This is a genomic window from Mucilaginibacter sp. UR6-11 (assembly GCF_020880695.1).
In the GTDB taxonomy this organism is placed as follows: domain Bacteria; phylum Bacteroidota; class Bacteroidia; order Sphingobacteriales; family Sphingobacteriaceae; genus Mucilaginibacter.
The window spans coordinates 459,946-575,288 of record NZ_JAJIWO010000001.1; the positions used below are offsets into that span (position 1 = coordinate 459,946).

Annotated in this window: 101 protein-coding genes, 2 tRNA genes and 1 pseudogene (2 of these 104 only partly in view); 52 read left to right on the forward strand and 52 right to left on the reverse strand. The window is 42.5% G+C overall.

The genetic code is table 11. The features are described from left to right. From LJ658_RS02165 to LJ658_RS02190, 6 genes are all read right to left on the reverse strand, one after another. Positions 1-443: the 5' portion of an ABC transporter permease gene (locus tag LJ658_RS02165; RefSeq protein ID WP_230544813.1), read on the reverse strand. Its footprint begins 310 nt before the window's first position; only the first 443 of its 753 coding nucleotides appear in the window; its start codon is at positions 441-443; its stop codon lies beyond the left edge, outside the window. Between the two features lie 10 nt (positions 444-453). Next, entirely contained in the window at positions 454-1,236 is a 783-nt protein-coding gene (locus LJ658_RS02170; RefSeq protein ID WP_230544814.1) for an ABC transporter ATP-binding protein, read from the reverse strand. 145 nt (positions 1,237-1,381) lie between these two features. Next, positions 1,382-4,135 carry a glycoside hydrolase family 2 protein gene (locus tag LJ658_RS02175; RefSeq protein ID WP_230544815.1) on the reverse strand — a complete coding sequence of 918 codons (2,754 nt, stop codon included), beginning with the start codon at positions 4,133-4,135 and terminating at the stop codon, positions 1,382-1,384. A 224-nt stretch (positions 4,136-4,359) separates the two neighbouring features. Continuing rightward, complete coding sequence (locus LJ658_RS02180) at positions 4,360-5,001, reverse strand: START domain-containing protein (RefSeq protein ID WP_230544816.1); 642 nt, start codon at positions 4,999-5,001, stop codon at positions 4,360-4,362. 113 nt (positions 5,002-5,114) lie between these two features. Then, positions 5,115-5,834 carry an FkbM family methyltransferase gene (locus LJ658_RS02185; RefSeq protein WP_230544817.1) on the reverse strand — a complete coding sequence of 240 codons (720 nt, stop codon included), beginning with the start codon at positions 5,832-5,834 and terminating at the stop codon, positions 5,115-5,117. A 23-nt stretch (positions 5,835-5,857) separates the two neighbouring features. Continuing rightward, positions 5,858-6,907, reverse strand: coding sequence for an acyltransferase (locus LJ658_RS02190; protein ID WP_230544818.1), 1,050 nt, complete (start codon positions 6,905-6,907; stop codon positions 5,858-5,860). 255 nt (positions 6,908-7,162) lie between these two features. Between LJ658_RS02190 and LJ658_RS02195 the strand changes: the two genes are divergently transcribed. Further along, positions 7,163-8,185, forward strand: coding sequence for a glycosyltransferase family protein (locus LJ658_RS02195; RefSeq protein WP_230544819.1), 1,023 nt, complete (start codon positions 7,163-7,165; stop codon positions 8,183-8,185). A gap of 6 nt (positions 8,186-8,191) precedes the next feature. Here LJ658_RS02195 and LJ658_RS02200 read toward each other — a convergent pair whose 3' ends face one another. From LJ658_RS02200 to LJ658_RS02210, 3 genes are all read right to left on the reverse strand, one after another. After that, the gene (locus LJ658_RS02200) at positions 8,192-8,497 is read right to left on the reverse strand and encodes an L-rhamnose mutarotase (protein WP_230544820.1); all 306 of its coding nucleotides are present in this window, start codon (positions 8,495-8,497) and stop codon (positions 8,192-8,194) included. 8 nt (positions 8,498-8,505) lie between these two features. Next, on the reverse strand, positions 8,506-9,972 hold the full coding sequence (locus LJ658_RS02205; RefSeq protein ID WP_230544821.1) for a glycosyl hydrolase family 39: 1,467 nt from the start codon (positions 9,970-9,972) through the stop codon (positions 8,506-8,508). A 139-nt stretch (positions 9,973-10,111) separates the two neighbouring features. Next, positions 10,112-11,056 (reverse strand): Smr/MutS family protein, encoded by a 945-nt coding sequence (locus tag LJ658_RS02210; protein ID WP_230544822.1) that lies wholly within the window; start codon positions 11,054-11,056, stop codon positions 10,112-10,114. Between the two features lie 119 nt (positions 11,057-11,175). Here LJ658_RS02210 and LJ658_RS02215 point away from each other — a divergent pair, with 119 nt between their 5' ends. The 7 genes from LJ658_RS02215 (at position 11,176) to LJ658_RS02245 (ending at position 20,576) form a co-directional block, all read left to right on the forward strand. Further along, entirely contained in the window at positions 11,176-11,676 is a 501-nt protein-coding gene (locus LJ658_RS02215) for a DUF892 family protein (RefSeq protein ID WP_230544823.1), read from the forward strand. Positions 11,677-12,045: 369 nt separating this feature from the next. Then, entirely contained in the window at positions 12,046-13,356 is a 1,311-nt protein-coding gene (locus tag LJ658_RS02220) for an aspartate kinase (protein WP_230544824.1), read from the forward strand. A gap of 66 nt (positions 13,357-13,422) precedes the next feature. After that, positions 13,423-14,583 (forward strand): diaminopimelate decarboxylase, encoded by a 1,161-nt coding sequence (gene lysA, locus LJ658_RS02225; protein ID WP_230544825.1) that lies wholly within the window; start codon positions 13,423-13,425, stop codon positions 14,581-14,583. A gap of 113 nt (positions 14,584-14,696) precedes the next feature. Further along, entirely contained in the window at positions 14,697-14,891 is a 195-nt protein-coding gene (locus tag LJ658_RS02230) for a cold-shock protein (protein WP_144916608.1), read from the forward strand. A gap of 259 nt (positions 14,892-15,150) precedes the next feature. Further along, entirely contained in the window at positions 15,151-15,537 is a 387-nt protein-coding gene (locus tag LJ658_RS02235; RefSeq protein WP_230544826.1) for a YtxH domain-containing protein, read from the forward strand. A gap of 358 nt (positions 15,538-15,895) precedes the next feature. Then, positions 15,896-19,207: a VCBS repeat-containing protein gene (locus LJ658_RS02240; protein ID WP_230544827.1), complete on the forward strand. Its 3,312-nt coding sequence runs from the start codon at positions 15,896-15,898 to the stop codon at positions 19,205-19,207. A 37-nt stretch (positions 19,208-19,244) separates the two neighbouring features. After that, positions 19,245-20,576 carry a vanadium-dependent haloperoxidase gene (locus LJ658_RS02245; protein WP_230544828.1) on the forward strand — a complete coding sequence of 444 codons (1,332 nt, stop codon included), beginning with the start codon at positions 19,245-19,247 and terminating at the stop codon, positions 20,574-20,576. Positions 20,577-20,680: 104 nt separating this feature from the next. Here LJ658_RS02245 and gap read toward each other — a convergent pair whose 3' ends face one another. Genes gap through pfkA form a run of 3 tightly spaced genes read right to left on the reverse strand, consistent with a single transcriptional unit; the run spans position 20,681 to position 23,516 of the window. Beyond that, positions 20,681-21,676 carry a type I glyceraldehyde-3-phosphate dehydrogenase gene (gene gap / locus LJ658_RS02250; protein WP_230544829.1) on the reverse strand — a complete coding sequence of 332 codons (996 nt, stop codon included), beginning with the start codon at positions 21,674-21,676 and terminating at the stop codon, positions 20,681-20,683. Positions 21,677-21,681: 5 nt separating this feature from the next. Next, a complete protein-coding gene (locus LJ658_RS02255; protein WP_230544830.1) occupies positions 21,682-22,530 on the reverse strand; it encodes a hypothetical protein in 849 nt (282 codons plus the stop codon). Next, positions 22,530-23,516: a 6-phosphofructokinase gene (gene pfkA, locus LJ658_RS02260; RefSeq protein ID WP_230544831.1), complete on the reverse strand. Its 987-nt coding sequence runs from the start codon at positions 23,514-23,516 to the stop codon at positions 22,530-22,532. Before pfkA ends, LJ658_RS02255 begins: the two co-directional genes overlap by 1 nt. A 128-nt stretch (positions 23,517-23,644) precedes the next feature. Between pfkA and LJ658_RS02265 the strand changes: the two genes are divergently transcribed. After that, a complete protein-coding gene (locus LJ658_RS02265; RefSeq protein ID WP_230544832.1) occupies positions 23,645-24,337 on the forward strand; it encodes an NUDIX domain-containing protein in 693 nt (230 codons plus the stop codon). A 110-nt stretch (positions 24,338-24,447) separates the two neighbouring features. Here the strand turns inward: LJ658_RS02265 and LJ658_RS02270 are convergent, their stop codons facing one another. Continuing rightward, a complete protein-coding gene (locus LJ658_RS02270; protein ID WP_230544833.1) occupies positions 24,448-25,305 on the reverse strand; it encodes a BadF/BadG/BcrA/BcrD ATPase family protein in 858 nt (285 codons plus the stop codon). 215 nt (positions 25,306-25,520) lie between these two features. Between LJ658_RS02270 and LJ658_RS02275 the strand changes: the two genes are divergently transcribed. From LJ658_RS02275 to LJ658_RS02320, 10 genes are all read left to right on the forward strand, one after another. Continuing rightward, a tRNA-Arg gene (locus tag LJ658_RS02275) sits at positions 25,521-25,594 on the forward strand. 392 nt (positions 25,595-25,986) lie between these two features. Then, positions 25,987-26,802 (forward strand): glycosyltransferase family 2 protein, encoded by an 816-nt coding sequence (locus LJ658_RS02280; RefSeq protein WP_230544834.1) that lies wholly within the window; start codon positions 25,987-25,989, stop codon positions 26,800-26,802. A 109-nt stretch (positions 26,803-26,911) separates the two neighbouring features. Continuing rightward, complete coding sequence (locus LJ658_RS02285) at positions 26,912-27,322, forward strand: response regulator transcription factor (RefSeq protein WP_230544835.1); 411 nt, start codon at positions 26,912-26,914, stop codon at positions 27,320-27,322. Beyond that, positions 27,319-28,515, forward strand: a complete 1,197-nt coding sequence (locus LJ658_RS02290; RefSeq protein ID WP_230544836.1) for a sugar transferase — start codon at positions 27,319-27,321, stop codon at positions 28,513-28,515. Before LJ658_RS02285 ends, LJ658_RS02290 begins: the two co-directional genes overlap by 4 nt. 76 nt (positions 28,516-28,591) lie before the next feature. Next, the gene (locus LJ658_RS02295) at positions 28,592-29,512 is read left to right on the forward strand and encodes a glycosyltransferase family 2 protein (protein ID WP_230544837.1); all 921 of its coding nucleotides are present in this window, start codon (positions 28,592-28,594) and stop codon (positions 29,510-29,512) included. Next, positions 29,509-30,678, forward strand: coding sequence for a glycosyltransferase family 2 protein (locus LJ658_RS02300; RefSeq protein WP_230544838.1), 1,170 nt, complete (start codon positions 29,509-29,511; stop codon positions 30,676-30,678). Before LJ658_RS02295 ends, LJ658_RS02300 begins: the two co-directional genes overlap by 4 nt. A 12-nt stretch (positions 30,679-30,690) precedes the next feature. Next, positions 30,691-31,320, forward strand: coding sequence for a DapH/DapD/GlmU-related protein (locus LJ658_RS02305; protein WP_230544839.1), 630 nt, complete (start codon positions 30,691-30,693; stop codon positions 31,318-31,320). Positions 31,321-31,325: 5 nt separating this feature from the next. After that, on the forward strand, positions 31,326-31,877 hold the full coding sequence (locus LJ658_RS02310; protein WP_230544840.1) for a hypothetical protein: 552 nt from the start codon (positions 31,326-31,328) through the stop codon (positions 31,875-31,877). Between the two features lie 52 nt (positions 31,878-31,929). Continuing rightward, on the forward strand, positions 31,930-32,262 hold the full coding sequence (locus LJ658_RS02315; protein WP_230544841.1) for an STAS domain-containing protein: 333 nt from the start codon (positions 31,930-31,932) through the stop codon (positions 32,260-32,262). A gap of 293 nt (positions 32,263-32,555) precedes the next feature. Continuing rightward, the gene (locus tag LJ658_RS02320) at positions 32,556-33,668 is read left to right on the forward strand and encodes an acyltransferase (protein ID WP_230544842.1); all 1,113 of its coding nucleotides are present in this window, start codon (positions 32,556-32,558) and stop codon (positions 33,666-33,668) included. A gap of 4 nt (positions 33,669-33,672) precedes the next feature. Here the strand turns inward: LJ658_RS02320 and LJ658_RS02325 are convergent, their stop codons facing one another. Beyond that, positions 33,673-35,016, reverse strand: a complete 1,344-nt coding sequence (locus tag LJ658_RS02325; protein WP_230544843.1) for a lipopolysaccharide biosynthesis protein — start codon at positions 35,014-35,016, stop codon at positions 33,673-33,675. 78 nt (positions 35,017-35,094) lie between these two features. On the opposite strand from LJ658_RS02325, the gene LJ658_RS02330 reads away from it, so the two are divergent. Genes LJ658_RS02330 through LJ658_RS02345 form a run of 4 tightly spaced genes read left to right on the forward strand, consistent with a single transcriptional unit; the run spans position 35,095 to position 38,997 of the window. Continuing rightward, positions 35,095-35,889, forward strand: a complete 795-nt coding sequence (locus LJ658_RS02330) for a glycosyltransferase (protein ID WP_230544844.1) — start codon at positions 35,095-35,097, stop codon at positions 35,887-35,889. Then, positions 35,889-36,668, forward strand: coding sequence for a glycosyltransferase (locus LJ658_RS02335; RefSeq protein ID WP_230544845.1), 780 nt, complete (start codon positions 35,889-35,891; stop codon positions 36,666-36,668). Before LJ658_RS02330 ends, LJ658_RS02335 begins: the two co-directional genes overlap by 1 nt. A gap of 54 nt (positions 36,669-36,722) precedes the next feature. After that, positions 36,723-37,298, forward strand: a complete 576-nt coding sequence (locus tag LJ658_RS02340; protein ID WP_230544846.1) for a gluconate 2-dehydrogenase subunit 3 family protein — start codon at positions 36,723-36,725, stop codon at positions 37,296-37,298. 13 nt (positions 37,299-37,311) lie between these two features. Further along, positions 37,312-38,997 (forward strand): GMC oxidoreductase, encoded by a 1,686-nt coding sequence (locus LJ658_RS02345; RefSeq protein ID WP_230544847.1) that lies wholly within the window; start codon positions 37,312-37,314, stop codon positions 38,995-38,997. On the opposite strand, the gene LJ658_RS02350 is transcribed toward LJ658_RS02345, so the two are convergent. Genes LJ658_RS02350 through LJ658_RS02375 form a run of 6 tightly spaced genes read right to left on the reverse strand, consistent with a single transcriptional unit; the run spans position 38,994 to position 45,958 of the window. Beyond that, entirely contained in the window at positions 38,994-40,232 is a 1,239-nt protein-coding gene (locus LJ658_RS02350; RefSeq protein ID WP_230544848.1) for a glycosyltransferase, read from the reverse strand. The genes LJ658_RS02345 and LJ658_RS02350 overlap by 4 nt on opposite strands. A gap of 2 nt (positions 40,233-40,234) precedes the next feature. Beyond that, positions 40,235-41,761 carry an O-antigen ligase family protein gene (locus LJ658_RS20490; RefSeq protein WP_230544849.1) on the reverse strand — a complete coding sequence of 509 codons (1,527 nt, stop codon included), beginning with the start codon at positions 41,759-41,761 and terminating at the stop codon, positions 40,235-40,237. Then, positions 41,761-41,910: a hypothetical protein gene (locus LJ658_RS02360; RefSeq protein ID WP_230544850.1), complete on the reverse strand. Its 150-nt coding sequence runs from the start codon at positions 41,908-41,910 to the stop codon at positions 41,761-41,763. The genes LJ658_RS20490 and LJ658_RS02360 overlap by 1 nt, the downstream gene beginning before the upstream one ends. A gap of 5 nt (positions 41,911-41,915) precedes the next feature. Continuing rightward, a complete protein-coding gene (locus LJ658_RS02365; RefSeq protein WP_230544851.1) occupies positions 41,916-43,088 on the reverse strand; it encodes a glycosyltransferase in 1,173 nt (390 codons plus the stop codon). A gap of 23 nt (positions 43,089-43,111) precedes the next feature. Next, on the reverse strand, positions 43,112-45,274 hold the full coding sequence (locus LJ658_RS02370; RefSeq protein WP_230544852.1) for an exopolysaccharide transport family protein: 2,163 nt from the start codon (positions 45,272-45,274) through the stop codon (positions 43,112-43,114). Beyond that, positions 45,275-45,958: a TolC family protein gene (locus LJ658_RS02375; RefSeq protein ID WP_230544853.1), complete on the reverse strand. Its 684-nt coding sequence runs from the start codon at positions 45,956-45,958 to the stop codon at positions 45,275-45,277. It lies immediately after the preceding gene. Positions 45,959-46,167: 209 nt separating this feature from the next. On the opposite strand from LJ658_RS02375, the gene dinB reads away from it, so the two are divergent. After that, positions 46,168-47,262: a DNA polymerase IV gene (gene dinB / locus LJ658_RS02380; protein WP_230544854.1), complete on the forward strand. Its 1,095-nt coding sequence runs from the start codon at positions 46,168-46,170 to the stop codon at positions 47,260-47,262. A 58-nt stretch (positions 47,263-47,320) separates the two neighbouring features. On the opposite strand, the gene LJ658_RS02385 is transcribed toward dinB, so the two are convergent. Further along, entirely contained in the window at positions 47,321-48,760 is a 1,440-nt protein-coding gene (locus LJ658_RS02385; protein ID WP_230544855.1) for an NAD(P)/FAD-dependent oxidoreductase, read from the reverse strand. Positions 48,761-48,842: 82 nt separating this feature from the next. On the opposite strand from LJ658_RS02385, the gene LJ658_RS02390 reads away from it, so the two are divergent. After that, positions 48,843-49,241: a hypothetical protein gene (locus tag LJ658_RS02390; protein ID WP_230544856.1), complete on the forward strand. Its 399-nt coding sequence runs from the start codon at positions 48,843-48,845 to the stop codon at positions 49,239-49,241. Between the two features lie 75 nt (positions 49,242-49,316). On the opposite strand, the gene xylA is transcribed toward LJ658_RS02390, so the two are convergent. Together xylA and LJ658_RS02400 are read right to left on the reverse strand one after the other, a co-directional pair. Then, positions 49,317-50,648 (reverse strand): xylose isomerase, encoded by a 1,332-nt coding sequence (xylA, locus tag LJ658_RS02395; RefSeq protein ID WP_230544857.1) that lies wholly within the window; start codon positions 50,646-50,648, stop codon positions 49,317-49,319. A 36-nt stretch (positions 50,649-50,684) separates the two neighbouring features. Further along, positions 50,685-52,169 (reverse strand): xylulokinase, encoded by a 1,485-nt coding sequence (locus LJ658_RS02400; protein ID WP_230544858.1) that lies wholly within the window; start codon positions 52,167-52,169, stop codon positions 50,685-50,687. A gap of 689 nt (positions 52,170-52,858) precedes the next feature. On the opposite strand from LJ658_RS02400, the gene LJ658_RS02405 reads away from it, so the two are divergent. The 7 genes from LJ658_RS02405 to LJ658_RS02435 all read left to right on the forward strand — a co-directional run bounded on the left by LJ658_RS02405 (position 52,859) and on the right by LJ658_RS02435 (position 61,726). Beyond that, positions 52,859-54,823 carry a glycoside hydrolase family 97 protein gene (locus LJ658_RS02405; protein ID WP_230544859.1) on the forward strand — a complete coding sequence of 655 codons (1,965 nt, stop codon included), beginning with the start codon at positions 52,859-52,861 and terminating at the stop codon, positions 54,821-54,823. A 90-nt stretch (positions 54,824-54,913) separates the two neighbouring features. Continuing rightward, complete coding sequence (locus LJ658_RS02410) at positions 54,914-55,276, forward strand: hypothetical protein (RefSeq protein ID WP_230544860.1); 363 nt, start codon at positions 54,914-54,916, stop codon at positions 55,274-55,276. A 93-nt stretch (positions 55,277-55,369) separates the two neighbouring features. After that, on the forward strand, positions 55,370-57,043 hold the full coding sequence (locus LJ658_RS02415; protein ID WP_230544861.1) for a sodium/sugar symporter: 1,674 nt from the start codon (positions 55,370-55,372) through the stop codon (positions 57,041-57,043). A gap of 121 nt (positions 57,044-57,164) precedes the next feature. Next, the gene (gene uxuA / locus LJ658_RS02420; protein ID WP_230544862.1) at positions 57,165-58,361 is read left to right on the forward strand and encodes a mannonate dehydratase; all 1,197 of its coding nucleotides are present in this window, start codon (positions 57,165-57,167) and stop codon (positions 58,359-58,361) included. A gap of 97 nt (positions 58,362-58,458) precedes the next feature. Continuing rightward, entirely contained in the window at positions 58,459-60,057 is a 1,599-nt protein-coding gene (locus tag LJ658_RS02425) for a glycoside hydrolase family 28 protein (protein ID WP_230544863.1), read from the forward strand. Positions 60,058-60,170: 113 nt separating this feature from the next. Next, the gene (locus tag LJ658_RS02430) at positions 60,171-61,232 is read left to right on the forward strand and encodes a type III polyketide synthase (RefSeq protein WP_230544864.1); all 1,062 of its coding nucleotides are present in this window, start codon (positions 60,171-60,173) and stop codon (positions 61,230-61,232) included. A gap of 2 nt (positions 61,233-61,234) precedes the next feature. Next, positions 61,235-61,726, forward strand: coding sequence for an isoprenylcysteine carboxyl methyltransferase family protein (locus tag LJ658_RS02435; RefSeq protein WP_230544865.1), 492 nt, complete (start codon positions 61,235-61,237; stop codon positions 61,724-61,726). Positions 61,727-61,730: 4 nt separating this feature from the next. On the opposite strand, the gene glgB is transcribed toward LJ658_RS02435, so the two are convergent. After that, positions 61,731-63,788 carry a 1,4-alpha-glucan branching protein GlgB gene (gene glgB, locus LJ658_RS02440; RefSeq protein ID WP_230544866.1) on the reverse strand — a complete coding sequence of 686 codons (2,058 nt, stop codon included), beginning with the start codon at positions 63,786-63,788 and terminating at the stop codon, positions 61,731-61,733. A 191-nt stretch (positions 63,789-63,979) separates the two neighbouring features. Here glgB and LJ658_RS02445 point away from each other — a divergent pair, with 191 nt between their 5' ends. Continuing rightward, on the forward strand, positions 63,980-66,388 hold the full coding sequence (locus LJ658_RS02445; protein WP_230544867.1) for an ABC transporter permease: 2,409 nt from the start codon (positions 63,980-63,982) through the stop codon (positions 66,386-66,388). A gap of 72 nt (positions 66,389-66,460) precedes the next feature. Here LJ658_RS02445 and LJ658_RS02450 read toward each other — a convergent pair whose 3' ends face one another. Together LJ658_RS02450 and LJ658_RS02455 are read right to left on the reverse strand one after the other, a co-directional pair. Further along, on the reverse strand, positions 66,461-68,917 hold the full coding sequence (locus LJ658_RS02450) for a glycoside hydrolase family 31 protein (protein WP_230545446.1): 2,457 nt from the start codon (positions 68,915-68,917) through the stop codon (positions 66,461-66,463). Positions 68,918-69,149: 232 nt separating this feature from the next. Further along, a complete protein-coding gene (locus tag LJ658_RS02455) occupies positions 69,150-69,821 on the reverse strand; it encodes a lipid-binding SYLF domain-containing protein (RefSeq protein ID WP_230544868.1) in 672 nt (223 codons plus the stop codon). A gap of 84 nt (positions 69,822-69,905) precedes the next feature. On the opposite strand from LJ658_RS02455, the gene LJ658_RS02460 reads away from it, so the two are divergent. The 3 genes from LJ658_RS02460 to LJ658_RS02470 all read left to right on the forward strand — a co-directional run bounded on the left by LJ658_RS02460 (position 69,906) and on the right by LJ658_RS02470 (position 72,040). Continuing rightward, positions 69,906-70,259, forward strand: a complete 354-nt coding sequence (locus LJ658_RS02460; protein ID WP_230544869.1) for a DHCW motif cupin fold protein — start codon at positions 69,906-69,908, stop codon at positions 70,257-70,259. A gap of 82 nt (positions 70,260-70,341) precedes the next feature. After that, positions 70,342-71,325, forward strand: a complete 984-nt coding sequence (locus LJ658_RS02465; protein ID WP_230544870.1) for an acyl transferase — start codon at positions 70,342-70,344, stop codon at positions 71,323-71,325. Between the two features lie 61 nt (positions 71,326-71,386). After that, positions 71,387-72,040 (forward strand): PH domain-containing protein, encoded by a 654-nt coding sequence (locus LJ658_RS02470; protein WP_230544871.1) that lies wholly within the window; start codon positions 71,387-71,389, stop codon positions 72,038-72,040. 18 nt (positions 72,041-72,058) lie between these two features. On the opposite strand, the gene LJ658_RS02475 is transcribed toward LJ658_RS02470, so the two are convergent. The 6 genes and pseudogenes from LJ658_RS02475 to LJ658_RS02500 form a co-directional block, all read right to left on the reverse strand. After that, positions 72,059-72,508 (reverse strand): RES family NAD+ phosphorylase, encoded by a 450-nt coding sequence (locus LJ658_RS02475; RefSeq protein ID WP_230544872.1) that lies wholly within the window; start codon positions 72,506-72,508, stop codon positions 72,059-72,061. After that, on the reverse strand, positions 72,508-73,002 hold the full coding sequence (locus LJ658_RS02480; RefSeq protein WP_230544873.1) for an antitoxin Xre/MbcA/ParS toxin-binding domain-containing protein: 495 nt from the start codon (positions 73,000-73,002) through the stop codon (positions 72,508-72,510). Before LJ658_RS02480 ends, LJ658_RS02475 begins: the two co-directional genes overlap by 1 nt. Before the next feature lie 50 nt (positions 73,003-73,052). Further along, on the reverse strand, positions 73,053-74,336 hold the full coding sequence (gene tyrS, locus LJ658_RS02485) for a tyrosine--tRNA ligase (protein WP_230544874.1): 1,284 nt from the start codon (positions 74,334-74,336) through the stop codon (positions 73,053-73,055). A gap of 53 nt (positions 74,337-74,389) precedes the next feature. Continuing rightward, the gene (locus LJ658_RS02490; protein ID WP_370632930.1) at positions 74,390-75,562 is read right to left on the reverse strand and encodes an acyltransferase family protein; all 1,173 of its coding nucleotides are present in this window, start codon (positions 75,560-75,562) and stop codon (positions 74,390-74,392) included. An 11-nt stretch (positions 75,563-75,573) separates the two neighbouring features. Then, positions 75,574-75,858: pseudogene (locus LJ658_RS02495) on the reverse strand (tyrosine--tRNA ligase); the annotation flags it as partial. Positions 75,859-75,892: 34 nt separating this feature from the next. Then, on the reverse strand, positions 75,893-77,059 hold the full coding sequence (locus LJ658_RS02500) for an acyltransferase (protein WP_230544876.1): 1,167 nt from the start codon (positions 77,057-77,059) through the stop codon (positions 75,893-75,895). 117 nt (positions 77,060-77,176) lie between these two features. Here LJ658_RS02500 and LJ658_RS02505 point away from each other — a divergent pair, with 117 nt between their 5' ends. From LJ658_RS02505 to LJ658_RS02525, 5 genes are all read left to right on the forward strand, one after another. Further along, positions 77,177-77,848, forward strand: coding sequence for a hypothetical protein (locus LJ658_RS02505; protein ID WP_230544877.1), 672 nt, complete (start codon positions 77,177-77,179; stop codon positions 77,846-77,848). 177 nt (positions 77,849-78,025) lie between these two features. Further along, positions 78,026-79,996 (forward strand): 30S ribosomal protein S1, encoded by a 1,971-nt coding sequence (rpsA, locus tag LJ658_RS02510; protein ID WP_230544878.1) that lies wholly within the window; start codon positions 78,026-78,028, stop codon positions 79,994-79,996. Between the two features lie 466 nt (positions 79,997-80,462). After that, positions 80,463-81,014, forward strand: a complete 552-nt coding sequence (gene pyrR / locus LJ658_RS02515; protein ID WP_230544879.1) for a bifunctional pyr operon transcriptional regulator/uracil phosphoribosyltransferase PyrR — start codon at positions 80,463-80,465, stop codon at positions 81,012-81,014. 1 nt (position 81,015) lies between these two features. After that, positions 81,016-81,945, forward strand: coding sequence for an aspartate carbamoyltransferase catalytic subunit (locus LJ658_RS02520; RefSeq protein WP_230544880.1), 930 nt, complete (start codon positions 81,016-81,018; stop codon positions 81,943-81,945). Between the two features lie 11 nt (positions 81,946-81,956). Next, positions 81,957-83,384: a serine hydrolase gene (locus LJ658_RS02525; RefSeq protein ID WP_230544881.1), complete on the forward strand. Its 1,428-nt coding sequence runs from the start codon at positions 81,957-81,959 to the stop codon at positions 83,382-83,384. A 58-nt stretch (positions 83,385-83,442) separates the two neighbouring features. Here LJ658_RS02525 and LJ658_RS02530 read toward each other — a convergent pair whose 3' ends face one another. The 3 genes from LJ658_RS02530 to LJ658_RS02540 are packed head-to-tail and all read right to left on the reverse strand — an operon-like array spanning position 83,443 to position 89,218. Next, complete coding sequence (locus LJ658_RS02530) at positions 83,443-84,561, reverse strand: efflux RND transporter periplasmic adaptor subunit (protein ID WP_230544882.1); 1,119 nt, start codon at positions 84,559-84,561, stop codon at positions 83,443-83,445. Further along, positions 84,554-87,796 (reverse strand): efflux RND transporter permease subunit, encoded by a 3,243-nt coding sequence (locus tag LJ658_RS02535; protein WP_230544883.1) that lies wholly within the window; start codon positions 87,794-87,796, stop codon positions 84,554-84,556. Before LJ658_RS02535 ends, LJ658_RS02530 begins: the two co-directional genes overlap by 8 nt. Positions 87,797-87,817: 21 nt before the next feature. Continuing rightward, complete coding sequence (locus tag LJ658_RS02540; RefSeq protein ID WP_230544884.1) at positions 87,818-89,218, reverse strand: TolC family protein; 1,401 nt, start codon at positions 89,216-89,218, stop codon at positions 87,818-87,820. Positions 89,219-89,474: 256 nt separating this feature from the next. Between LJ658_RS02540 and LJ658_RS02545 the strand changes: the two genes are divergently transcribed. Beyond that, the gene (locus LJ658_RS02545; protein WP_230544885.1) at positions 89,475-90,878 is read left to right on the forward strand and encodes a S41 family peptidase; all 1,404 of its coding nucleotides are present in this window, start codon (positions 89,475-89,477) and stop codon (positions 90,876-90,878) included. Positions 90,879-90,905: 27 nt separating this feature from the next. Here LJ658_RS02545 and LJ658_RS02550 read toward each other — a convergent pair whose 3' ends face one another. Both LJ658_RS02550 and LJ658_RS02555 read right to left on the reverse strand, forming a co-directional pair. Beyond that, positions 90,906-91,565, reverse strand: coding sequence for an MBL fold metallo-hydrolase (locus LJ658_RS02550; protein WP_230544886.1), 660 nt, complete (start codon positions 91,563-91,565; stop codon positions 90,906-90,908). Positions 91,566-91,687: 122 nt separating this feature from the next. Continuing rightward, complete coding sequence (locus LJ658_RS02555) at positions 91,688-92,332, reverse strand: HAD family hydrolase (RefSeq protein WP_230544887.1); 645 nt, start codon at positions 92,330-92,332, stop codon at positions 91,688-91,690. 108 nt (positions 92,333-92,440) lie between these two features. Here LJ658_RS02555 and LJ658_RS02560 point away from each other — a divergent pair, with 108 nt between their 5' ends. Both LJ658_RS02560 and LJ658_RS02565 read left to right on the forward strand, forming a co-directional pair. After that, positions 92,441-93,112, forward strand: a complete 672-nt coding sequence (locus LJ658_RS02560) for a response regulator transcription factor (protein WP_230544888.1) — start codon at positions 92,441-92,443, stop codon at positions 93,110-93,112. A gap of 5 nt (positions 93,113-93,117) precedes the next feature. Then, positions 93,118-94,365: a HAMP domain-containing sensor histidine kinase gene (locus LJ658_RS02565; RefSeq protein WP_230544889.1), complete on the forward strand. Its 1,248-nt coding sequence runs from the start codon at positions 93,118-93,120 to the stop codon at positions 94,363-94,365. Between the two features lie 6 nt (positions 94,366-94,371). On the opposite strand, the gene LJ658_RS02570 is transcribed toward LJ658_RS02565, so the two are convergent. Further along, entirely contained in the window at positions 94,372-96,045 is a 1,674-nt protein-coding gene (locus LJ658_RS02570) for a glycosyltransferase family 39 protein (protein WP_230544890.1), read from the reverse strand. A gap of 105 nt (positions 96,046-96,150) precedes the next feature. Between LJ658_RS02570 and LJ658_RS02575 the strand changes: the two genes are divergently transcribed. Beyond that, complete coding sequence (locus tag LJ658_RS02575; protein WP_230544891.1) at positions 96,151-97,017, forward strand: esterase family protein; 867 nt, start codon at positions 96,151-96,153, stop codon at positions 97,015-97,017. A 38-nt stretch (positions 97,018-97,055) separates the two neighbouring features. Here LJ658_RS02575 and LJ658_RS02580 read toward each other — a convergent pair whose 3' ends face one another. From LJ658_RS02580 to LJ658_RS02600, 5 genes are all read right to left on the reverse strand, one after another. After that, positions 97,056-98,891, reverse strand: coding sequence for an ABC transporter ATP-binding protein (locus LJ658_RS02580; RefSeq protein WP_230544892.1), 1,836 nt, complete (start codon positions 98,889-98,891; stop codon positions 97,056-97,058). Positions 98,892-98,977: 86 nt separating this feature from the next. Beyond that, positions 98,978-99,187, reverse strand: a complete 210-nt coding sequence (locus LJ658_RS02585) for a hypothetical protein (RefSeq protein ID WP_230544893.1) — start codon at positions 99,185-99,187, stop codon at positions 98,978-98,980. A 42-nt stretch (positions 99,188-99,229) separates the two neighbouring features. After that, complete coding sequence (locus tag LJ658_RS02590) at positions 99,230-100,489, reverse strand: DUF5103 domain-containing protein (RefSeq protein ID WP_230544894.1); 1,260 nt, start codon at positions 100,487-100,489, stop codon at positions 99,230-99,232. A gap of 378 nt (positions 100,490-100,867) precedes the next feature. After that, positions 100,868-102,793, reverse strand: a complete 1,926-nt coding sequence (locus tag LJ658_RS02595; RefSeq protein ID WP_230544895.1) for an ABC-F family ATP-binding cassette domain-containing protein — start codon at positions 102,791-102,793, stop codon at positions 100,868-100,870. Between the two features lie 150 nt (positions 102,794-102,943). Further along, positions 102,944-103,717, reverse strand: coding sequence for an SGNH/GDSL hydrolase family protein (locus tag LJ658_RS02600; protein WP_230544896.1), 774 nt, complete (start codon positions 103,715-103,717; stop codon positions 102,944-102,946). 118 nt (positions 103,718-103,835) lie between these two features. Between LJ658_RS02600 and LJ658_RS02605 the strand changes: the two genes are divergently transcribed. Together LJ658_RS02605 and LJ658_RS02610 are read left to right on the forward strand one after the other, a co-directional pair. Next, positions 103,836-104,879 carry a quinone-dependent dihydroorotate dehydrogenase gene (locus LJ658_RS02605; RefSeq protein WP_230544897.1) on the forward strand — a complete coding sequence of 348 codons (1,044 nt, stop codon included), beginning with the start codon at positions 103,836-103,838 and terminating at the stop codon, positions 104,877-104,879. A 284-nt stretch (positions 104,880-105,163) separates the two neighbouring features. Then, positions 105,164-105,349 (forward strand): transposase, encoded by a 186-nt coding sequence (locus LJ658_RS02610; RefSeq protein ID WP_230544898.1) that lies wholly within the window; start codon positions 105,164-105,166, stop codon positions 105,347-105,349. On the opposite strand, the gene LJ658_RS20495 is transcribed toward LJ658_RS02610, so the two are convergent. Next, positions 105,309-105,452, reverse strand: a complete 144-nt coding sequence (locus tag LJ658_RS20495) for a transposase (RefSeq protein WP_370632931.1) — start codon at positions 105,450-105,452, stop codon at positions 105,309-105,311. The genes LJ658_RS02610 and LJ658_RS20495 overlap by 41 nt on opposite strands. On the opposite strand from LJ658_RS20495, the gene LJ658_RS02620 reads away from it, so the two are divergent. Beyond that, positions 105,432-105,635, forward strand: coding sequence for a transposase (locus LJ658_RS02620; protein WP_230545455.1), 204 nt, complete (start codon positions 105,432-105,434; stop codon positions 105,633-105,635). The two genes, LJ658_RS20495 and LJ658_RS02620, sit on opposite strands and share 21 nt — an antisense overlap. Before the next feature lie 253 nt (positions 105,636-105,888). Here the strand turns inward: LJ658_RS02620 and LJ658_RS02625 are convergent, their stop codons facing one another. The 3 genes from LJ658_RS02625 to LJ658_RS02635 all read right to left on the reverse strand — a co-directional run bounded on the left by LJ658_RS02625 (position 105,889) and on the right by LJ658_RS02635 (position 106,971). Next, positions 105,889-106,068 (reverse strand): spore protein, encoded by a 180-nt coding sequence (locus LJ658_RS02625; protein ID WP_230544899.1) that lies wholly within the window; start codon positions 106,066-106,068, stop codon positions 105,889-105,891. 35 nt (positions 106,069-106,103) lie between these two features. After that, a tRNA-Cys gene (locus LJ658_RS02630) sits at positions 106,104-106,174 on the reverse strand. Between the two features lie 47 nt (positions 106,175-106,221). Then, positions 106,222-106,971, reverse strand: coding sequence for an RNA methyltransferase (locus LJ658_RS02635; protein WP_230544900.1), 750 nt, complete (start codon positions 106,969-106,971; stop codon positions 106,222-106,224). Positions 106,972-107,012: 41 nt separating this feature from the next. On the opposite strand from LJ658_RS02635, the gene LJ658_RS02640 reads away from it, so the two are divergent. Continuing rightward, positions 107,013-109,352 carry a BamA/TamA family outer membrane protein gene (locus LJ658_RS02640; RefSeq protein WP_230544901.1) on the forward strand — a complete coding sequence of 780 codons (2,340 nt, stop codon included), beginning with the start codon at positions 107,013-107,015 and terminating at the stop codon, positions 109,350-109,352. Positions 109,353-109,363: 11 nt separating this feature from the next. Here the strand turns inward: LJ658_RS02640 and LJ658_RS02645 are convergent, their stop codons facing one another. Further along, a complete protein-coding gene (locus LJ658_RS02645; RefSeq protein WP_230544902.1) occupies positions 109,364-109,897 on the reverse strand; it encodes a hypothetical protein in 534 nt (177 codons plus the stop codon). 122 nt (positions 109,898-110,019) lie between these two features. Between LJ658_RS02645 and LJ658_RS02650 the strand changes: the two genes are divergently transcribed. Then, entirely contained in the window at positions 110,020-110,460 is a 441-nt protein-coding gene (locus LJ658_RS02650; protein ID WP_230544903.1) for a DUF2147 domain-containing protein, read from the forward strand. Between the two features lie 124 nt (positions 110,461-110,584). On the opposite strand, the gene LJ658_RS02655 is transcribed toward LJ658_RS02650, so the two are convergent. Together LJ658_RS02655 and LJ658_RS02660 are read right to left on the reverse strand one after the other, a co-directional pair. Further along, complete coding sequence (locus LJ658_RS02655) at positions 110,585-111,163, reverse strand: YceI family protein (RefSeq protein ID WP_230544904.1); 579 nt, start codon at positions 111,161-111,163, stop codon at positions 110,585-110,587. Positions 111,164-111,257: 94 nt separating this feature from the next. Continuing rightward, complete coding sequence (locus LJ658_RS02660; RefSeq protein ID WP_230544905.1) at positions 111,258-113,510, reverse strand: S9 family peptidase; 2,253 nt, start codon at positions 113,508-113,510, stop codon at positions 111,258-111,260. A gap of 102 nt (positions 113,511-113,612) precedes the next feature. Between LJ658_RS02660 and LJ658_RS02665 the strand changes: the two genes are divergently transcribed. Together LJ658_RS02665 and LJ658_RS02670 are read left to right on the forward strand one after the other, a co-directional pair. Beyond that, positions 113,613-114,134: an acyl-CoA thioesterase gene (locus tag LJ658_RS02665; protein WP_230544906.1), complete on the forward strand. Its 522-nt coding sequence runs from the start codon at positions 113,613-113,615 to the stop codon at positions 114,132-114,134. A gap of 70 nt (positions 114,135-114,204) precedes the next feature. Continuing rightward, positions 114,205-114,555: a hypothetical protein gene (locus LJ658_RS02670; RefSeq protein ID WP_230544907.1), complete on the forward strand. Its 351-nt coding sequence runs from the start codon at positions 114,205-114,207 to the stop codon at positions 114,553-114,555. Between the two features lie 5 nt (positions 114,556-114,560). On the opposite strand, the gene LJ658_RS02675 is transcribed toward LJ658_RS02670, so the two are convergent. After that, on the reverse strand, positions 114,561-114,965 hold the full coding sequence (locus LJ658_RS02675) for an EVE domain-containing protein (protein WP_230544908.1): 405 nt from the start codon (positions 114,963-114,965) through the stop codon (positions 114,561-114,563). Between the two features lie 203 nt (positions 114,966-115,168). Next, on the reverse strand, positions 115,169-115,343 hold the end of the coding sequence (gene holA / locus LJ658_RS02680; RefSeq protein ID WP_230544909.1) for a DNA polymerase III subunit delta. The gene runs 848 nt beyond the window's last position; the window shows 175 of its 1,023 coding nt (coding positions 849-1,023); its start codon lies off the right edge, out of view; the stop codon is at positions 115,169-115,171.

The following is a 115,343-nucleotide window of genomic DNA, read 5'->3' on the forward strand; positions in this document are numbered from 1 at the left end:
GCGCCGCCTAAAATAGCTACACAAAATGTTAATAAATAGCCTTGTAGCGAGAGTTCAATCCTGTCGTACTGGTACCCTACGATAAAAACTGCTAGCGTCAGCACCATAATCATGATCAGCTGAATACAGATACGGCTGGTCATGATAGCCCAGGTTGGCACCGGGGCCACCCGCAAACGCTGAAAGATTCCCTTATCCCTGTCGCGGGCTACAGACAAAGTATAACCCATCAAGCCTATAGCGATCAATCCAATGGCAATTGATGTAGCAAGTACAAAAGGGCCACCTTTATATTTTACTATTGCTTTCCAGGTTACCAATATGATTAACGGCACCAATAAGGATATAACGGCAGACCGGCGATTACTTAACAATGTGGCCATATCTGCCTTAAACAATGTTTTAAATACAGCTGATGCTTTAGGTATAGTTGTAGTTTCCATTTTGTTCAAATTAGTCGCGCACCGCGGTGCCGGTTAGTCCAATAAATACATCCTCTAAAGTAATTTTGCCACGTCGCGACACGGCTATCACTTCCGGGTTGTCGCGGTGTTTGTCTATCAGCGCCTGCGGAGTATCAATAGCTATCACCCGGCCATGATCTATGATAGCTATCCGGTCGCAAACGGCTTCGGCTTCTTCCATAGAGTGAGTGGTTAATAAAACGGCATGTCCTTTATCTTTGATGGCTTCAATACGCTCCCAAAGCTGGCGGCGCGATTGCGGGTCGAGGCCCGTTGTAGGCTCGTCCAGCAACACCAGTTTGGGGTTGTGGATCGTTGCGATAACCAGCGACACCCGCTGCTGTTGTCCGCCTGATAGCTGCCCGAATTTTTTATTTGCGGCATCTTCCAGTTTAATTTCTTTCAGGATTTCCTTGATCTCGTTTTTGCTTTTAGGCACCCCGTAAATCCCCGAAAACAATTGCAGGATCTGCACCACATTAAGCTCGGGCTGGAAGCTGGTTGACTGCAGCTGTACCCCCATTGAGGCTTTTGCAAATAACGGTTTTGTCTGGGCATCCTGCCCGTCAACCATAATAATGCCTGTTTTAAATTTAATCAGGCCCTCAATAGCGCTTAAGGTACTGGTTTTCCCGGCGCCGTTAGGGCCGAGCAGGCCGAATATTTCGCCTTGTAATACATTAAAGCCTACATCCTGAACTGCTACAACATTACCGTAAGTAACGCCGAGGCTCTCAACTTTTAAAATATATTTATCCTGCTCAACTGCCATAGTTATGATACTTTGTTGGTTAGATTGCGTCGATTGTATATTATTACAATCACAGCAACTAAATGTATAAAAAACTCCGATAAATTCCGGCATCAACAAGATGTGGTGGATTTTACCGGAGCAGATCTATGGGATTTAATCTCTACTAAAACTCAAACCAGAGTGTATTACTCACCGGTTGGCCGGTTGCCTGTGTTTTTTGGCTTTGCGGCCCCATTTGTTTTGCCGCCTGGAACTTGGTACCAATAGCGCTTATGGTATTTAAAAACCCGATACTGCCATCGGGGAACGGTGGCTCGACATTGTTGTTCTTCAGCGCATCCTCTTCGCGGGCGGGTTTGTATAGCTGCAGGAACATATCTTTACTATCTGTATAAACCGTAAACGGCGACTCCTTATTTTCAATCACCACCCAGTTAACTTCGCCGTGGTAACCTTTAAACTCGGGGTACCCCCAGGTTTCGCCGGTGATGGTGTTGTTATAGGCTTTGTGCCATACACCAAACTGCTGGCCCGGCACACGGTTTTTCCAGACGCGGTAGGGCCCGCGCCCCATCCATTTCATACCAGTTACCTTCTCTTCGGGATAATTAAAGGTGATGCCCATAAAGTCAACATCGCCAGATTGGGCATAGCTGTATTGTAACTTAACCGGCTTACCTGCTTCAAAAAGCCACTGCACATGCAGTGTTGCACCTTTACCTGTATAACTGACGCTAAACGAGCATTTTTTCTGTATACCGGCATAATTAAAGCCTTTCATCGCCATATTAACCCCGGCCAATACCGGTCCTCCTGATAGCGAGATCGTTTTATCACCCTTAACCACTTTTTCAATATAGCCGGTAGCTTTATCGAAATAGTATTGCTTTCCGTCAACCGTTATAATCAAATCATGCTCAGTTTCTGTTTTAACTATATCCGCTTTAGCCGCAATAACAGGCGCCCTGGCGATACTTACCGGCGATTTGACAGCCCAGCTCCAGGTAAACAGTTCTTCGCCCTTAGGGCCATAGGCTGTGAGATACAGCGCATCGTCTTTTGTCCAGGTTGCCGGCAAGTGCAGGTTTAACAGGCCCTTTTGGCCCGGGAGCAACTCTAATGGTAGTGGCGCACCTGTGGCAGTGATGATTGCTCTGGTACTTTTATCCTGTGCCGATGGCAGTTTAACCAGCTTCCATTTAAACTTACACTGGCTCAGTTTGGTTACTGCATAACGGTTTTCTACAGCTATCTTTCCGTCAAAGTTTTTATCAATTGGTTTTGGCTGGATATAAACCGGCGACCAGATCTCTTTGATGGTATAAAAACTCGCCTCTTTCTCGCGGTGCGGACCCAGTATGCCGTCGGGTGCGCGGTTGCCGTTGCCGTCGTAGGTATTGTTCTTGTCGGTACGGATTACGGACTCGTCCACGAAGGCCCAGATAAAACCACCGGCCGCATGCGGATACAACATCATCTGGCTCCAGAAATCTTCCAGCCCTGCACCTGCCCCGCCGTCATATAAACCATGCATAAACTCGGTAGGCATAAAAACATCCCTGCCGGTGTTTACCGTTTTCATGATATAGTTATAATCCGGGTAATGGTGCGTATCCATATTGTTAAAGTTTGACCATGGATGCAAAACAACCCGTTTTTGCGGATCATATAGCCCATAATCACCGTCGAGCTGAAAATTGAAACCGCCTTCATTACCATTATCCCAAAACAAAATGGCAGGGTGGTTAACATCGCGGGTCACCATTTCTTTAACCAGCTTATGGCCAACCAGGGTATCATATTTTGATTGCCAGCCGGTAAGCTCATCCAATACATAAATACCTAACGAATCGCAAACATCCAGGAAATCCTGATCAGGCGGATAATGCGACATCCGCACCGCGTTATTGTTCATCTCCTTCATCAGCTTAACATCCATTAGCTGCAATTTTTTGCTTAGGGTGCGGCCGGTCTCGGGCCAGAAGCTGTGGCGGCAGGTACCTTTTAATATGGTTTTAGCGCCGTTTACATATAAGCCGTCCTGTGGGCGCAGCTCTACCGTACGGAAACCAAATTTTTGTTTAACACTATGTATAACGCTGCCTTTGTTTTTTATGCTTACGACCACCTGGTACAGGTTTGGAAACTCGGCGCTCCACAATAAAGGTTTATTGAAGTTGTTTTTCAGCTCCAGATGATCTGCTGTCGCATCAGCCGTTACCGCAACAGGCTTACCCATGTTTTGGCCAGTTAGTGTTTGAACCTGTGCTTCAACCGTTTGATTAGCTTGCAGATGTTTAGCGTAAACATCCATTTGGAAAGAGCCATCGGCTTTGGCATTAACGGCCATATGGTCTATATAGGTACCCGGTACAACTTCCAGGTAAACCGGGCGATAGATCCCGCCGAAAACCCAGAAATCGCTACGGTTGCGCTCGGCGTCATTCACGGATGATTCGGCCGACATTTTGTCCACCGTAACTTCCAGCAGGTTTTGCGCATTGAGCTTTACCAAACCAGTTATGTCATATTTAAACCGGTAAAAGCTGCCCTGGTGTACAGGGCCGGCTTCTTTACCGTTTATCATCACTTTGGTATCGGTCATTGCGCCTTCAAAAACGATGAATACCCGTTTGCCTGACCATGCGCCCGTGGTAAACTCATGTTTGTACAGGCCTGACTCGTGTGCTTTATCTTTATCGCCGCCGTAATTGTAGCTGCCGAAGCCCTGCAATTCCCAGTTTGACGGCACGGCTATTTTTGTCCACTTGCCGCTTTGCCTGCCGCCGGTACAAAAAAAGTCCCATTGCACGGTATGGTCCTTATCCGTGCCTGATAAATATTGGGTGATGGTTGATTGCGCAAATGAGCTTAGAGAAATAAACAGCACAAGACCGGCAACAAAACACTTCTTCATAATTAGATTTGAAATTGATTTAATTACTGCTAAGCTAACAATACCAAAGCGGATTACGGAAACTTAACTACGCCATCGATTGCGTAATAGATAGGTTGCAATAAGCAGGTGTTCCACTTTGCGTGAGCGGAACGAAGCGGAACACCCGGAACGATGCGGAACACTTCGGAACACCCCGGAACACTTCGGAACACCATAATAACTAAAAAAAAATTAACTATTAATTATCGGGCAAATAAAAGCGGGGCGTTTTTGTAAGCCGGCTTTTGTACCTGCTGCTTGATTTTTTTGAAACTTTGCATTGGCCCGTCAGAAATAAAGAGGTTGATCAACCAGGCCGGGGCGCCGCCGTCGGGTTCAATTTGCAGGTAATAAGTTACGCTGGCCTGGTTATTGCCCACAGGCGTAAGCACCCATTTGCCATTTGATTTACGCACGCGGGTAATGCCCGCCTTCTCGGGCACCAGGCCCGTTACCGATGGTGCATCAACTGTAATAACTTTTGTTTCCGGATTTTGAGTGACCGTTACGTGGGCCGCGAAATCGCGATTTTGAGCAGGCCAGGGCATGGTTATCTCGGCATAGTAAAAAAGCTCGGTAGCCGATACTTGTTTAACTATGGTTGCCTGCTTTGTTTTATAGGCCCAATCAGGATAATTCTTAATATCCAGCAATACAGCTGCAATCTGTGCAGGGGTAGCATTAAACGTGCATTCAACTTTAATTGGTTTAACCTTTAAGGCCGATTTTGTATCGCTGTAAACTTTAATACCGTCGCTTTGGGTTTTAAATGTCCACTCGCTTTGTGCGGAGGCCAGCCTGGCGATAAAGGTTATTGTCAGAAGTATATATATTTTTAGTTTCATAAGTTAATGTAGCTCTTAAATGCGCTGTTTATTCATTTAGATAGCATCGCGCCTGCCCTTTCGCGCTTTTACAAACCGGAAAGATATTGTTTGACTACCGATACAACATCATTTTAGATATTTTGATTGACGCAGATAAAATTAGTTGTGTTAAAAAAATCGTCAAACGCACTGTAAAATAACATAGGCTGCAAGCCCAATGGAGTAATTCTGAAAATATTAAAATTATGCTTTTTAAAAAACTGCCAAAAATCGTAAAAATAGGTCCTGGTATCAATATTACAGCCACCAAATTCAAACTGAATAACCTTTGTTTTGGCCAAAGCGCCGCCCATTCCGTTTAATACATCCAGCTCATGGCCCTCCACATCTATTTTAATAATATCGATAGTCTTCCTGTTAAGTTTTTCCTTCCAATAGCTTTCAAAAGTGATAACATCCACCTCCTCAAAACTTTCGAACTTCAAAGATTCTCTTTTTGTTAAGCTTGCCAGGCCTGACCCGGGAACATCTGTGTAAAGCGAAGCGACGCCAGCCTTATCAGAAACAGCGGCTTTATTTATTAATACGTTGGACTGGTTTTTAAAACGGGTTATTAATTTTTCATTATTGACTTGTGATGGTTCAAATACATGGACCTCAATTCCGTCGAATTTCTTTAACAGCTCTGCTGTATAATCTCCGACATTACCGCCAATATCTACGGCAAGCCCGGGTGCTTTTATAACCTTAGTCAGTAAATTCACTTCGTGACTAACCGTATAGGCGCCCCAGCCCTTTCCCTGCAAACGGCCACAGATCCGTTCTATCTTTGATAATATCCTATAAATCATTAACCTAAAGTACAATTTTAAATTTATGTCCCCGCAAGCCATTTACCAACCACCGGAAGCCTGCTTAATAACCAAACCAATAATAACGATAAAATAAAACATATAATTGCTGTTATCGGGATACTTATTAACGGCAGGCACCATTTAAAACTGATACCCAACGGATCATCTAAAAAATAAAGGACCAGTGCGTGGCTCAGGTAGATACCGAAGTTGTATTTGCAGGCAAAATTCTTCGCTTTTAATAAAACTGCGGGCAACTGCAGTTTGGTAAACCGGCCCAGCAAAAACACGCCCGAGGCCAATAGCGCAATTGCAGGGCCACTGGGTTCATACAGCAGGGTTATCAAGGCGGTATATTTATAAAGCAGGTAAGTGCCGCCGGTTATCATTATCACCAGCATCATAACTAAAATCCACATCCATACCACTAACCGCCGGCTGTATTTTACATTAAAGGTGAGGTAGTGGCCCAGTACCAGGTACCCGGCATAGCCGGCAAAATAATGCAGATCAACCTGGGGGTTAAAGCGCGAAACCAGGGGTTGGGTAATGATCATGGTGATTAGCCACATCACCAAAAAATATTCAATTTCGGGTTTGGTAGCGTTACGTACAAATTTGCCGATAACCGGTATAAAAAAATAAAGGCCTATCAGCATATAAACATACCATAAATGATACGAGCTGCCGTATTTTAACTGGTGCAGCACCTGTTTGATATTTGCCCACGCGCTGCCGTTAAAAGTAATTTCTTCATTATACCACGAATACCCAACGTACACCAAACTCCAGAATAAAAAGGGCACCACTACCCTGCTCAGGCGTTTTTTTAAGAAATCGCCCAACTCATACTCCCGGTGCAAAAGTAAAGCGCCGGTTATCATCACAAATACGGGCACTGCAAAACGCACCAGGGCGTTGTAAAAATCGGCAGTGAGCCAGGTGGCAACCGGTAAATGGCCGTATTGCCCTAAGGGGATAGCCGAAACATGCAGCACAATTACAGCAAATAAAGCAATAAGCCTTAAACTATTTATCCAATCCAGGTTTTGGGGTTTAGCTGTGGTCATCCGTTAAATACGTGCAATAAAAGTAGTACATTTATTAATAAAGCCGGTTAAGTTAATTGTCACTATAACTAACACAAACTTAATTAAGCCTTAACATGCATACTTTACTTTTGCACCATTATTCATTTGATGTACTAACCAATCGTTCTTTTTTCATTGAACTAATAAGATCAGTTAATAGTAAAGAGAGCTTGGCGCTCTCTTTATTTTTTTAAAACTATTTCTCCGCAAAAACATTCCCCTATTATATAATACATGAAAATTCTATACGCCATACAAGGAACCGGTAACGGGCATTTAAGCCGGTCGATGGACATTGTACCCCTGCTAAAAAAGATGGGCGATGTTGATGTATTGGTAAGCGGCACGCAGGGCGATTTAAACCTGCCATTTGCTGTAAAATACAAGTTGCACGGTTTTGGTTTTGTATTCGGCAAGTCGGGCGGGGTTGATTTATGGGGATCATTTTTAAAATCAAGGTTCCGTAAGTTTATTAAAGAGATCAATACCCTGCCCATTGACAATTATGACCTGGTTATCAATGATTTTGAACCGGTATCTGCCTGGGCCTGCTATTTAAAAAATAAGCCCTGCATCGGCCTTAGTCACCAGGCCGCGGTACTGCATGATAAGGCGCCCAAACCTGAGGAACCCGACATGATAGGCCGCCTGATATTAAAAAACTATGCGCCGGTTACCGCGCAATATGGCTTTCACTTTAAATCGTTCGATAAAAATATATTTACCCCGGTAATACGCCAGCAGGTACGTGAGCAGGAGATCATGAACAATGGGCACTACACGGTTTACCTGCCTGCTTACGATGATAAACGCCTGATAAAAAGGCTGTCAGAATTTAAAAATGTTGAGTGGGACGTGTTTTCAAAACACAACAAAAAAGTATATCACCATAAAAACGTATCTATACAGCCTATTGACAATAAAGCTTTTGTTAAAAGCATGGCACACAGCGCCGGCGTACTTTGCGGCGGCGGTTTTGAAACCCCGGCTGAAGCTTTGTTTTTAAAGAAAAAACTGCTGGTGATCCCGATGAAAAACCAGTATGAGCAGCAACTTAACGCGGCAATGCTAAAAGACATGGGCGTACCCGTTATTAAAAGCCTTAAACCCAAGCATGACGAGAAAATACTGGACTGGCTAAACAATGGCAAACCGTTAAAAGTAAATTACCCGGATAATACCCAACAGATATTGGATATGCTGTTTGAGCAGCATGCCGAAGCCAGCTATTTTAAAACCGGGCTGGTAGCGCACTAGCTGGCACTATAGTTGAAACACCTGCTCAAGCGGGACAGCAACCGGCGAATTATCCGGATTGACCTCCATCAGGTCGGCCATATATGCCCACCATTTCTCTAAGATTTCTTCTTTTTTAAAAACCGCGCCCTGCTGGCCCACATTGTGCACGGCAAACAGAATATCAGTTTCCTGATCGAAAAAAATATGATATTGATGGATCCCGCCGTCTGCCAGCAGTTGGCGTATCCCCGGCCAGATCAAAGCATGCCGACGCTTGTATTCATCTTTGGCGCCGGGTTTTAATTTCATTTTAAATGCTACCTGGTTCATGACAGCTCTTACTTTTTCAACTCGATCAGCTTAACAGCAAAGGGCTTCATTTCGATATTTTCATTGTTAATTACCGAGCGGGTTGCGGGGCTGTCGCCCGAGTCGCCATCAATCGTACTTACTTTTGCGCCCTTAAACGTGGCGGGGAGTTTAATAAAAATGCCTTTGTTTCTTTTATTAAGGATCAGTACTTTTTTAACGTCGCCATTAACAAAACCCTGGGCTAAAATATTGTCGCCGTTATTACCGTCTAAGCCCGTCCTGACCAATTTGCTGCCGGCTTTGATATTATCCTTTATCATTTTTAACACCCAGAAACGCGCGTTGGGCTTATTATTAATGTAATTGATCATGCTCACGTCGGGAAACTGCGTAGGGAAACCAACCAGCTGCGATTCGCCTATCACGTCAATCCCTCTTTTGCTCAGCTCAATAAAAAAGTAAGCATATACACTTGCCGACAGGTTCCAGTAAGCGGGCGTTATGGGCTGGTTGCGCATTTCATCGCTAACAAAGGTCCCCAACTCGTTAATATCGGTTTTGGTGCCCGGCGATAGCCGTTTGCGGATATTCTCTATATAATTAACCGAGTTGATAAAGCTTTCGGCCTTATCAAAAACACTGTATTCGTAGGCCTCAAATTTTTGATTGCTGTTGGCGTTTGCATAGCAGTGATACGATATCATATCCAGCGGGATACCGGGTTTATGGTTTGCCGGATCAAGGAAATACTCAAACCAATCCGGTTTTTCATAAGCCAGCGCCATGCCAACGAATTTGGTGCGGGGCGATACCGTTTTGATGGCGGTAACCATTGCATCGTATATTTTGGTGTAGGTTTGCGGCGACATGCTGTGCTCCAGATCGGGCTCATTTAATACCTCCCAATACGGGATCTCGTAGTGGTGACCGGATTTATGGTATTTTCCAAGCTCATCGGTAAACCCGCCTTTTGAATACCAGCTGATCAGCCGTACATAATAGCCGGTAAGCTCTTTCATGGAGGTATCGCGCAACACGGTGCCGCCACTATAACCCCAGCTTACCTGGTTGGCATCGGCGGGATAAGTTACCGGATTGTCTGTTTTAAACATCCATTGCGGTATGGTGCTAAAATTAAGGATCACCGAATGCCCTTTGGTGTTTTCAAGGAAGTCGATCGTCATGGGGTCGATTAAACTAAAATCCCATGAAGTTTTTTCGGCAGGCGGCTCCAGCTCGGCAACGGCTAATTTAGGGTACGGAAACCAGGGCACATATCTTACATAATCAGCATTCAACTGTTTTAAAGCGGCAAACGAGGCGTCGTGCATGGCAGCTTTGCGGCGCAGCATGGGGTTGCCAACAACCTGTAAGGTAGGCGTTGATTTTGAGACCGACACCACATCGTCCCAATTAACGTTTAGCGATTGGCTTTGTGCCTGATAAGCCCCCAGGCATAAACAACCCGCGACAGCGACAAATAATCTTTTCATTTGCAATAAGTTAAATATCAGTTTAAAACAAAAATGATGCAGCAAGGCTTAAAAAGCCCGATTATAATTGGCAGTTGCAAAATATCGTTTTTTATTGAAATTAACTATCCCTAACTGTCCTTATGTCCGCGGACGCCGGTTATTTGAGCACCACCCTTGTTGCCCCATAGCCAAACTTCTCTTTAAGCGCATCCATAAAAGTTTGTACTTTGGGATGCTTACTTAAAGCCTTGTGGATCTCGTGGCGCAATATGCCATTGCCGGCACCGTGAATAAAAACGACATCATGCAGCTGGTGCACAATTGCCGAGTCGAGTGCTTTGTTAAAATGGTCGAGCTGGATCTTTTGTATTTCTGCACTGCTTAAAAACTGGTAATCGTCGCGCAGTTTTTCAATATGCAAATCAATTTCGCGTTGTGGCTTTTGTACAGCTACCTTTTCTTCGGCGGGTTTATAAAAAGCTTCTTTCAATTGCCGGGCGTCTATTACAAAGTCGGGCTCATCTAATTGTATAAGCCAACCCTGCTGATTTAGTACCGGCAAACTCTTTTTACTACCTGCAAAATCTTTGGCTTTAAATTTCTCTGAAACAGTAAGCGGTGCAGGTACTTCTATATTTTGTGTGGTATAATACAATACGTTTATTGTCAGCCTGGGCCATAACTGCAGGTCTGCCAGTTGGGCCGAGTAAATTTTAACGGCGGATTGGGGCGCTATAATACCTGCATATTCGCCTTTAAAACCGTTTTTGTCAGTTATCAGCGTCGCCAATAACCGGAACGTGGTATCATTGATCAAATTAAAATGCACTACCGAATTTGCTTTGGCATCGGCAACAACACCCAGGTAAACACCTTTGGTTTTAAATTCGGCGGCAGGTGTTTGCGGCTCGCTGGTTGCGGCCGTTGTTTCGCTGCCGGCAGCTTTGTAGCCATGCACCAGGGTAACTTTGCGGGCTAGTACCGGTATCTCAAAATCATCCTCGCCGGTTACACCTATCATATCCTCATCAATAATGCGGGTGATAAAACCTTCCATCTTCTCGTCAACAAACCTTACAAAGTCGCCTAATTTATATTGCATAACTATTTATCCTTTTAACAGAGCAAATCTACTTTATATATCTACTGTAGTTACAACAAAGTTTATTAATAAACTTTGTTTGTTATTTTTGCAAAAAACATCAGCCTGATAATTAAACTATGGAAATTCTTAAACCTGAACCGCTGGAGCCGCATTTACAATACAAAGTATTTGTACATAACTTAAACCGGATATATTTTGCCAAGACCTACCTGGATAAAAAAATGTTGAACCTGATTGACATGGCTTCATTTAAAGGCTTAAAACTGGGCATGCGCGAGTTTTGGGATGATGTTAAAAAACAGATTGCCCGCATGGATAAGATCTATGAACTGATTAATGAGTTGCCGTCTGATAAAAATTGCAATCCTTTAAAAGCTATTGTTAAAGACGAGTTTTGCCTGGACGAAAAGCACGACATAGCTATCCTGAATGATATGGACCTGATTATGTACATGCAGATGCTTGAGCATATAAATATAGCCTGCTATGGCCTGTTAAAAGTGATTGCCAAACAACTTAAATACCAGGAAATTGAACAATTGCTAAAAGAATGTTTTGACGAGTGCGTGGATAATGACCAGTTATTTGTACTGATAGCAAACGAATATGTATTGTAGCAGCAACGGGGAATAGCTATAAAAAAATTAAGCCACCTGCATAAAGCAAGTGGCTCGTTATAGCTATTTAATACCCCTATTAAAATAACCTGCTGTAAAGTAAAAGAATATTTTATCACCCTCCAAAAAAACGTCGGTACTATTATTAAAATCTGACGAATAAGTTAGTATTTTGACAATTTTGCAATTAAATTTTTTCAAAACCGGCTGTTCCAAATTGGAGAATATCTGTTGTGGTATACGCCCCCGGCCCTCATTAACCCGTTTATTTTGCTATTATTGATAATTAATAGGCGTTAAAATCCTATTTTTAGCGCCTCAAACCCGATGAAGACCAACAGGTCTTTGAGGTTAACAGAATTAAAAAAAATGAAAGTTTTAAAATTTGGGGGAACATCCGTAGGAAGCCCGGAGCGTATGAAAGCGCTTTTGGATATTATTGATGCGTCCGAAAGGCAAATTGTCGTGCTGTCTGCTGTATCGGGCACAACAAATAGTTTGGTTGAAATTGGTCAGGCGTACTTAGCCGGAGATAAGGCTAAGGCTGCTTCACTGATCGCTGCATTAAAGAGTAAGTACGAAGTATTTATAAAAGAGCTATTTGCCAGCCCCGAATTTTTAGCCCAGGGCAAGGAAGTTATTGATTATCATTTTTCGTTAATCAGCAGTTTTGCTAACGACCTGTTTACCCCCATTGAAGATAAGATCATTTTGGCGCAGGGCGAGTTGCTGTCAACCACCTTATACCATGTCTATTTAAAGGAGACAGGTGTTCCGTCTGTTTTATTGCCCGCACTGGATTTTATGAAAACCGATGAGGATAATGAGCCGATAGTTGACTATATCACCACGCACCTTACCCCTTTGCTTGACCAGGCGCCCGACAATAACCTGTTTATCACCCAGGGATATATTTGCCGCAACGCCTTTGGTGAAATTGATAACCTGCGCCGCGGCGGAAGCGATTATACCGCATCATTAATTGGAGCCGGCATCCGCAGTGAGGAAGTGCAGATCTGGACGGATATTGACGGCATGCATAACAATGACCCGCGGATTGTTAATGGCACCAAACCAATTGCACAGCTATCGTTTGATGAAGCTGCCGAGCTGGCTTATTTTGGCGCAAAGATATTGCATCCGCAAAGCGTGTTCCCGGCACAGAAATATAAAATACCGGTGCGTTTATTGAACACCATGGACCCGCAGGCCCAGGGCACCTTGATTACCAACGACAGCGAAAAAAATCAGATCAAATCAATAGCCGCTAAAGACGGTATAACCGCCGTTAAGATAAATTCAAGCCGTATGCTATTGGCTTATGGTTTTTTGCGCCGGGTATTTGAGGTATTTGAACGTTATAAAACGTCAATAGATATGATCACCACTTCAGAAGTCGCGGTGTCATTAACTATTGATGATACCACACATCTTGATGAAATATTAGGCGAGCTTAAAGCTTTCGGCGATGTAGAGGTAGACAGCGATCAAACCATTATTTGCGTGGTAGGAGATTTTGCTGCTGACAAGCACGGCTTTGGTTCGCGCGTGTTAGAGGCTATCAAACATTTACCTCTGCGTATGATATCTTACGGTGGCAGTAACCACAACCTGTCAGTACTGGTTAAAACCGAAGATAAGGTGGAAGCTTTAAGAAGTTTACATAGCAGGTTGTTTTAGTGTCGGATCCCCGAATTTAGATTTCGGATCTTTGACTTTTTAATTTTGATTTTTGACTTAATATCAATGTTTAATCCAGATACCATTACCCGTTTTAACAATACCGAAACACCTTTTTATTATTATGATATGGGGGTGCTTAACCAAACTTTGCAGGCTTGTCATAACGCTTCGGCTAAGTATGGGTTCCATGTGCATTATGCACTGAAAGCCAATTTTAATCCGAAGGTGCTGGATATGGTTCGGTCGTTTGGGTTTGGGGCCGATTGCGTAAGCGGTAACGAAGTAAAAGCAGCTGTTGAACATGGCTTTAGTAAAACGCAGGTTGTTTTTGCCGGCGTAGGTAAATCAGACAAAGAAATAAACCTGGCGCTTGATACCGATATATTTTGCTTTAATGTTGAATCGGTGCAGGAACTTTACATTATCAACGAGCTGGCGAAAGCCAAAAACAAAACTGCAAAAGTAGCTATCCGCATTAACCCTAATGTTGACGCGCATACCCACCACTTTATCACTACCGGTCTTGACGAAAATAAATTTGGCGTTAATACCTGGCAACTAAGCGAGGTAATTGAGGCTTTACGTGCCTGCCCTAACATTCAATTTTTGGGTGTGCATTTTCATATCGGCTCGCAAATAACCGATATGGAGGTTTACAAAAGCCTTTGTATCCGCATCAATGAAATACAAACCTGGTTTGAAGATCATGGGTTTACCGTTAAAGTATTAAATGCCGGCGGCGGTTTGGGGGTAGACTATCATAACCCCGATACCAATACGATAAGCGATTTTGAAAGCTATTTTAAAGTGTTTAAAGACTTCTTAAATGTCCGCGCCGACCAGGAAGTACATTTTGAACTGGGCCGCGCACTGGTGGCACAATGCGCTTCATTGGTATCCAGGGTGCTATATGTTAAAAACGGACAGAAAAAGAATTTCCTGGTGCTGGATGCCGGTATGACGGAACTGATCCGCCCCATGCTGTACCAGGCCTATCATGAGATAGAAAACCTGACTCAAAAGTCACAACCGCAAACCCGGGATCTAAAATACGATGTTGTGGGGCCGATATGCGAGAGCACCGATTGTTTCCGTAAGGATGTTGATTTGCCGGAGTCATTCCGTGGTGATTTGATCGCGGTACGAACAGCAGGAGCCTACGGCGAGGTAATGGCATCGGGTTATAACCTGCGCGACAGGGTGCAAAGCGTATACTCAGACTAGATTTATTCCTGTCTTACACCCCATTACCTTGGCCGGCCCCTATTATAATTACGCCTGCATGGCATTTGTTACAAATTATTATTCGTACCTTGCGCACTTTAATAATTAAAATAATGCAAAAAGAAGGAACAGTAAAATTTTTCAATGAAACAAAAGGGTTCGGATTTATTACACCAAACAGCGGTGGTCAGGACGTATTTGTTCATTCAACAGGTCTGATCGACGAAATCCGTGAAAACGATAAAGTTGAGTTCGAAGTAGAGAACGGCAGAAAAGGCCTTAATGCGGTTAATGTAAAGGTTATATAATTATATATCATTTTCTAACGTATTTAAAAACATCCGCCCTCCCGGCGGATGTTTTTTTTTGCCCCACCCCGACCGGGCAGATAAATTGAATTTGATATAAAATCCTGTAAGTGTGCTATTCAGTACAAAGTGACCGCTATTATCTAACGGCGCAAACCAATTACGCAGTTTAAGCCCCCTCTTCGTTGGCAAGGGGCGCGACCGGGCTTTTGGCACTGTTGTTGTATAATACCTTATAGCTAAAAAACGAAAAAACATTATGAAAGATCAATCAAAAGTTATAGCAGCCTTATTAGTAGGCGCAGCAGCAGGAGCAGTCCTTGGATTATTATTTGCGCCTGACAGTGGTGAAGAAACCAGAGGAAGTTTAGCAGGTTATGCAGACGACATTGTGGGCAAAGCAAAAGACAAGGCCCGTTCTGCAACAGATAACCTTAAAGGATACGGCAGCGAAGTTGTTGACCGGGTTAAATCAAAATACAGCGACGCGGTTAACGACCTGTACAATTACAGAGACGGTGTGAGTGACGACATTCATTTAAAAGCTGATGAGGTTGCCGATTCTGCTCAGGATAATATTAATAATGCCAAATCAAAAGTAAAAAATGCTGCTGATGATTTGAATGATTCTATACAACAAGCTTAAAATGCATTATTGTTCAACAGAACGGTAACAACATAAAACTTTAAAAAAAAGACTGCCTAGTTTAAGGCAGTCTTTTTTTTTGTCTTTTTTGGTGGTAAATAATTTTTTTATGAAATAAAAAAATTAAAGTTATATATTTAACCTATGTCATTGATTTGTTAGATACAAACAACAACATACCCGGTAACTGCTAAGTACCGGCAAACCATTATAAATTATAAAAGTATTAAAGGGAGCAGTTTGCGCTATTACTGTGCATTTTCCCCGGTATCCATACCGGGATTTAGGCACTATTTTTCATAGTAAACTACTGTTTCACGAAAAGGCATGACTATTATACCTAATATTAGAACCTTATATGTTAAAAATTTACGTAGCTATTTGCTGTATTGCTATTTTATCCGGATGTAGCCGTTCAGGCAAGGATAATTCAAATATCGCGACAGAAAAACCACTCTTTACCTTACTGGATTCTTCTAAAACAGGAGTTTTGTTTAATAATAAGATCACAGAAGATTTTAACAAAAATATTTTAAACTACCAGGCCTTCTATAATGGCGGTGGTGTAGCCGTTGGCGATATTAACGGCGATGGCTTGGAAGACATCTATTTTTCGGGTAATATGACTTCGAATAAATTGTATCTAAATCGTGGTAATTTGAAGTTTGATGATATTACCGACCAAGCCGGCGTAGCAGGACGCGACAGCAGTTGGAAGACCGGTGTAAATATGGTTGACGTTAACGGTGATGGTAAATTAGATATTTACCAATGCTATTCTGGCAAAGGCGACGGCAATAGCCGTAAGAACCAGCTTTTTATTAATCAGGGTTTGGATTCGCGCGGTGTGCCAATATTTAAAGACGAAGCAGAATCGTATGGCCTCGCCGATTCGTCGTATAGTACCCAATCTTACTTTTTCGATTATGACGGTGACGGCGACCTTGATCTTCTTTTAGTAAATGAAAACATCAAGGCATTGCATGATCTGGATGATGCCGTCATTCAGAAATTAAAAAACTCAATAGATCAGCAGGCGTGCTCAAAATTGTATAGAAATGATAACGGCCATTTTAAAGATGTAACCAAAGAAGCCGGGCTAGACATGTCGACGTTTTCTTTTGGCCTGGGTGCCGCTATTGCCGACATCAATTGCGACGGCTTGCCGGATATTTATTTATCCAACGACTTCTCCATCCCGGATAAGATGTATATCAACAATGGCGACGGCACTTTTACTGATCAAATGCGCAACACGCTTGATCATATTAGCTTTTTTTCGATGGGTAACAGTATAACAGATGTTAACAATGACGGCCTTCCTGATATTTTCACCCTGGATATGCTTCCCGAAGACAATAAGAGGCAAAAACTACTCTCCAGTGTGGACAATTATGAAGCCTTTAATATTAACCTGCGCAATGGTTTTTATTACCAGTATATGCGCAATATGTTGCATATTAACAATGGCGACGGTACATTTAGTGAGATAGGCCAGTTGGCCGGTATTTCAAATACAGATTGGAGCTGGGCACCCCTATTTGCCGATTATGATAACGACGGATGGAAAGACCTGTATGTTACAAACGGTTACATGCGCGATTTTACCAACATGGACGTTATCAAGTTCAATGAAAATTATTTTGCGAGCATTAATGGCGAAATAGAACCAAGGCACGTATTAGACATGCTAAATAACATGCCATCATCCGACGTTAAAAACTACATCTTTAAAAATAACGGGGGGCTTAACTTTACCGATAAAGGGGCTGCCTGGGGCATTAACATTCCATCAAACAGTAATGGCGCAGTTTATAGTGACCTGGACAATGATGGGAACCTGGATCTGGTGATAAACAACATCAATCGCTCTGCCTTTATCTATAAAAACATGGGCAATCCGGCTAAACATTACCTCAACGTAAAGTTAGTTGGAGCCGGCAAAAACACCGGTGGCATAGGCGCATTAGTAACCGTGTTTAATAAAGGCAGGCAACAGGTTATTGAAGAAATGCCCTCAGCAGGGTACTTGTCGTCAGTATCTGCGCAGCTGCACTTTGGTTTGGGCAATGATAAAAAAATTGACTCGGTAAGGGTAGTATGGGTTGGTGGCAAACAACAGGTTATAAAAAATGTGCCGGCTAATCAACTAATAACATTGAGGCAAAGCGAAGCTACAACTACCTATCAAAAACCCGTGGCGGTACCGCCAATATTCAAAGAGATATCATCGCCGCTGGCATCAGGACAGCAGCCTAATGAGATAAACGATTTTAAGCGCCAGCCCCTACTGGTTAACCCGCTTTCATTTGTGGGCCCGTGTATGGCCAGGGGCGATGTAAACGGTGATGGGCTGGAAGATGTATATGTTGGCGGCGATAGTAAAGAGGCCGGTACGTTGTTTATACAACAGCGGGGCGGTAAGTATATTAAAAACCAGCAGCCCTTTGTGGCCGACAAAGAAAGCCAGGATGCCGATGCGGTATTTTTTGATGCCAACGGCGATGGGCATATTGATTTATATGTAGTGAGCGGCGGCTATGCTAATTTTAAGGATGCTGACCCATTATTTCAGGATAGGCTATACCTTAATGACGGTAAAGGCAATATGGTAAAGGCTACGGGTTCCTTACCGGCAATGCTGGTAAGTAAGAGTTGCGCGCGCGTAGGCGACTTTAATGGAGACGGCAAACCCGATCTGTTTGTAGGAGGGCGCAACGCCGGCTCTAATTACCCGGAGGCACCAAAAAGCTTTATCCTTATTAACGACGGAAAAGGCCATTTTACAGATCAGATCAAAAAAATAGCTCCGGATCTGGAATATATAGGTATGGTGACTGATGCCGCAGTAATTGATATGAATGCCGATAAAAAACAAGATCTGGTATTAGTTGGCGATTGGCTACCGGTTAGTGTTTTCATAAACCAGGGCGGTAAATTAAAAAACCAGACAACTCACTATTTTGATAAGCAATACACAGGCTGGTGGAACAGCTTGAAGGTGGATGATTTTAACGGTGATGGTAAACCAGACCTGGTAGTAGGCAACCTGGGGCTTAACAGTCAATGCAAAGTGAATGATTCTGAACCTGCCGAACTTTACTATAAAGATTTTGATGATAACGGCGCAATAGACCCCATACTTTGCTTTTATATTATGGGCAAAAGCTACCCATACCTTACCAGGGATGAACTGTTAGACCAGATGAGCATTATGCGTGGCCGCTTCTCTGATTATAAAAGCTATGCCGATGCTGGCATTAATGATGTATTTACTGATGAAGAAAGAAAGGGAGTGAAAATATTAAAAACCAATTATTTAGCAACGGCTTATTTTGAAAGTACGGCAAGCGGCAAATTCAAAGAGAAAGCATTGCCTGTGCAGGCCCAGTACTCCCCGGTCTTCACCATTACCTCACTTGATTATGACGGTGATGGACATAAAGACCTTTTGCTTTGCGGCAATATCTATCACTCGCGTATTCGTTTTGGGCGGTATGATGCCAACCATGGTATGTTGTTTAAAGGCGATGGCAAAGGCGGGTTCAAGTATGTGCCCGAACAGCAAAGCGGCTTAAAACTAAAAGGCGATGTCAGAAGTGTGATCACTGTCAACAATACTTTGTTTGTAGGTATCAATCAGCAAAAAATGAGAGCTTTTAAGTTTTAAAAAAGTAAATTTTAACCTATATAAAAATTATACACAATTGAAACGACTAATAATTTACACCGCTTTACTTAGCTGCTTGTTTGCCTGTAAAAAACGTCAAAGCTATCCGCAGTTAAGTAATAAAGACATTGCTAAAGTATTGGATAAAATGACGAAGTTCATGATCCATGACGTTACTAATCCGCCGTTGGCTGCACGGTTTTATTCGTATGCCTGCATTTCGGGCTACACAGTACTGTCTTTCAATGATAAGAAAGTGCTACCATTAAAGGGGCTTTTAAATAAGTTTCCTGATATTAAAAAACCGCTTGACTCAGGCGAATACTCGCCTCAACTTAGCGCCATATTAGCAATGTGTGGTACTGCTAAAAAAATGCAGCCATCAGGCAGGCTGTTTAAAGATTTCGAAAAACTTTTTTTAGACTCATGCCGTAAAATTGGTTTTAACGATGATGTTATTAAGCATTCGCAGTCATACGCTAACCAGGTTGTAAAACAGGTGATGTCATATGCCAAATCTGACCGCTATAACCGCATCAGTAATTATCCACGGTATACACCAATTGGTAAAGAAGGCACGTGGTATCCCACGCCACCCGCTTTCTTTGCACCGGTAGAACCCTATTTTAAAACTGTCAGGACCTTTATTATTGACAGCTGCTCGCAGTTTAAGCCCGTACCACCGGTACCTTTTTCAAAAGACCAGAATTCAGCCTTCTTTAAAATGTTGAAAGGTAATTATATAGATGGCGGCTCGGGCCTTACCCCAGAGCATAGAACTATTGCCGGATTTTGGGATTGTAATCCGTTTGCTATAAAAAACGAAGGCCATTTAATGGTAGGTATGAAAAAAATATCGCCGGGGGCGCATTGGATGGGTATAACCGGTATAGCTTGCCAGCAATCTAAATTGAATTTCTCCAAATCGATGGAAATTTATAGTATGGTAGCATTTGGGCTTACCGACAGTTTTATAGGCTGTTGGGATGAAAAGTACAGAAGCAATAGGATAAGGCCTGAAACTGCGATACGTAAACTGATAGACCCCAACTGGAAACCGATGCTTCAAACCCCGCCATTTCCCGAATATCCCAGCGGGCATAGCTGCGTCTCGGCCACATCATCTACTATTTTAACCTATTATTTTGGTCCTGATTACAAATTTACTGATTCAGTTGAGGAAACTTACGGATTAACACCGCGTAAGTTTACTTCTTTCAAACAAGCGGCTGCAGAAGCAGCTATGAGCCGCTATTGGGGCGGCATCCACTTTATGGATGCAGCTAATAACGGCATAACTTTGGGGCAAGGTGTGGGCAACTTTATAGTTACTAAGCTTAAAGGCCATAATATGGTACCGGTAATGTAAGTATCATAAAATTGGCAATAACAAAATAGGCTACCTTTAAAAAGGCAGCCTATTTTGTTTATATATAAATTTAAAGTTTTTTTATCCTTTAAAAGTATTTTGATTTATAATTTACCTAATTCCTGAACAAGGTCAATCAGTTTGTTTGAGTAACCCCACTCGTTATCATACCATGATACAACTTTTACAAAGTTGTTGTTTAAAGCGATACCAGCTTTAGCATCAAATATTGATGTACGGGCATCACCTTTAAAATCTTCAGATACAACTTCATCTTCAGTATAACCTAAAATACCTTTAAGTTCGCCTTCTGATGCTTCTTTCATGGCAGTTTTAACATCCTCGTAAGTAGCAGGATTTTTCAAACGCACGGTTAAATCAACCACAGAAACGTCAGCAACCGGTACACGGAATGACATACCTGTTAATTTACCTTTCAGTTCAGGTAAAACCAAACCAACTGCTTTAGCAGCACCTGTTGATGAAGGGATGATGTTCTGGTAAGCACCACGGCCACCTCTCCAGTCTTTAGCCGATGGGCCGTCAACTGTTTTTTGAGTAGCGGTTACCGCGTGGATAGTACTCATTAAGCCTTCTTCGATACCAAATTTATCATTTAACACTTTAGCAATAGGTGCCAGACAGTTGGTAGTACATGAAGCGTTCGATACAATATGCTGATCTGCTTTTAGTAATTTATGGTTAACACCCATTACAAATGTTGGGGTATCGTCCTTTGCAGGTGCGCTCATCACAACTTTTTTAGCGCCTGCATCGATATGTTTTTGTGCACTTTCCTGAGTTAAGAATAAACCGGTTGATTCGATAATAACTTCTGCACCAACTTCATTCCATTTAAGATTTGCAGGATCTTTCTCTGCTGTTACACGTATAGTTTTACCGTTTACAACCAAATGGCCGCCTTCAACAGCAATAGTGCCTTTAAACTGACCATGAGTTGAATCGTATTTTAACATGTAAGCCATGTAATCAGGCTCAACAAGGTCATTAATACCAACTACTTCAATGTCTGGTCTGTCAACTGCAGCTCTAAATGCCAGGCGTCCAATGCGGCCGAAACCGTTAATTCCTATTTTCATGATTTTTAATTTTTATTTGAATAATACGTTAATAGATTGTTTATAGGTTCTTTTATAATACCCGCAATTTCAAGGCCAGCTTCGGCTGTTGCTTCGCGCAGGTAATCCTGGAAGGCGAAAGCCACCGAGCCTTCAAAATGTAAAGGCGCCTGCGGGTATTGCTTATGTAAAGGTAACAAGTATGTGGATATTAGTCTATTAAATCCGTCTTTTATGACGCTTTTAAGATATTCGTCTCCCGGGTGCTCTATAAAAAACTCGCTGAATGAGCTTAAATACAACGCGGTTTGTTTTTGGCGGTAAACTTTTTCGAGTAATGTTTTACGGTCGGCCTCGTATTTATGTACAAATTTTTTCCGGAGATTTTCAGGCAGAGTCTCGTTCATAAAAGCCTTGATCAGCTGCTTGCCTAACCAATTGCCCGACCCTTCATCAGCCAGTATATAACCTAACCCGTAATTGTTAGATTTTACCTTCCGGCCATCATACCAGGCCGCGTTTGACCCGCTGCCGCAGATACCAATTATGCCAGGGGCATTACCGTAGCAGGCAATTGCAGCACCCTCAATATCATGCGATACGGTTATTTTTGCAAACTTAAAAAACACCGAGAAAGCGTTTTGAACAATAGCCTGCAACTCCTTTGACGAAGAGCCGGCGCCAAAAAAATAAATACGCTTTATTTCTTCGGCATGATGTATCAGATTGATATTTTTGTTTAACAGTTGTATGATGTGCTTCTCATCTATGAAGTAAGGATTGATACCATTTGTTTTAAAAGACGCAATAGTTCTTCCTTTATCCGACAGTCGCCAGTCAGCATGATTTGATCCGCTATATACAACTGCGATCATTATATGGAAAGTACCTCTACCATTTGCAACAGATCTTCTTCCAGTTTAAAGTCATGATGGCTCAATGCCTCATCAAGCGGGGTTAATTTAATGTGGTTAGCTTCCAGTCCAACCATTTTCTGGCTCTGGCCGGCAATAAGCGCGTTAACCGCGGCAAACCCTAAACGACTTCCCAATACACGGTCAAAACTGCTTGGTGCGCCCCCGCGTTGCAGGTGGCCCAGCACGGTTACTTTTATATCGTAATTTGTTATTTCTTTTTGAACGGCTTTGGCCAGGTCATAAATACCGCCGGTTTTGTCGCCTTCGGCAACAATAACTATACTTGACGATTTTTTGGTTGATTCGCCCCGTTTTAATTGCCTGATCAAATCATCAATAGCAGTTGATTTTTCAGGAAGCAATATTGCCTCGGCGCCGCATGATATGCCTGCACGTAAGGCTATAGCGCCCGAGTCGCGACCCATCACCTCAACAAAAAACAAACGGTCATGCGAGTCGGCGGTATCGCGTATTTTGTCAATAGCTTCAATAACGGTATTGGTTGCAGTGTCAAACCCTAAAGTATAGGTTGAGCCGTAAAGGTCGTTATCAATCGTACCGGGTATGCCTATTACGGAGATATCGGGATATTTTTGCGAAAAGCGTAAAGCGCCGGTAAACGTGCCATCGCCGCCAATTACTACCAAGCCCTCAATACCCTGGGCTTTTATATTTTGATAGGCAGTTTCCATTCCCTCATCGGTACGGAAAGGAAGGCAGCGTGCGGTTTTTAATATGGTACCGCCTAAATTTAAAATATTGCTTACAGAGCGGGCCTCCATGGTATACATGTCATTTTCGATCATGCCCTTATACCCCTGTTTTATACCAACAACCTCCAAGCCATTATATATCGCAGTCCTGACAACCGACCGGATACATGGGTTCATTCCCGGTGCATCGCCGCCTGATGTAAGTACCCCAATTTTCGAAATTTTGCGCATCTTTTATACCAAAAAAATTTTGCACGAATATAAGGTGTGAAAATTACACCGTTAAATTTATTTTTATTTATTTTTGGCGCCGGTAAAGCATTATCGGAATAAAATAACAACTTAATTATAACGCTATTTTGGAAGAAAAACTCCCTACGTTTGAGTCGGTGTTCTCTATTGACTGTTTAATTTTCGGGTTTGAAGCAGGGGAACTTAAAATTCTTTTAATTGAACGTAACGATGAACCTTTTAAAGATTGGTTTGCTTTGCCCGGCGATATTGTAAAACAGGATGAGAGCCTTGATGACGCTGCCGACCGGATATTGTATGAACTTACCGGGCTGCGCGACCTGCAGATGAAACAGTTCCATACTTTTGGCGAAGTTAACCGGCACCCGCAAGGCCGGGTTATTACAGTTGGTTATTATGCGCTGATCCGTATAGCCGGCCAAAAAGAACTCAGGCCTGTAAGCCAATATGCGCGCAAAGCCATTTGGCACCCGGTTAACAGTTTACCAAAACTTGCTTTTGACCATACCGAGATCTTTAACAACGGTTTCGGCAAAATACGCAGGCGTTTAAATTATCAACCTATTGCGTTTGATTTACTGCCTGAAAAATTTACCCTCACCCAATTGCAGGGACTTTATGAAGCTATCCTTAATAAAAAGCTGGATAAGCGTAACTTCCGTAAAAAAATGCTGAGCTACGGCTTTTTGAAAGAACTGGTTGAAAAACAAAAAGGCGTATCCTATCGCGCAGCAAAACTGTATAAGTTTGACCGGCGCAAATATGCCAAGATCTTCCAAAATGAATTAACAGCTTCCTGAGTAACGGAAAGCAGGTTATTGTAATCAGAAAGAATTTATAACAACAAAAGGGCCGGGAACTAAGACAATAGTCTTAATTCCCGGCCCTTCTTATTATGTTCTCTAAAAAACTATACTTCTGAAGCCAGCTCCATGTGGAATTTAACCAGGCTATCTATAGGCGAGCGGATTATGCTGCCCACTTCCATTCCGTTTTCAATAACAACCTCTTCTAAAACATTGCGGAAGTTATAACCAACAGAACCGATACAGTTAAATGTATATTTTTGATAATCAGGATAGTGCGTTACCAGGTTTTTAAAGAAATCTTCAAAAGATGTTCTGACCAGGTTACGTGAGTATTGAATATTAACGTTGTTATCATAAACAAACTTGCTAAAGCTGGCGCAAAAACGGTTTGGCAAAGGCTTGGTATAAACCTGTTCGTTAACATCATCCGGGGTTAGTTTAAACGTCTCAAAAAACAATGAACGTACCGCCTCCGGCATATAACCTCTTATATAATCAGTTAGCAATTTTTTGCCGATATAGCAACCACTGCCCTCATCACCCAGGATGTAAGCGCCCGAGTCAATGTTTTGTACAATATCTTTACCATCATAAATACAGGTATTGGTACCGGTACCTAATATAGCGGCAAAACCAGCTGTCCGGCCCAGCAATGCACGGGCGGCGGCAAGCAGGTCATGACCAATGTTAACTTTAGCATGGGTAAAAACCGCACTCATGGCATCTTGAACCTGTTTGCGCTTATCTTCCGTCGAGCAGCCCGCACCGTAGTAATTTACTTCCGTAATTTTGTCTTTTTCAAGATCGGTGGGTAAATTTTCATTTAGCGAATTAACAATGTATGCGATACTTGAGAAGTAAGGATTATACCCTTCAGTATTGAAATAAACTTTCTTACCATCCTCATTTAATAAACACCAGTTAGTTTTGGTTGAGCCGCCGTCAGCAATTATGATCATACCTTTAGTTTTAAAATAGTCGCTAAATGTATAACTTCTTATTGTATTTTAAATACTTGTAACTAAAAAAATATGATTAACCTTATACTTTACATTAAGATTACGTTAATATTTTAGCCACAATAATTAATGGTGCAATAATAAAAAGTAAAAATTTCATTCTGTTTTTGAGTTGATTTTTGCATATTTGCACCGCCCCGAACCATCGGGGCGATGGTCCCATAGCTCAGCTGGATAGAGCAACTGATTTCTAATCAGTAGGTCTCTGGTTCGAATCCAGATGGGATCACACCAATCATTAAAAACCGTCTTTACAATAGTTTAAAGGCGGTTTTTATGTTTCACAAAGTCGCTTTTTGCTCGAAAATCGCGGTTTTTGCTGTTAAGCAGGAAGCGAAACCCAGACAGAATGGATTTAAAAGACCGGCTAACCGGCATCAAATACAAGAAATAATACGGGGGCTTATTAACCTTTTACTCTCCAACATACAATTGACAGTCAGCAGGTTGCAGCCGTATCATCAGTTTCTTATTGTTTAAAGCAACAAAATCGCTAATAATTATTTATCTTTAATAAAACCATAACGCCTTTTAGGTTATTATAACCGTTAGGAAGATGTTAACCTGCATCATTTTTAATTTGCATACATTTTAACATCAAATAGTTATTTAGTCCCCCCTATGAAACCAGTCTTTATCCCGACCTACATAAGCCATTATCTGCATATAAATCGCCAGGATAGTTCGGCCTTGCTGGCTGTTAAAAACGCCTACCAACATAACCTGCTTAAAACTAATCCAATAATATCCATTGTTATACCGGCTTATAACGAAGAGGAAAATATAGTGCCAACTTTGGCATCACTATGTAATAACCTGGTTGATAGTTCGGTTGAAATAATAGTAGTTAACAATAATTCGTCAGACAATACCGAAGAGCTTGTAAAAGCCTGCGGGGTTACCTGCATTTTGGAAACCAAACAGGGAATTACCAATGCGCGGAACGCCGGCCTTGCCCACGCCAAAGGGAAATATATTTTAAATGCCGATGCTGATACCATTTATCCCAGAAACTGGATAGATGAAATGAGCAAGCCGCTTCTAAAAACCGATAAAATTGCTGTTACGTATGGGCGGTTCTCTTTTATCCCGACCGGTAACACCGGCCGTATCGCTTATTATTTTTATGAAACACTGGCCGATATAACCAGGTTGTATAATAATTATAAAAAAACAGAGGCGGTTAATGTATACGGCTTCAACTCAGGATTCAGGCGCGAACAGGGATTGCTGGTTGACGGTTTTAATCATCCCCCCGGAACCAATGAAGACGGTTACCTGGCCTTGAAATTATACAATAAAGGTTTTGGCAAAATGCACAGGGTAAGTAATTCAAATGCAATTGTCTGGACTACTGACCGAAGAATACAAATAGACGGCGGCTTATTTAAAGCGGTCGGCAAAAGGGTAAAACGTTTATTTAATATCGGAAACTAATAACTAAAAAAAAATAAATTACGTAAAAGTTAATTTATTCCCGATAATTATAAAACGATTTTAACTCAACTCAAAAAACAAGCAACTCTGCACTCAAAAAATAAGCGCTATGAATTTTTCAAATACAAGCAAAATTAAAATTCTAATAGTTGAGGATGATCAATTTATGCAGGCAATACTACAGAAATTTTTAAGTACAACCTACGACATTATAATCAAACACAACGGAATGGAAGCCCTGGCATTTATGCAAAACGGCGATGTACCTGATCTGATAATATCCGATTTAAATACGCCTAAACTTAGCGGCCTCGATTTGATTAAACAGGTTAAACTAAGTGATTTTTTTAATTCAGTACCCATAATTATCTTATCGGGCGAGGAAAGTTCCGAAAAAAGAATTGCCTGTTTGGATAGCGGGGCGGATGATTTTATAGTAAAACCCTTTAACCCCGGCGAACTTGGATCAAGGATAAAGGTTGCTTTAAGACGGAGCGGCAGGCTTATCTCAAATTTATGAGCGATGAAAGTTTATTGAAAACCACGCCGATAATTGCTGTTATAGGGTTTAATGCCGAATTTACCGCAACGTTTAAGCAATGCAATTTTGGCGACAGGCAGCTAATGCATTTTGATAACGGGATGAAGATGGCCTCGGCCTGGGTAACCGACGGATTGAATATCGTTTCCATTATTTCTAACAGTGAGATCATGGCTCCGGCCGGCCTGACATTAATAGAGACGCTTAAAAAGAAGAATCTGCCTTCGGTACCGTTCTTCCTTATTGTAAATCACTTAAACGTTAATTTACGTCAGCTGGCGCTTACAGGCGGGATAACAGATGTTTTCAAAATTTCGCTAAGGGCGGACCGCATTGAAAAAAGGGTGAATTTTTTAATCGATAACTGGACCGAGATAAGGAATAATTTGGCATCGGGTGTTAACCAGATCAAAAACATCAATATTGGTAAAAGAATTTTTGATGTCTTTTTCGCCGGTTGTGCCCTGCTGGCGCTTTCACCACTGTTTTTAATCACCTATATCCTCATCAGGTTAGAGTCAAAGGGCCCGGCATTTTACTATTCGCTGCGCGTAGGCACCGGTTACCGGGTTTTTAAATTTTACAAATTCAGGTCGATGTATGTTAACGCAGACCAGCGTATAAAAGATCTGAAACATTTAAACCAATATGACATTGATGCCGCAACCGAAACGAAAGAACCGGTTTTAACAAATAGTTTATGTGATGAATGCCTGGCGTATGGCAAATGCCAATATCCTTTTTACGCCGATAACGTTAAATTGTGCGAAAAAGACTTCAGGTTTTCGAAAAAAGCAAAATCAGGCTCGGCATTTTTCAAGATTAAAAACGATCCGCGGATAACAAAGGTGGGGAACTTTATAAGGAATACCAGTATTGATGAATTACCGCAGCTTTGGAATGTCATTATCGGTGATATGAGCATTGTGGGTAACCGGCCCTTGCCTTTATATGAAGCTGAAAAATTAACTACAGATAAATATATACTGAGATTTGCCGCACCCGCCGGCATCACCGGATTATGGCAGGTAGAAAAACGGGGGAAGGGAGAAATGAGTGAGGAAGAAAGGCTTATGCTTGATAATATATATGCACAGAACCACAGCCTAAAAAATGATTTGAAATTAATTTTAAAAACAATCCCGGCATTATTTCAAAAAGAAAATGTATAACGGGGTTGGAAAATCAAGTTTTAGGCGAACCAAATTATTCAGTTGATAAACAGGTGTAATTTCCATTCTGATCTTAATGAAACTTGTATCCATCATAACGGTTAATTTTAATCAAAGTAAGGTAACAGAAGCGCTTTTAAAGTCAATCTATGCTACCACTACCTATAAGCGCCTTGAAATTATTGTTATTGATAACGGTAGCAAGATTAATGCGACACCTGACTTGAAAACGACCTATCCTGACGTGATATTTATTCGTTCGGATATTAATCTGGGCTTTGCGGGTGGAAACAATTTAGGCGTAGCCGCAGCCAAAGGCGATTACCTGTTTTTTGTAAACAACGATACCGAATTTACACCGGGCCTTATCGAAAACCTGGTTGCTGTGCTTGATAAACATGAACTTGTGGGGATGGTGTCGCCAAAGATCAGATATTTTGATCAGCCTGATATGTTACAATATATGGGTTATACCGGAATGAATTATTTTACGGCACGCAACAACTGTATCGGGCAATATGAAACTGATAACGGGCAATACGATAATTTAACCGGCGAAACCGGATATGTACACGGCGCTGCCATGATGGTAAAAAAAGAATGTATTGAAAAAGCCGGCCCTATGGCCGAAAACTTTTTTTTGTATTATGAAGAACTGGACTGGTGTGATCATATCAAAAAGGCGGGTTACCAGATATGGCTGGTAACTAATGCACTTATCTATCATAAAGAATCTGTTTCTGTTGGGAAAAACAGCGCTTTAAAAGAATACTTTATGAACCGTAACCGGATCCTTTTTATCAGGCGCAATGCGCCCGCATTGGCAAAGATCATATTCTATTTTTATTATCTGCTGGTTGTATCTCCCCGTAATATATGGCAATACCTTAAAACCGGGCATAGCGGTTACATTAAATGGTTAGTAAAAGCAATATGGTGGAACATTACCGAAAAAAAGAACAGCAGAAATCTGGGATATCCGATAAATAAATTATGATAGTTACCTTTTGGATCGGCTTGTTTATTATATTCTATGCATTTATAGGGTATGGGCTATTGCTGTACGTATTAATCAAAATAAAACGAGCTATAAAAGGTAAACCTATTTTGCCAAAAGCGGTAAATCTGCCAACCTGTACCTTAATAATAGCGGCCTATAACGAAGAAGATTTTATTGAACAAAAAATACAAAACAGCCTCGCGCTCAGCTATCCCGAAAATAAGTTGCGTTTTATTTTTATTACAGATGGATCTACCGATAATACCGCTAAAATTGTATCGGGGCACCCTGAAATAATGCATTTGCATACGGATGAGCGGTTGGGTAAAATGGCAGCTGTACACAGGGCTAAAGATGCTGCAGACACCGATGTACTGGTTTTTACAGATGCTAACACATTTTTAAATCCAGAGGCAATTATAAATATTTGCAGACATTATGCCGACGCTAAAGTTGGCGCAGTAGCAGGTGAGAAGCGGGTGTCCGTAGCTCAAACAGCGGACGCAACTGCGGGCGAAGGATTTTATTGGAAATATGAATCAAAACTCAAAACATGGGATTCTGAGTTATATTCTGTTGTAGGAGCCGCCGGCGAACTTTTTTCGGTCCGCACAAATTTATACCAGCCTGTTCCGTCAAACGCTATTATTGATGATTTTATGATTTCCATGCTTATTGCCTGCCGGGGATATAAAATCGTGTACGAGCCTGAGGCGTATGCATCAGAAACTGCTTCAGAAGATGTTAAAGAAGAGTTAAAGCGAAAGATAAGAATAGCAGCGGGTGGCATTCAGTCCATAATCTGGTTGAAAAGTCTGCTTAACCCGTTTAAAATTCCACTGCTTTCTTTCCAGTATATAAGCCACCGGGTATTAAGGTGGACCGTTGTCCCATTTTTAATGATCTTGGTTCTATTGCTAAATATCAGCATCGTAGCTAGAGGTCACAGCCCTGCTATATACCAGCTGATACTGATAGCGCAGATCGCATTTTATGGCATGTCTATATTAGGCTGGGTAATCGTAGCGCGGCAAATAAAGATCAAAATATTTTTCATCCCCTATTATTTTTGTATGATGAATTATGCAGTAATAAGAGGTATATTCCGATTTGCAGCAGGCAGGCAAAGCGCAATCTGGGAAAAAGCAAAAAGGAAACAATAAGTGTAAGAAATAATGGGGCTTAAAGAAAAAATAAATAGTAAACCGGCCTTAAAAAAATTAGTCCATTGGATGCTTATCCCCGCGGGTGAAGCAAGGCCCAGGCTTTGGGTGAAATTATTGGTTAACCCATTTATACATAAGCGTGGTAAAGGCAGTAAGATACGACGCGCGCGTATGGACGTTTTGCCTTTCAATAAGTTTGAAATGGGCGCATCATCAACTATCGAAGACTTTTGCTGCATAAATAACGGCGTTGGCGACGTCACTATTGGTAACCATACGTTGATCGGGATGAGAAATACCATTATAGGTCCGGTAGCGGTAGGCAACAATGTAATTTTCGCTCAAAACATCGTAACAAGCGGGCTGAATCATGAATACCGTGATGTAAACAAACCCATTAATCAGCAAAAAACAATAATAGCGCAAATAATAATAGAAGATGATTGCTGGATTGCCGCCAATGCTGTTATAACCGCGGGCGTTACTATCGGAAAGCACAGCGTTATAGCCGCCGGAGCAGTGGTAACCAAAAGTGTCCCCCCCTATTCAATAGCGGCCGGGAATCCGGCAAAAGTTATTAAAAAATATGATTTTGAAATTAACGAATGGGTTTCGGTAAAAAATGAAACTTTAATTTAAGCAGATTGAAGATCAAAGTAAAAAAAAGAGGGGAAATTTCCGATCTGCAGGCTGCTGCGGAAAAGGAGGTTGTTATTGAGGAAAAACTCGATGAGTTAATTGCTTTGCTTTCTCAAAGCGAATTTGATAGTGAAACAATTAAACAATATCAGCAAAAACTAAATGCGGTTATTGAAAATAAAACAACCGATAAAGCCGATTTTAAAGTCTTTAAAATTATAGACCAAAAAGACAAGGAATCAAGAGAGCAACTGGTTGATGAGTTTAGCACGCTGTTGATATCTCATAAATTTAACAGTAAGAGCTCCAGCAGGTATTTAAAAACAGAACGCACTAACAAGGTTATTTTAATGCTCATCAGCATCATAATAATCGCACTTGGTTTTGCGATGATCATAATGCCTGCCCCACCCTACTTTGAAATGTTTACCATCTTTTATTTTAGCAGAGACAATGGTGTTACCTTAATGGATCTGATCTCATTGGCTATCATTTTTTCGGGAATTTATTTATTTGTAAGGGTCCTGTATAAAAAACAACATAGTAAGGAAAGGTAAACAATAACCAATAATATAACCACTTAAGTAATTATATCTAAAACATTTAATAATGCTTAAAACATACAAGGAGGATGAAAAAAACCTCATGATAAACCTAAACTTACAAGAGGCAAGCCTAGCAAATGCAGATGAATTTAAGACTGACCTGATCAAATTATTTGACGCGCATCATAAACGGATAGTTCTTAACCTGGAGCAGGTGCAATATATTGACAGTTCTTTTTTAGGTGCACTTGTTTCGTCCCTTAAATATCTTATGTCCTTTAAGGAAGATTTAATTTTGGTAGGCCTGCGCCCGGATATTGCCGATATGTTTGCCCTGATAAGATTGGATAAGATTTTTAATATATATAGCGATTTTAGTGAAGCGATAGACAATTAAGCTTATTTTTTAATCCATTGCCTGGCTATGAGAAATAGGGCTATTTGCCTGTCATGGCCCGCTTAACAAATTAAGGTAATGGTAATTTAAGATCCCCAATAAACTTTAACCCTGTTTTTTATAAAGAAAACGTGTTTTGGCTGGTTATAGGCAAGAATAAGATGGGGCAGTTTCCTATATCAGGATATATTACAATATTACAACTTGTATACGTGAAACAGGATTGTTTAATAAGTAGGGCTTAATAAATAGCTCGTTTTTATAATTACATTTACTAAAAACTAAATAACCTGATGAAGGAAAGATTTGCGGTCCTGGATATTTTTAGAGGCATATTTTCCAGTCTGGTTGTTTTATTCCACTTAAGCGCTTTTTCTGCCACACCTATTATAAATAATGAGTTTATTTATAATAGCGACCTGTTTGTTGATTTCTTTTTCGTGTTAAGTGGTTTTGTGATTGCTTACAGCTATCAGTTCATTAAAACAGGGAAAGAACTGACCCGGTTTTATAAAAAAAGATTTTTCAGGTTATACCCCTTACACCTTATAGTGCTGTTAATATTTGTAGCTATTGAATTTTCAAAACATGCTGCATCTGCACATGTACACGTTAATAAAACAGATAATGTAAGTAACAACCTGTATACTTTTTTAACGAACCTCTTTTTAATTAATTCGGTAAAACTGCCGGGTATTAATGATGTGAGCTGGAACATAGCAAGCTGGTCTATAAGCGCAGAAATGATAGCCTACCTGGTGTTCGGTTTTACTATGTTATTCATCAACAGAAACAGCTTAACAAAACTCAGGGTCATAATTTATTTGCTCATTATTATAGTTTCCGGCATAGCCCTATATTTATTTACGGGCAGCTTCAGGCTAAATTATGCTTTTGACTATGGCTTTTTACGTGGGGTAATGGGATTCTTTATTGGTGTGGTTTGCTTTAGCACTTTTAATTACACTAAAGATTATTTACGCGCCCTTAAAAATTCGCTTTTTAATTTTCTGGAAATTATTTCCCTGGCTTTAACTATCGGCTTTGTTTGTTATGGCGCCATTTATAAAAATTACGGGTTTATCTATGAGATCCTGTTTTTTATTACCATCCTGGTATTTGCTTTTGAAAAAGGCTGGCTTTCTGCGCTGCTAAAACGGTCAAAGTTCTTACATCAAACCGGGAAATATTCTTATTCCATATACATGATTCACACCTTGATCCTTAGTTTATTTAATGTGTTGTTTATCCGTATGTTAAAGTTCCCGCCATCGGCATACGCATACCTGTTCATAATAAACTATGCTATAATCTACCTAATTTCCGTCTGGACGTTCAAACATATCGAAATGCGATTCAACTATTCAGATAAAGAATCGGGCAAAAAAGGTTGGTGGATATGGTAGGCATTTAATTTTGCAGTTTACGCTTGCGTGTTATTTGCTTTAACAATACCAGGCTTTCATCATATCCTACTTTAAAAATATTCCAGAACGAAAAGGCTTTGTATTTATTTAGCGCCCAATAACCAATAATCGCTCCTGTTGATATCGGCAGTACCGTAGCAAATGCAATACCATAAACACTATGGGTTAAGTAAACACCGGCTAAGTCGGCGCCTATGTTTACCGCCAGCATAACCAGCACCTTATAAAAATTCACTTTGGGTTGATGGATAACATCCAGTGTCAGCGCAAAGAAACGGTCGGGCGGAAAGATAATCGCGAAGGTCAGAAAAAGGCGGAACACATTAGCAGCTTCGGTTCCGGCATATCTTCCGCCCCCTATGATGTAGATGGGCAGATCTGCAAGTGCACAGCCAATAATTGCTGCCGGAATTAGCAGAACAGACAGCATTCCGGCATATTTTTTCATTATCTGTATAACTCCTTCGCGATTGTTTTGGTTATAGGCAACAGCCAGCTCGGGCATAGCAGTAACCGCAAAGCTGCGCAGCGGGATCTCAACCAGCTGCATTAATGTTTGCCCCAGGTTGTAAATGGCCAATGCGGGCTTACCTAGCACAAAATTAATAATAAATGTGTCAGATGTATTGAACATATTGGCGCTCAGCGCAGTGCCGACGCTGTATTTACCGAAATTGTAAATTTCTTTAACGCTTGCTTTGGTACGTTTCCTTAAATCTGCTATACGTGTCCAGCCTTTAACAAGAGCGTAGATACTGGTAATTAAATTTGAGAACAGATAGGCAAAAAGCACATTTGGTAAACTGATCTTTCCAATTATAATTAACAGAATTATAAAAACTATAAAGCTCCCCTGGTTGCATAACCTGATGTATAACAGTTTACCAAAGTGCTGGTCGCCCTGTATTACGCAGGTTCCCAAAAACCAGGGCAAAGAAAAAGCGTAGTATAGACCTGACCATTTGAAAAACAATACCAGCCCTTCGTCATGGATATTGCCTAAAAAAAATAACGACGACACGCTTACCAAAACCAGCATAAACGTAACGCCTATACCCAGGTACCAGGCCGAGCCGGCAACTTCGGCCGTCCGTTCTTTATCGGCTCCGGCATAAAATTTTATAAAGGCGGTGGTTAAAAAACCAGATCTGAAAGTGTCAATCAACAACAATATGGATTGGAAAAAAACCCAGGTCCCGGCGTCTGATGGTGATAAGGCACGGTATATCAACGTCATAGTGATCAGGCCCAGTCCGGACATTATCACATTACCAGCTAACGACAAAAAGTATTTGTTCTTAATAAGATTATAAACTCTTTGCCACATGCTTCTTTAAAATTATCTTAACAATATAAACAAATAATATGCGATATATAAAGGATTTATTAGCATATTGATTAAATTATGGATGAAGATCATTTTGTTTTTAGTGATGTTACTTTATTGATTACCCATTATAATCGCAGCCGGTCACTGGAGCGGTTATTAAATGCATTCCGGTCACTTCATATCGTATTTGAAGATATAGTAGTATCTGATGACGGCAGTAAGCCCGAAACAATTGATCAGTTGAAAAAGCTTCAAAATCTTTTTAATTTCCGTTTAATCACCACACCTGTAAATAAAGGGCTGGGGAATAATATTAACAAAGGGCAGGACGCAGTTACCACAGCCTATACTTTATATGTACAGGAAGATTTTGAGCCTAAGGCAGTATTTGCCGGCCACTTGCGCGATGCTTTGCAGTTTATGGAAGTGGATAAGGAACTTGACCTGGCAAGGTTTTATGCTTATTTTACCTATCCGTATCTAAAGCCTTACGGCAGGGGGTTTTCTGAAATGATATTTAAACCTTTCCCCTGGGCCAATAACCACCTTAAATTTTATGTATATAGTGACCATCCGCATTTAAGGCGCAGTTCATTTTTTCAAAAATTTGGGCGCTACCCCGAAGGAATTAAAGGAGATTTAACCGAATACCAAATGGCCATTTCTTTTATCCAAAAAAAGGGCAAGGGCATTTTCTACGATAATTTTACCGACCTGTTTTATCAAAAAAATTCGCCCGACGAACCGAGCACAATGGGCCGCAGCAGCTGGCGCGAAAGCAAAAACATATTTGCATTAGCGGCAAGGGCCGCTTACCTTCAGTTTAAATTATTAAAATGCACCGGCGATGTATTTTTTAAACGCTATTAATGGAACACAACCAATTTAAAGATATCACGCTATTGGTTACGCATTATAACCGTAGCCAATCGCTTCAAAGGTTGTTAAAAAGCTTTGCCGGCCAGCAGATAGTTTTTGGCGATATTGTTGTATCGGACGATGGCAGCCAACCGGAACATGTCGCGCAGCTTAAATCCATTGAGAAAGAATATGGCTTCCGTTTAATAACGGCAGTTAAAAACGCTGGTTTGGGTAATAATATTAATAAGGGGCAGGATGCTGTTAAAACCCGGTATACGCTTTACGTACAGGAAGATTTTGATCCTTTACCGGGTTATGCAACGCATTTAAAGGATGCGCTGGATATAATGGAAGAAAGAACCGATATAGATCTCGTCCGCTTTTATGCTTACTTCAGATATCCTTATTTAAAACCGTTCAGAAAAGGGTACTCAGAAATGACATTCAAAATATGGTATCCGGGACACCGTAAATTTCATTGTTACAGCGATCATCCGCATTTACGCAGAACTACTTTTTTTGAAAAATTTGGCAGGTACCGCGAAGGAATTAAAGGCGACCGTACCGAGTTCCTGATGGCGCTGTCTTTCCTGAAAAATAAAGGCAGGGCCATGTTCTATGAAAATTTCAAGAGCCTGTTTGACCAGTTAAATTCTGCGGACGAACCAAGCACGATGAAACGCAGCGATTTTAGACAAAGTGATAACCTCTTCATCGGGGTGGCAAGGGCCGTTTACCGCAATGTTAAACATACCGCAGAGCTACTGGCCTTTAAACCCCATAAATAATACGCGCAATTTTTACATTACCGCAGCTTTATACTTTATCTTTACCTGTGAGTTATGAATAGGAAAGCGGCTATTAAAAGCATATTGGCAGTTGTAACACTGGGTGTGTCCTCAGGGGCGCTATATGAGTTTTTAAAACCGGCCGATATAATGCCTGTTAACTTGCTGCCTCAAAAAAAGGCACTGATTGCCGACCTTGCCGAACTGATCATCCCGCGTACAGATACTCCCGGGGCTAAAGACGCAATGGTAGAGGATTACATCATCAAGATGATTACAGAAAATACCGATCCCAGGTCGCAAAAAATCTTTTTAACGGGACTGAGTTCGCTTGAACATTATACGTTTTCTAATTATAATAAATCATTTATTAGTTGTAGCCTAGCCCAAAAAACACTGGTTTTAAAGCATTTTGAGGACAAAGCAAATTATTCGTTCGCGATACTGAATAAGGTGAATAAAAAGGTTTTTGGTCTGCCTTTTTTCTATCAGTTAAGAGACCTCACTGTTGAAGGGTACTGCACCTCCTTTTTAGGCGCTACCAAAGGGATGGCTTATGACTACATTCCTGCAAATTTTGAATCATGCATCCCATTAAAAAAAGGTCAGCTGGCCTGGGCAACAAAATAATTAATACAAATTTATGGGTGATAAGGGCATTAATTCTACTTTCGACGCCATTGTTGTAGGTTCTGGTATTAGTGGCGGATGGGCAGCTATGGAACTTTGCAAAAAAGGGCTAAAAACCCTGCTTTTAGAAAGAGGCCGCAATGTATCGCATATTACAGATTACCCTACGGCCAATCTTAATCCCTGGGATCTTGAATATCGCTTAAATAACACGCCAAAATTTAAAGCCGAAAGCCCCATACAATCAACCGCAAGTAACGGAGGCGATGCGCTTTTTTATGTGAACGATAAAGACCACCCATATATACAGGATAAACCTTTTTTGTGGTATCGCGGGTACCAGGTGGGCGGCCGCTCTCTGACCTGGGGCAGGCAGTGTTACCGGTTGAGTGACCTGGATTTTGAAGCTAATTTAAAAGAAGGGATCGCGGTAGACTGGCCCATACGTTATAAAGATATAGCGCCCTGGTACAGCTATGTTGAAAGATACATAGGGGTTAGCGGTAACAGAGAAAACCTGCATCAATTGCCTGACGGCGAATATCTGCCGCCAATGGAACTGAATTGTATAGAGCATCACTTAAATGACTCCATCCGCAAAAATAATCCCGGCCGCTTATTAACCATTGCCCGTGTGGCCAATTTAACCAAAGGGTGGGACGGCCGGGGGCCCTGCATGAACAGGAACCTGTGTTCAAGGGGCTGTCCGTTTGGCGGGTATTTTAGCAGTAACAGTTCAACCATACCAGCGGCAATGCAAACCGGCAACCTTACATTAAGGCCGTATGCTATCGTTGCCGAGGTTTTGTACGATGAGGTTAAACAACGGGCCACAGGTGTTAGGGTTATAGATACGCAAACCCACGAAAGTTTTGAATATCACGCCAAAGTGATCTTTCTTAACGCATCAACCATTGCAACAGCGGGTATATTATTAAATTCCAGGTCGCACAGGTTTCCTGACGGGATGGGAAATGACAGCGGCGAATTGGGTCATAATTTAATGGACCATCACTCGTCTGCCGGCGCTTCGGGCAAATATCAGGGCTACAAAGATCTGTATTATAAAGGGCGCAGGCCATGCGGTTTTTTGATCCCCCGGTACAGGAACCTGAAACCGGATGAGGGGCTTGATTATTTAAGAGGTTTCAATATACAGGGGCATGGCGAGCGATCAGAATGGCGTGACACGATGAATGGAAATGGTTTTGGTGTTGACTTTAAAAAGCAGCTTACTACCCCCGGCCCATGGACAGTATGGATGGCCGGCTGGGGCGAGTGCCTTCCCTATCACGAAAATAAGATCACACTAAATACAACTGTAAAAGATCAATGGGGGCTTCCGCTGACCAATATCGACTTTAAATTTCGGGACAATGAAGCGAAGATGATGGATGATATTCGCAAATCATCCAGGGAAATGCTGGCTGCTGCCGGTTTTACAGATATTGAAACATTTAATTATAAAAAGCCGGGTGGCAGTACGGCGCATGAAATGGGCACAGCCCGAATGGGCCATGACCCAAAAACGTCGGTACTGAATGGAAACAATCAGCTACATGCTGTAAAAAATCTATTTGTAACTGATGGAAGTTGCATGACATCTTCTGCCAGTCAGAACCCTTCCTTAACCTATATGGCGCTTACAGCTAGGGCCTGCGAATTTGCCGTAAACGAATTAAAAAAGGGGAATATTTAACGGGCCGGTCTATCCGGAGCTTCTTCAACCTGCATGATAGCCTTATAAATATCGTTTACACTATTTTCCCAGGAATGAGTGGCCGCAAAAGCAACGCGGGCCCGTCTTTTTTCTTCTGAATCTTCGGTCAGGGCCTTTTCAATAAGCATGACATAATCTTCCCTGGTTTTACCCAAATACACATACTGCTCAAATACGCTCATAGCTTCGGTACGTGTAGCTACAACCGGCTTGCCCATAGCCAGGTACTCATCAATTTTGCGCGGGTAATTACCGATAGTAACCTGGTTAACAATTTGTGGGTTTAAACAAACATCAAAAGAGTTTATATACCCCGCAAGCGAATTCGGGTCTTTACCGCCTAAAAAGTGTATGTTCTCTATCTGGTGCAGGTTGCTTGCTGTAAACTCTTTGTCCTCGGGGCCAACCAGTACAATACTCCATTCAGGTTTTGCTTTAGCGATATGTTCCAGCAGGGCAAGGTCAAGCCGTATGCTCTGCAGCGCGCCCACATAACCGATAACCGGTTTACGTATGGCAATCATATCGGCAGGTACCGGCGTATCCTGTTTGTTCATAAACATTTCCAGATCGCAACCCTGGCCCACGTAAAAAGAATTTTTATTATGCTGCCTGCAATAAGACGCTAAATAAGTAGAGTTGGCCACACAGAGATCGCTTTTGCTGATCAGTTTCGGCTCCAGCTTTTCGCCATGTAACTTCCAGTAGTCAACATACAGCATATAGTCTCTTGAATAGTAGACACTTACTGCAGGTTTCAGTAACTCCTTTAAATAAAAGGACCTGAACATATCACTATCGTTAAACAGGATAATATTCTTAAATCCTAACCGATTGATGGCTTTTTTAATGGTACGGGCAAATATCCGGTTGTTGTATTTATTTAACCGGTTATAAATAGCCTCATTTTTTATCCAGTTGATGGATTCTATGAGTTTGTCAGGATAATAATTCCATAAGTTTTGTTTTATTTCAATCAGGCCATCCAGGCTGCCATTTATTACCGCTATACGCTTTTTAACCTTCGGATCGGCCTTTTGCTTTAGCCTGGTTATCCTGTCAAGCGGAGAATTAACGTATAATACCCGGTTGTTTTTGCTGAACTCCAGGGCAATATTTTTACAATTACTTCCTATCTCAACGTCCCACGACTGCTGGCCAACTATTACAATATCCCTGTTTTTTAGGAGATGATCAGCATTCATGTTTTCCATATTCAGGCCGGTTTATTTAATGATGAGGCTTCGTTTAACTGTTTTTCTTTATCCAATCTTAATAACACGGTAAGCAATGCCATATCCAACGAAAAAAACACATTTGACGGAAATTGAACCAACGCCTCCTGCGGAAAATTGGCTATGTTGTAAGCGAAAATTATTAGCAGGATAGCCAAACAATAAGTTTTAATTTCCGGGTCTTTAATTTGATAATAATTATTGATACCCGTCCGCATGATCGTAAACATCAACGTACAGAAAATGAATAATCCTATCCATCCCAGTTCAACAGCTACCCTGATATATCCGCTATCCGGTTGAAACTGCGAAACTATCGAACCATCGCCAAAGCGTTTTCCCCAACCGCCCGTAGCGCCAAGCCCGAATCCGATGGGGTGTGACAGGATATAGGGCTTAATGCGTTCCTGATTAAACTTCCTTAATTTATAGGATGGATCGTCATTGGGACTGAAGGCGGTTTGAAACCGGAGTAAATTAGGATCCCCCGTAGGGACATTTATCAATACCACCAAAAACACCGCGGCCAGGCAAACCGCAGCCAAAACCTTTTTACTATAGTTTAAAATAGCGAATAACACCAAGGCGGCCGGCACCAACACATTAGCGCCCCGGGTACCCGAAAAAAGCATGGAGAACAAAAACACTACCGTTAACCCGCCTAAGATCAGCTTTTTCCAGCCGGGCAGTTTACCCGCTATAAGCGCGATGCAAAATATGGCGGACATGCTCATGTTATAGGCAAATGCAACCGGATCTGAAAATATGGAGAATTTTCGCCAATGTCCGGCTATAAATAGTAACCCTCTTATTTCCGGGTCAGAGTTAAGATAGGCCTCTTCGGTAGCCGAAAAACCAATGTATTCCTGCTTCATTGCGTACAATGCCGCGAATAAACTCATAACCAGCCATATCTTAAATATCAGCCTGATGAATTTAACAGACCGGATATTATATACAAACACAAAATAGCTCAGCATAACAATGGCTACAGACCGTACCGTATAAACCCATGCTAATCTTGATACGGCGCTGGGGTTTCCTAATTGGAATATATTATAACCTATCCATATCAATATTATGACGGATATCGGGCCTTTGAGCAGTTCCCAGTCATTATGGCGCCGTAAACTAACCAACGTTGCCAGCATCAGCATCCCCTGAATCAGATCTATCACCACTCCTAACGGGCCCGGGATGCCGAGGCGGCCCAGATAAAACAGCATATAGGCCATCATCAGTAAGACTAGTATCCCGAATTGCGGATAAGCTACTATACCATATATACATGGCAGGCCTATTAACACCAATAAAAATAACGCGCCAAATACAATACCGAATTTTGCGGCACCAACCCCAAGAATGGCGGCTAAGAGAATAAAAAAAGCAGCGCCAACAGGATTATAAAGTTTTTCTATCAGAACCTTCTTTTTTAAGTCCTGAAAAAAACTTTTGCTCTTTTTTTCCAATTGCAAAATGTCCGGCGCCGGTTTTTGTTGGTTGTTCACTAAAGAAACAGGATTTTAATAATAAAAAAAAACACACTGATAAACGCAACTACCAGGGCCACAATTCTGGTTATCTTCTCCGTTTTGAGCTTTGATGCCGCGGCAAACTCTTTTTTTCTTAATACTTTTTCTGAAGGATCAACTCGCATAGCTTTTATTCTTGGTCAGCAATATCATTATGGTAATGCTTGGTTGCAACCGAACGCTGATTGGCCTTACGTGCCTTTAACAAGGATAATACCTGGAAAAATATAAACCTGGGTATATTAATCAGCGACCGGTATATCCGCTTATCAGTATCAGATTTTAACAATGCCAGGTAAAACCCACCTATAAACAGCAGGAAGCCGGCTATCCATAAAACGGTACCGGTAACACTTACAAAAAGGTTAATAATCAGGCAGATGATCCCCATTAATAAAAATATAAATAAGGGCGGCCTTAACAAAACAACGCCAAATAAAAACTGGTTCCAGCTTTGTTTGGTAACACCTTTTTTTATCAGGGTAAAACCTAAGGAGAAGTATTTGAACCAGGTATTGATCCACCTTGAACGCTGGTTTACCAGTTGATCTGTCTGGCTGGTTTTTTCGTCATACACTATAGCGCCGCCGGCAAAAGCTATCCTGACATTACGGCCAACTATCTCAGCCTGCAGCACTTTATCGAAACCGGCACCGGTAACATCTTTCTGCCCCAGGCAATCAATATACAGGTCGGTAGTAAATGCCATGCCCGAGCCGGCAAGTGTAGCCGATGAGCCGGCTTTAAACAGGATCTTACCATCATAAAAATGGTAATAAATATCGCGGGCCGCATCCAGGCAGGCATAAATAGTATTTAAATTTTTTGCTTCGCGAACACCCTGAACCGCTATATACCCCTGGTTGAAAAACCGGTTCAATTCATTTAAATATTCTGCATCAACCAGGTTATCGCTATCTATAATAGTTAAGCGGTTATGTTTACGTTTGAAATTACGAATAGCGTAAAAATGCGACCGGGTATTACCGGCAAGGATGGTTTCGGGCCGTAAAACTATAACCCGGTCATCAGTAAAACTCAGCTCGCTCTCTTCACAATTATCAGCTACTACATAAATAAGATAATTTTGGTAATTAAGATTTAATAACGATTGTACAACAGCCGGGATATGTGTAACCTGCTCATAAGCGGTAACAATAATACCGTAATCGCCTTCAGTTATTTCAGCAGGCGGGGATATATTACTTTTAAAAAGCGACAGCAGGTATATAACCAATGGCAGAACAAGGTTGTATCCTACTATCAACTGAAAAAAAATCCATAACAACCTGGCCAATATCATTATAAAAAATTTAAATTATTGGTTTATTCAATTTCAGTAGTTGGTTTGTCGCCCGGCACCAAATTTAAAACCCAACCAATAAACTTACCATTCAGGCTTTTAAGGTAGCCAATGTTTTGCTTATAGTTTTCATTGAGACTATTGCCGGACTCAAACACGGTTAAAATTTTATCAGCAAACAATATCCATTCTTTAGATCGGTTTAACGCATCCAAAGCCGGTGCTTCAATAATAATGACATCAAAAGCGTCTTTTAGGATAGCAAGCTTACCGTATATTGAGTCTTCGCCGGCTATTTCTAAAAGTGACGCCCCTCTCCCATGGTTACCGAGAAATTTAATTTTGGCATCGGCCGAGAAAAAAGAATCGTCAAAAGGGCCGGTTAAAAAGTCCTCAAGGTAAAACCTGGTTTTGGTAAACGCGGTGATACCAGGATTATCAAAATTACCGTCAATAACCAATACCCTTTTATTAACAGATGAATAGGCGTAGGCCAGGTTCACTGCAACGAAGGTTTTTCCTTCTTCTTTCTCAATACTGTTAATTAACAATACCTTATCAGCTGCTAAAGCTGTAGCTACCTCGAACCTTAACGACTGCATTAAATTTTTCAGCTGTTTTGTTTCGCCTGTGGCGGTGGTGCCGGTCCAGATATTTTTCAGGTCGATTGACTTGCTGCTCAGTAAATTTAAATAGCCCAGTACCGGCATTTTGGTTCTGTTAGCCAGATCAGGGGCAGTTTTGATGGTATTGTCAAATATAAAGAGGATAAAAAGCACTGCTATGCAAAAAACAAAACCGATAACACCGCTGATAATAACCAACAGCATTTTTTTTGATGGCTGGGCAATCCCCGGTTCTGCCCGCTCTATTAACCTTAACTGGATAGAGAAGCCCGACACCATATTGGCCTGGTTATACTTTTGCAATATTTCCAGGTACTCCTGGCTAGCTATGGTAATGGCGCTCTCTAACGCCTGTGTTGCTGCTTCATGCGGCACCAGGGCATCAAATTTTCGATTAAGCCTGTTAAGTTCATTATTAATTGGGCCCGAGCTGTTTTTTGCAAGGTCATTCTGTATTTGCAAACCAAGCTTTTGTTCAACCAGGCTTTGTTTGGTTGACAATGGATTTAAGATATACTTATCTGATAGTTCGTCAATTTGCGCAGAGGCCGCATTATTAAGCGAGTCTATTTTTCGCTTGTATTTCGGGTCAAAGTTACTTTGTACGTAGGCATCATTAACGGCCTGTAGTTGTGCCTTTGTAGCCAGTATTTTTTGAGTTACCGCAGTTTTATTGCTTTCTGAATACTTACGGTCTTTAGGGTCAAAATCTTTATCAATGCCTTTAATTGCTGCCTGGGTTGCGTGTGCATTTTTTTCTGCCTCCTCGCGCCGCGTTTCAAAATCAGACATTTGACCATACAAACTTTTAGCCTTTTCGTTAAGGTTAAGCACGTGATTTCTTATCTTATAATTTTTTAAAGCAGCTGTCTTTGCAACCAGGGTATCCTGTTTTACCCGAAGAAGGTTACCCAAAAAATCAACTGCTTTTTTTTGATTCTCTTTAATTATTAAAGTGTAATAATTAATAAATTCGGCACATAGCGTATTTACCACTACAGCAGAAAGTTCAGATCCTTCTGAGTCAAACTGGACGTTAATATAATCACTGTTTTGCACCCTGTATACCGATAAGGTTCTAAGTATCGACTGGTCGTCATAATGCATCGATACCAGTAACTTATAAAGCCCGTTTTGATCCGGGTTAAATAAAGACAAAGCCTGTCTTTTATTATAAAGTTCTGTATAAGTTGCAATTGCGTGTTGCCGCGCGCTATTGTTTAGCTGATTTAACAGCGGGCTTGTTTTGCGGTAGGGGTTTTTGCTGGTTAAGTCGTGTATGATTAATTTATACGCAAGCTGATCAAGCATTCTTTTTGATTTGATCATTTCAACCAGGTTGCTAAATTCCTGGCTTACTTTTGATTCCTGTGCATCAGGCATATCATTTAAAACACTTTGAGTTTGGTCAACTATCCCCGTACCGAGTTTAGCTTGTGAGGAATAAACGTCGGGCTGATTGCGGACCAAAAAAAAAGTTATGATTACCGTTAATACCGTAGTTAAAACAATAGTGAACCTATGCTTCTTAATGATTTTAAAAAAATTGCTGAATTCCATCTATTTTATATTTTCTAATTTGGTACCAAGCAATTCTTCCAGATCGGCTTTTGCTATAAAAACATTGGCTTCTGCCTGAATCTTTGTTTGTTGATGATCAGTATACTGCACTTGTATCTTATTATAATTATCAAAGGTTTCTTCGCCTTTTTGAAACTTGTATGTAATATCTTTTAATGAGCTTTCAACATCCTGAGCCGACTTTGTTTGCAATTTCAACTCGGCTATCCGTTGAATATACAGATAATATCTTTTTTTTACCTCAGTAGCAATTGTTATCTGGTATTCATCCTGATCATTATGTGCAATTAATAATTCTTCTTTTGCCTGGCGGGTAAGATATGGTTGCGACAATAATGTACCCAGGTTTAAAAAAACGCCCGCCTGCAAACCTTTAAAATAGCTGGTAGAAGGGTTTACCGGATCAATGGTAGTTGTGCCGGGCTGATAGACATATGATACAGTTAACGCGTTAAATATTGACATCCGCGTTTTTGAAATATTACTGTTTGCAATATTTATGCGGCTTTGATAGGACCTGACCCGGGGATAATTTTTTTTTGCAGTATCGATGAGCTTGTTAATATAATCAGCTGAAAGGCTCGGAATTATGGTCTCTTGCGCTAAGCCGCGAAAATGTATAATTAAAAAAACAACAATAATAAAGCTTCTTTTAAATGTCATTGCAACTATGTTCAATTTGAAAAGATATTCAACCTTCAAAATTAACTTAATAAATGAGATTATGTTTCATGAATTCGACTTCCGTAGTATATATATAATAGAATTACCATACTGACAGGTTTAGGCAAGCGCCGGCACTTTGACTGTTAAATTGTGCTGTATTGATGAATAGCGGTAATCTTCAAAACAACTTATTGTATTTTAGCACTATGGAAATTGCCTACCGCAAAATCATTCATATCGACATGGACGCTTTTTACGCATCGGTAGAGCAGCGGGACAATCCGGAGTACCGCGGCATTCCGCTGGTAGTGGGCGGGTTGCCGCAAGGACGCGGCGGCGTGGTAGCTACTGCCAGCTATGAGGCGCGTAAATTTGGTATCCGGTCGGCTATGTCATCCAAACAGGCCCTGCAGCTTTGCCCCCATGCCACTTTTATAAGGCCAAGGTTTGATGCCTATAAAGAAGCGTCGCAAAAAATACGGAAAATATTTAGCCGGTATACCGACCTCATTGAACCACTGTCATTAGATGAAGCCTACCTGGATGTAACCCATGATAAGCTGGGTATCGGCTCTGCCATAACTATTGCAACGCAAATTAAGCAGGCCATAAAAGATGAATTGCAGCTAACCGCCTCGGCTGGTGTTTCTGTCAATAAATTTGTAGCTAAAATAGCATCGGACATCAACAAACCCGACGGGCTAAAATTTATCGGCCCCTCTGCGATTGAAGCATTTATGGAGCTGCTACCTGTTGAGAAGTTTCATGGCGTAGGCAAAGTAACCGCACAAAAAATGAAAAAGCTGGGCCTGTTTACCGGCGCCGATCTAAAAAAGCTTACCGAACACGAACTCTTAAAACATTTTGGCAAAGCCGGCCGGTTTTATTATAACATCGTCCGGGGGATTGATAACCGTGCCGTACAACCGCACCGCGAAACAAAATCGCTGGCTGCTGAGGATACCTTCGCTTATGATTTGACCACGCCGGAAGAGATGGAAGCCGAACTGGATAAAATAGCGCAATTGGTTTATAGTCGCCTGGAGAAAAACAACCTGAAGGGGCGCACCATTACGTTAAAAGTAAAATACAGCGATTTCAGGCAAATTACCCGTAACAGGTCATTCACCACACCGGTAGGTGACCTGGAAACTATAAGCAGCACCGCCAAACAATTATTGGCCAATACTTTTAAGGATGAGCAACGGGTAAGGTTGCTGGGTATCTCGCTGTCTAATTTTGGCGGGACAGAAGTGCGCAGGACGGATGAAAAGCCTGCTGATCAGCTTAAACTATTTTAAATTCCTGATTACGTCACCTATCTCTGTTATTGCTTTTCATCACCAACGTTAGCAAATGTTAAATTTCAATATTAAAAATATCCTTTAACACCCTTTTGCCTGCGTTATATCCGCACATGCCATGCACACCACCACCAGGCGGCGTTGATGACGAGCAGATATACAGACCCTTAGCAGATGTTTTATAAGGCGACGACCGCAACACCGGGCGGGTAAATAACTGGCCTATATCCATTATTCCTCCGTTAATATCGCCACCAATGTAGTTTGGGTTATAAGCTTCAATCCGCCCGGTATCCATAGTGTGTTTGGCCAGGATCCCGTCTTTAAAACCCGGTGCAAAGCGCTCTACCTGGCCCTCAATAATAGCGGTCATATCCCGGGTTGATCCGTTTGGAACATGGCAATAAGCCCAGGCGGTCTGTTTTCCTTGCGGCGCCCGGGTTTTATCAAAAAGGCTCTGTTGTGCCAGCAGTACAAAGGGCCCGGTTGATTGATGGCCCTTGCTGGTTGCCAGCTCTCCTTCGGCAATTTCCTCAAAAGTATTACCCAGGTGGACGGTGCCGGCCTGTCTGCATTCGGCGGCGGAAAATGGTATCGGGCCATCAAGCGCCCAATCTATTTTAAACACACCCATACCGTACCGGTAACGTTCCAGCTGCCATTTGTATAAGGACGAAAATTTATGCCCGGCTATTTTTAACAGCTGCCTGGGCGTAACATCAAATAACACCGCGTGTGCATATGGCAACTGATCCAGCGAACTGATATAGGTTCCGGTCTGTATTGTCCCGCCTATCGACTTAAAATAACCACCCAAAGCATTTGCTATACTGGCTGATCCGCCTTTGGGTATAGGCCAGCCTTTTAAATGCCCGGTGGCCATCAGCACCAGGCCAACAGCGGTAGTGCCTAAGTTACTTAACGGTTGTATGGCATGTGCTGCCATGCCGCCAAATAATCCCCGCGCGGCCCTGGTTTTAAAACGCCCGGCAAAGCTAGTGGCGCTGGTTAATGCCTTCAAACCAAACCCGGCCATTGCCAGGGGGTGACCCGGAAAACGCAGGGGCCCTAAAACGTCCTGATCAATCAACGGCCAGGCACCAGTTATTGAGCGCATCAGGGCGGTATAGGTATCTGCATCTTCGCCAAGGTAACCGGCGGTTTTCTTTATGGAATGATCAAGGATCGCAGCCGTACCATCATCAAAGGGGTGAGCGGCGGCAAGCGTGGGTTGGATATATTCAAGCCCATGATCTGCCAATGGCAAAATTTTAAAAAAAGGCGACGCAACTGCCAGCGGATGAATGGCAGAGCATACATCATGCACGAAACCAGGCAACGTCAGCTCCTTCGAAGTTAACCCGCCGCCTATTACATCCTTACCTTCGATGATTAAAACCGACAAACCTTGTTGCTGTAATAATATCGCTGCCGCAAGGCCGTTTGGCCCGGACCCTACTACCACTGCGTCGTAATCGCGTTTTTCTAAAGTCATATAGATTTAACAAATATAGCTTATACCAACACAATTAAATCCAAATTTATAGCTAGCTTTGATAACCAAACCACTATTTCACATGAAATATTTTTTCTTTTTTTCTTTAATCTGCGGTCTGTTTTTAAGTAGACCCGATTATTTACATGCACAAAGCGTTGAGGACAGGCACGCAAAAGCTATAAGATTGGCATTGGAAGCCGGCGGCATAAATACTGCCAGCTGTCCCCCAGCAGCAAAAGATTACGGGCCTTTTTTAATAAAGATAGGTTTTGACACGGTAGGTACTGCCAATTATAAACCCATACCCGGTGATATCAGGGTATTTCAACCTTATCCTAAAGGAGAAACCTCAGGGTTTATTGATATGTTTGATGGGCAGATCTGGATTTCTGAATATAAAGAGGATGGGTTTTGGCCTACTCCGCAATACGAGAAATATAAACCGAAGTACCAAATTTTTAGGTGGGTAAAAAAATAGCTGATAATACTTTCAGTTTACAAAAAAAGGTCCCGGCTATAACAGCCGGGACCTTTCCATTTAAATAACTGTAGTTTAAATATACCGGTTAATCAAATTCTCGATATATTCCTGTTTACCGCTTGCCGGTACCGGCTCACCGTTTTCAATGGCATAAGCCCGCAGGTCCTCCAAAGAAAGTTTGCCTTCTTCAAATTCTTTACCCTTGCCGCCGTCGAAGGACGCGTAGCGGTCTGTGCGTAGTTTTTGGTAGGCTGATTTTTGAAGAATGTTATCCGCCGTGATCAGCGCCCGCGCAAAAATATCCATACCGCCAACGTGTGCATAGAACAGGTCGGCCGGGTCGGTTGAGTTTCGGCGGATCTTTGCATCAAAATTGATACCGCCGCCCTGCAAACCACCTGCCTGCAGGATGATCATCATCGCTTCAGTGATTTCATTAATATCATTGGGGAACTGGTCGGTATCCCAGCCGTTTTGAGTATCGCCGCGGTTAGCGTCAATTGATCCCAGGAGCCCGTTATCGGCAGCAACCTGCAGCTCGTGCTGGAAAGTATGACCGGCCAGCGTAGCATGGTTAACTTCAATGTTCAGTTTAAAATCGCCCAGCAGATCATATTTCTGTAAAAAGCCAAATACAGTGGCCGAGTCATAATCATACTGGTGCTTGGTAGGCTCGCAAGGTTTTGGCTCGATAAAGAAATTACCTTTAAAGCCGTGTTTGCGCGCGTAATCTTTAGCAGCATGCAGGAATTTTGCCAGATGCTCCTGCTCACGTTTCATATCCGTATTCAACAGGGTCATGTAGCCTTCGCGGCCACCCCAGAAAACATAATTCTCACCTCCTAAAGCAATGGTTGCGTCCAAAGCAGCTTTAACCTGCGCGGCGCCGTGTGCCAGTACATGGAAATCCGGGTTGGTTGCCGCACCATTCATATATCTGCGGTTTGAGAACATATTGGCAGTGCCCCAAAGCAGTTTCACACCGCTTTCGGCCTGTTTTTGTTTGGCGTAATCTACCAGGGCCTGTAAGCGGCGGTCGTTTTCGTTGATATCATTACCATAGTCAACTACGTCAACATCATGGAAACAATAGTAAGGCAGGTTCATTTTGGTCAGAAACTCAAACGCCGCGTCCATTTTATCTTTGGCGCGCTCAATCGGGTCGCTCTTTTTATTCCACTCAAAAATATGGGTAGGCTCGCCAAAAGGATCGGCGCCATTGCCTACAAAAGAGTGCCAGTAAGCCCCCGCAAAACGCAGGTGATCTTTCATGGTTTTGCCGGCTACAACCTTGTCTGCGTCATACCAGCGAAAAGCTAACGGGTTATCAGACCCCAGGCCTTCATATTTTACCTGGCTTATGCCTTTAAAAAACTCCGTTTCGCCTGTTACTATTTTTGCCATTGTATTTATATTTATGTTGATATTAATTGATGATTCTTACTTTGATATGGATAACTGTTTTATCAATAACGCTTTCCATTCCTGGTAAACAGGCTCAAATGTGGTCGATGACGGTTCAATAAGCTGCACCCGCTCCATGTGTTTAAACGCTTCGGCTGCTGACGAAAATATACCTGCGCCGATGCCCGCGCCTAATGCCGCGCCCACACTGCCGTCGTTATTATACAGCTCAACCGGGATGCCGGTGGCGTTTACAAATGTTTGGGCGAACAGGTCACTTAAAAACAAATTGGCTTTACCGGCACGGATTACGGTTGGGTTCATGCCGTTTTCCCGCATTATGTCTACTCCGTATCTGAACGCGCAGGCTATTCCTTCCTGCACGGCTCTGAAAATATGCGCCTGCCCATGCAAATTCAAATCGATATGGTGCAGGTGCACGCCAACCAATTCATTGTTTAGCATCCGCTCGGCGCCGTTGCCAAATGGCAATATCCTCAGGCCATCGCTTCCCAGCGGCGCTTTGGTGGCCAGCTCGTTCATCTGGTTATAACTCACGGCTGATCCGAAAAGGTTCTTTGTCCAGCGGTATAAGCTGCCGGTACCATTGATGCACAACAGCACACCCAGGCTTTTTTGCTGTTTGGTATAATTAACATGTGCAAAGGTATTAACACGCGACTGCAGATCATAAGTCAGCTGATCACTTACCCCATAGATTACACCGGATGTCCCGGCAGTAGCTGCAACTTCGCCCGGGTTCAATACATTTAAAGATAACGCATTGTTGGGCTGGTCGCCGGCTTTATAGGCAATGGGGATACCGGCTTTTAAACCCAGCTGCCGGGCTACCGAAGCCAACACACCACCGTGATTAGAAAACACCGGCTGGATATCCGGAAAAAAGCTCTCACTAAATCCGTAATGCTTAATAATGTCCTTTGATAATTCATTATTTACAAAATCAAAGAAAACGCCTTCAGACAAAGCTGCTATAGAAGTGGTGACCTCGCCGCTCAGCTTCATGGCAATATAATCACCGGGAAGCATGATCTTATCTATACGCTCGTAAACAGCGGGCTCATTTTGTTTTACCCAGGCCAGTTTGCTGGCCGTAAAGTTACCCGGCGAATTCAGCAGATGCGATAGGCACTGATCATGCCCTATCGCATCAAAAGCCTGCTGGCCAATTTCTACCGCGCGGCTATCGCACCAGATAATGCTGTCGCGTAATAGTTTTTGATCCTTATCAACCAAAACCAAACCGTGCATCTGGTAGGCAATACCGATAGCCGAGATATCCAGCGGATCATATTTTTGCGTGCTATGGCATAAGGCAATTGCCTGCTGAGCCTGCTCCCACCACATGTCGGGCGATTGCTCTGCCCAGCCCGGCTGTAAAGAGCCAATTGGCGATTCAGTATCCGGATATTGCGCCGTCGCAACCGTTTTTTGGGTACCAGCATCAACTATTGATACTTTTACAGACGAGGTGCCTATATCAATGCCTAACAGTAACATGTTATTTATTAATTAGTTATATTAAAAAAATGGTTTATAAGCGGTTATTAATTGCTGACGCAAATTAATTTTTTTTTGATACTTAATGTACTATTTACACTATTATTTTCAGGTTGCTTATTAAACTTAGTTTTTTGCTTAAATATGTTAACCGGATTGTAGATAAACCTAACGATAAATTGGTTGTTTTGACCGGCTGAACAAACCCCTGATTAACCCGGCATTTTTTAACCACGGAAGGCAAACGGAATAAATCACGCAGATTAACGCTGCAATAGCACCTTCTTATTTTTCGATAATCGATCAAAAACGCCCCTTTGGGCACTTTCTACAGCGAAAAAAATATTTCGTATCTTTCTTGTTACATCAAAATATTGCTTGTATACTTGTATCTACAAGCCAATTGTAAACCCTAATTAATTTAAACTATACGATTACCCAACTGTATATTTTTTCCTGTGGTGATTGCCGGATTTTTAATTTACCGGTGATCACTACGGGAGAAAGTACTACGGCTGCAACCAGAGCCGTCACTTCTTCAGGTGCGGCATCACGCAGGAATAAATAGTTATATGCTAAACAGCGAATCACTGCGGACCGACCAATTTTATTGGATGTAAATATTACCAGCGAATAACTAAAAAAAAGTACTTTTAGGGCAATATTCAAAGTTATAACCAATACTAATCATGAAGCTTATTACAAAACTTGCGTGTTGCCTCCTTCTTTTCTGCGGATCGGCGGTTCAACTTCATGCGCAAAAAAAATCTATTGACCTGGTATCCCCAAACGGAGAAATAAAGGTAGCCATTACCATAGGCGATAAAATATATTACTCGGTATCGGGCAATGGCAAAGCACTGTTAACCAACAACCATTTGGCGCTGACCCTGAAAGACGGCAGCCTTGGCGAAAACCCTAAACTGTTATCAGCAAAGAAAACGCAGGGCCATGAGGTTATAAAACCTTACATCGCTTTAAAATACTCAACAGTTACAAGCAATTACAACGATGTATTGATGACCTTTAAAGGTAATTATGCTGTTGAGTTTCGCGTGTTTGATGACGGCGTTGCTTACAGGTTCATCACCAGTAAAGACGGAGATGTAGAAGTATTGAACGAAGATTTTACGGTTAATTTTCCGGCAGAATATTTATTGCATTTACAGCAAAACAACGGTTTTAAAACCGCTTATGAAGAGCTTTATAAACACATAGAATCTGCTGATTGGAAAGCCACCGACAAAATGGCTAACCTGCCGGCCCTAATTGACACTAAAAATCAATACAAGATCCTGATCAGCGAATCTGACCTGTCTGATTACCCAGGCATGTTCCTGAAAAGTACCGGCAGTAATGGCCTTGAAGGTATTTTCCCAAAAGCACCGCTTGAGTTTGGCCCTGATGGCGACCGTAGCGAGAAGATCTTAAAATCAGCAGACTACATTGCCAAAACCACCGGAACAAGAAATTTCCCCTGGCGCTATTTTGTGATCACTAAGGATGACAGGCAGTTACTGGAAAACACAATGACTTTAAAACTGGCTGCAAAAAGTGTGATTGCTGACCCATCGTGGATAAAACCGGGCCAGGCCAGCTGGGAATGGTGGAACGACGCCGCGCCTTACGGACCTGACGTAAATTTTGTAGCCGGTTATAACCTGGATACTTATAAATATTACATTGACTTCGCTTCGAAATTTGGCGTTAAATATATTGTAATGGACGAAGGCTGGGCCAAAAGCACCACCGACCCATACACACCTAATCCAAAAGTTGATGTGAAGGAACTGATCCGTTATGGAAAAGAGAAAAATGTAAACATTGTTTTATGGCTAACCTGGTTAACCGTCCATAAAAACATGGGCCTTTTTAAAACCTTCCATGAGTGGGGGATTAAAGGCGTTAAGATCGACTTTATGGAACGTACCGACCAATGGATGGTTAATTACTATGAAGATGTGGTAAAGGAAGCAGCCAAATACCAAATCTTTGTTGATTTTCACGGCGCGTTTAAGCCTGCGGGACTGGAGTATAAATATCCTAATCTGATATCATACGAAGGTGTACGCGGTTTGGAACAAATGGGTGGCTGTTATCCGGATAACAGTACCTATTTACCGTTTATGCGCAATGCCGTTGGCCCAATGGACTTTACGCCCGGCGCGATGATAAACATGCAGCCGGACGCTTATAGTGCGGAACGACCTAACGCTGCCGCAATTGGCACCCGCGTTAACCAGTTAGCATTATACGTGGTGTTTGAAAGCGGTGTGCAAATGTTATGCGACAACCCTACCCTTTACTACCGCAATCCTGATTGTACCGAATTTATAACCAGTGTGCCTACCACCTGGGACGAAACCAAGGCGCTGGTAGCCGATGCCGGCCAGATTGCCGTAGTTGCCAAACGCAAAGGCGACAAATGGTTTATTGGCGGCATAACCAATAATAAAGAAGAGACCAGGGAGGTAGAACTGAACTTTGACTTTTTACAAAAAGGAAAAACCTACACCATGACCTATTTTGAAGATGGTATTAACGCCGGACGCCAGGCAATGGACTATCGCCGCAAGACCTTGCAGGTAAAAGCAGGTGATAAAATAACCATTAAAATGGTACGCAACGGCGGCTGGGCAGCGGTGCTTAAATAAGCCGATAAAAAAAAACGCACGGGCAAGTTGCCCGTGCGTTTTTACTGGCATGACTTTAGCTCCTGATAACTGATTATAATTATCTTCTCCATGAAAAAAATAATACCTGCATTTATACTACTGGTTTGTTTAGGCTTTACCGCAAAGGCTCAACAATCCGAAATGAAGCAAACCATAGACCTTGCCGATTCTAAAAACCACCTTAACAAGGTTGTAACGCTTTGCGATACGGTATACGGCCTTAAAATAGTTAGTGATACCCTTACCCTGCTAAACATGGGTGGTAATTATCCTCATCAAAAATTCACTATCGCGGTTAGAGGCAATAAACTGCAACTGGATTGGGTGAATCTGAAAAGAAAACACCTTTGCGTAACCGGCGTATTGGAGCTATATAAAAACACTTTGCAAATTACCGCGTCTGAGCCTACCCAGATAACGGTTAGTAAATAAAACCCGGCCCAATTTGTAACAAAGCACACATATAGTTTGATAAACCGTGATATAAAGTTTATAATTGCCAAACCATTATAAACTTTATAGAAGATGAATAAGCTGACAACCGGCGATTATGTAGTATTTGCAATTTACTTTTTTGTAGTTGCCATTTATGGCTTTTGGGTTTACAGACGCAAACACAATGCGGATGCGACTTCAAAAGATTACTTTTTAGCAGAAGGTTCACTTACCTGGTGGGCCATAGGCGCCTCGCTGATCGCCTCCAACATATCCGCCGAGCAATTTATCGGGATGAGTGGTTCGGGCTTTAAAATGGGCCTGGCTATAGCTACTTATGAGTGGATGGCCGCAGCCACGCTGATAATTGTAGCGGTATTTTTCATACCGGTATATTTGAAGAATAAGATCTTTACCATGCCGCAGTTTTTGAACCAGCGGTATAACGGTACAGTAGCCATGATCATGGCTATTTTTTGGTTGTTATTGTACGTGGTAGTTAACCTTACCTCCATACTTTATCTCGGCGCGCTGGCAGTAAGCAGTATATCCGGCGTTAGTATCAATGCCTGTATATGGGGCATGGCCATATTTGCTGTCATTATCACACTGGGTGGCATGAAAGTTATCGGTTATACAGATGTTATCCAGGTATTCTTTTTAATACTGGGCGGCCTGGTAACTACCTATATCGCAGTTAACCTTGTTTCGGACCATTTTGGCGGCGGTGGCATTTTACATGGCTTAACAGTAATGAAAGAACAAGCCGGCGACCACTTTCATATGATCTTTAAGCCTAATAACCCCAATTATCTTGACCTGCCGGGCCTAAGCGTTTTAATAGGCGGCATGTGGATAGTTAACTTGAATTATTGGGGATGTAACCAGTACATCACCCAACGCGCTTTGGGTGCCGATTTAAAGACCGCCCGTGGTGGTATCTTATTTGCAGCTTTCTTAAAATTATTAATGCCTGTAATTGTGGTTTTACCCGGTATAGCGGCATTCATTTTATACAAACAGGATGTGTTTAGCTTTCATGATAAAATGACTATCGGCGGCGAGGTTAATCCTGACAGATCATATCCTATTTTACTTAACTTACTGCCATCGGGCTTAAAGGGCCTTTCTTTCGCGGCGTTAACAGCAGCGGTAGTGGCATCATTAGCGGGCAAGGCAAACAGTATTGCTACCATATTTACCCTGGATGTTTACAAAAAGATCAACCCCGGATCAACCGATAAAAACCTGGTTGTTGTTGGTAAAATAACCGTAGTTATTGCGATGCTGCTGGGTATTGTTTTATGTACGCATTTAGGTATCGATAAAAAAGGTGGTTTCCAATATATCCAGGAGTATACAGGTTTTGTATCACCGGGTATATTTGCCATGTTTATCCTGGGTTTCTTCTGGAAAAAAACTACTTCAAGCGCAGCACTGTTTGCTACGGTTGGTGGTTTTATTTTATCCGTTGGATTTAAAGTAATGCCTGCTTACATCAACCTTCAGGGATTGGCAAAATATGGCTTTGCCGATAAAAATGCGGCGGGCGTTTATGAAATGCCATTTATTGACCGGATGGGTTTTGTATTCCTAATCTGCGTAATTGGTATGTATATCATCTCGATGATTGAGAACGCCGATGGCAAGAAAGTTCACGGACTGGAAGTTGATGCCAGCATGTTTAAAACATCAAGAGGTTTCGCAGTAGGGACGCTATTAATTGGCGGTATATTAGTTGCATTGTATTCAATGTTTTGGTAAACCCTATAATATTCACAAAAAAAGTCCCGGTATAACCAGGACTTTTTTTGTTTAATCAGCTATCCGCATCATTAAATAATGTTTATTTGCACCATAAATCATAGTCTAACATCACCCTAAAATGATCCCTGATTTAGAACAAACATTTCGTTGGTACGGCCCCAATGACGCAGTTACGCTGGCGGCTATAAGACATACCGGCGCCACCGGCATTGTTAACGCGCTGCATAATATTCCGTCGGGTGAAGTATGGAGCACGGAAGAAATTAAAAAACGTAAAGACATGATTGAAGCCGCGGGTTTTACGTGGTCGGTTGTAGAAAGTGTGAACGTGCATGACAGCATAAAAACTGCCGGCGAACAACGTGATCAGCATATCAAAAATTATATTGAGACCTTAAAGAACTTATCTGCCGCAGGCATAAAAACCGTATGTTACAATTTTATGCCGGTGCTTGACTGGACTCGCACCGATATTGATTACCGTTTACCAAACGGCGCATCGGCACTGCGTTTCCACGCCCCTGCGCTGGCCGCATTTGACCTGTATATTTTAGAGCGCCCCGGCGCCTTTGACGAATTTACCCCTCAACAGCAACACGCAGCTAAAGAATATCTTGACAGATTAACAAAGGAAGAAAAACAATTACTGATAACCAACGTAATGGCCGGCCTGCCCGGCACCAGGGATGTATTGACCATAGACCAGTTTAAAACGTTTTTAAACCGATATGAAAATACCGATGCGGCTGCTTTAAAAGAAAATATGGCTTATTTTCTGCAAGCCATTATCCCCGATGCCGAGAAGCTGGGTATAAAGATGTGCGTACATCCGGATGATCCGCCGTTCCCGATATTTGGATTGCCGAGGATCGTATCGACAGAAGAAGATTTAAATGATGTGGTAAACGCCGCGCCGTCAACCAGTAATGGCTTAACTTTTTGCACCGGATCATTAGGTGCCCGTGCTGATAATGACCTGCCCGGCATTGTTGAGCGGCTGGGGCAGCATTTCCACTTCTTACACCTGCGCAATGTTAAACGCGAAGCGGACGGCAGTTTTTATGAGGATAATCACCTGGAGGGCAGTACAGACATGTTTGCCGTAATGAAAAACCTGGTGCTGGAACAAAAGAAAAGACAGGAGGCCGGCCGCACCGACATCGCAATACCGATGCGCCCGGATCACGGCCATAAGCTGCTGGATGATTTTAATTATGATACTTTTCCCGGCTACTCGGTTATTGGCCGCTTAAAAGGGCTTGCCGAATTGCGCGGGCTTGAAATGGGGGTAAAAAGAAGTTTGTTTGACGCTTAAGTTAAGTATTAAATTTGTATCGCAATATTTACCGGGCCCATAGTAATACTATGGGTTTTTCTTTTTAGTATTACTTAACTAATTATAAATCCCCTTTATGAAAGCATTATTAGTTTGCGTGTTGCTATGCATGTCCTTTTGCGGATTTTGTGCCGATTATAACGTCCTGGCCTTTGGTGCCAGGGGCGACGGTAAAACGCTAAACACCAAAGCCATACAAGCCGCTGTAGACAAATGCAGTGCGCAACATGGCGGCCGGGTTATTATACCGGCTGGTGTATTTATGTCGGGTACCATTATACTTAAAAATGACGTAACCCTATACCTGATGGAGGGCGCCGAAATAAAAGCCAGTCCTGATGCAAAAGATTATCCGGACCAGCTAACACCCGAAGGGAAAAAAGTACCCTGGGCCGTTATTGTCGCCATAAACGCCAACCGGATTTCGCTTGCAGGCCCCGGCACCCTTAATGGTAACGGCGCTGCACCGGCTTTTCAGTTAGGAGATGACACGGCGCCGGGTTACAAAGGTGTCCGCCCTAATATTATAACTATGATTGGCTGCAAAGGGATAGAAATACTGGATGTGCATTTATTAAACTCGCCGCATTGGATGGAAACCTACATGCGTTGCGAAAACCTGCATATCAAAGGCGTACAGATTTACAATCATGCTAACTTAAACAATGACGGCATTGATATCGATTGTAAAAATGTACTGGTTGAAGATTGTACCATAGACTCGGACGATGACGGCATTTGCTTAAAAAGCGATGATGCCAATGCTCCCTGCGAAAACATTACGGTACGCAACTGCATAGTAGCTTCTAACTGTAATGCGGTAAAATTTGGCACTGCGTCGCATGGCGGCTTCAGAAACATTAATATCAGCAATATAACTATTCACAAAGCATCGCAAGATCTTTTCAGGCATTGGCAAAGCCACGTCAAATTTGTTGACCAGCCGGTAACGGTAATTGCGGGCATATCTATAGAAAATGTTGACGGCGGCTATACCGATAATGTGATTTTTGATAATATTTATATGGACGATATCCAAACCCCTATTTTTATAAAACTGGGTAAACGCGGATCATTAAAATATAAAGGCGCAGCGCCTTATAACCCAGGCCATTTGCGTAATGTAACTCTCAATAATATCACCGCGGTTAGCCATAGTAAAATAACATCAAGCATCTCCGGCTTTCCCGGTTATGATGTGGAGAATGTGGTATTGAGCAACCTAAAAATAACCGCCCCGGGAAATGGCACGCAGGCAGAGGCCGCCGCTCGTGTACCTGAAAATGAAAACGGCTATCCTGAAAGCCGGATGTTTGGAAATACGCTGCCGTCAAGCGGCTTGTACATCAGGCACGTAAAGGGAATTTCCTTACAAAATATAACCCTACAAACCAATAATGCCGATGACCGCCCCGGCATTATCATGGATGACGTACAAGATGCACAGGTGTCACTAATCAGCATTAAGCAACCCGAGATTAAAAATCCGGCTTTTAAATTGATAAATTGTCAAAATATATTACTGCTTAATCCTCAAATCATTAATCCGGCAGTGCCTGTTTTAACGGTTGACGGAGAAAAAACTCATGCAATAAGCATTACCGGCACAAAGGGCTTGAAAGATAAAATCGGATTAACTGATATGGTTTCAAAAGGCGAAATCACTATCAATTAGACCGGCAGTTAAATATATACTAGGGTATGCTAACATTATTAAAAAATCATTGTTGAATTATGGGATAACCAAATTCTTCATTTTTTAATTATGTATCTACTATAAAACTATACATGCCTCATATATCAGCAACAGCCACCATAGACCTGCCTTATAAAACAAACCAACAAGACGTAAAAAAACAGGCGCATGATCTGTTTTCGGCCAACTTTCCGCAAACCAACAGGCTGATCTTTGCTTTTGATAATACCGGAATCATTACCCGTAACTTTTGTAAACCGTTATCTTATTACGGCCAGCCCAATACATTTGAAGAACGAAACAACGACTATATAGAAAATGCACTCAACTATTCGGTAGCGGCTATTGAAGCTTGTATAATTAAAGCCAGCATTAAAAAAGAAGATATAACCGATCTGATATTTGTATCAACCACGGGTTTGGCCACACCCAGCATTGATGCCCTAATTATTAATAAAATGCGGCTTAACCCGCACGTTAACCGCAGCCCGCTATGGGGCCTGGGTTGCGGAGGTGGGGTATCCGGTATGGCCAAAGCTAATATGGCGGCGCTGGCGAACCCAAATGCTGTAGTACTGCTGGTAGCGGTAGAACTTTGTTCGTTAACGTTGATAAAAAGCGATTACAGCAAGAGTAATTTCATTGGCTCAAGCTTATTTTCAGACGGTATAGCGGCATGTATTATCAAGGGCGATAATCATACCCGGTCTGGTCAAAAAATTGATTACATAGCCGCATCTAGCAAGTTGTATTACGACTCGCTGGATGTGATGGGCTGGGAGTTTCAGGATACGGGGTTTAAGGTACTTTTCTCTAAAGATATCCCTACCTTCATCCATGAGAATGTAAAACAGGATATTACTGAATTTTTAACCAGGCAAAACTTGCAGCTAAGCGATATCAAAAACTTTATCTTTCATCCCGGCGGAAAAAAAGTACTGGATGCCTATACGGATGCCTTAGGCGTTGAAGGCGACTTTTTAAATAAAACCCGGTCGGTAATGAACGATAACGGAAACATGAGCAGCGCTACCGTTTTATATGTATTAGAACGATTTATGCGCGAGGGATTTGAGGAAGGTTACGGATTAATGATGGCTATGGGGCCGGGATTTTCGAGCGAGATGGTGTTGTTAAAGCTTGCCAATAACTAAGTATGTATTTTGTTGTATTTATTTCTTTGCTGATTTTGCAGCGCCTGTCTGAACTCTATATCTCAAGCCGAAACGAAAAGTGGCTGCTGCAAAATGGAGCCATAGAATATGGCCAGGGCCACTACCCTTTTATGGTAGCGATGCACACACTTTTCATCATCGCTATAATTGCCGAATATAATTTAAGAGGCGGTACCCCTATCAGCTGGGGATTTCTGGCAGCTTTTTTACTGGTGCTTTCTTTTAAATTTTGGGCGCTGTCGTCGTTAGGTAAATACTGGAACACTAAAATCTATCGCATACCCGGTGTGTATCCGGTAAAAAAGGGACCATATAAAATATTCAGGCATCCCAACTACATGGAAGTCATAGGCGAGATAGCCTTAATACCCCTGGCGTTTCACCTGTATTATACGGCCATAATATTTACGGTACTAAACGCGGCTATGTTAACCGTCAGGATAAGCGTTGAAAATAAAGTTTGGGCCAAATAGCTTCTTAACCCACCCGCTTAAATATCGAAGCTGCCAAAGGCGGCAAGATGATATTTATCGAATGGTCTCTTCCATGCCAGCTAACGGCCTCACTTTTAAGCGTTGTGGTATTGGTTATTCCGCTGCCCCAATATGCCTCAGTGTCTGAGTTAAAGATCTCGTTCCAGTTACCGGCTGACGGCACCCCCACTCTAAAATTGTGTCGCGAAACCGGTGTCATATTTAGCACAATCAGCAAATCGTTTTTTGCCTCGTGTCCCTTACGTACAAAAACCACAACCGAGTCATTGGCATTGCCGCCATCAACCCATTCAAAACCCTCGGGCGAGAACGCTTTTTCATACATTGCCGGCTCCGTCTTATAGAGCTGGTTAAGCGCCCTTACGGTTTCGCTGATGCCTTTATGGTTAGGATAGTCTAACACGTGCCACTGTAATGCGTTTTGGTAGTTCCACTCCACACCCTGGCCAAACTCGCTACCCATAAACAGTAACTTTGCGCCGGGATGAGTAAACATATAGCTATAAACCAACCGCAGGTTAGCAAATTGCTGCCATTCGTCGCCGGGCATCTTACGCAGCATGGAGCCCTTCCCATAAACTACCTCATCATGCGAGAAAGGCAGCATAAAGTTCTCGGTAAACGCATAGATCAAGCTAAACGTTAACTGATTATGGTGATATTTTCGGTTAATCGGATCTTCAGAAAAATACTTAATAGTATCGTGCATCCAGCCCATCATCCATTTCATGCCAAAACCCAGTCCGCCTAAAAATACGGGCCTGCTTACCCCGGTAAATGAGGTTGATTCTTCGGCAATGGTTTGTATATCCGGGAAATGACTGTAACAGGCCTCATTAAATTCTTTTAAAAACGATATGGCCTCCAGGTTTTCATTGCCGCCATATATATTTGGCTCCCACTCGCCAGCTTTGCGCGAGTAATCCAGGTAAAGCATGGAAGCTACGGCGTCAACACGCAAACCGTCAACATGGTACCTGTCCAACCAAAATATGGCGTTGCTGATCAGGAAGGCCCTAACCTCATTGCGGCCATAATTAAATATGTATGATTTCCAGTCGGGATGAAAGCCCTTGCGCTCATCGGCATGCTCATATAAATGCGTGCCGTCAAAATTATATAGCGCCATTGCGTCGCCCGGAAAATGCGAAGGCACCCAATCTAATATAACGCCGATACCTTCCTGATGAAAACGCTCGATGAGTAACATTAGCTGTTGCGGCGTGCCATAGCGTGACGAAGCAGCATAGTAGCCGCTAACCTGGTAACCCCAGCTTGGGTAATACGGGTGTTCGGCTATCGGCATAAATTCTACATGGGTAAAGCCCATGTGCTTTACGTAAGGCACCAGCATATCGGCCAGTTGCTCATAGCTGTAAAACTCATCAGGATTATCATAACTACGCGCCCACGAACCCAGATGCACCTCATATACCGAGTATGGCTTATCCAGAGCGTTGTGCTGGTAGCGGTTTGCCATCCAGTTGGTATCTTTCCACTCGTAAAAAGTATCGGCAACTATTGAGCCGGTAAGCGGCGGCACCTCCCAGCGCAAAGCAAACGGATCACTTTTCTCCAGGTCCTCGCCTGTGGATGAATTGATAAAATATTTATATACCTCGCCTACGCCTACATCAGGTACAAAACCTTCCCAGATGCCTGAACCGTCCCAACGGATATACAGCGGGTGCGAGCCTCTGTTCCAGCCGTTAAAGTTTGCTATTACAGCTACATAATGTGCATTGGGGGCCCAAACTGCAAAGTAAGTACCCACTACCCCATTGTGCTCTACTACGTGCGAGCCTAATTTTTCATATAGTTTATAATGTTTACCCGATTTGAAAAGCGCGATGTCAAAATCAGTAAACCGGCTATATGGAAATACCGGCCTGCCGTCTTCTACACTAATGGCCACAGCTTTTGGGCTGGCAACCTTTTTAACTGTTTCCTTTTTAACTGTTTCTTTTTCTTTAGCGTCAGCAGTTTTTGCTGACTTTGCTTCCGCAGATACAGCTTCGGTTTTAGTTACTTTTTTTGCCATGATAGATAGCCCTTTAGGGCAGTTAGATTTAGTCCGGTTTATTTAGCGGGCTATGGTTATAACAATCAAATATATCATTATTGTTTGGTGTGCAATAAACAATAAATAGTTAGTCGGCAGAGTAGTTAAAAAATGTTAATGTTTTCTGTGTCTGTTAATTAGCCGTTACATTAGTTTAAAACTTAACACCTATGCTGCAAAATTACTTCACCATTGCCTGGCGCAATATCCGCAAAAACAAAGTTTTTTCACTGATTAATATATTTGGCCTTTCGGTGGGTATTGCATTTTCCTTATTGATTGGCGCGTATGCCTGGAGCGAGTTGCAGGTAAACCGGCAGCTTAAAAATGTAGACAACCAATATATCATCCTCAATAAATTTATTGACCCCAATTTTAGCAATGAGATCGGCACCGTCGCTGAGCTGCCTAAAACTTTACAAGATAACTACCCTAATCTCATCGCTAATTATCACCGCTTTGATGAAATTACCAGCCTGGTATCAAAAAACGACAAACATTTTAGAGAAGAATTACAAATAGGCGACAGTACCTTATTAAAAATGTACGGCTTTAAAGTTTTGCACGGCGATGTTAAAACCGCACTTAAAGACCCGTATTCGGTAGTCATCAGCGGTAAAATGGCTGATAAATATTTTGGACGGACGGATGTTGTGGGTCAAACAATAAATTTTGAAAGTTTTTCTAATGAACGGCATGATTTCACTATAAGCGCCGTATTGGATGATATTCCCAGAAACTCAGTAACTTCAATGCTTTTTGATGTTGGATTTTTCTTTAACACCGATGCAGCAAAATTTTTCAAACGCAGCACTTCTGGTTGGTGGAATTTGAACATAGTTGCTTACCTGGAGCTAAAACCCGGTGTAGACCCAAAGACTGTCAATAGCGCCATGAAGCAAATTCTTTTAAAATATCAGCCCGACGGTACCATCAAAAAACAAGTAACACCATACCTGGTTAAATTGACAGATTACAATCTTGAAGCCAACAATGGGCTTGTCAAAAAAATGATTTACACTTTATCGTGTATCGCTCTATTTATACTATTTATGGCGATCATCAATTTCGTAAATATCTGTATTGGCCGTTCGGCCGGGCGTATACGTGAGATGGGAGTCCGCAAAGCCTTGGGTAGTTTACGCAAACATATCATTCTTCAGTTTTTGATTGAATCTATTGTTCTGGTTATGATATCGACATTAATTGCTTTGATCATTTACCTTGTCGCCAAGCCTTATTTCAGTGATGTTTTGGGTAAGGAGATGCCGGGATTGTTTGCTTTTCCCGTTTATGCAATTCCGGTGTATCTTGTATTTGCCCTGCTGGTTGGCGTGCTGGCCGGTTTGCATCCGGCAATTGTATTGTCAGCATCAAAACCGGTCGATTCGTTGAAAGGTAAACTCAGCTCAATAAAAGAAAGCGTGGTACTACGCAAAACACTGGTCGCTTTTCAGTTCACTATAGCAGCAATGGTTCTTATCGGTGCTTTGATTATATCTCAACAAGTTAAATTATTTTTTAGTAATAGTCTGGGGTTCAAAAAGGAAAACGTAATCTACGCACAGACTTCTCGCGACTGGTCGCAAAAGGGGGTGCAAAAAATGGAATACATTCGGTCTCAGCTAGCGCAATTGCCTCAGGTGCGCAATGTAGCTGTATCTTACGAAATACCTGATGGACATAATGGCGGCAATTACATGGTTAACCGCCCCGAAATACCAAATAAAGTAATAAGCAGCACCGGCCTGGTTTGTGACGATGGTTACCTGGCCACTTATAAAATTCCGTTAAAAGCAGGGCAATTTTTCAATGCTGCATATAGTAAAGGAGACAGTTCGAAGGTTGTCATCAACGAAACCGAAGCTAAAATATTGGGATGGCAGAATGCCGAAGACGCTATCGGTAAACCAATGATGATCTGGGCCTATTCATCAAAACCTTTTACTATTATCGGCGTCACAGCCGATTTTCACTTTGGGTCGATGCGAGACAAAGTTCAGCCGATAACTTTCATGAGCAATAATTATCAACCTATTTATCGCTATTTGTCTATACGCCTTAAACCGGGAAATATACAAAGTAGCCTGATAGCCGTTCAAAAGAGATGGACAGCACTGATGCCTGATACGCCTTTCGGATATAAATTTATAGACGATGCTTTAGCAAAAGTTTACGCTACGGAACTTCAGTTAAGAAAAGCCGCATCCATAGCTACAGCACTATCAATTATCATTGTGCTATTAGGGGTTTTAGGATTGATATCGTTGAGTGTACAAAAACGCACCAAAGAAATCGGTATCCGTAAAGTGTTAGGTGCATCTGTGAATGGGATCGTGATGCTGTTTATGAAAGATTTCCTGATAACTGTGGCCATGGCCGGTACAGTGGCTTGTCCGTTGGCTTATTTAATCATGACGAATTGGCTTAACAGCTATGCATCCCGGATAAGCATTACACCAATACCATTTGTCATTACCATCGTGGTATTAACCGTTTTAACAGCCGTTTTAATAAGTTTACAAACCGTTAAAGCTGCCTTGGCTAATCCGGTTGAAAGCTTAAGGGTGGATAATTAGCCAGTAAACAAAAAAACTTCCGAAGTTTTAAAACCCCGGAAGATCCAATGCAGATCTAAATATAGTTTAAGCTTACTTAATGATCTCTATTTTCTTAAAGTTTTTACTGGATTTAAACTCTAAAACTTTATCAGCAATGACCGCGAAATCAGTTATAGTTTTCCCATCGGCAGTAATCTTCGATGGTTTAAACGGCAAGCCCGATACGCTGAAAGCATAAGTTTCATATCTAGGTGTATATAAGCCTTCCATACTTTGCTGCACGGTAAAGTTGGTTTTGCCGCCATTTACAACAAATTTCTTTTCCGAGTAAATATCCTGCTCATAAGCAAAGGTTTCGCCATAATCTTCAAAGAAGAAAGAATTAGCCTCGTAATCGCTGTAATAAACATTCAACTTAACTTCTTCAATTTCCTTTTCGCCCACATACTGCATTACCGGGTATTCCGGGATAACAGCACCAGCCTTAATAAAGATTGGGATGGTATCCAGCGGAGTCAATACCTCAACCTCTTTACCACCCTCAACCACCTCAAGCGACCAGAAATTATACCATTTACCGGTAGGTAAATATACTTTACGGCTTTGCTGACCGGGCTCTAAAACCGGGCAAATCAAGATCTTATCGCCATAAGTAAACTCATCCTGGCGGAAATAATTATCAGCCTCTATCTGCTCCTGCATAACTATCGGCCTCAAAATAGGGAAACCATAACGGTGATGCTCCCAGAAAGTTGAGTACAGATATGGTATCAGTTTATAACGCAGCTCAATAAATTTACGGTTGATGGAAGTATAGGGCTCGCCAAAGCTCCACGGTTCGCGCTCCTTGGTATCACCGGCAGAGTGCGCGCGCATAAACGGCGAGAATGTGCCCATCTGAATCCAGCGGGTAAACAACTCGCCATCAGGCTCGCCGCTAAAACCGCCGATATCAGTACCGCAAAACGATATGCCAGACATGGATAAACGCTGCAACTGGATATTACCCAGTTTTAAGTGTTCCCAGGTAGCCACGTTATCACCCGTCCAAACGGACGAGTAACGTTGTACACCCGAATAGCCTGCCCTTGTAATCGTAAAAGGGCGTTTATTTTTCATAATGCCACGCAAGCCTTCGTAAGTGGCACGTACCATCTGCATGCCGTAAATATTATGCGCCTTACGGTGCGATCCGCGGTGCCCGTCATATTGGTGACGAACATCGTCGGGGAATGTGCTGGTGCCAAATACGGCAGGCTCATTCATGTCATTCCAAACACCGGCAACACCGGCATCAACCAATCCCTGGAATAATCCACCCCACCATTCTCTGACTTCGGGGTTAGTAAAATCAGGAAACTGGCAACGGCCGGGCCATACATGGCCCTCCATAAAGTAATCATCGCTTCGGCGGCAAAAATAACGGTTCTCTTTACCTTCTTTAAATACCCAGTAATTATCGTCTACCCGTATTCCCGGGTCAATTATCACCACGGTTTTAAAACCATCGTCAGCAAGCTCCTTCACCATCTTTTTAGGGTCAGGAAAGTACTTTTTATTCCAGGTAAAGCAGCGATAGCCATCCATATAATCAATATCCAAATAGATACCATCACAAGGGATTTGCTCCTGACGGAACGTCTTGGCTATAGCCCTGACCTTTGCTTCCGGATAATAGCTCCAGCGGCATTGGTGGTAGCCAAATGCCCATAGTGGCGGCATGGGATGCGTACCAGTTATAATATGGTAGTTTTTTACCACGTCCATCATGTGCGGACCGTGGATATAATAATATTGCAGCTCGCCGCCATCAGCCCAAAAACTGGTTTTGTTGCTCTCCTGGGCGCCAAAATCAAAATGCGATTTAAAGGTATTGTCAAAGAAAATACCGTACGATATGCCGTCGTTTATACTAATATAAAAAGGTATGGTACGGTATATCGGGTCCTGGTTCCATTGAAACGAGTAGGCGTCAGTATTCCAGTTAACAAATCTTTTTCCCTTTAAGTTCAGCTCGGTGGGTTTATCACCTAAACCAAAAAAGGCCTCATTGGGCGCGCAGGTTTTGGTACAGAAAACATAATAACCACCAAAGGCTACGTTCTCTTCCCAGTGCATCGGCACAGCGTCGATACTGGTAACATGGTCATTACTGTCAGAGAAGGATATAAAGAAATCCTGTTTACGGATATGGCAGTTAATAATGCCAGTTGATACGCGGAACTCGGTATCATTTTCAAATAAAGTAAATGCTGTTGCTTTTTGTACCAGCTTGGGTACTGCGTACGAAAATTCCTCCAAAAAAACGCCGTGCGGCGCTAATCTAACTCTTATTATTTCATCAGTAACAACTACTATCTCAACTTTGGCGTCGCCATCCGTAAAGAAAAATTTGTTTCCTATCTGATCGGCGTGATTGGGTACGCCCAGGTATTTTTTTATAATCGGCTTTATACCGATGATAGGATTATTTACGTGCTGAAACGTTTCCTCATCCGCTGCTACTATCTCTTTTTCTAATTCTGGGTCTATTGTATTCTCTTCCATATTACTATTTAAACTATTCATCCAGCCCACAAATTTCACCGCAAAAGTTAAAAACAAGGTGGCAATTGCCTGTTTCAACAGCTAATAAACGATTTTTATTCAATAAATAAACTATGATTAACCCGGAAAAGATCGACAAGTGCAAAAAATTATGAAAGTCATAATTTTCAATACCAGAAAGTTAGTTTAATGGCAATGGGCCAAAACCCATTGCCATTACCCGGTTAAAAAATTACAAAGCGCCTAAGGTAGTTTTTAGGTTGATTACCGCCGGATCATTGCTTTTAGCAGTCTCAAATATTTCGCTCGATGTTAAATTATTCTTATAGAAAGCGGCGTTGGCGCTCTTATCAATGGCTAAATTTGAGCCATGTATAGATACCCCGGCAAATAAACCGCGACTGCGCGAATAAGAATATACCTCGGCCTCTAACTTATAATCTGTACTGGCGGTAGAGCTGCGGCCAACCGGGCCCGCCGCTGCGGATATATCGCCCCCTATCGTAAAATCACCATTCTTCACCTTGGCAAGCACGCCTTTGTGACGGAATACCAGCACCATATCAACAGATTGCACACCTATCTGCAAACCCAGGCTGCCGCCGGTTAAAGTAATAAATACCGGGTCGCTCCATTTACCATCGGCCAGTTTAACCATGGCAACGCCTTTTCCTCTTTTACCGCCAATACCAAAGCCCGCATTTATCAATCCGGGGATTATGACAATACCCTGGTAGTCGGCTATTAACTGGTGCGGGATGCTTTCCTTCATTTTACCGAAAGCTTTTAATACATTGGTGGCACTATGAATCCGTTCGGTTTCTTTGCCGGCGCCTGTTGCGGATGCCAGTACAATAAATGCGCTAAGCAATACCGGCATCAAAAATAATTTTAATGTTTTCATAGATCTATGTTTTATTTAATAGTTTAACTCTCAAAAACAACAGTTGTTTTCTTTATTAATTTGTGTCTTAATAATTCCACATACATGAGCAACAAAAATATCCCATTTCAGGTAATAAACTGGGACTTCATAGCAAAAACAGATCACCCGGGCGAAAAAGGACATTCAACCTGGCAGACTGTACAATTTGAAGGGCTGAGGATTAGGATAGTAGAATATTCGGCGGGTTACGTCGCCGATCATTGGTGCCAAAAAGGCCACATTGTATATTGCCTTGAAGGCGAATTTATTACCGAACAGGAAAACGGCAAACAATTTACGCTGACCAAAGGCATGAGCTATGTGGTTACTGATGATTTAAGTTCGCACCGCTCCTTAGCACAAAATCCGGTAAAACTGCTTATCGTTGATGGCGACTTTTTGAAATACCAGCCATAAAATAGTAACGAACCGTCACCCCTGTATCCTATCTGCACATTTGTGTGGCTGTATGTTTGCGTATCTGCTTATCTTTGCAGCAATGAAACCCAATAAGCAGCAGGTATTTACAATTAATAACGATGAGCAATTTAATACAATTGCCCTGCAGGTATTCCAGCATCAGGCGAAAAATTGTAAAGTTTATGCCGAATTTATTTCAGGACTCCGCCTTGATATTGCTGAGGTAAAATCTGTACAGCAAATTCCGTTTTTGCCAATCGGTTTTTTTAAGCGACATTCTATTCTTAGCGCTACGGATGATATACAGGTAACGTTTACAAGTTCAGGTACCACAGGCATGGTTACCAGCAGCCATTACCTAACCGATATCAGTTGGTATGAAGAAAGTTTCCGCAAAGCGTTTCAATTATTTTACCGCGACATAAAAGATTATACGGTTTTGGCGCTGCTGCCGTCGTATCTTGAACGGCAGGGTTCGTCGCTTACTTATATGGCTCAGGACCTCGTAACCCAATCACAAAACCCTGACAGCGGCTTTTATCTCTATAATCATGATGATCTGGCCAGGCAGCTTGCCAGGCAACAACGGGCAAAAAAACCTACATTATTAATAGGTGTCACATTTGCCCTGCTTGATTTTGTCGATCAACACCAAATCAATTTTCCCGAATTAATTGTGATGGAAACAGGCGGTATGAAAGGCAGGCGTAAAGAGATGATCCGCGAGGAATTGCATGAAACTCTTTGCACCGGCTTTGGGGTTAAAGCCATCCACTCCGAATATGGTATGACTGAGCTTTTATCGCAGGCTTACTCAAAAGGCGCCGGGATTTTTTACTGCCCCCCATGGATGCGCATTATAACCCGTGATACCAATGATCCTTTAAGCTTGGTTACCAATAACAAGGCCGGTGGCATTAATGTTATTGACCTGGCCAATATTAATTCCTGCTCATTTATAGCCACCCAGGATCTTGGTAAGATCTATGCCGACGGCGGTTTTGAGGTATTGGGCCGCTTTGACAATGCCGATATCCGCGGCTGTAATTTATTGATAGCGTAAAACTTAATATACAACTAACAGAATTTATATATTTTTGTACTTCAAAATATAAGTGACTAAGATGATCGAAAAATTTTTGCGTGACGAACAGGACCAGAAAGCGGTTGAAAAAGTTTATACCCGCCTGGTTGACCTGTTAACTACCGACGAAGAAATAATATACATAGCAGTACAAAAAAAACCGCTGGTTAATATACTACCTGATTGTATTGCCATAACCAATAAACGCGTGTTGTTTTTTACCCCGGCAAACTTGGGCCTGTCTATAAAATTTGTTGATTTTGTTTGGAAAGACGTTATTGACGTTTATACCAAAGAAGAAATAATAGGCGCTATTTTCAGCGTAAAAACAACTAACGGCGCCGAGATGGGTGTTGATTACCTGCCTAAAGTACAGGCCCGTAAACTATATCAATACGCACAGGAACGCAAAGAAGCCGAGCGCGAAGCACGCCGCCTGCGCGACCTGGAGCAAAAACGCGCCGAGTCGGGCTCAGTACAGTTTGAAACGCCGGCGCAGGCAGCTGCCGTGCATCAAATAATTACGCCTTCTCCTGAGCCGATACCAGAACCGGAGCCGGTTGTTGCCCACGAAGAACCAAAGCCTGATGTATTAACAGAGAAATTGAAGAAATTAAGAACCTTGTTTGATAACGGATTAATATCCCAGGAAGAATATAACCACAAAAAATTAGAGTTGTTAAACGATTTGTAAAAGAATGTCAGCCGTTTATTAAAGTAGCCGTTCATCAAACCTGAATGGCTTTTTTGTTATTATTTTAACAGACGGAGCCAACTTGTGCAAAGGATTCATCAAATAATTAAATTCCTCATCAACCAAAGCCGAAGGTACTTTTAGGAGCAGTTTTTTATTTTGAAATAAAAAATGATTCCCAAACTGTTGTAATATATTTTGTTCAGGGTATTCCTTCCAGTTTTTAGGTAGTGTATTAAGGTTTAACTCATTTATACTATCGGGTGCCTCTATCGTAATTATAGAATAATCATCAGGCATATTGGTGGGATTTAAATGCGCCAGTGCTTCTAATACAGCTAAGGATCTTGAGGATGCGAGGTAAACCATGGCTTTGCCCTCACTATTCCAACGCCCCCCATATAGCCTAGCTCCATTTCCGCTTAAATCATCTGCATAAACACTTTTAACCAACCGATAAAGTATCATTAGGCGAAAATCCCATGCTCAATACGGCCTAACTCTTTAAAGACCATATCAAAACCAATAGAAGTATCTAAGAGAGAAACGGGGGTATCCCCTCTGAAAACATGAACAGGGGACTTCATCCAGGTTTTAAATTTATCAAGCGAGCCAAATACTTCTTCGCCACGTGTGTATAATCGAGCTAACTCAACGGCTTTTTCTGCGTATTCTGTTTTAATGATTTCATCGTTATCATAACGTTGTAAGGTACGCTCTGATATGTGCAGTATATTGGCAAACTCTTGGATTGTTAAGGATATCTTTTTTGCCAGAGCCATTAGGCCACGTTTGGGCAAGCCCTGACGGGTAGCGTTTAAAATATCGTAGCTGCTACCCGTTATATTGAATTCCCTTGCCGCATTGCCTATTGTAGTAGCAAATAAGTTAGTTGCTGAAACATCATAAGCGCTTGCTGGTTCAGCAAGTGCATTTTTGGTTATATCATCTTTATGCTTCATAAATATGCGACATTTATCCAAAAATAATAACACTTTGTCGCAATATCAAATTATTTAACAATAATTAAAAAATAATTCTTCCTGCCTTTTTGGGCCACTAAAAATTTGTCACCTATTAAAAATTCGTGATTATAGATGGCCTCCGGCGACTCTATTTTAACTTTATTAATAGCCACCCCTCCCCCTTGTATCATCTTCTTAGCCTCACCTTTTGACGCGAATACCGCTGTGCTGGCTGCTAACAAGTCAGTTGCATTAATGCCGGCCTGTAAATCGGCCAAAGCAATCTTAAAGTTAGGTACGCCTTCAAACAGGCCAATTACTTCGGCTTCATTCAGTTCATTTAAAAACTCAATCCCGGTATTGCCAAATAGAAACTCTGATGATTTTATGGCTTTTTCATATTCGGCTTCGCCATGTACCCGTATAGTTATATCTTTTGCAAGGGCTTTTTGCAACACGCGTAAATGTGGTGCCGCGTCCTGTTCAGCTTCTAAACCTTTAATAGTCTCCTCATCAAACAAGGTAAAGATGCGGATGTACGTTTTAGCATCTTCATCACTGGTATTTAACCAAAACTGGTAAAATTTATAGGGCGATGTTTTCTCAGGGTCCAGCCAGATGTTGCCACCCTCCGTCTTTCCAAATTTAGATCCGTCTGATTTTTTGATCAACTGCGTAGTTAAGGCAAATGCCTCGCCTCCGCCTTTGCGGCGCACCAGCTCTGTGCCGGTAACGATATTACCCCACTGGTCTGATCCGCCCATTTGCAGTTTACAATCTTTGTGCTTCCACAAATAGTAAAAATCATAGCCCTGAACCAACTGGTACGTAAATTCTGTGAACGACATCCCGGTTTCACCCTCCAGACGTTTCTTTACAGAGTCTTTGGCCATCATATAATTAACTGTAATGTGCTTGCCTACCTCGCGAATAAAATCAAGGAAAGTAAAATCTTTAAACCAGTCGAAATTATTTACCATTTCGGCACTGTTAGCACCGCCGTCAAAATCAAGAAATTTCTCCAGTTGGGCCTTAATTCCGGCCAGGTTTTTTTGCAAAACATCTTCTGACAGCAAATTACGCTCGGCTGATTTGCCCGACGGATCGCCCACCATGCCGGTAGCACCGCCGATTAACGCGAACGGCTTATGGCCGGCACGCTGAAAGTGGATCATGGTCATGATCTGCGCCAGGCTGCCAACATGCAATGAGTCAGCAGTTGGGTCAAACCCAATATAGCCGGATGTCATACCTTTATTTAACAGCTCTTCGGTTCCGGGCATAATATCATGCAGCATGCCGCGCCAACGTAATTCTTCAACAAAATTCATTTATCCGTCTTTAAAATAATGGCTGCAAAGATATATTTAAGACTCAAGAAATTTCAGCGCGATAGTAATTTCTTTCCTAGCCGCATTACTGGCCGTTCAATAAACGTATTAAAAATAATTGCTGTAACGAATGAACATACTAAGGCAAGCACAATCACCACAATTACAGGCAACTTGTTAGCAAACGTATAAACAATAAAAACACCTACAGGTATATGCACAAGGTATAAACTATAGGATATCCTTCCCAAAAACAAAGGCAACTTCATTAAAAAAAACGCCATTGGCTTGGCGGACACAGCAATTACGATAAATATTACAGAAGCAATTGTAATTACAATATCTACAAGATATTGGAATACGTAGTCAATTATAACGGTTGACGATCCCATTTTTTGTACCACACGCGGCATCAAGCCGGCGTAACTATAAAAAAATATACCTGCTATTAAAAATAGCCACCGCTGCGTACTGCTTAACTCATTGTACCAGGTTATAATTTGCTTTTGCCGCCGGGCAATAAGCCCGCCGCACATAAATGTGTAAAACAAGATAAATGTATACAGATAACTTGTTAGATAACCTTCAGATGGATTTAATTTTAACGCATTTAAAGTTACTGCAGATAAATATATTATAAAATTTATCACTAAAAATTTTCTTATACTTAATCTCGTTATAAACAACAAAAGTGGAAATAGAAGTGCGATACGCATCTCGTGTATAAGAGACCATATCGCTCCATTAATTTTTAACGCGTTAAAATTCACAACAAGTAACAAGTGCCCTAAAATATCCTTAAAAAGTATGGGTTCCTTCCAATACACAGACAGCCAGAAAGCAGAGTCGGACCGGCTACAACTGGCCCTTAAAATTAACGCCAAAGCAATTGATGCGATATAGGGAATATATAATCTGATAAATCTAAGACCAAGAAAGTTGACAAATCTGTAATTAGGGTCATTACCATACTGATAAGTTAATACGTACCCGCTTAACACAAAAAAAAATATAACAGCGTTATGCGCACTAATTAAAATAACAAACGGAGTAAATTCAATTGGCCTGCTATTAAATGTCCCGACCGTTAAATGGCACAACACAACGCTTACCGCAGCCAAACCTCTTAGGGAGTCAAGTATTTTAACCCGGGGCTTTTCGCCGTAACCAACCTTCAGATTTTTCATTTTATTAGTGTAAATTGGAAATGTCGCATTAATGTGCATATCACTTGCTATAGGTTATGCTGCAATACATCTTCTGATAATATTACGCCCGGCTGATTTTCTGAAGTGTCGCCCACCATGCCGGTAGCACCACCAATTAAAGCAAAAGGCTTGTGGCCCGTCCGCTTAAAATGGATCATGGTCATGATCTGTGCCAGGCCGCCAATATGTAATGAGTTGGCAGTTGGGTCACACCCAATATAGCCGGATGTCATACCCTTTTTTAACAGTTCTCCGGTTCCGGGCGTAATATCATGCAGCATACCCCGCCAGCGTAATTCTTCAACAAAGTTCATTTAAAAGGTAATTTTATATTTCCGGCGCAAAGACCTATGCCCGGGGGACGACACCAGTTTTAGTTATTACTACTTTTTTAGCAATGCGCATTGCGGGCTGTTCAATATATTTATTAAAAATTATCGCTGTTAAAAGACTACCCAACACCCCCATACCGATAACAACAGGGGTTGGTATTTTATCGACTAAGGTAAAATATATAAAGCCCAATACCGGCACATGTACCAAATAAAGACTATAAGAAATTTTGCCTAAAAAAAGAGGAATCTTACTGGTAAGAAAGTTATTTCCTTTAAGGCTGATTGCGGCGATCATAAAATAAACTGAACCCGCCAACGTAAGCAAGTCCCCGCCGAAACTAACAATAGTATGATAGATCAAGCGCGGCCAACCCGGATTATCCAGAATGAACCACCAGATGCTGGAATAACTAAAGCAAAGCCACGCAACTACCAGTAATGCTGTCCTCTTGAAGGTGGTTAAACTATTGTTCCAGCTAACAAGCTCCGATTGGTATCTTGATATCAAACCACCGACAACAAATGCACAAAAATAATAGGCGGTATAACCCAGGCTGTCGTTGTAGCCAACTACGTAGGTGAGATTAAACATTATTGAAATTACCGAAATAATTAAAATAGACACTGTAACCCAGGCTGTGTTAACGGGCTTTAAATTCACTACATATAATAACGCCGGGAAAATAATAGCAACCCGCATTTCATGCACCAACGACCATATTACCGGGTTAAGCGCGTTTGTATTAAAAGTCCATACCAGCGCAACGTGTTTAATCAGTACTTTTATTGTTGGTGGCTGGCTCCATAAGTTACTGACCCATTGACCGCCCCCCTGTTTGGGCGTACATAGCATAAACAAGCATAACGACAGCAGGATGGAAACGATATAAGGAACATATATCCTAAAAAAACGATGAACCAGGAACCGGCGATAAGTATACTCAGGATTAAACCGATATTGATAAGTAAGCACATATCCGCTAAGCAAAAAGAAAAACAAGACCGCCTCATGGCCCGCTTTAATAATATATAACGGCGTAAAATGCAGAAAGTGGTCAAACGAAAGCCCTTCCAGCGTATGGTTAAAGACAACAGTAAGTGCGGCAATCCCCCGTAATGAGTCAAGTGCTCTGACTCTCGGGCGTTCTGTAGCCGTTTTTATTGTGATATCTTTTTGCATTACAGCGATAAATATAATTAAAATAAGTTTGACCAGGACCAAAAACAGTTGTTAATATCGCTAAAGCATTTCATTTTTTGTTAATTGATTTAAAGGATTTATATTGCAATAACTGATATGAATTTTCTATCCCACTATTATTTCGACCGTAACATCACCGACTGCTATTTTATTTTAGGCACAGTGCTGCCCGATCTTTTAAAAAATGCGGATAAGAGCATCATTTTGCATCCCGAAAAGTTACAGCATCCAAACAGCCAGGTTAACAGTATAATTGCCGGGTGGAACAAACACCTGGATGTCGACCGTTATTTCCATTCGTCAGATTTTTTTGCCACGCATTCGCATCAGCTAAAAAAAATACTCACACCCGTTATTGAGGGCTCACCGGTAAAACCTTTCTTTTTGGGCCATATCGCGGTTGAGCTGATCATTGATAACCTGCTGCTTACCACAGGCAAAATTACGGTGGACGATTTTTATGCTCATTTAAAAGGCTGTGATAACGCCATCATTGAAGAATTTTTAACTGTTGCCGGGTTAAAAGACTGCACCCGGTTTTTTCGTTTTTATGAAGGATTTAAAAGTGCCGGCTACCTGCATACTTATTCAGAAACAACACAAATAGCTTATGCACTAAAAAGGATCTGTATGCGTGTCTGGGATAATCCGTTCACTGCCGAACATGAAGCACGCATGAATGAAGCATTAATTGCGTACAGAGAATTGTTATTGCCGGATTTTATGGAGATATTTCAGGAAATCGGGGGCAAACTAGCGACCCGGTAGGAGTCCATTTTAAACAGTTAATGCCCTGTAATTGAATATTATCGTCAAAAATTACCAGTTCGTCAGCAAAAACCTTAAAAATCAGCATTTAAGAGCAATTAAATTTTATAGAATAAAAATATAGTCCTACCTTTGCAGTCCCAATTAACAAATTGGGAAAAGGAGATAAATTATTTAATGGCAAAAAAACAAGAAGCAGAAAAAGAATTAAAAGCCAAGGAAGCTGAACTGGACACAGTGACTGTAACCGGCGAAAAAGAAACTATTGAGTCAGAGGCTGATTCAATATCAATCGAAGAGATCAAATCTCAAATTGCAGTTGCACCCCGCGAAGATTTTGACTGGGATGCTGACGACAAAAAATTTGGTAACTACAGCGACAGCGAGCGTGAGCAAATGGAGAAATTGTATGATGGAACTTTTAGTTCAATCACCAAGGGCGAAATTATCACCGGTACTGTTGTAAATGTTAACAACAAGGATGTAGTATTAAACGTTGGGTTTAAATCTGACGGTTTGGTATCTGTTTCTGAATTCCGTGATACACCTGATCTGAAGATCGGTGACACAGTTGACGTATTTGTTGAATCACAGGAAGATGCTAACGGACAGTTGGTACTTTCGCGTAAACGTGCGAAAACTCAAAAATCATGGGAGAAAATTAATTCTGCACTGGATAACGATGAGATCATCACTGGTTTTGTTAAGAGCAGAACAAAAGGTGGTCTGATTGTAGACATCATGGGCGTTGAAGCCTTTTTACCAGGTTCACAAATCGACATTAAACCTATCAGGGATTATGACGTTTATGTGGGCAAAACAATGGAATTTAAAGTTGTTAAGATCAACCACGAGTTTAAAAACGTAGTGGTATCGCACAAAGTGCTGATTGAAGACGATCTGGAAAACCAAAAAACCGAAATTGTTGCCAAACTTGAAAAAGGCCAGGTATTGGAAGGCACAGTTAAAAACATTACCGACTTTGGTGTATTTATTGACCTTGGTGGTGTTGACGGCTTATTACACATTACTGATATTTCATGGGGCCGTATTGAGCATCCAAGAGAAGTTTTGGCATTGGATCAAAAAATCAACGTTGTTGTGTTGGATTTTGATGACGAGAAAAAACGTATCGCTTTGGGCTTAAAACAATTAACGCCTCACCCTTGGCAATCACTTGACGAAGGAATCCAGATCGGATCTAAAGTTAAGGGCCGCATAGTTACTGTTGCCGATTACGGTGCTTTCTTAGAAATCATCCCGGGTGTTGAAGGTTTGATCCACGTGTCAGAAATGTCATGGTCTCAAAACCTGCGTAACCCACAGGAATTCCTGAAAGTTGGTGACGAAGTTGAAGCACAGGTATTGACATTAGACCGCGACGAGCGTAAAATGTCATTGGGCATCAAACAATTAACACCTGATCCTTGGCAAAATGCTGCCGAACGCTACGCTGAAGGCACAACTCACGTTGCTACCGTTAAAAACATGACCAACTTTGGTGTGTTTGTTGAACTGGAAGACGGCATTGACGGATTGATCCACATCTCTGACCTTTCATGGTCTAAAAAAATCAACCACCCTAATGAATTCACTAAAGTTGGTGAAAAATTAAACGTGGTTGTTTTAGAACTGGATGTTGAGAACCGCAAATTAAGCTTGGGCCACAAACAACTGGAAGAAAACCCATGGGATACTTTTGAAAGCATCTTCACTATTGATTCAATACATGAAGGTACCGTATTAAAAGTAACTGATAAAGGTGCTATTGTAGCTTTACCTTACGGTGTTGAAGGTTTCGTACCTACCAAACACCTGGTTAAAGAAGATGGTAAAAGCGTAAAAGCTGATGAAGTTGCTGACTTCAAGATCATTGAGTTTAACAAGGAAAACAAACGTATAGTAATTTCACACTCACGTATATGGGAAGAAGCTCGCGCTGACGCTCGTGTACAGGATTTCGAAAACCGTAAAAAAGAAGCAAAATCTGCAACTAACGCGGTTAAGAAAGTGAAAGATTCGGTTGAGAAATCTACTTTAGGCGACCTGTCTGTATTAGCTCAGTTAAAAGAGCAAATGGAAGGCGCAGAAACTAAAGCAGCTGTTAAAAAAGCAGCCGCTAAAAAATCTGAAGAAGAAGCTAAATAAGCTTTAACCAAATATTTTGCAAAGCCCCGTCGAGTAATCGATGGGGCTTTTTTATTGAGATATGTTTAGATTTGGTTAACGCCTAACTGGTCGAAGTTTAACATAGCGTAGCTGCGACCTATAATATAGCAAGCATTCTGCCTGCGCAACAAACAAGTTGAGCTGAGAGCTTAACACCCCTGATCCAAAACCAACGTATAAGTCATAAATTGATCCGAAGTGATCCATTACTTCGATTTAAATTATTAATAATCAAATAATTACAACGAAATCATGATCCAGGTGATCCAATTGATCCACTTTTTCGCGGATCAGACAGTTCGTCGAAGTCAGCGGCCGCAAATCTCCCTAACATTACCGGGAGGTCCTGCTTACGTTACAAAATGCATTAGTATATCACTATCTGCTTATTGCTTTACACAACTAATCACTAAAATTATTACCTTTGCCCAAATCCACCCAAACGATGCAAAACCTTACGCTGCTCGACGGTCAAAAATTTCAAATCACTATACAGCGTTTATGTCGTCAGTTGATCGAAAATCACAATGATTTTTCTGAAACTGTTTTGATCGGCATACAGCCACGCGGCATTTATCTGGCCAAACGTGTCGCCATCGAGTTGCGCAAAATACTTCCCGGCAGCAATATACAGCAAGGTGATATGGACATCACTTTTTATCGCGATGATTTCCGTCGTCGTGGCGCCCCCCTGATACCCAGCGAAACCAAAATGGACTTTATCATTGAAGGTAAAAAGGTTGTTTTAATGGACGATGTATTATGGAGCGGCCGCACCATCCGCGCAGCCATGGAAGCTATGCTGGCCTATGGCCGCCCGCAAAAGGTAGAGTTGCTGGCTTTGGTTGACCGGCGCTACTCGCGCCACCTGCCAATAATGCCGGATTACGTGGGGATCGAGGTTGATTCCATCGCATCGCAAAAAGTAGTGGTTAGCTGGACAGAAACTGACGGCGAAGACAAAGTTGTATTATTATCAGAAATCCCGAACATATAAAATGGCAGAACTTAGCACAAGGCATTTACTGGGCATTAAAGGGTTAACCGCCCAGGATATTGAATTAATATTTGAAACTGCCGACCGCTTTAAAGATGTGCTAAACCAGCCGCAGATACGTAAAGTCCCCTCATTGCGGGACGTAACCATTGCCAACATATTTTTTGAAAACTCAACCCGCACCCGTTTATCATTTGAGCTGGCCGAGAAACGCCTGTCGGCAGATGTGGTTAACTTCGCGGCATCGTCCTCATCCGTAAGCAAGGGTGAAACGCTGATTGATACCGTAAACAATATCCTGGCCATGAAGGTGGATATGGTGGTAATGCGCCATCCCTATGCCGGTGCCGCCACCTTTTTATCTAAACATGTAAAGGCCCAGATAGTAAACGCCGGCGACGGCGCACATGAGCACCCTACCCAGGCCTTGCTTGATGCATTCTCTATCCGCGAAAAGTATGGTGATGTGGCCGGGAAGAAGATCGTTATCGTAGGCGATATCCTGCATTCGCGCGTAGCGCTTTCAAATATCTTATGCCTGAAACAATTAGGCGCCGAGGTAATGGTTTGCGGGCCAACCACACTTATCCCCAAATATATTGGCGCCCTTGGGGTTAAAATTGAACATAACTTAATAAAGGCCCTTAACTGGTGCGATGTGGCCAACATGCTGCGTATCCAGCTGGAGCGCCAGGATATCAAATACTTCCCGTCATTGCGCGAGTACACCATGCTGTACGGCTTAAATAAAGAGATCTTAGACTCGTTAGACAAAGAGATCACCGTAATGCACCCCGGCCCTATAAATCGCGGTGTGGAGATTACCAGTGATGTTGCCGACAGTAAACAATCCATCATTCTTGACCAGGTAGAAAATGGTGTCGCCATCCGCATGGCGGTATTATATTTACTGGCGGGCCAAACCCCGTAAAACCCGCCGTTATGAAATCTGCGCTCGTTATAATTATGCTCATTAGCGGAATGTGTATCCCGGCCGGCGGTTTTGCCCAAAGCCGTCAACAGCAAAAAACAGATTCGGTTTTCAGGCTGATTATCAATTACAGTAAAACGCATGACGCTGATGCCATTTATAACCTCGCCGATTCAGATTATAAAAAGTCTATCAGCCAGGCTCGCTTTCGTGACTTTTTATTTCGCGGCTTGTTTTCAAATCCTATAAAAAGAGATTCGCTGGTATCCTTTGTCAATAATTTAATTGCGACTTATAAAATTGAGCTGGGTGATGCAAAAATGCAGCTTACGCTTGGTCTTGACGATGATAATAAATTTAATTACTTTGGCTTAGGGCCATACAAGGTAGTAGCTACCAATAAATCCACACGAGCGGCGTCAAATAACCCGTTAAAATCAGCTACAGATAAGATAGTCGACTCAATAGCACGCAGGTACATCCAAAAGATAACTACCGTTGGCCTGAGCATAGGCGTAATTAAAGGTGGCATAATCAGCACCTATAACTACGGCGAAACTAAAAAAGGCAGCGGGCAATTGCCAACTCCTGCCACTATTTATGAGGTTGGCTCTATCAGCAAAACTTTTACCGCTACTTTGCTGGCCTGGTTTGTAAATGAAGATAAAGTAAGCCTGTCAGACCCCATTACTAAATATCTGCCTGATTCGGTTGCAGCCAACCCGGCTTTAAAGGGCATTACATTGGTAAATTTAAGCAATCATACCTCGGGCCTCAATGGCCTGCCATCCAACTTCGAAAGTCAAAAGAATTACCAGGAATCAAACCCCTATAAAAATTACACGCGCGATCAGCTGTTCACCTACCTTAAAACCTGCACCCTGCGCAGCGAGCCGGGTAAAAAATACGCCTACTCAAATTTAGCGGTTGGCTTGTTGGGGATAATTTTAGAGCGCGTAAGCGGCAAACCTTATGAACAATTGGTAACCGAAATTATCTGTAAACCCTTGGGATTAAAATCAACGGTACAGCATATCTCTCCACTACTGGCAGCACGTTTTGCGCCTGTATATGATGAGAACGCGGTAGAAACGTCTGCCTGGGATTTTGACGCGTTGGCCGCCTGCGGATCCATCAGATCAGATATCACCGACCTGTTATTATATGCTAAAGCCAATATGGTTCCGGCTAATACCAAACTCTATAAGGCATTTGAATTAACCCACCAGATCACGCTTCACACCGAGCCGCAGGTGGGTCTGGGCTGGCATATTATAAAAGCAGACGGCGTTAGTTATTATTTCCACAATGGCGGCACAGGCGGCAGCAGAAGTTTTTTGGCGTATAATGCTGAAAAAGGGCTCATAGTTATCCTTTTATCAAATGCTGATGTGAGTACGGATGGCGTGGGTGTGGAAATATTGAAAAAGTTACAATAAGGCAAAAGAGCCGTCATGCCGAAACAAGGTAAGCATGACGGTATAACCCAAACAAATATTAATCCTTCACTTTCTGTCCGTCCCTGATCTCGTCGGTGGCATTTTTAACTACTTTATCGCCGGCTTTCAAGTCGCCATAAATTTCCATTTTATCGCCGGCCTGGAAACCTTTTTTCACCTCAACCCACTGCGCATGGTGATTAACCACTTTTACCACAAATACTTTTTCGGTAGATGAAACAACCGCGCTTTTAGGAACAATCAGCGTGCTGTCATGCGATGGTAGCGGCACTTCTACATCGGCATACATATGTGGCAATAATTTGTTGCCTTTGTTGTATACATCCATCTCCACGCGTTCAGATCTTAGTTTTTCATCCAGCGCGCCGGCAAGGCGGGCAATTTTGGCGGTGAATTTTTGACCGGGTAATTCGCGCACGGTGAATTTTACTTCGCTTTTATGAGTAAGGCCCCCAACGTAGCTTTCGGGTACTGACACCACCAGGCGTAACCGGCTCTGATCCTGCAATACAAACAGCGGGTCGGCATTTTTACCCCCCGGGCCAACATAAGCGCCCGGATTAATGTTGCGGGTGGTTATCACGCCATCAAAAGGTGCGCGTATGTTCAAATATCCAACACCTGACGATACTTCTTTATAGGCTGATTTTGCCGCTTCAACGTTGGCGTAGTCGGCATTCTTTTTCGCTTCGGCCTGCTCCAGGTCGTTTTGTGAAATGGTGCCAGGTGTCCTGCTGGTATTTACCAGACGATCATAGGTGGCCTTACTGGCGAAATAAATTGCTTCCTGTTGTTTTATCCTTGACTGCGCACCAGCCAGTTGCGAGTTGATTTCCGGCGCATCCAGCGTTACCAGCAATTGGCCCGCATATACCTGCGACCCGATATCAACCATCAATTTTTTAACGTAGCTGTTTATCTTGGCATACAGATCAACCTGCTGATAAGGCAATAACTCGCCGGGCACAGCTATGCTTGAGCTAAGTTTGCCGTTTTCCACATCAGCTACGCTTACTGCCGGGAAATCAAGCGCGTCCTGCTGTTCCTGTTGTTGTTTGGCGTCTTCTTTTTCTTTCTGATCAGAGTGGCAGGCGCCCAGCAGCAAGCTGATAGTTAAAGCCAGGCCGGCCAGTATAGTTGTTGATCTTTTATTCATGATGGTGCAGGGGGACATAAAATTTACTTTCTTTATCTTCAGGATCTAATGAAACAGAATCGGTGGTGGTATTGCCTTGTACCCAGGCAAACACCAATGGTAATATCAGTAAGGCTGCAAAGGTGGATGCGATTAAGCCGCCAATAACGGCTCGGCCCAGTGGTGAGGTCTGGTCGCCGCCCTCGCCGATGCCCGAAGCCATCGGAATCATACCAACCACCATGGCTAAACTGGTCATTAATACCGGCCTTAACCGCAGGGCAACCGCTTCGCGTGCTGATTTTAGGGCATCACCATTATGCCTGCGCAATTCTTCGGCATTGGTGATTAATAATACCGCGTTGGATATGGAAACCCCAACTGACATGATCATACCCATGTACGATTGAAGGTTAAGCGTCGCACCGGTTATTTTTACCAGGAACAACGAGCCAAACAGTACCGCCGGCACCGTTGACAATACCACAAATGACATTTTAAACGACTGGAAATTAGCGGCCAGCATTAAAAATATTACGATAACCGCTACCAGTAATCCATTTTGCAGGCTGTCCAGTGTGTCGGTTAGGGTGGTGCTTAATCCGCGTGGCTCTACCGTTAAACCGCGCGGCAGTTTTCCTAATGATTTGATGGCTTTTTGGACGTCATTTGTAGCGGTGCCCAGATCTTTATTGTTGATATTGGCAGTTACCGACAACATCGGGATGGCGCCGATGTCGTCATTTTCGCCATAGGTAGTTCCCAGGGTTATATCAGCAACATCACTCAATACCGGCCTGGCTTGGTTACTTAATACAGATATCTCGCGAATATCATTTAAGCTTGCCATTTGATATTCGGGCACCTCAACCTGTACAGCGTAGCTTAATCCCGCTTTTTCATCCAGCCATACCACTTTCTCGGTATAGCGTGACGAAGATGTAGACGCCACCAATGAGCGTGAGATATCATTTAAACTAACACCCAACTGGGCCGCCCGCTGCCGGTCTATTTTAATGTTGATGGTTGGATATTTAAACGATTGGCCTATCTGCACATCGCGCAGGTAGGGCACCTGTTTTAATTTATCCAGCACCTTAAAGGCAAATGCCACGTTTCGTTTTTTGTCTTTGCCGGATATCGCTATTTCCACCGGTGTTGGTGATCCCTGGCTCAATATTTTATCCGTCAATTCAATAGGCTCAAAAGACAGCATCACACCCGGCAGTTGTTTTTGCATCGCCCCTCTGAATCTTTCTTTCAGCTCGTCAAGGTTTACTTTATAATCTTCTTTCAGGTTTACCTGTAACACAGCTTCCTGCGGGCCGGCCATAAACAAATAAATTGGGCTGGTTGAAAATTGCCCCGGGTGTTGCCCTACCAATGCTGATGTAACTTCAATATTATTGCGCCCAACCAGCCCGCCCAATATATTCAGTGCTTTTAGGGTAATAGCCTCTGTCCGTTCCAAACGGGTACCATCAGCGGCGCGCAAACGCACCTGGAACGTGCCCGAGTTTACTTTGGGTAATACGTCACGGCCAATGATATTTAATAGCAGAAATGCCAATCCGCAGGCACCAACGGCGTAAGCCAATACAATGAGCTTACGGTTAGGCATCATCCTGTCCATCAAGGCTAAAAAGCGCAGCCTGAATTTATCAAAACGGGTTAGCTTTCCGTCGGTTTGGGTTGCATTTTTTATGGCAAGCTCTTTTTGTTCCCAGGCTTCACCTTCGTCCTCCAGCGCAAAGCCGTCCGCATGGCTTTTATCTTCATGTTCGTTTTTCATGATCCAGTTAGCCATAACCGGGACAAAGGTTTGGGCCAGCAGGTATGAGGTGATCATGGAGAAACCAATGGCCAGCGCCAGCGGCAGGAACAAAGCGCCCGGGATACCTTTCATGGTAAACGCCGGCGCAAACACCGCCAGGATACAAAACAGGATCAGCAATTTAGGGAACGCAATTTCTTTACAGGCATCCCAAATAGCCAGGGCCTTTGGCTTACCCATATCAAAATGCTGATGGATGTTTTCTATCGTCACCGTCGATTCATCCACCAAAATACCTATAGCCAGCGAAAGCCCGCTCAGCGTCATGATATTAATGGTTTGATGAAACAGCGACAGGAACAATATCCCCGATATAATAGCGATGGGGATAGTTAATATTACAATGAATGCGCCCCGCTTATCCCCCAAAAATAGCAGCACCATTAAACCGGTAAGTACCGCGCCAATGGCTCCTTCTTCGGCTAAACTTTTCACGGCGTTGATCACATATACCGATTGATCAAATACGTACGACAATTTCACATCTTCGGGCAGCAGCGCCTGGAAACGCGGGATGGCCTTTTTTAAGTTTTGAACAACGTCCCAGGTAGAGGCGTCGGCAGATTTGGTGATAGGCAGGTAAACCGACCGTTTGCCATTAATCAGCGCATAACTTGAAGTTATATCCGCACCGTCTTCAACCTGCGCTACATCGCGCAGAAAAACGGTTTGAATACCGCTTTTATAAATAGGGATATCGCCAAAATCGGCTACCTTTTGCATACTGGTGTTAGCCGGTGCCAGGTAGTTGTAATCTCCTATCCGTACGTTGCCTGCCGGGGTATTTTGGTTATTATCGCGCAGGGCAGTTACAATCTGATCAGGCGTTAAATTATGTGCGCGTAACAGTTCCGGGTCAACCTTAATTAAAATAGAACGGGTATTACCTCCAAATGGCGCCGGCGCAACCAAACCGGGTATAGATGTAAAAGATGAACGGATATAAATATTAGCCAGGTCAAGCAACTCATTATTGGTTTTGGTTGGGCTGGTTAGCACCAACTGCCCTACCGGTAACGTAGAGGCATCAAACCTTAAAATAAACGGCGGTTGTGATCCGGGTGGGAAACCGGCTTGCGCCCGGTTGGTATAAGCCGTTACTTCGGCCGCTGCCTGCGCCATATTGGTACCTTCGTAAAAGGTCAGCTTCATTAAGGTTAAGCCTGTTATATTGCGCGTTTCAATACTTTTTACGCCGGATACATACAATAGTAAGTTAACGTACTGCTTACCGAAGTACGACTCCATTTGGTTAGGCGTATAACCACCATACGGGTGAGAGATATAAATTACCGGCAGATTAAGATCCGGGAAGATATCTATCTTAATACTCCTGATAGCGCCAATACCGAAGAAAAACAAACCTGCTACTATAACCAGTACGGTAATCGGCCTCCTAAGCGCACTTCTGATCATTCCCATTTTTATATATCCTGTATCTTATTAAAAATTATTCATAAACACGCCCAGATCGCCGGTAGCAGCTGCTTTTGACAGTACCGCCTGCCAAACATTATTTGAGGCGATGTCACGGTCGACCTCGGCGCGGTTCAATACATATAGCGCCTGCGTAAAATCAACAATATTTGACAGACCGTTTTTATACAGTGCAAATTTTTGAGTGTAAGCGTCGGTAGCTGCTTTAACCTCAACCGGGGCCTCATTATAATTTTTTAAGGCGTTGCTGATGCGTGTCTCGGCCAGCAGTTGCTGATCCCGGAGTTGCTGGCTGGCCAGCTCGTATTCGTTTCTATACTGATCAGAAGTGAACTTTTGTGATTGCACCTGGTAATGCACCCTAAACGGATTGGTGATATTCCAGATCACAGCCGCACCCAGCAAATAATTATAGCGCGTCGGCTGTATGCCCGCACCGTAGCTGGTGGTATAATCGGTTAAGTTGCTGCCGTAGTCGGATTTAAAACCGGAGCCCCGGCCCTGGTAAACACCAAACAGGCTAAAAGTTGGATAACTGAAAGTGCTGTAATAACGGGCCTGTTCATCACTAACGCCGATGCGATTGCGGTAATAACGCAACTCGGGATGATCATCCGGCGGGATGAGCGAATTTGCATCAGGCCTTGGTGGCGCCTTGGACACGAAGGTACTGTCTAACACAAAATCCTGCGGGACAATACCCAGGTACTGCGCCAGCTGGTTGCTTTGATTTTGTACAATTTGCTGCGCGTTGGTTAATGCTATCCGCGCGTTTGACACTTCGGCGTTTGCCAAAGAGGAGTCAACGCCCGGATTAAGCCCATTTTTTACCCGTGCCACTACTACCCTTTGCAATTGTATGGAACGGTTAAGGTTGTCCTGCTGTGCTTTGCTTAGTTGCTGGGCCACCAGTAAATTCAAATAAGTACTGGCTACGCGGATCTGGTGCTGAAATTTTTCTTGTACAAGATCAGTCTCGTTGAGCGCTACTACCGCGCCCTGCACCCTGGTTTTCTCTTTTGCTTTGCCAAAGGCGAAGACGTCCCAATTGATATTACTGACGTATAACGAACCAAAAGCGGCATTATAATTTTGATTGGCCAATGCCGGCCCTGACGATGCCACCGCCAAACCATGATAGCCAAACAGCGGGCCATTTTGACCGTTAACCGTGCCGTAATCTTGCTGAATTGAGACATTCAAATCGGGCAGGGCTTCGGCGCGCGTTTCTTTTAAAGACGCCTTTGACGCATTTAGCTGATTAGCTTTGGCTTTAATTATACCATAGTTAGTAAGGGCAATTTGTTCTGCCTCTTTCAGGCTCAAAACCTTTTGCTGGCTATGAGCGCTATGACATAAGAGTAAAAAAATACCTAAAAAGGTATATCTGGAATTAGCGTTGAACATACCGGGGTGTCATGTACAACAAATCTATATATTAGTTGACATGATAAACTAATGTTTCCACTTTGTAACAAAAATATCGCTATAAAAAATACGTATTGGTAAGTATTGAGGCCAAAATCAGGGCTAATACAAAGTATTTGGTTTCAACTTTCAGTATTTGATTTTATATTTATTAAATCTATTATTGTAGCGTATTCAATATCGTTCCTAACTTTATTGAAAATCCTATCCTGTTTATCACCTATCATAACAAAAAATGCTAAAAAAATTTGGGGCTTTAGCTATATGCATTTTACTTTATAGTTCTGTTTCCGGGCAAAAGTTTCAACGGAAATTTTCTCCGTCTGAAATGCGGCAGGACCTTGATACCCTGGTTAAATATTTAGAAGAAACACATCCTAAAATATATTACCGGTATCCAAAAGAGAAATTTTATAAAGACGTTCAAATAGCGAAAAACGGTTTTAGCAGAGACTTTGGCGACACAGAGTTTTACCTAATAGCAGAATCATTACTGGCCAAATTAGATGACGGGCACACCGACTTTGATTTTATGTGGCAATATAATAGTCAAAATCCATTTGTCTTTCCTTATAATGTTAAACTGTCTGCTGCCAAGCCTTTTATTATTTGCAATGGGCCTTATCAAACAATTACTGCACAACTACCGGCCAATGCCGAAATTATAAGCGTTAATGACATTCCTTCCTCAAAAATAGTGGATGATGTTATTAATTTAAACACCGGGGAAAACCGTTCATTCAGGGCTGATTTTGGGAGCGGTCGTTTTTATTTCTATCTGGAAGCACTTTACAAAGCCAACGGAAATTATAAGGTTAAATATAAAAGTAATGGTAAAGAAAAAACAGTATTAATCAAAGGAATCAGGAAAGAGGAACTCGATAAAAGGACTAAAGAAGTTCAGGCAAAAATCATCAAGACAAATTCCGCTCCAACAACCAATTATTCACTCAAAATTGTAGACGAAAACAAAACGGCAATAATTGATTTCAAAAGCTTTGACTGGAACGGCTACAAGGCGTTTGCTGATTCGGCTTTTACGGTGATCAAAAATAAGGGGGTAAAAAACCTGGTGATCAATCTGATGGATGATGGCGGAGGCGATTCAGATGTAGGTGATGATTTTTTTCAGTATATTCTTGACAAGCCCTTTCATCAATATGATAAGGTAGTGATTAAAAACAGCCGGTTTTTGAAGGAGCGCCTAAAAGCCCATAGAAAGGATAAAACCCTGAGTAGCGCCGATAAAGCTTTATTAGCCAAACCGAATGGATTAATTGATACTGTTACTTATGGCGAGATCCCTATCAAAACAAATCCGCTCAGATTTAATGGTAAAATTTATTTATTAGTCAACCTGCAAACTTATTCGTCAGCCGCGGATTTTGCTCAATGTTTTAAATACTATAAAAGGGGAACTGTTATTGGTGAAGAAACAGGCGGCCTTGTTAAAAGTTACGGTGACATTGTGTCCGTCTCGTTACCGCATACACAGCTGGATTTAACGATCTCCAGTTCGTTGTATTACGATGTCGGAGCAAAGGAAAATGATTGGAAAGGAGTGATTCCGGATGTGGTGGCACCATCATCAAAAGCTTTAAATAAGGCGCTCGATCTGATAAAAAATCAAAAAAAGTGATGAATTTTTATTTTAAGCTAAATTCTGTCAGATAGTTATACCTTCACCAATTTTGTAAATATTATGGAACTTTATACCCTCTTTTTCAAAGTGCTTTGTATAGGCTTCATAGCGCTGCTTTATAAAAAACTCTTTGGCATAGCCGTCATGCACGGGCAGTATTTGCTTAGGCTGCAGTTTATCGGCAAAACCGGTTATACGAAGCTCATTGGCAAAAGGCGCCATTGTTACCATAATTAGCAGCTCGACGCCCTGATATTGCAGCAACGCGTCTTCCATTGAATCAACCGGGTGAAGTATTTTATCGTTAATTAAAAACCCGGTCATCTGCGGTAGCGGATTGTCTAAAATCAACTCGTGGACCACCGGCAGGGCCTTCAATTTAAACGGGCCAACCTGGTGCTCGCCATCATACCAAACGGTATGGGCTACCCCACTTTTTTGCAACACCTCGCCTACCTGTGCATTGGTATAAATAACCGCGCCGCTTAGCTCAACGATTTTTTTTAAATTTTCAACATCCAGGTGGTCGGGATGAATATGGGTAATGATAATGCTGTTCACCTCACTAAACATTTCGGGCGACACCTCTCCTTCGGCAAAAGTAAACTTACCCGGATCAAATAGCAGTTTGTAGCCATCAAGCTCAAACACTAAACAGGAGTGCAGGTATTTTGAGATTTTCATAATACCAAGATAACGATATGTTTTTGGAAAAGTTTGCGGTTATGCAGCCGACCCTGTGTTTCGCCCAACCAATAATGTATACCCTCTATCCGGCAATGAACAGCGGATTGGCAGCCGTCTAATTATAATATCTCTGCCAAATCGCCAAGCCGTGAAGCGGTAGCTACCTGATCTTCATTAACTACACCAAAACCATAGTCGACAAATATAAACGGTACACCGGCTTTGGTGGCGGCCTGGTAATCGCCCATGGTATCGCCTACATAAACAGGGGCTTTAAGGTTGTGATCAACGATAATGTCGGTAATATTCTCGGCTTTAGGCTGGTTTTTTGTACCATAGCATTGGTGACCCATAAAGTAATGTTCAAACCCGCTAATTTTAAAGAACACTTCTATATAGCCGCTTTGGCAGTTGCTTACTATAAATAATTTATACCTGGCAGACAGGTATTGAAGCGCTTTCTCCAGGTCGGGATAAAGTTCACCTCCTTTTTCGTACAATATTTCCAGTTCATATTTCCCCGCCAGTGCTTTAAACTCTTCGCGTTGCGCTTCATCCAGGTAAGGCAGCAGCGTTTCAAAAATAGCTTTGTAGGTCATCCCTGTTATAGAATGGATCATGGGTTGGGTAAAATCCTCTTTGATATAGTCAACCTGCTCTTTAGCTGCCTGCCAGGCCAGCACCACGTTTGCAGAGCTATCCCAAAGTGTGCCGTCAAGATCAAAAATTATGCTGTCGTATTTGTTTTTTAGTATCCTATCCATCGAACCGCAAAAATAAGATTTATTTTTACAGCGATGGCCCGGCAAGGTTATCTATTCTTCAGTTTTTACTCAAATTCAATTGCTACATTTATAAAAAAAACTCTCTTTTTGAAACTACTCATTATAGAAGACGAACAAGGCCTGAGGGAAAGTATTGAAAAATATTTTACAGAGGCCGGCGTGCTTTGCGAGAGTTGCGGCACCCTGGCTGCGGCTATCGGCAAAATATCCTTATATCAATATGATTGTGTTTTATTGGATATCGGATTGCCTGACGGAGAAGGGTTTGCCCTATTGGAATATTTACAGGCTAACGAAAAGAGCGAAGGTGTATTGATCATTTCGGCAAAAAACTCGTTAGACAACAAGATAAAAGGACTGAACCTGGGCGCCGACGATTATCTGACCAAGCCCTTTCACCTGTCAGAACTAAAGGCGCGGATAGACGCTATTTACCGGCGAAGGGCATTTAACTCCAGCAATGTATTGAATTATGATTTGATAAATATTGATTTGCTTGCCCGCGAGGTTAAGGTAAACGATATTACAATTATCCTTACCCGCAAAGAGTACGATATGTTGTTATACTTCATCGCCAATAAGGGTAAGGTAATATCAAAAAATGCTATTGCCGAGCATTTGTGGGGTGAGGAAATAGACCTGGTTGATAGCTTTGACTTTATCTATACCCACATAAAAAATATCCGCAAAAAATTAATGGAGGCTGCACATAAAGACTATATTAAAGCTATATACGGTGTAGGCTATAAACTTTTATAATAATAATGAAGTTAGCAGCTCAATACAACAAGGCTACCTTAATAATAACTCTTATTGTATTATGCAGCACCGCTTTTGTTTACTATGGCGCTATAAACTACATAGTTAACAAGCAGCTTGATCATGACCTTACCGAAGAGGTTGAGGAAATAGCAGATTATATCAAACTTAACCAGCACCTGCCTGCCGAGCTTGATTTTGAGGGCGACCAGACTTCCTTTATTAAAACGGATCAAAAAATAGCCGGCATGATTTTTTATGATATGCCTTATCATAAAAACCACGGCAATAAAACTGAATCCGGCAGGGCGGTTAAAACCATAGTCACTCTAAAAGGTGTTAATTATGTTGCAATCGTAGCGCAATCAAAGGAAGCATCCGAAAACCTGACCCAACTGATTATTTGCATAACGGTCTTACTTACCGCGGTACTATTGCTGATACTGGCTTTAACCAACCGGTACATTTTTGGCGGTTTATGGAAGCCGTTTTACCATGTTTTAGCGCAATTGAAAGCTTTTAATGTTGCGGATAGCGACGCCATCAGTCCAAATACCACCAATATTGATGAATTTAAAGAATTAAATGATGCGGTTACCGCCATGTCAGCCCGGGTTAAAACTGATTACGAAAATCTTAAAACTTTTACCGAGAATGCCTCGCACGAAATGCTTACACCGATTGCTGTAATTACCTCAAAATTAGATACGTTAATACAGGATGAGAAGTTAAAGGCCGAGCAGTTTGCCCAGATCAATGATATATACGCTGCTACCAATAAGTTGTCGCGGTTAAACCAATCGTTGTTATTACTGGTTAAAATTGAAAATGACCTGATCAATGATACGGCTGATTTTAATTTAAAAAACATCATCCTTGAAAAAGAACACCAGCTACAGGAACTGGCGCAAAACAAGGGCATAGAATTGATCCACATACTTGAAGACAAGGAAATTACAGCCAATAAATACCTGATTGAGATACTGATCAATAACCTTTTTAACAATGCGATAAAGCATAGCGAAGCTAACGGCAAATTATATATCAGGCTGACAACACGCGAGCTGATTTTTCAAAATACCGGCGAGAGCGCGCTTAACGGAGACGAGATTTTTGAACGGTTTAAAAAAGGCCATAATTCTGACGGCACCGGGCTGGGGTTAACCATTGCAAAAAATATCTGCAATCAGCATGGCTACCATTTAAGCTATCATTTTAAAGCCCCGTATCATACTTTCAAAATAACCTTTTAAAGCTAATTATTGGCGGTTAACTATTACAACCTGCATTTCTGTGAGTTCATTGGCGCGGGTAGTTTTATTTAAAAACTTAGGCTTAAGCCGGCTGATCCAATAGCGTTGAAAGGTTTTAAGCGGTTTAATACGCCACCCCTGCGCCGCAAGAGACTTAATCTTATCCGCGGTAGCATACAGCATAAAAGGCTTTACCGGATAGCTCCCGGCCCTGTCATCAGTAATCGTTAAAATTGGCGCGCTGATATAAAAGTTCATGGCTGATACATACGCATCATCTAATTGTACTACCGGCAGTTTTTGCGGGTTATTTTCATTGATCCACCTGGCGGCTTCGCTGGCTGCCTGGTATTTCAGTAACGAGGTGTAGAACACCGTATTGAGGTAGATATTAATAAAGAACGAGGCCAGCAACGTGCTTAAAACTATTTTTGATATCGTATTTGATGTGATATATCCTGGCAAAAAGATCAGGCCAATAAGTACCAGCAGCAAACAAATGCCTATAGGTAGGGTAAAGGTTTCCGGCTGATAAAAATAGTGTAACACACCGATAACAACCAATAACAGTATAATGATCAGGGTTTGTGTTATCCGTATAGCTCTTATACTCTTTAACGCCTTAACATTGTACAAATATTGCGCAGTTATAATGGCGAAAAACGGATAAACAATATTTAGGTAATGCGGCAACTGGAACTTTGAAGCAGAGAACAACAGAAATGTTAACAAGGATCCGCAGATACAATACCATTCTGTAGCCTGTACCCGCCTGCTGCCCTTTTTAATCAACTGATATATCGCCGTAAACAATAAAAGCGACCAGGGTAAAAAAGCCCAGAGTGTTGTATGCAAAAAAAAGGTCGGGTCGCCATTGCCTTTAATAGGGCCGGTATTGAAAAAGCGCCCAAACTGGCTATCCCAGAAAAAGAAACGGATACCTGATACCTGGTGTTTGTCAAATATTAACTTCTCGGGATGCTGATCAAACTGCTGATTAAGACAGTACAGCTCGGGCAGGATAAAAATAAGCACTAAAACAACAGCTATCAGCCACCGGATATTGAGCAGCTGTTTCCATTGCCGGGTTATGATAAAATGCCCTGCAATAGCGCCCCCGACCGGAATTACAGCAAACATGCCTTTAGTCATGATAGCGCACGCGGTAAACAGGCATCCCCATACTAATTGCCAATAGCTATTTGCGGTATGGGCCTTATAAAAATGATATACCGAAGCAATGATCAAACCTGTTAAATATGGCTCGGCACGCACATCATTATTGGATAGGATGATGTGTTGCGCAGTGAGTAAGATCAACGTGGCCCAAAGCCCTATTTGTTTATTGTACAGGGCCTTACCAAACAGGTAAGTGTACAATGCGCCTATCAGCAAAAAAAGTATGCCGGGCAGCTTATAGGCCCAGGTGGTAATACCAAATAATTTAAAAGATAAAGCGGCGATCCAAAACGGAAAATGGGGTTTATCCAGCCAATCTTTACCGTAAGCAAATAACTCAACAAAATTGTTACGTTGCGCCATGGTTTTGGAAATGGAGGCATATAGCGTACCATCCGGACCGGTTATGGGGACGAATAGCCCGCTAAAATTAACCAGAATGGCTATACCGATAAAAAGGTAAAGCCATTTCGCCGTAATTGCGGGGTTATGTTTATCCATATGCTTGTAAAGGTAAGCAGAGTTTGATATTGCCTGATCAAGATTTTTTATATTAAATTTATGCAGCCAATAAAACTCGACCATTGGCGCCGCCAATTATAACCCATGATGAAAAAATTACTTATCGCAACAATTGTGCTATTGATAAGCCCGATCTTAGTATTGGCACAAACCGGGAAGGTGTTTGATAACCTGTCATTACCCAGTAAAATATTAAAGAGCGACCGTAAATTTGCCATTTATCTGCCGCCTGATTATGAAGCCTCAAACCGCAGGTATCCGGTGTTGTATCTGCTGCACGGATCAGGCGATGACCAAACAGGCTGGGTACAATTTGGTGAAGTATTAAATATAACTGATAAGGCTATTGCCGACGGCACAGCGACACCCATGATTATTGTAATGCCCGATGCCAATACCGGCCGCAAAGGCTATTTTAATGATATCAAAGGCGATTGGAACTACGAGGATTTCTTTTTCAAAGAGTTAATACCCTATATTGAGAAGACTTATCGCGTTAAGACAGAAAAGCGCTCGCGCGCGGTTGCCGGTTTATCTATGGGTGGCGGCGGTACTTTTATGTACGCATTACATCATCCCGAAATGTTTTCGTCAGCCTGCCCGTTAAGTGCTTCGGTTGGCCCTTTGACTTTAGACGATGCCCGAAAAATCGTTGCACGGACCTTACCAAATGCAGCCGATTCTGTAGCAACTAATTATTTTAACCGCTATAGCGCAATTGCCCTGGTAAATAATATGCCCGAAGCTCAGAAAAAAGCGGTACGCTGGTATATTGATGATGGTGACGATGACTTTTTATATGAGGGCAATGCCCTGGTTCACATCGCTATGCGTAAAAACGAAATTCCGCATGAGTTCAGGATACGGGATGGCGGGCATACCTGGACCTACTGGCGCGCCTCGCTGCCGAAGGTACTGGAATTTGTGTCAGATGCCTTCCATCAGTTTTAAGTGATGATGTCATACAGGGCGGCAACCGCCCTGTATGACTAGCGGTAGCCCATTGCCTGCAGATCAAACAATTCAGCATAAATGCCGCCTTTGATCAGCAATTCTTCATGGCTGCCTATTTCTTTCAGTTCACCTTTTTCTAGTACCAATATCCGGTCGGCCATGCGGACGGTGCTAAAGCGGTGCGATATCAGGATGGCTGACTTCCCTTTGGTCAGATCCGCGAAGCGCTGAAATACTTCATATTCCGCCCGGGCATCAAGCGCCGACGTTGGCTCATCTAATATTAATAGTTGCGCATCGCGCATGTAGGCCCGGGCCAAAGCAACCTTTTGCCATTCGCCGCCCGACAGTTCAACACCGTCGGCAAAGCGTTTGCCTAACTGCTGATCATAAGAGCCGGGTAATTTAGCTGCCAGGGCATCAGCTAAACTTTGTTTGGCTGATTTTTCTATTAAGTCGCGGTTATTAATCTGGTTGATGTTCCCCACGGCGATATTCTGCGCGAAAGTCATTTGGTAGCGCAGGTAATCCTGGAAGATGATGCCTACATTTAACCGGAGATCAGCCAGATCATATTCGCGCAGGTCTGCGCCGTCCAGCAAGATCCTGCCCTCGGTTGGGTCATAAAGGCGCGACAGCAATTTAACCAGTGTTGTTTTTCCGGCGCCGTTCTCGCCTACCAGTGCCAGCTTTTCGCCCGGGTATAGCGTAAAACTTAAATGCCGGTTTGCCCACCGGTCGGAATTAACATACCTGAAGCCGACATCTTCAAAAACAAAACCCTGTTGTATCATCTTCGGGAACGGCAACGGGTTTGCAGCAGGTTTTATTTTAGGCACAATATCAAAAAAGTCGAAAAAATCGCGCAGGTAAATAGCGCCCTGTGATACGGCGGTGAACCGAGTTAAAATCGCCTCCAATAATGTCCGCAGCTGGCGGAATGATCCCGCCAGGAAAGCCAGCTCGCCAATGGTTACCTTACCGTCAACGGCACGGATGATAATAAAAACATAAGCCGCGTAATACCCCACACTTCCCAGCATAGCAAAGAACGTCCCCCATAATGAGCGCTGGATGGACAGCCGTTTGCTGTCTTTATAAAAATTACCTGACAGTTGTTTAAAGCGGTCAATGATAAAGCCCGACAGGTCAAAAATCTTGATCTCCTTAGCGGTATCGTCACTGGCGCCCAAATAACGCACGTAGTCAAGCTCACGCCGCTCGGGTGTTTGGCCGCGGGTGAGCAGGTAATTACGGTCGTTAAAATAAGATTCGCCTAAAAATGCCGGGATAATGGCAAACAGCAGCATCACGATGAGCCAGGGATTAAACGCCATTAAACCGGCGGCTAAAAAAGCCATGGTAATGATATCCTGTAGCTGGCTCATGATCTGCGACAGCAGGATGGTACGGCCGGTAGTTTGCTGGCGGGCGCGTTCAAGCTTGTCATAAAAAACGGCATCTTCAAACTGGTCGAGGTCAAGCGTGGCGGCATGGCTCATGATTCTTACCGAGGTATGATTGCTAAACAGATCACCCAGCAAACTATCCATTAAGGTAATGGCGCGGCTAAGTCCGTCGGTAAGTATGGCCAGCACAAATTCAAATCCAACCAGCTGCCATAAATGATAAGTGCCTGCATTATGATCGTGGCTTAAAGCTATGACATTATCAATGATCAGCTTGCCCACATACAGCAACGCCACCGGCATAGCCGACCGGATAATGCGCAGTATAAAATTTACCACCGTCATCAGCGGGCTGGTTTCAAAAACCAGCTTGAAAAACGCCGGCAAATTGCGGAGTGCCTGCAGGCGCTCCTTAAATGTTAATGATTGTGTAGTTGTGCTTTTTGGCGGCTTGTTACTCAAAACTTATCTCCCTGCTCCATAAAAATAAGAATTGGCCGGCATATTAACTCAACAAACAAATTTTATGACACATCAGCGATACACGCTTAATTATAATTGGCTTCAATAGCGTGTATTATTTCTACAAAACAGCCGTCAGGTAAATGTGCGCCCGACAACTGCATCCACTCGTCTTTGCATTCTATCTCGGCCACCTGCTTACCTTGCTCCATAATGACATAGGTGTCTGTGTTTTTGATTATCTCATAATCATACTCTAACTGGCCGGTTTTAATAGTTACCATTACTTTATCCATGTAACTACTACAGCCGATGGCTGGTTTTGTTATCGGGAGTCACTATTTTTTTACCGTATTTAATAGCCGATAGCCTACCAGCTCATCCCAACGGGCAGTAACCGGGCGATAGTAAACCAATAGCTGGTAATCGTTTTCAGTTTCAAAATGGGTGCCTTCCAGGAGGACATCGTCAGGTTTACCGGTATTGCGGTCAACCCAAATATATTCATAATCATATACTCCCTGCTTTAAAAACAGGTTAGTGAAGAAGCGGCCCTTAATAGGGTCGTAATTCATTTTGCTGTCATCGCTGATCTTGTAGTCATTAAACTTACCAACCACATAAGCGGTGCCGTCTTTATCGGTTTTATTGGCAGCCAGGCTAAAGTAGATATGCGCATAATCTGCATCGCGGCGGGGTTCATAACCCTCCTGGTTTAATATAAAGAAGCTGCCGTCATTATCATACTGAAAAGAATAGCCTTCCTGGTTTCGCAGCGGATCGCCTAATAAGGTTACGGTATAGGCCGTATCCCGGTAGATGTGCCCTACCCTTTCAGAGTTAAGCCGCAGGCTGCGCGTATCAAACCGCCTAAACTCATTGCGGCCCGGGAAATCATTGAGGCTAACGTCATTATAAACCAGTTGTGTGCCGCGTATATAGGTAGGTACAGCATTCCAAACGCCGGTTTCATTACGCCCGTTTTGCATCAGCCATACACGGATATCGTTATTGGGGTTTTGAACGTTCAACCCGGCATAACTTACCTGGAAATTAATTTTTTGATTGGTTTGCCGTAATGAAGGATCGGCGGACGGCACCACGTCGGCAGCTACCGCTACCCGGTTGCCCACCACGTATAACCGACGGGTAAGTATTATTTTTGATTTATCCCCATCTTCATAAACCTTTAAGATATAGTTGCCTGAAATTTTAGGCGACATATTATCATTAGGAAACTTTAACTCGTAGTGGGTATATTTTTGCAGGGTATTGGTTGAATAGGTATAATCCGTCAGCCTGTCGTCCGAAAATCCCTGCAGGTACTCGGCGGGTGAAAGGTTTGACGGCAGCCAGATCCGGTTACAATGCTCCAGGGTGTAAGCGTAGTTGCGGTTGCCGCCGCGCAGATCATCAAAAGCTAAAAGCACCTGCTCGCCCGACTGTAAAGTTATCTGCGGAAATGACGCCTGCTTTTTGGTATTGTAAAACTCTATGGTTTTAATGTGCGCATTAAATACGCTATCGGCGTAGGGTTGCTGGGCAAAGCCTTGCAGGGTGATGAATAACAATAGGATGATGTAGCCGCACTTCCTCATACCGCAATATTACTAAAATTTTAAAGCTTGCAGCGGGTGTTCCACTTTGAGTGAGCGGAACGAAGCGGAACACCCGGAACACTGCGGAACACCCTGGAACGATGCGGAACACTGCGGAACGAAGCGGAACACTGCGGAACGCCCCGGAACACTCCGGAACACCCTGGAACACTTCGGAACACCCTCGCGCTCGTTTGCAACGAGTGCTTACAATGGTTTAGCATTTCCAAATGCGATACAATCGCAATCAAATATTAAGCACTCGTTACAAACGAGCGCAAGACGGCAAACGAGCGCAAAACAGCTATAACTAAAAAGCCACATTAGTTGATATTAACACTAATGTGGCTTTTATTATAAATAAGAAGAACGAACTTTTTACGCTTCCAGCTCCATGATCTGCTCTGCCAGAGCCTCCCATTGCTGCTGAACTTGTTTAAGTTCGGCTTGCTTTTGGGCGTAGGCAGCGTTGGTTTCTTTTAGTTTGGCGCCGTCGTTATAGATCTTGTCATCAGCCAGCTTAGCTTCCAGTTCTTTTACCGCTTTTTCTAAGGAAGCTATTTTATCTTCCATATTGGTGAGGTCCTGGTTCAGTTTTTTTAATTGCTGATGTTTATTTTCTGACGGCTGGGTTTGCTTAACCGGCTCAGGCTTTTTCTCTTCCTTTTTAGGCTGAGGAGCAGGTGCGGCAGCTTTCGGATCAAGCTTACGTTTAGCGTTCCACTCATCATACTCGGCATAAGTGCCCGGGTATTGTTTGATCTTCTGATCTTCGATGAACCAGATCTTATTGGCCACATTATCCAGGAAATACCTGTCGTGGGATACCACGATCACGGTACCTTCGTACTGCTGCAGCGCCTGGATCAATATATTTACCGAAGCCATGTCCAGGTGATTGGTGGGCTCATCCAGTACCAGGAAGTTGGCATCGGCAGTTAATGCTTTGGCTAAAGCCACGCGCGATTTCTCGCCACCCGACAGTACTTTGATCTTCTTGAACACATCATCGCCGGTAAATAAAAACGAACCTAAGATCGAGCGCAGCTCGGTATCGGTATGTTTCGGGGCAAATGCCTGTAGTTCCTGTAAGATCTGGTGCTCTAAATGCAAACTCTCTAACTGGTGCTGCGCGAAGAACGTTTGGGTAACATTATGGCCGGTAACGGCTGTGCCTTCAAAATCTTTATCGGCCCCGGCTACAATACGTAACAAGGTTGATTTACCTTTACCGTTGGCACCAATCAGGGCTATTTTATCGCCTTTTTCGATGATGGCTTCGGCATCATCCAAAATATCAATTGCAGGATATTTTTTGGTGATATGCTCCAAAGTAGTTACATGGCGGCCCGATTGCCTGCTGAACTTGAACCGGAAGTTAACTTCGGGGTTATCATCATCCACATCATCAACCCGCTCCATCTTGTCCAGCATCTTGATCCGCGACTGCGCCATTTTTGCTTTCGACGCCTTGGCACGGAAACGCTCGATCAAACGCTCTTCCTGTTTTATTTTTGATTGCTGGTTCTTAAACTCGCCACGCTGAATTTCGGCACGCTGTGCTTTTTCTTCCAGGTAGAAAGTATAGTTACCTGCGTACACATTCAACTTACCTTTGCGCGATTCAACCGTACGGTTAATCACTTTATCCAGGAACCACCTATCGTGCGATACGATGATGATAGCGCCGTTAAATGCTTTCAGGTAATCTTCCAGCCATTGGATAGACGGTAAGTCTAAGTGGTTGGTAGGCTCATCCAGTAACAGGATATCCGGTGCCTGTAAAAGGATCTTAGCCAGCATCACCCGCATCCGCCATCCACCCGAGAAGGTGCTTAGCTTACGCTGGCAATCAGCTTCGCTGAAACCAAGGCCCGCTAAAATTTCGTGCGCTTTGTATTCGATGTTATAGCCGTCAAGCGCCTCAAATTCGTGCTGCTTGTCGCTTAGTTTATGCAGCAGGTCCTCGCTGTAATCTGTTTCCAGTTTTTTTAACAAAACTTCAATCTCGTCATGCAATTGATTCTGGCGCTCAAAAGCCTCCATAGCCACATGTACAATGTTTTTATCGGACGAGTACGACAACAGATCCTGGTTAAGGTAGCCCATGGTAAGGTCCTTAGCCATTGATATGGTGCCCGATGTAGGTTTATAGTCGCCTACAATAATTTTTAAAAGGGTGGTTTTCCCGGTTCCGTTAGCGCCGATAAGGCCTATTTTTTCACCGGGTTTAATATGCCAGTTGGCTTCATCATATAATGCCCGTGCACCGATCTCGAACGTAAGGTTGTTTATTGCAATCATTTGGCCGCAAAGGTACGGTTTTTGAGGTGAAAGCTGAAAGTTTTGAGGTAAAAGGCGAAAGGTAAAAGGTGAAAGGTTATTATGACAGCAAATAATAAGCAAAAGGCAAAGACCCTTTACCTTTCGCCTTTCACCTTTTACCTTTAAAAACTACCCCTTTACAGCTTTCAACCAGGTCTCTGCCATTAACGCGGCGCCTGCTATTGATGGGTGAACGCCGTCGCCGGTCCAGTAGCTTGGCGGCGCCAGGGTTATTGCCTTGTCAAATGCGGCCTGGTAGGGTACAAACGGGGCGTTATATTCGGCCGCTATATCTTTGGCTGCCTTTTTAAACAGGTCGAATGTCGGGTACCAGTCTTTGGTTACTGCCCTTACATCTAAAACGCCGAACGGCTCGCAGATGATCAGTTTTACGTTTGGCAATGCTGCTTTGGTGCGGTCCAATAGTTTTTTATAGTCGGCAATGTAATTGTCTATGGTGCCTTTGTAGCTTCCGTTTAGCGTATGCCAGTAATCATTTACCCCTATGTGGATACTTAATACGGTTGGTTTAATAGCCAGGGTGTCGGCGTCCCAACGATCGGCCAGCTGGTAAACTTTGTTACCGCTAACGCCTTTGTTATAGATCTGCAGGTTCTTATCCGGATTTTTCAATAACAACTGGCTGGCCGCCATAAAGGCATAGCCGTTACCCAGCGCGCCGGTGTTATTAGCCAACCTGGCGTCGCGGTTACCACGGCCCGCATCGGTAATTGAGTCGCCCTGGAAAAGAATGATATCATCCTTTTCAATATTCACGCGTTTAGCGATAGGCGCGGCAGCCAATGCCGCCGAAACAATCTCGGGAATGCTTATAGCGGCTAAAGTGCCTAATGATGCATTCCGGATAAAACGGCGACGGTTATTTGTAGATTGATCTTCCATAATTGGTATTAAGTTTTTTTTGAAGTGCACCGGGTGCGGTAGCGTTGGTTTATTTACGACGAACTAAAGTACAATATTCTTTTACAAATCAAAATATTAAACAAGTAACTTTGCTGCTATGTACTCGTTAATAAAGCCCTTACTTTTTCAATTCGACCCGGAAAATATCCATTATTTTGTAACCCGAAATTTAAAACGCTTTAACCGTTTCCCCGGCGGGGCGGCACTAAGCCGGGCCATCTGGGACCTGAAGGACCAGCGGCTTGAAAAAGAAGTTTTTGGCTTAAAGTTTATAAACCCCGTTGGACTGGCGGCAGGTTTTGATAAAAACGGCGAGATCATCAGCGAGCTGGCCAATATGGGGTTTGGTTTTATTGAGGTAGGAACGGTTACACCGCTCCCCCAGCCCGGCAACCCAAAGCCACGCATGTTTCGCGTCCCCGGGGATAAAGCGCTGATCAACCGGATGGGTTTTAATAATTTAGGGGTTGATGTGGTTGCCGAACGTATTGCAGCCTATCGCAAAAACGCACCCGCGGCACAAAAAGGACTGATAATAGGCGGTAACATCGGCAAAAACAAAAATACGGCCAATGACAATGCCGCAGGCGATTATATTAAATGTTTTGACCGCCTGTTTGATGTGGTTGATTATTTTGTAGTGAATGTAAGTTCGCCAAATACCCCCGGCCTGCGCGAGCTGCAGGAGAAAGAGCCGCTGATGCAGTTATTAAACACCCTGCAGCAACGAAACAATAAAAACGGGGTAAGCAAGCCCATCCTGCTAAAAATAGCGCCTGACCTTACTAATGAGCAACTGGACGATATTGTAGAAATAGTACAGGAAACCAAAATTGCCGGTGTTATTGCTACCAATACCACCATTGATAAGTCTTCCCTGTCCGAAGAAAAGCTAAAAAAAGAAGCCGGCGGGTTAAGCGGGGCGCCTTTAACTAAACGGTCGACCGAGGTAATTCGTTACCTGGCGGATAAATCAAACCGCTCATTCCCGATCATTGGGGTTGGCGGGATACACTCTCCTGAAGATGCGCAGGAAAAATTAGATGCCGGAGCGTCATTGATCCAGTTGTATACCGGGTTTATTTATGAGGGGCCGGGATTGATTAAGCAGATTAATAAGCGGTTGTTGGCGGGCTTTTAAGGAGGCTCCTAATGGAGCCGAAACCTTTTATGAGACTTTTCTATAAACACGCGGCTCCTATGGAGCCATGACCTTGATGCAATCAACATTATCAATTATTCTGATAGTTCCACGGGACCATTCTGTTATAGAACGCTAAAAAAGGCTCGTTTTGGGAGGCGTTCCCTTAATATAATCAGCACGATTAATTATTCTGACAGCTCCATCGGAGCATCCTGTTTATAAAAACAAAAAAGTTTAATGGCTCCATCGGAGCCTCCTAAAGAATTTTATATTTGTTCTATATGGCGAACACATTCTCTCAAATATATTTACAATTTGTCTTTGCGGTACAAAATCGTCAAAATCTAATTCCGAAGGATCACAGAGAAGAACTTCATAAATACATTACCGGGCTGGTGCAAAACAGAAAAGCAAAAATGTTGGCTGTTAATTGCATGCCTTACCTCTTACCCAATTTTTGCTGTTGATAAATTCATTGCTCTCCACTTTTATTTCTTTTACAAAATCCGAAATCAAAATTGTCGGTCTAAAACCTACAAATAGATGTATATGATCAAATTTAGCTGGCAAGAAGGATATGGTGTGTTTTCATATTCTCAATCGCATATAGATGCTGTGGCAAAATATGTATTAAATCAAGAAGAACACCATCGAAAGAAAACCTTCAAAGAAGAATATTTAGATCTATTAGAAAAATTCCAAATCCCGTTTGAGGAAAGATTTCTGTTTGATTTTATTGACGATAGCATTTGACTAATAGGAGGCTCCTACGGAGCCAACCTATGTTACCATATTTCTATAAACACGGGGCCCCTATGGGGCCTGATAGTTGTCTAAAACTGTTAAAACACTCCGTTAATTTATAACTTATCAATTGCTCCGGAGGAGCGCCCTGTTTATAGAATACAACAAACACGCCCCCGGCTCCATCGGAGCCTCCCGCCCATAAAAAAATCCCACCGGTAAAAACCGACAGGATTTATAAATCAAAAAAATCTTTTAAAACTTAGTTGTTTGCAGCTGCTGCTTTAGCTAAAACAATGTTGTTTAAAGTTACCTGGCTTCTAGGCGACTCTGCAGAACGGCTACCGGCTTCAAGGTTGGTAGCATTCTTTAAAAACTGAACTTCTAATCTTGAGAAAGTTTTGTTTCTTCTATCTTTTCTTTTTAAACGTGTTACGCCCATGATACTTTATTTTTTAATGTTTTGTAAACCTTGTGAGGTCGGGAGCGGATTCGAACCGCTGTAGGAGGTTTTGCAGACCTCTGCCTAGCCACTCGGCCACCCGACCAATTTTAAGGATTGCAAAAATAGTAATTATTTATTGGCAACCAATATTTATTTAAGCTTATTTCTGTTTATTTCTGAACAAAATATCGCGGTAGCTATCGCAACGTTCAATGATTCAGTATTCCCGCGCCCCGGTATGGTGACAGCTTTGGTTACCAGTTGCTTCACTTTTTCGCTTAAACCCTTGCCTTCATTGCCCATCACCAGCAATCCTTCTGTGCCAAAATCAGTGTTGTAAATATTCGCGCCATCCAGTAAAGCGCCGTAAACCGGTAATTTAGTCCCGGTTAAAACCTGCGTTAAATCAACATAATGCACATTTATCCGCGACAGCGAGCCCATTGTTGCCTGCACTACTTTGGGGTTATATACCTCCACACAGTCCTCAGAACAGATAATATCAGTGATACCAAACCAGTCGGCGGTACGGATTATAGTACCCATATTACCCGGATCTTGAATTCCATCCAACACAATGGAGAATTTTTTGTTAAGGGTAGTATAATTCAGCACGGGCCATTGCGGCAGTTTAACTGCGGCAATAACGTCGGCCGGATTTTTTAAGGCGCTTATTTTTTCAATTATAGCAGATGAAATTTCCTGAAAGTTCATTTTCTGCGATAATTTAAGCATTTTTGGGGCAATGGCAGCCGTATGGTAGATCGTGTCAATTTGGTAGGCTGAATCAATAAATTCGCTGACTGATTTGTAGCCTTCAACCAAAAACAAGCCGTGTTCCCTGCGAAATTTTTTATGTTGTAAGGACTGTAATAAACTAATATTGGATTTTGAAAGCATATATAACTACAACTAGATACGGTATTGCAATATTAAGTATTTTGCTGCTCTTTACAGGTTCGGGTTGCAGTTTAACGCGCAACCTTAAAGGCAATGAAAAATTGGTGCGTAAAGTTACCATCAAAGGGATGGATAAGGAGTTTACCGAACTTGCACTAAACTATGTTGACAAACAGCAACAGCCCAACAACGTAATTAACCTGCAGTTATATTATCTTTTCAATAAAAACGGTAAAAAAAACATTGGCGAACCGCCGGCTATTTTAGACAGTAACCTGGTTGAGTTTTCGCGCGTTCAGCTTGAAAAATTTATCCAAAGCAAGGGTTATTTAAAAGCGAAGGTAAGCGATACCATCACCATCAAAAAGAAAAAGGCCGAGTTGCTTTTTACCGCCGTTGAGGGCCCGCTGTTTAAAATACGCAAGATAAGCGACAGCATTGACGACCCTAAAGTACGTACCCTGTACCGCGCAAACCGCCCCAAATATTCGCACCTGCAGCCCGGCGGCCGTTTTGACACGGATAGTTTAGCTTTTGACCGCGACGCGTTTTTCCAGGTGATGAAGCGTAATGGCTACTATGATTTTTACCGCCAGTACATTAACTTCGAGTACGACTCTACCTTTAACAGCAGCGTGGTTGACCTTAAGCTGGTTATTGATAATCCGGCAGATAAGCCCGCTCACCCCATTTACACGATTAATAACACACTGGTAATTATAACCAACAGCAATAATCGCACACCTACCAAAGAAGACACCTTAAAGGTTGATTCACAGTTTAGGTTTGTTGATTATTCGCACCGGTTTAAACCGCGCCCGGTGATAGATTACATCTTCCAGAAAAAGGGCGAATTATATAGTTCTGAGATGCAAACTACGACCACCTCGCGCCTTTCAGAATTAAACGTGTTCAGGAATGTGCCAAACCCGGAGTATGTAAAAACAGCCGACAGTACCAACCGGCTAAATACGACGATCCGGCTGGTGCCACTCAAACAGATGACGGACCGGGTAGAAGGCGAGTTTTTATTTAGCGGCGGGCGATACGGCTATAACGTAGGCAATACCTTTACCGACAGGAATATTTTTAAAAGAGCGGTTACCCTGCAAATCAAACTTAATTTAAGCGTACTGTATGATAACGGCCGAAATACATCAAGCACGGCCAGTGTTGAAAACCAGGATTTTAAAATAGGCGCCAATTTAATATACCCCTGGATAGTTACGCCTTTTCACTTTGCCAAACCGGGTAAATACGGGGTACCGCATACTACTTTCTCTACCAATTACTCCCTGTTTTTTCAGAAAGGATTGGTTGAACGTACCAGTTTTATCAACTCTGTGACTTATGATTTCCTGGAGACGGCTAACAAGGTGCATAGTGTAACGCCAATAAACATTGAGTTTTCAAAAGGCAATATTGATCCAACCGCGCTTCAGCAATTGCTAAAGCAAAACCGCTATTCGTATATCTATTTAATTGGCCGTACTGTATTTACTACCGGCAGCCAGTATACTTACCAGGTAAACGGCAATCAATTAAATAACTATTCTAACTTCACCTATTTTAAAGGCTCGCTTGATGTGGGTGGTAATATGCTGTCGGCCGTGAGCAACGCTTTTAATACGCCTAAAGATACGTTAGGTAAACGCACGCTCTTTGGTTATACATTTGCCCAGTATGCCCGGGCCGAAATTGATCTGCGGCTATACCATAGTTTTGGCGGCGAACGTCAATTTATTCTGCGCTTAAATCCGGGGATTGGTTTGCCTTATGGAAACAGCTCATTACTGATATTTGAGAAGAATTTTTATGCCGGCGGCGCAAATGACATGCGCGCCTGGCTGCCGCGTACATTGGGCCCGGGCCAGTTTAACCGTGCCACGGCCTATGGCAGCGACACCACCCTTAGAAGCCGGCTAAAATATATTGACCAGCTTGGCGAAATAAAGTTTATTACCAATGCCGAATACCGCTATAAACTGGCCAATAACTTTTTCGGGGCCAAGCTAAAAGGCGCCGTGTTTGTTGATGCCGGTAACGTTTGGCGCCTGCACAAGCAAGCTGATAACCCTAACGGCGAATTCAGGTTCAACAATTTCCTGCAATCATCAGCAATTGGTATAGGTACAGGTTTGCGGTTTGATGTGAGTTTCTTTGTATTCAGGCTTGATGCCGCGTTTAAATTTAAGGATCCGCAGTTTAACGGTGCAGATCAATGGGTGCTTATAAAACACGCCAATGAGTTGTTTCATCCCGGTGCCTTTAAACAGGCTTACCTTGATGCTAACCGCACCGGGATTGATGCACAGGGCAGATCATTGGGCGATACCTATAACTTTATGCAGCTAAATTTTGGCATTGGGATGCCATTCTAATCGGCAGCGAATTAAAACACCCCTTTCAGTCCGTCAAATATGCTTTCAAAAAACGTGGGGACAGTTAATCCGTTATGATGGTTGAAGTACAGAAATATACAGAAAATCACTATCGCGATGATGATGAACCGCTTAAACATATATCCCAGCAAGATCAGCGCCAGCGGTATAATTGCCAGTAAAAGCCAGCTGATATGCATAGGGCGCAGCTTGCCATCCTGCTTGTAAATATAATACAGCATGGAGTGGGTGCCGCTGTCATTAATATGTTTTACATAAAAAAAAGCCGACTTATCAAGCTTGTGACGATAAAATGCCGTGCCCTTGTCAAACTTCATTTGTTCCTGGAAACCGTTTATCGTGAAAGCAAATACGCCGTCAACGTTTTCCTGAATGTTGCCCGCCGAATCAACCGCGACCACCGCTATCTCGCTCTCGGCAAAAGGGTTTTCTTTTATTACAAATTGCTTAATGTTAATTGTATCCGCAAAAGCAACGTTGCCGGCAATCAGCATCAGGAGAACAACAAATAATATCTTTTTCATTTTTTAGTATTAGGTTTGAAAATTACAAACAACCCGCAATAAAATTAGTTAATATAATTTGATGATACCGCTATTAACATCATTTGAATTAAAATACACCGATAATGCTGAATAACCCGCTAATGTTTAAATTGTTGACCTTCTTTTTTTTAACAACTTTTATCCCTAAACCTGCCGGCGTAAGTGATGCAGACCGGATATGTGGCAAATGGATATCATCAGACAAAGCTATTATTGTACTGGTATATAAAGACGGCAACGGCTTTAAAGGGAAAATGATCTGGTACAAGAATACGGATACCAGCAAGGGCATGAATGAATGGACGGACAAACATAATCCAGACCCGGCATTAAGAAACCGGAAACTATTGGGCATGGATGTTTTAAATGACCTGAGTTACGTACCCGGATCAGACAGTTGGGAAAACGGCAGGGTATATGATTCAAGAAGCGGCCATGAGTATAGCGCCTCGGTACATATCAGCAAGGAAGGCTTACTTAAAGTTACCGGTTACTGGCACTTTAAATTTTTAGGCAAAACCATGACGTTTACACGCGCCTAACACAAAAGATCAGCGACCGGTTTAAAAAAAAGAGATTAAAGATTAAAGCAGCGATTTTAAACATTACTTAACATAATGTCCTTTAATCTTTAATCTTTAATCTTTAATCTTTAATCTTTAATCTTTAATTAGCTTTACCAAACTCACCGTTAGCGGTAATCTGAACTTCGTCGCTTAAGATGGGCGCGCTGTATTTTGAACCAAAATTAAAGTCTGAACGTTTGATGACGCCCGTTAACTGAAAACCTGCATCGGCGGCATTACTCATTGGGTTGGTTATGGTACCGCGGTACCATAAATTCATAACTACCGGTTTGGTTATACCATGCAAAGTTAAGTTGCCTTTTAACTGGTAATGATTTGGCGTAGTTTTAGTAATACCGGTGCTGGTAAAGGTCATGGTGGCAAATTTATCCACGTCAAAAAAATTCGCGCTTCTTAAATCCTCATCCCGTTTTTCAACCAGGGTATTAACAGATGCGGTTTGTACCACCAAATTAAACTTAGCGTCGCTAAAATCTGGTTTATTAGTTACGATGCTAACATCAAAATCTTTAAACACACCCTCAACGTCTGATACGGCAAGGTGGGTAATTGTAAATTTAAGCTGCGCATGAGCTTTGTCTACTTTCCAGGTAGTTTGTGCAGATACAGCGGTTACCGATAACAACGCTGCTGCAAAAAGGAAAACGATCTTTTTCATTTTGTGATTTATGTTTAATATTTAACAAAAGTAAAAAGATCGTTTACATATACATGTTCAAACATACATTTTTACTTTTATATGTCTTTCTCTTTTATTTCTTAGTATTCAGATTAGGCAAATCATTGTTTCCTTTCAGATATTTCTCCAGGTACTGAAAGTTTACATTGGTTATCAGCACATAACTCTGTAAATCATAAGCCGCCCCGTGCGCTCCCTTTGGATAGATCCGCAAATCCGCGTCCTTACCGGCATTGGTTAAGGCAGTTATTAATTGCATGGTTTGCGCCGGGTGCACGTTATCATCACTCATCGAGTGGATCAGCAGTAAATGATCCTGCAGGTTAGCGGCATAAGTTAAGGTTGAGCTTTTATCATACCCATCCTTATTTTCCTTTGCAAGGCCCATGTAACGCTCGGTATAGACATCGTCATACAAACGCCAGTCGCTACAAGCCGAGTTAGCCAGGCCCGCTTTAAACACCCCCGGATGGGTAAGCAGGGTATATACCGTAGCGTAGCCCCCGTAGCTGGTACCCATTATGGCAAAATTATCCTTATCAACAAACGGCAGGGTTTTCATATACCCGGCTGTTTCGGCAAAGTCCTGGCTTTCATACTTGCCCAGTTGCTTGTAGCCGATCTTTAAAAACTTACTGCCATAATTTGATATGCCACGGTTATTTAAATCAACTACAATGTAGCCATTTTGTGCCAGCCATTGCTGCCAGCCGTTAGCCGAAAACTGGTTATATACCGAATGCGACTCGGGCCCGCCATAAACGGTAAATACAACCGGGTACTTTTTTGACGGATCAAAATTAAATGGCTTGATCATATAAGCATCCAAAGTGGCCCCATCACTGGTTTTAACTTTAAACAGCTCGGGCGCCGAATATTCATGTGTTTTCAGGAAGGCGGTTACGCCGGCGTTATCCTCCAGCATCTTAAGCGCCTTGCCGTTAGCGTCAAACAAAGCAACATGGGTGGGTGTGGTCAGATTACTGTAGGTATCTAGATAATACTTGGTATCCGGCGACATGTTTATGGTATGGAACCCATCCACATCGCTTAATTTTTTCTTGCCCGTACCGTCAAACCCGATGCTGTAAAACTCCTGCGCCAGCCCGGATGACTCGGCAGATAAATAGTAAATCCGCTTTGTTTGCGGATTGATGCCGCTTACCTTAATCATATCCCAATCGCCTTTGGTAACCTGGTTTATCAGTTTGCCATCATAGCTGTAACGATAGACGTGGTAGTAGCCTGAGCGGTCAGACACCCAGAAAAACTCTTTTGATTTTTCAGGGAAATAAACCATATCATTTACGTTGGTATAAAAATCAAATACGGCAACCCAGGTGGTATTTTTCTCGTCCAGTACCACATGATGCTCGCCGGTTTTAACATTGAAGAAATACAGCTTCATGTGGTTTTGTTCGCGGTTAAGCGTCATCATAGCCAACACGTCCGGGTTGCTTGTCCAATAAATACGCGGGATATAAAAATCGCCGGTTTCATCAGGCTTCAGCCAGATCTTCTTACCGGTGGTAACATCGGCAACACCAATACGTACTTTTGGGTTCTCATCCCCTACCTGCGGAATGGGGATATGGACGATTTCGCTGTGATGGCCTTCAAAATTGGTCATCTCAAAATCCGGCACTTTACGCTCATCAAACTGCCAGTAGGCTATATATTTATTATCGGGCGACCAGTTCCAGGCTTGCGGCTGGCCAAACTCTTCTTCATACACCCAGTCATAATGGCCGTTAAATATGGCTTTGTCGCCAGTTGCATCGTTTGTTAACTGCTTTTCTTTGCCTGATGCAAAATCATAAACATACATATTGCCGTTACGTTCAATCCCTACTTTTTTTCCGTTTGGAGATAACTCGGCCGAGCGGGCATCTTTAGCTGCCTGTTTTAATTGTTTGGTTTGCAGGTTATAAACAAAATAATCAGAGATACCTGATTTACGATAGATGGGCCTGAAATCCGACTGAAAAACCAGGTTCTTTGAATCATGCGACCATTGGAAAGACTGATAGTCGAACGGCTTCTTCGTTCCCGGGAACATTAAACCGTTTTTATTAAAGATCAGCTCATCTTTTAGGGTTGACGGCTCCATAGACCGGATCTCTTCGCCGGCTATATAAGAATATTTTTCGCCGTCGTTGATCCAGTTTACGCTGGCAGGGCCGTGTTTTCCGCTCAGCCTGCCGGCTGAGAATAATGCTTCGGTGGCGCTTGAATATTGTGCTTTGTTTTGAGCGTTAACGGTATACGGGAGTATACCCATTAACACCAGCGTTATGCACAGGTATGGTGCAGCAGTTTTTTTCATATTGAAATCAGTTTGGATAAAGCTAAAGCATTTATGGCACTTGGACAATATAATCAAACAGATGTTACGGCTAAGCTGTATATTTACACTAAACACTAACTGATGACCGGAAAAACGCCCAAACAATCGCTAACCATAATGAATGAACTGGTATTACCCAACGATACCAACACTTTAAATAACCTGATGGGCGGGCGGCTGCTGCATTGGATGGATATAGCGGCAGCCATATCGGCACAAAAACATTGCAACCGCATTGTGGTGACTGCCTCGGTTGATAATGTTTCTTTTAAACATTCTATTAAACTGGGCGATGTGGTAACTATTGAGGCTAAAATAACCCGGGCATTTACTACTTCTGTAGAAGTGCGGCTGGATGTCTGGGCACAAAACATACCATCAGGCACGCTGGTAAAAAGTAACGAAGCTTATTACACTTTTGTGGCGCTGGATAAAGACGGCTATAAAATTGATGTGCCGGAGCTTGTACCAGAAACTACCGACGAAACAGAACTGTATAACGGCGCCCTGCGCCGCAGGCAACTAAGGTTGATACTGGGCGGCAAAATGAAAGCCCATGATGCTACCGAATTAAAAGCTTTGTTTTTTGGGGAGCAGAAATAGCTGGTGATAAATTAGCGTTTTTGAAAAAAAACGTTAATTTTATTAAACCAATCTTAATCTGAAACCAATAATGAAAAAGGCCTTATCACTATTAGTTGCCGTGGCTTTGCTAAGCTCATGTGCTTCCAAAAAACCAGAAATAAAAACAGCAACCATGGTATTAACCCCGCCGCCACCAATTGCAGCGGCAAATGACGGTTCGACCATTGAAAAAGCATTTAAGCTACCGCAAGTACATGAACAGGAGGGCATTAAGGCCGAATATGCGATACTAAACAAAAAATATCCCGGGCATAAACGTGGCGGCCAGGCGTTATTATTTCATGACAAAAAACCCTACGATGCTATAAAAATAATCACCTCAGACGGCAAGGAAGTGACAACTTATTTCGATATCTCTAATTTCTTCGGAAAATTTTAGCCGGATTAACTGCCCATCTCTACAATGCGGTCAAACTCCTCGCGTTTCAGGCCCATTACCGACAGGCGGCCCTGCTTAACCAGCCCGACGTCTTTTAAACGTTCGTCGGCTTTTACCTGTTCAAGGGTTACGGGGTTCTTCAAAGATTCAACCGGCGAGAGATCAACCACCAGCCAGTTCGGATCGGTGGTAGTGGGGTCCTGGTAGGCTTCTTTAACTACTTTGGCTATGCCTACCACTTCTTTGCCTTCGTTACTGTGATAAAAAAGCACCAGGTCGCCTTCTTTCATCTCGCGTAAGTTATTACGCGCCTGGTAATTGCGGACACCGTCCCAAAAGGTGCGGCCATCCTGGTTAAACTTTTCCCAACTGTATTTATGCGGCTCAGATTTTACTAACCAATGGTTCATGTTATGCTTGTAGTTATGCGGTAAAGCTATTAAAAAGGGGGTGAAATAAAAAGGACTTATACTTACATTATGTCATTTCGAAGCGTAGCGAGAACTTCTCTCTTGAGCGAAGCTAAAAATCTTAAACGCTTGTCAGGTTTGTCGCTTGTATAAGATTTCTCACTCGTCCCTCGTTTCGAAATGACAAGCATCTAAGTGCACTACTAGTGCAATATCTTAAACATCAACTCCTTCATCAATCCGCCATGATCGGTGTTTGACTCTACACCTTTGCTTTTTACATCATATTCCCGCAGGTAGCTGATGATCTGCATGGTTTTGGCGTATGGGTAGCTACGGGCCGCCAGCTCGTAATCTTTCACAAAAAAAGGACTGATA

Excerpts from the sequence above, each read along its gene's own strand:
- LJ658_RS02170 (WP_230544814.1), bottom strand. The coding sequence starts at position 1,236 with ATGGCAGTTGAGCAGGATAAATATATTTTAAAAGTTGAGAGCCTCGGC.
- LJ658_RS02175 (WP_230544815.1), bottom strand. The coding sequence starts at position 4,135 with ATGAAGAAGTGTTTTGTTGCCGGTCTTGTGCTGTTTATTTCTCTAAGC.
- LJ658_RS02180 (WP_230544816.1), bottom strand. The coding sequence starts at position 5,001 with ATGAAACTAAAAATATATATACTTCTGACAATAACCTTTATCGCCAGG.
- LJ658_RS02185 (WP_230544817.1), bottom strand. The coding sequence starts at position 5,834 with ATGATTTATAGGATATTATCAAAGATAGAACGGATCTGTGGCCGTTTG.
- LJ658_RS02190 (WP_230544818.1), bottom strand. The coding sequence starts at position 6,907 with ATGACCACAGCTAAACCCCAAAACCTGGATTGGATAAATAGTTTAAGG.
- LJ658_RS02195 (WP_230544819.1), top strand. The coding sequence starts at position 7,163 with ATGAAAATTCTATACGCCATACAAGGAACCGGTAACGGGCATTTAAGC.
- LJ658_RS02200 (WP_230544820.1), bottom strand. The coding sequence starts at position 8,497 with ATGAACCAGGTAGCATTTAAAATGAAATTAAAACCCGGCGCCAAAGAT.
- LJ658_RS02205 (WP_230544821.1), bottom strand. The coding sequence starts at position 9,972 with ATGAAAAGATTATTTGTCGCTGTCGCGGGTTGTTTATGCCTGGGGGCT.
- LJ658_RS02210 (WP_230544822.1), bottom strand. The coding sequence starts at position 11,056 with ATGCAATATAAATTAGGCGACTTTGTAAGGTTTGTTGACGAGAAGATG.
- LJ658_RS02215 (WP_230544823.1), top strand. The coding sequence starts at position 11,176 with ATGGAAATTCTTAAACCTGAACCGCTGGAGCCGCATTTACAATACAAA.
- LJ658_RS02220 (WP_230544824.1), top strand. The coding sequence starts at position 12,046 with ATGAAAGTTTTAAAATTTGGGGGAACATCCGTAGGAAGCCCGGAGCGT.
- lysA (WP_230544825.1), top strand. The coding sequence starts at position 13,423 with ATGTTTAATCCAGATACCATTACCCGTTTTAACAATACCGAAACACCT.
- LJ658_RS02230 (WP_144916608.1), top strand. The coding sequence starts at position 14,697 with ATGCAAAAAGAAGGAACAGTAAAATTTTTCAATGAAACAAAAGGGTTC.
- LJ658_RS02235 (WP_230544826.1), top strand. The coding sequence starts at position 15,151 with ATGAAAGATCAATCAAAAGTTATAGCAGCCTTATTAGTAGGCGCAGCA.
- LJ658_RS02240 (WP_230544827.1), top strand. The coding sequence starts at position 15,896 with ATGTTAAAAATTTACGTAGCTATTTGCTGTATTGCTATTTTATCCGGA.
- gap (WP_230544829.1), bottom strand. The coding sequence starts at position 21,676 with ATGAAAATAGGAATTAACGGTTTCGGCCGCATTGGACGCCTGGCATTT.
- LJ658_RS02255 (WP_230544830.1), bottom strand. The coding sequence starts at position 22,530 with ATGATCGCAGTTGTATATAGCGGATCAAATCATGCTGACTGGCGACTG.
- pfkA (WP_230544831.1), bottom strand. The coding sequence starts at position 23,516 with ATGCGCAAAATTTCGAAAATTGGGGTACTTACATCAGGCGGCGATGCA.
- LJ658_RS02270 (WP_230544833.1), bottom strand. The coding sequence starts at position 25,305 with ATGATCATAATTGCTGACGGCGGCTCAACCAAAACTAACTGGTGTTTA.
- LJ658_RS02280 (WP_230544834.1), top strand. The coding sequence starts at position 25,987 with ATGAAACCAGTCTTTATCCCGACCTACATAAGCCATTATCTGCATATA.
- LJ658_RS02285 (WP_230544835.1), top strand. The coding sequence starts at position 26,912 with ATGAATTTTTCAAATACAAGCAAAATTAAAATTCTAATAGTTGAGGAT.
- LJ658_RS02290 (WP_230544836.1), top strand. The coding sequence starts at position 27,319 with ATGAGCGATGAAAGTTTATTGAAAACCACGCCGATAATTGCTGTTATA.
- LJ658_RS02295 (WP_230544837.1), top strand. The coding sequence starts at position 28,592 with ATGAAACTTGTATCCATCATAACGGTTAATTTTAATCAAAGTAAGGTA.
- LJ658_RS02300 (WP_230544838.1), top strand. The coding sequence starts at position 29,509 with ATGATAGTTACCTTTTGGATCGGCTTGTTTATTATATTCTATGCATTT.
- LJ658_RS02305 (WP_230544839.1), top strand. The coding sequence starts at position 30,691 with ATGGGGCTTAAAGAAAAAATAAATAGTAAACCGGCCTTAAAAAAATTA.
- LJ658_RS02315 (WP_230544841.1), top strand. The coding sequence starts at position 31,930 with ATGCTTAAAACATACAAGGAGGATGAAAAAAACCTCATGATAAACCTA.
- LJ658_RS02320 (WP_230544842.1), top strand. The coding sequence starts at position 32,556 with ATGAAGGAAAGATTTGCGGTCCTGGATATTTTTAGAGGCATATTTTCC.
- LJ658_RS02325 (WP_230544843.1), bottom strand. The coding sequence starts at position 35,016 with ATGTGGCAAAGAGTTTATAATCTTATTAAGAACAAATACTTTTTGTCG.
- LJ658_RS02330 (WP_230544844.1), top strand. The coding sequence starts at position 35,095 with ATGGATGAAGATCATTTTGTTTTTAGTGATGTTACTTTATTGATTACC.
- LJ658_RS02335 (WP_230544845.1), top strand. The coding sequence starts at position 35,889 with ATGGAACACAACCAATTTAAAGATATCACGCTATTGGTTACGCATTAT.
- LJ658_RS02340 (WP_230544846.1), top strand. The coding sequence starts at position 36,723 with ATGAATAGGAAAGCGGCTATTAAAAGCATATTGGCAGTTGTAACACTG.
- LJ658_RS02345 (WP_230544847.1), top strand. The coding sequence starts at position 37,312 with ATGGGTGATAAGGGCATTAATTCTACTTTCGACGCCATTGTTGTAGGT.
- LJ658_RS02350 (WP_230544848.1), bottom strand. The coding sequence starts at position 40,232 with ATGGAAAACATGAATGCTGATCATCTCCTAAAAAACAGGGATATTGTA.
- LJ658_RS02360 (WP_230544850.1), bottom strand. The coding sequence starts at position 41,910 with ATGCGAGTTGATCCTTCAGAAAAAGTATTAAGAAAAAAAGAGTTTGCC.
- LJ658_RS02365 (WP_230544851.1), bottom strand. The coding sequence starts at position 43,088 with ATGATATTGGCCAGGTTGTTATGGATTTTTTTTCAGTTGATAGTAGGA.
- LJ658_RS02370 (WP_230544852.1), bottom strand. The coding sequence starts at position 45,274 with ATGGAATTCAGCAATTTTTTTAAAATCATTAAGAAGCATAGGTTCACT.
- LJ658_RS02375 (WP_230544853.1), bottom strand. The coding sequence starts at position 45,958 with ATGACATTTAAAAGAAGCTTTATTATTGTTGTTTTTTTAATTATACAT.
- dinB (WP_230544854.1), top strand. The coding sequence starts at position 46,168 with ATGGAAATTGCCTACCGCAAAATCATTCATATCGACATGGACGCTTTT.
- LJ658_RS02385 (WP_230544855.1), bottom strand. The coding sequence starts at position 48,760 with ATGACTTTAGAAAAACGCGATTACGACGCAGTGGTAGTAGGGTCCGGG.
- LJ658_RS02390 (WP_230544856.1), top strand. The coding sequence starts at position 48,843 with ATGAAATATTTTTTCTTTTTTTCTTTAATCTGCGGTCTGTTTTTAAGT.
- xylA (WP_230544857.1), bottom strand. The coding sequence starts at position 50,648 with ATGGCAAAAATAGTAACAGGCGAAACGGAGTTTTTTAAAGGCATAAGC.
- LJ658_RS02400 (WP_230544858.1), bottom strand. The coding sequence starts at position 52,169 with ATGTTACTGTTAGGCATTGATATAGGCACCTCGTCTGTAAAAGTATCA.
- LJ658_RS02405 (WP_230544859.1), top strand. The coding sequence starts at position 52,859 with ATGAAGCTTATTACAAAACTTGCGTGTTGCCTCCTTCTTTTCTGCGGA.
- LJ658_RS02410 (WP_230544860.1), top strand. The coding sequence starts at position 54,914 with ATGAAAAAAATAATACCTGCATTTATACTACTGGTTTGTTTAGGCTTT.
- LJ658_RS02415 (WP_230544861.1), top strand. The coding sequence starts at position 55,370 with ATGAATAAGCTGACAACCGGCGATTATGTAGTATTTGCAATTTACTTT.
- uxuA (WP_230544862.1), top strand. The coding sequence starts at position 57,165 with ATGATCCCTGATTTAGAACAAACATTTCGTTGGTACGGCCCCAATGAC.
- LJ658_RS02425 (WP_230544863.1), top strand. The coding sequence starts at position 58,459 with ATGAAAGCATTATTAGTTTGCGTGTTGCTATGCATGTCCTTTTGCGGA.
- LJ658_RS02430 (WP_230544864.1), top strand. The coding sequence starts at position 60,171 with ATGCCTCATATATCAGCAACAGCCACCATAGACCTGCCTTATAAAACA.
- LJ658_RS02435 (WP_230544865.1), top strand. The coding sequence starts at position 61,235 with ATGTATTTTGTTGTATTTATTTCTTTGCTGATTTTGCAGCGCCTGTCT.
- glgB (WP_230544866.1), bottom strand. The coding sequence starts at position 63,788 with ATGGCAAAAAAAGTAACTAAAACCGAAGCTGTATCTGCGGAAGCAAAG.
- LJ658_RS02445 (WP_230544867.1), top strand. The coding sequence starts at position 63,980 with ATGCTGCAAAATTACTTCACCATTGCCTGGCGCAATATCCGCAAAAAC.
- LJ658_RS02450 (WP_230545446.1), bottom strand. The coding sequence starts at position 68,917 with ATGGAAGAGAATACAATAGACCCAGAATTAGAAAAAGAGATAGTAGCA.
- LJ658_RS02455 (WP_230544868.1), bottom strand. The coding sequence starts at position 69,821 with ATGAAAACATTAAAATTATTTTTGATGCCGGTATTGCTTAGCGCATTT.
- LJ658_RS02460 (WP_230544869.1), top strand. The coding sequence starts at position 69,906 with ATGAGCAACAAAAATATCCCATTTCAGGTAATAAACTGGGACTTCATA.
- LJ658_RS02465 (WP_230544870.1), top strand. The coding sequence starts at position 70,342 with ATGAAACCCAATAAGCAGCAGGTATTTACAATTAATAACGATGAGCAA.
- LJ658_RS02470 (WP_230544871.1), top strand. The coding sequence starts at position 71,387 with ATGATCGAAAAATTTTTGCGTGACGAACAGGACCAGAAAGCGGTTGAA.
- LJ658_RS02475 (WP_230544872.1), bottom strand. The coding sequence starts at position 72,508 with ATGATACTTTATCGGTTGGTTAAAAGTGTTTATGCAGATGATTTAAGC.
- LJ658_RS02480 (WP_230544873.1), bottom strand. The coding sequence starts at position 73,002 with ATGAAGCATAAAGATGATATAACCAAAAATGCACTTGCTGAACCAGCA.
- tyrS (WP_230544874.1), bottom strand. The coding sequence starts at position 74,336 with ATGAATTTTGTTGAAGAATTACGTTGGCGCGGCATGCTGCATGATATT.
- LJ658_RS02490 (WP_370632930.1), bottom strand. The coding sequence starts at position 75,562 with ATGCACATTAATGCGACATTTCCAATTTACACTAATAAAATGAAAAAT.
- LJ658_RS02500 (WP_230544876.1), bottom strand. The coding sequence starts at position 77,059 with ATGCAAAAAGATATCACAATAAAAACGGCTACAGAACGCCCGAGAGTC.
- LJ658_RS02505 (WP_230544877.1), top strand. The coding sequence starts at position 77,177 with ATGAATTTTCTATCCCACTATTATTTCGACCGTAACATCACCGACTGC.
- rpsA (WP_230544878.1), top strand. The coding sequence starts at position 78,026 with ATGGCAAAAAAACAAGAAGCAGAAAAAGAATTAAAAGCCAAGGAAGCT.
- pyrR (WP_230544879.1), top strand. The coding sequence starts at position 80,463 with ATGCAAAACCTTACGCTGCTCGACGGTCAAAAATTTCAAATCACTATA.
- LJ658_RS02520 (WP_230544880.1), top strand. The coding sequence starts at position 81,016 with ATGGCAGAACTTAGCACAAGGCATTTACTGGGCATTAAAGGGTTAACC.
- LJ658_RS02525 (WP_230544881.1), top strand. The coding sequence starts at position 81,957 with ATGAAATCTGCGCTCGTTATAATTATGCTCATTAGCGGAATGTGTATC.
- LJ658_RS02530 (WP_230544882.1), bottom strand. The coding sequence starts at position 84,561 with ATGAATAAAAGATCAACAACTATACTGGCCGGCCTGGCTTTAACTATC.
- LJ658_RS02535 (WP_230544883.1), bottom strand. The coding sequence starts at position 87,796 with ATGGGAATGATCAGAAGTGCGCTTAGGAGGCCGATTACCGTACTGGTT.
- LJ658_RS02540 (WP_230544884.1), bottom strand. The coding sequence starts at position 89,218 with ATGTTCAACGCTAATTCCAGATATACCTTTTTAGGTATTTTTTTACTC.
- LJ658_RS02545 (WP_230544885.1), top strand. The coding sequence starts at position 89,475 with ATGCTAAAAAAATTTGGGGCTTTAGCTATATGCATTTTACTTTATAGT.
- LJ658_RS02550 (WP_230544886.1), bottom strand. The coding sequence starts at position 91,565 with ATGAAAATCTCAAAATACCTGCACTCCTGTTTAGTGTTTGAGCTTGAT.
- LJ658_RS02555 (WP_230544887.1), bottom strand. The coding sequence starts at position 92,332 with ATGGATAGGATACTAAAAAACAAATACGACAGCATAATTTTTGATCTT.
- LJ658_RS02565 (WP_230544889.1), top strand. The coding sequence starts at position 93,118 with ATGAAGTTAGCAGCTCAATACAACAAGGCTACCTTAATAATAACTCTT.
- LJ658_RS02570 (WP_230544890.1), bottom strand. The coding sequence starts at position 96,045 with ATGGATAAACATAACCCCGCAATTACGGCGAAATGGCTTTACCTTTTT.
- LJ658_RS02575 (WP_230544891.1), top strand. The coding sequence starts at position 96,151 with ATGATGAAAAAATTACTTATCGCAACAATTGTGCTATTGATAAGCCCG.
- LJ658_RS02585 (WP_230544893.1), bottom strand. The coding sequence starts at position 99,187 with ATGGATAAAGTAATGGTAACTATTAAAACCGGCCAGTTAGAGTATGAT.
- LJ658_RS02590 (WP_230544894.1), bottom strand. The coding sequence starts at position 100,489 with ATGAGGAAGTGCGGCTACATCATCCTATTGTTATTCATCACCCTGCAA.
- LJ658_RS02595 (WP_230544895.1), bottom strand. The coding sequence starts at position 102,793 with ATGATTGCAATAAACAACCTTACGTTCGAGATCGGTGCACGGGCATTA.
- LJ658_RS02600 (WP_230544896.1), bottom strand. The coding sequence starts at position 103,717 with ATGGAAGATCAATCTACAAATAACCGTCGCCGTTTTATCCGGAATGCA.
- LJ658_RS02605 (WP_230544897.1), top strand. The coding sequence starts at position 103,836 with ATGTACTCGTTAATAAAGCCCTTACTTTTTCAATTCGACCCGGAAAAT.
- LJ658_RS02610 (WP_230544898.1), top strand. The coding sequence starts at position 105,164 with ATGGCGAACACATTCTCTCAAATATATTTACAATTTGTCTTTGCGGTA.
- LJ658_RS02620 (WP_230545455.1), top strand. The coding sequence starts at position 105,432 with ATGATCAAATTTAGCTGGCAAGAAGGATATGGTGTGTTTTCATATTCT.
- LJ658_RS02625 (WP_230544899.1), bottom strand. The coding sequence starts at position 106,068 with ATGGGCGTAACACGTTTAAAAAGAAAAGATAGAAGAAACAAAACTTTC.
- LJ658_RS02635 (WP_230544900.1), bottom strand. The coding sequence starts at position 106,971 with ATGCTTTCAAAATCCAATATTAGTTTATTACAGTCCTTACAACATAAA.
- LJ658_RS02645 (WP_230544902.1), bottom strand. The coding sequence starts at position 109,897 with ATGAAAAAGATATTATTTGTTGTTCTCCTGATGCTGATTGCCGGCAAC.
- LJ658_RS02650 (WP_230544903.1), top strand. The coding sequence starts at position 110,020 with ATGTTTAAATTGTTGACCTTCTTTTTTTTAACAACTTTTATCCCTAAA.
- LJ658_RS02655 (WP_230544904.1), bottom strand. The coding sequence starts at position 111,163 with ATGAAAAAGATCGTTTTCCTTTTTGCAGCAGCGTTGTTATCGGTAACC.
- LJ658_RS02660 (WP_230544905.1), bottom strand. The coding sequence starts at position 113,510 with ATGAAAAAAACTGCTGCACCATACCTGTGCATAACGCTGGTGTTAATG.
- LJ658_RS02665 (WP_230544906.1), top strand. The coding sequence starts at position 113,613 with ATGACCGGAAAAACGCCCAAACAATCGCTAACCATAATGAATGAACTG.
- LJ658_RS02670 (WP_230544907.1), top strand. The coding sequence starts at position 114,205 with ATGAAAAAGGCCTTATCACTATTAGTTGCCGTGGCTTTGCTAAGCTCA.
- LJ658_RS02675 (WP_230544908.1), bottom strand. The coding sequence starts at position 114,965 with ATGAACCATTGGTTAGTAAAATCTGAGCCGCATAAATACAGTTGGGAA.